The organism is Sphingobacterium sp. UBA5996 (assembly GCF_002429765.1).
Classification (GTDB): Bacteria; Bacteroidota; Bacteroidia; order Sphingobacteriales; family Sphingobacteriaceae; genus Sphingobacterium.
In genome coordinates, this window is the sequence record NZ_DJAS01000010.1 from 115343 (window position 1) to 200853 (window position 85511).

At 40.2% G+C, this 85511-nt stretch carries 73 protein-coding genes, 1 tRNA gene and 1 riboswitch (1 of these 75 cut by a window edge); of the genes, 43 read left to right on the top strand and 31 right to left on the bottom strand.

The window, feature by feature from the left end; translation table 11 throughout:
- Window positions 1-124 carry the end of a Gfo/Idh/MocA family protein gene (locus B3E00_RS07070; protein WP_293937853.1) on the top strand. Its footprint begins 1160 nt before the window's first position, so 124 of the gene's 1284 nt are visible here — the last part of the coding sequence; its start codon lies off the left edge, out of view; it ends in the stop codon at window positions 122-124.
- A 179-nt stretch (window positions 125-303) separates the two neighbouring features.
- Here the strand turns inward: B3E00_RS07070 and B3E00_RS07075 are convergent, their stop codons facing one another.
- Window positions 304-1149 carry a cold-shock protein gene (locus B3E00_RS07075; protein WP_293937855.1) on the bottom strand — a complete coding sequence of 282 codons (846 nt, stop codon included), beginning with the start codon at window positions 1147-1149 and terminating at the stop codon, window positions 304-306.
- A 540-nt stretch (window positions 1150-1689) separates the two neighbouring features.
- Here B3E00_RS07075 and B3E00_RS07080 point away from each other — a divergent pair.
- From B3E00_RS07080 to B3E00_RS07135, 12 genes are all read left to right on the top strand, one after another.
- Window positions 1690-2928: a quaternary amine ABC transporter ATP-binding protein gene (locus tag B3E00_RS07080; protein ID WP_293937857.1), complete on the top strand. Its 1239-nt coding sequence runs from the start codon at window positions 1690-1692 to the stop codon at window positions 2926-2928.
- Between the two features lie 5 nt (window positions 2929-2933).
- A complete protein-coding gene (locus B3E00_RS07085) occupies window positions 2934-3761 on the top strand; it encodes an ABC transporter permease (RefSeq protein ID WP_293937858.1) in 828 nt (275 codons plus the stop codon).
- A gap of 1 nt (window position 3762) precedes the next feature.
- Entirely contained in the window at window positions 3763-4605 is an 843-nt protein-coding gene (locus B3E00_RS07090; RefSeq protein WP_293937859.1) for a glycine betaine ABC transporter substrate-binding protein, read from the top strand.
- A gap of 202 nt (window positions 4606-4807) precedes the next feature.
- Window positions 4808-5524 carry a response regulator transcription factor gene (locus B3E00_RS07095; RefSeq protein WP_293937860.1) on the top strand — a complete coding sequence of 239 codons (717 nt, stop codon included), beginning with the start codon at window positions 4808-4810 and terminating at the stop codon, window positions 5522-5524.
- 10 nt (window positions 5525-5534) lie between these two features.
- Window positions 5535-6893, top strand: a complete 1359-nt coding sequence (locus B3E00_RS07100; protein WP_293937862.1) for a HAMP domain-containing sensor histidine kinase — start codon at window positions 5535-5537, stop codon at window positions 6891-6893.
- A 126-nt stretch (window positions 6894-7019) separates the two neighbouring features.
- The gene (locus B3E00_RS07105) at window positions 7020-7505 is read left to right on the top strand and encodes a hypothetical protein (protein WP_293937864.1); all 486 of its coding nucleotides are present in this window, start codon (window positions 7020-7022) and stop codon (window positions 7503-7505) included.
- Between the two features lie 67 nt (window positions 7506-7572).
- Complete coding sequence (locus B3E00_RS07110) at window positions 7573-8574, top strand: ABC transporter transmembrane domain-containing protein (RefSeq protein ID WP_293937865.1); 1002 nt, start codon at window positions 7573-7575, stop codon at window positions 8572-8574.
- Window positions 8564-9925 (top strand): HlyD family secretion protein, encoded by a 1362-nt coding sequence (locus B3E00_RS07115; protein WP_209574862.1) that lies wholly within the window; start codon window positions 8564-8566, stop codon window positions 9923-9925. The genes B3E00_RS07110 and B3E00_RS07115 overlap by 11 nt, the downstream gene beginning before the upstream one ends.
- 7 nt (window positions 9926-9932) lie before the next feature.
- Window positions 9933-11363, top strand: coding sequence for a TolC family protein (locus B3E00_RS07120; RefSeq protein ID WP_209574860.1), 1431 nt, complete (start codon window positions 9933-9935; stop codon window positions 11361-11363).
- A gap of 129 nt (window positions 11364-11492) precedes the next feature.
- Window positions 11493-12011 carry a hypothetical protein gene (locus B3E00_RS07125; protein WP_209574858.1) on the top strand — a complete coding sequence of 173 codons (519 nt, stop codon included), beginning with the start codon at window positions 11493-11495 and terminating at the stop codon, window positions 12009-12011.
- A complete protein-coding gene (locus B3E00_RS07130; protein ID WP_209574856.1) occupies window positions 11998-12498 on the top strand; it encodes a hypothetical protein in 501 nt (166 codons plus the stop codon). The genes B3E00_RS07125 and B3E00_RS07130 overlap by 14 nt, the downstream gene beginning before the upstream one ends.
- Window positions 12482-13231 carry a YoaK family protein gene (locus B3E00_RS07135; protein ID WP_209574854.1) on the top strand — a complete coding sequence of 250 codons (750 nt, stop codon included), beginning with the start codon at window positions 12482-12484 and terminating at the stop codon, window positions 13229-13231. Before B3E00_RS07130 ends, B3E00_RS07135 begins: the two co-directional genes overlap by 17 nt.
- 10 nt (window positions 13232-13241) lie before the next feature.
- Here the strand turns inward: B3E00_RS07135 and B3E00_RS07140 are convergent, their stop codons facing one another.
- Window positions 13242-15752 (bottom strand): kelch repeat-containing protein, encoded by a 2511-nt coding sequence (locus B3E00_RS07140; RefSeq protein WP_293937868.1) that lies wholly within the window; start codon window positions 15750-15752, stop codon window positions 13242-13244.
- A 362-nt stretch (window positions 15753-16114) separates the two neighbouring features.
- Here B3E00_RS07140 and B3E00_RS07145 point away from each other — a divergent pair, with 362 nt between their 5' ends.
- The 5 genes from B3E00_RS07145 (at window position 16115) to B3E00_RS07165 (ending at window position 26361) form a co-directional block, all read left to right on the top strand.
- On the top strand, window positions 16115-17572 hold the full coding sequence (locus B3E00_RS07145; RefSeq protein WP_209574851.1) for a glycoside hydrolase family 76 protein: 1458 nt from the start codon (window positions 16115-16117) through the stop codon (window positions 17570-17572).
- Between the two features lie 125 nt (window positions 17573-17697).
- Complete coding sequence (locus B3E00_RS07150) at window positions 17698-20880, top strand: SusC/RagA family TonB-linked outer membrane protein (protein ID WP_293937871.1); 3183 nt, start codon at window positions 17698-17700, stop codon at window positions 20878-20880.
- Window positions 20881-20985: 105 nt separating this feature from the next.
- Window positions 20986-23046, top strand: a complete 2061-nt coding sequence (locus B3E00_RS07155; protein ID WP_293937873.1) for a RagB/SusD family nutrient uptake outer membrane protein — start codon at window positions 20986-20988, stop codon at window positions 23044-23046.
- A gap of 157 nt (window positions 23047-23203) precedes the next feature.
- On the top strand, window positions 23204-24016 hold the full coding sequence (locus B3E00_RS07160) for a DUF3823 domain-containing protein (protein ID WP_293885029.1): 813 nt from the start codon (window positions 23204-23206) through the stop codon (window positions 24014-24016).
- A gap of 167 nt (window positions 24017-24183) precedes the next feature.
- Window positions 24184-26361, top strand: a complete 2178-nt coding sequence (locus B3E00_RS07165) for a hypothetical protein (RefSeq protein WP_293885030.1) — start codon at window positions 24184-24186, stop codon at window positions 26359-26361.
- 220 nt (window positions 26362-26581) lie between these two features.
- Here the strand turns inward: B3E00_RS07165 and B3E00_RS07170 are convergent, their stop codons facing one another.
- Together B3E00_RS07170 and B3E00_RS07175 are read right to left on the bottom strand one after the other, a co-directional pair.
- Entirely contained in the window at window positions 26582-27361 is a 780-nt protein-coding gene (locus B3E00_RS07170; protein WP_293885031.1) for a response regulator transcription factor, read from the bottom strand.
- Between the two features lie 2 nt (window positions 27362-27363).
- Entirely contained in the window at window positions 27364-30519 is a 3156-nt protein-coding gene (locus tag B3E00_RS07175; RefSeq protein ID WP_293937875.1) for a sensor histidine kinase, read from the bottom strand.
- Window positions 30520-30693: 174 nt separating this feature from the next.
- Between B3E00_RS07175 and B3E00_RS07180 the strand changes: the two genes are divergently transcribed.
- The 5 genes from B3E00_RS07180 to B3E00_RS07200 all read left to right on the top strand — a co-directional run bounded on the left by B3E00_RS07180 (window position 30694) and on the right by B3E00_RS07200 (window position 39700).
- On the top strand, window positions 30694-31854 hold the full coding sequence (locus B3E00_RS07180; RefSeq protein WP_293937877.1) for an aldose epimerase family protein: 1161 nt from the start codon (window positions 30694-30696) through the stop codon (window positions 31852-31854).
- A 200-nt stretch (window positions 31855-32054) separates the two neighbouring features.
- Window positions 32055-34100, top strand: a complete 2046-nt coding sequence (locus B3E00_RS07185; protein WP_293937879.1) for a beta-L-arabinofuranosidase domain-containing protein — start codon at window positions 32055-32057, stop codon at window positions 34098-34100.
- Between the two features lie 38 nt (window positions 34101-34138).
- Window positions 34139-35983, top strand: a complete 1845-nt coding sequence (locus B3E00_RS07190; protein ID WP_293937881.1) for a glycoside hydrolase family 2 protein — start codon at window positions 34139-34141, stop codon at window positions 35981-35983.
- An 89-nt stretch (window positions 35984-36072) separates the two neighbouring features.
- Window positions 36073-38547: a glutaminase family protein gene (locus B3E00_RS07195; protein WP_293937883.1), complete on the top strand. Its 2475-nt coding sequence runs from the start codon at window positions 36073-36075 to the stop codon at window positions 38545-38547.
- 43 nt (window positions 38548-38590) lie between these two features.
- Window positions 38591-39700: a family 43 glycosylhydrolase gene (locus B3E00_RS07200; protein WP_293937885.1), complete on the top strand. Its 1110-nt coding sequence runs from the start codon at window positions 38591-38593 to the stop codon at window positions 39698-39700.
- A 173-nt stretch (window positions 39701-39873) separates the two neighbouring features.
- Here B3E00_RS07200 and B3E00_RS07205 read toward each other — a convergent pair whose 3' ends face one another.
- Window positions 39874-40815 (bottom strand): alpha/beta fold hydrolase, encoded by a 942-nt coding sequence (locus B3E00_RS07205; protein ID WP_293937887.1) that lies wholly within the window; start codon window positions 40813-40815, stop codon window positions 39874-39876.
- A 318-nt stretch (window positions 40816-41133) separates the two neighbouring features.
- Between B3E00_RS07205 and B3E00_RS07210 the strand changes: the two genes are divergently transcribed.
- From B3E00_RS07210 to katG, 5 genes are all read left to right on the top strand, one after another.
- Window positions 41134-41691: an RNA polymerase sigma factor gene (locus B3E00_RS07210; RefSeq protein ID WP_293937889.1), complete on the top strand. Its 558-nt coding sequence runs from the start codon at window positions 41134-41136 to the stop codon at window positions 41689-41691.
- Window positions 41692-41701: 10 nt separating this feature from the next.
- A complete protein-coding gene (locus B3E00_RS07215; RefSeq protein WP_293885039.1) occupies window positions 41702-42040 on the top strand; it encodes a hypothetical protein in 339 nt (112 codons plus the stop codon).
- A gap of 223 nt (window positions 42041-42263) precedes the next feature.
- Window positions 42264-42557, top strand: a complete 294-nt coding sequence (locus B3E00_RS07220; RefSeq protein WP_293937891.1) for a hypothetical protein — start codon at window positions 42264-42266, stop codon at window positions 42555-42557.
- Between the two features lie 79 nt (window positions 42558-42636).
- The gene (locus B3E00_RS07225) at window positions 42637-43092 is read left to right on the top strand and encodes an Hsp20/alpha crystallin family protein (protein ID WP_293886213.1); all 456 of its coding nucleotides are present in this window, start codon (window positions 42637-42639) and stop codon (window positions 43090-43092) included.
- Between the two features lie 302 nt (window positions 43093-43394).
- The gene (katG, locus tag B3E00_RS07230) at window positions 43395-45674 is read left to right on the top strand and encodes a catalase/peroxidase HPI (protein WP_293937893.1); all 2280 of its coding nucleotides are present in this window, start codon (window positions 43395-43397) and stop codon (window positions 45672-45674) included.
- Between the two features lie 120 nt (window positions 45675-45794).
- Here katG and B3E00_RS07235 read toward each other — a convergent pair whose 3' ends face one another.
- The 10 genes from B3E00_RS07235 to B3E00_RS07280 form a co-directional block, all read right to left on the bottom strand.
- On the bottom strand, window positions 45795-46094 hold the full coding sequence (locus B3E00_RS07235; RefSeq protein ID WP_293937895.1) for a DUF1572 family protein: 300 nt from the start codon (window positions 46092-46094) through the stop codon (window positions 45795-45797).
- A gap of 274 nt (window positions 46095-46368) precedes the next feature.
- A complete protein-coding gene (locus tag B3E00_RS07240; protein ID WP_293886210.1) occupies window positions 46369-47112 on the bottom strand; it encodes a GIN domain-containing protein in 744 nt (247 codons plus the stop codon).
- A gap of 243 nt (window positions 47113-47355) precedes the next feature.
- Window positions 47356-48012 carry a thiaminase II gene (gene tenA / locus B3E00_RS07245; RefSeq protein ID WP_209574816.1) on the bottom strand — a complete coding sequence of 219 codons (657 nt, stop codon included), beginning with the start codon at window positions 48010-48012 and terminating at the stop codon, window positions 47356-47358.
- On the bottom strand, window positions 47999-48838 hold the full coding sequence (gene thiD, locus B3E00_RS07250; protein WP_293937897.1) for a bifunctional hydroxymethylpyrimidine kinase/phosphomethylpyrimidine kinase: 840 nt from the start codon (window positions 48836-48838) through the stop codon (window positions 47999-48001). Before thiD ends, tenA begins: the two co-directional genes overlap by 14 nt.
- On the bottom strand, window positions 48835-49467 hold the full coding sequence (gene thiE / locus B3E00_RS07255) for a thiamine phosphate synthase (RefSeq protein WP_293937899.1): 633 nt from the start codon (window positions 49465-49467) through the stop codon (window positions 48835-48837). The genes thiD and thiE overlap by 4 nt, the downstream gene beginning before the upstream one ends.
- Window positions 49457-50260, bottom strand: a complete 804-nt coding sequence (gene thiM, locus B3E00_RS07260) for a hydroxyethylthiazole kinase (protein WP_293937901.1) — start codon at window positions 50258-50260, stop codon at window positions 49457-49459. Before thiM ends, thiE begins: the two co-directional genes overlap by 11 nt.
- Before the next feature lie 81 nt (window positions 50261-50341).
- A riboswitch (TPP riboswitch) is annotated at window positions 50342-50434 on the bottom strand.
- 68 nt (window positions 50435-50502) lie between these two features.
- Window positions 50503-51339 (bottom strand): VanW family protein, encoded by an 837-nt coding sequence (locus B3E00_RS07265; protein WP_293885043.1) that lies wholly within the window; start codon window positions 51337-51339, stop codon window positions 50503-50505.
- 276 nt (window positions 51340-51615) lie between these two features.
- Window positions 51616-52359 (bottom strand): dienelactone hydrolase family protein, encoded by a 744-nt coding sequence (locus B3E00_RS07270; protein WP_293937903.1) that lies wholly within the window; start codon window positions 52357-52359, stop codon window positions 51616-51618.
- A 97-nt stretch (window positions 52360-52456) separates the two neighbouring features.
- A complete protein-coding gene (locus B3E00_RS07275; protein ID WP_293937905.1) occupies window positions 52457-53299 on the bottom strand; it encodes an NAD(P)-dependent oxidoreductase in 843 nt (280 codons plus the stop codon).
- Window positions 53300-53364: 65 nt separating this feature from the next.
- On the bottom strand, window positions 53365-53994 hold the full coding sequence (locus tag B3E00_RS07280) for a Crp/Fnr family transcriptional regulator (RefSeq protein ID WP_293937907.1): 630 nt from the start codon (window positions 53992-53994) through the stop codon (window positions 53365-53367).
- Window positions 53995-54349: 355 nt separating this feature from the next.
- On the opposite strand from B3E00_RS07280, the gene B3E00_RS07285 reads away from it, so the two are divergent.
- The 3 genes from B3E00_RS07285 (at window position 54350) to B3E00_RS07295 (ending at window position 58716) form a co-directional block, all read left to right on the top strand.
- A complete protein-coding gene (locus B3E00_RS07285) occupies window positions 54350-56962 on the top strand; it encodes a TonB-dependent receptor (protein ID WP_293937909.1) in 2613 nt (870 codons plus the stop codon).
- A gap of 100 nt (window positions 56963-57062) precedes the next feature.
- Window positions 57063-57449: a hypothetical protein gene (locus tag B3E00_RS07290; RefSeq protein ID WP_293886201.1), complete on the top strand. Its 387-nt coding sequence runs from the start codon at window positions 57063-57065 to the stop codon at window positions 57447-57449.
- 46 nt (window positions 57450-57495) lie between these two features.
- Window positions 57496-58716, top strand: a complete 1221-nt coding sequence (locus tag B3E00_RS07295; protein WP_293937911.1) for a tetratricopeptide repeat protein — start codon at window positions 57496-57498, stop codon at window positions 58714-58716.
- A gap of 58 nt (window positions 58717-58774) precedes the next feature.
- Here B3E00_RS07295 and B3E00_RS07300 read toward each other — a convergent pair whose 3' ends face one another.
- Together B3E00_RS07300 and B3E00_RS07305 are read right to left on the bottom strand one after the other, a co-directional pair.
- Window positions 58775-59614 (bottom strand): prephenate dehydrogenase, encoded by an 840-nt coding sequence (locus B3E00_RS07300; RefSeq protein WP_293937913.1) that lies wholly within the window; start codon window positions 59612-59614, stop codon window positions 58775-58777.
- Between the two features lie 130 nt (window positions 59615-59744).
- Window positions 59745-60905, bottom strand: coding sequence for a pyridoxal phosphate-dependent aminotransferase (locus B3E00_RS07305; RefSeq protein WP_293886198.1), 1161 nt, complete (start codon window positions 60903-60905; stop codon window positions 59745-59747).
- A gap of 267 nt (window positions 60906-61172) precedes the next feature.
- On the opposite strand from B3E00_RS07305, the gene B3E00_RS07310 reads away from it, so the two are divergent.
- The 4 genes from B3E00_RS07310 to B3E00_RS07325 all read left to right on the top strand — a co-directional run bounded on the left by B3E00_RS07310 (window position 61173) and on the right by B3E00_RS07325 (window position 65660).
- Complete coding sequence (locus B3E00_RS07310) at window positions 61173-62996, top strand: ABC transporter ATP-binding protein (RefSeq protein ID WP_209574794.1); 1824 nt, start codon at window positions 61173-61175, stop codon at window positions 62994-62996.
- Between the two features lie 103 nt (window positions 62997-63099).
- Window positions 63100-64299: an aminofutalosine synthase MqnE gene (gene mqnE / locus B3E00_RS07315; protein ID WP_293937915.1), complete on the top strand. Its 1200-nt coding sequence runs from the start codon at window positions 63100-63102 to the stop codon at window positions 64297-64299.
- Between the two features lie 13 nt (window positions 64300-64312).
- Window positions 64313-64939, top strand: a complete 627-nt coding sequence (locus B3E00_RS07320; protein ID WP_293886196.1) for a histidine phosphatase family protein — start codon at window positions 64313-64315, stop codon at window positions 64937-64939.
- Window positions 64932-65660 (top strand): menaquinone biosynthetic enzyme MqnA/MqnD family protein, encoded by a 729-nt coding sequence (locus B3E00_RS07325; RefSeq protein ID WP_293886195.1) that lies wholly within the window; start codon window positions 64932-64934, stop codon window positions 65658-65660. The genes B3E00_RS07320 and B3E00_RS07325 overlap by 8 nt, the downstream gene beginning before the upstream one ends.
- 738 nt (window positions 65661-66398) lie before the next feature.
- On the opposite strand, the gene B3E00_RS07330 is transcribed toward B3E00_RS07325, so the two are convergent.
- The 12 genes from B3E00_RS07330 to B3E00_RS07385 form a co-directional block, all read right to left on the bottom strand.
- Entirely contained in the window at window positions 66399-67703 is a 1305-nt protein-coding gene (locus B3E00_RS07330) for a DEAD/DEAH box helicase (RefSeq protein ID WP_293886194.1), read from the bottom strand.
- A gap of 186 nt (window positions 67704-67889) precedes the next feature.
- Window positions 67890-68897: an aspartate--ammonia ligase gene (gene asnA / locus B3E00_RS07335; RefSeq protein WP_293886193.1), complete on the bottom strand. Its 1008-nt coding sequence runs from the start codon at window positions 68895-68897 to the stop codon at window positions 67890-67892.
- 295 nt (window positions 68898-69192) lie between these two features.
- Window positions 69193-69519, bottom strand: a complete 327-nt coding sequence (locus B3E00_RS07340; RefSeq protein WP_293886192.1) for a HesB/IscA family protein — start codon at window positions 69517-69519, stop codon at window positions 69193-69195.
- Window positions 69520-69600: 81 nt separating this feature from the next.
- Window positions 69601-70779, bottom strand: a complete 1179-nt coding sequence (locus B3E00_RS07345) for a cysteine desulfurase family protein (protein ID WP_293937917.1) — start codon at window positions 70777-70779, stop codon at window positions 69601-69603.
- 26 nt (window positions 70780-70805) lie between these two features.
- A complete protein-coding gene (locus B3E00_RS07350; protein WP_209574781.1) occupies window positions 70806-71231 on the bottom strand; it encodes a DUF983 domain-containing protein in 426 nt (141 codons plus the stop codon).
- Window positions 71232-71233: 2 nt separating this feature from the next.
- Window positions 71234-72100: an AraC family transcriptional regulator gene (locus tag B3E00_RS07355; RefSeq protein WP_293885048.1), complete on the bottom strand. Its 867-nt coding sequence runs from the start codon at window positions 72098-72100 to the stop codon at window positions 71234-71236.
- 562 nt (window positions 72101-72662) lie between these two features.
- Window positions 72663-72821 (bottom strand): hypothetical protein, encoded by a 159-nt coding sequence (locus B3E00_RS07360; RefSeq protein WP_293885049.1) that lies wholly within the window; start codon window positions 72819-72821, stop codon window positions 72663-72665.
- Between the two features lie 11 nt (window positions 72822-72832).
- Complete coding sequence (locus tag B3E00_RS07365) at window positions 72833-73807, bottom strand: 2-hydroxyacid dehydrogenase (RefSeq protein WP_293885050.1); 975 nt, start codon at window positions 73805-73807, stop codon at window positions 72833-72835.
- A gap of 106 nt (window positions 73808-73913) precedes the next feature.
- Window positions 73914-75344: a serine hydrolase domain-containing protein gene (locus B3E00_RS07370; protein WP_293885051.1), complete on the bottom strand. Its 1431-nt coding sequence runs from the start codon at window positions 75342-75344 to the stop codon at window positions 73914-73916.
- A gap of 31 nt (window positions 75345-75375) precedes the next feature.
- Entirely contained in the window at window positions 75376-76116 is a 741-nt protein-coding gene (locus B3E00_RS07375; protein WP_293937919.1) for a LytR/AlgR family response regulator transcription factor, read from the bottom strand.
- The gene (locus tag B3E00_RS07380; protein WP_209574770.1) at window positions 76109-77155 is read right to left on the bottom strand and encodes a sensor histidine kinase; all 1047 of its coding nucleotides are present in this window, start codon (window positions 77153-77155) and stop codon (window positions 76109-76111) included. Before B3E00_RS07380 ends, B3E00_RS07375 begins: the two co-directional genes overlap by 8 nt.
- Before the next feature lie 3 nt (window positions 77156-77158).
- Window positions 77159-78040, bottom strand: a complete 882-nt coding sequence (locus B3E00_RS07385; RefSeq protein WP_293886187.1) for a LiaF transmembrane domain-containing protein — start codon at window positions 78038-78040, stop codon at window positions 77159-77161.
- Window positions 78041-78306: 266 nt separating this feature from the next.
- Between B3E00_RS07385 and B3E00_RS07390 the strand changes: the two genes are divergently transcribed.
- Window positions 78307-78642, top strand: a complete 336-nt coding sequence (locus B3E00_RS07390; RefSeq protein ID WP_209574768.1) for a DUF3276 family protein — start codon at window positions 78307-78309, stop codon at window positions 78640-78642.
- Window positions 78643-78732: 90 nt separating this feature from the next.
- Here the strand turns inward: B3E00_RS07390 and B3E00_RS07395 are convergent, their stop codons facing one another.
- Window positions 78733-79575 carry an alpha/beta fold hydrolase gene (locus tag B3E00_RS07395; RefSeq protein ID WP_293937921.1) on the bottom strand — a complete coding sequence of 281 codons (843 nt, stop codon included), beginning with the start codon at window positions 79573-79575 and terminating at the stop codon, window positions 78733-78735.
- Between the two features lie 256 nt (window positions 79576-79831).
- Here B3E00_RS07395 and B3E00_RS07400 point away from each other — a divergent pair.
- The 4 genes from B3E00_RS07400 (at window position 79832) to B3E00_RS07415 (ending at window position 82325) form a co-directional block, all read left to right on the top strand.
- Window positions 79832-79905: transfer RNA gene (locus B3E00_RS07400), tRNA-Arg, on the top strand.
- A gap of 284 nt (window positions 79906-80189) precedes the next feature.
- Window positions 80190-80759, top strand: coding sequence for an adenylate kinase (locus B3E00_RS07405; RefSeq protein WP_293937923.1), 570 nt, complete (start codon window positions 80190-80192; stop codon window positions 80757-80759).
- Between the two features lie 36 nt (window positions 80760-80795).
- A complete protein-coding gene (gene obgE / locus B3E00_RS07410; protein ID WP_209574762.1) occupies window positions 80796-81794 on the top strand; it encodes a GTPase ObgE in 999 nt (332 codons plus the stop codon).
- 177 nt (window positions 81795-81971) lie between these two features.
- Window positions 81972-82325: a TM2 domain-containing protein gene (locus tag B3E00_RS07415; protein ID WP_293886184.1), complete on the top strand. Its 354-nt coding sequence runs from the start codon at window positions 81972-81974 to the stop codon at window positions 82323-82325.
- 23 nt (window positions 82326-82348) lie between these two features.
- Here the strand turns inward: B3E00_RS07415 and B3E00_RS07420 are convergent, their stop codons facing one another.
- A complete protein-coding gene (locus B3E00_RS07420; protein ID WP_293937925.1) occupies window positions 82349-82495 on the bottom strand; it encodes a hypothetical protein in 147 nt (48 codons plus the stop codon).
- Window positions 82496-82501: 6 nt separating this feature from the next.
- Between B3E00_RS07420 and B3E00_RS22230 the strand changes: the two genes are divergently transcribed.
- The 3 genes from B3E00_RS22230 to eno all read left to right on the top strand — a co-directional run bounded on the left by B3E00_RS22230 (window position 82502) and on the right by eno (window position 85467).
- A complete protein-coding gene (locus tag B3E00_RS22230) occupies window positions 82502-82630 on the top strand; it encodes a hypothetical protein (RefSeq protein WP_414712419.1) in 129 nt (42 codons plus the stop codon).
- A 230-nt stretch (window positions 82631-82860) separates the two neighbouring features.
- Window positions 82861-83961, top strand: a complete 1101-nt coding sequence (gene carA, locus B3E00_RS07425; protein WP_209574758.1) for a glutamine-hydrolyzing carbamoyl-phosphate synthase small subunit — start codon at window positions 82861-82863, stop codon at window positions 83959-83961.
- 210 nt (window positions 83962-84171) lie between these two features.
- Window positions 84172-85467, top strand: a complete 1296-nt coding sequence (gene eno, locus B3E00_RS07430) for a phosphopyruvate hydratase (protein ID WP_293886182.1) — start codon at window positions 84172-84174, stop codon at window positions 85465-85467.
- Window positions 85468-85511: the final 44 nt, after the last annotated feature.

Consider the following 85511-nt stretch of genomic DNA (forward strand, 5'->3'; position numbering starts at 1 on the left):
CATAGCGTATAGGTCTAAAAAGAAATTATTTTGGGATAAACAAAAGCGCAGTTTTAACGATAAAGATGCAGACCAATACTTGGCAAAAGTGTATCATAATGGCTATAATTTGCCCAAGGTATAAGACCTGCAAACAACCTTGGTCTATGTGATCTTAGCAGAATGAATTGCTAGCCAGTCTTCCTTACGATAGCAGATAAAGACTGAGGATATGCGCAAAAGTAAGGCAGACGATTGATCAGTCTCCACCATGGATAGCTGCAATGGTTTGAATATCGATTTTCAACACGTGATCCATTGCAGCTATTCTTGCAGAAGAGTATGAATTTTTTCAATAGACGCTTCGTTCTCCAAAAATTCAATATAAGGTAGCAAAGGTTCGAGATCGTTCTTGTCCATTGTTTCTACGTCGTCAAATAAAGCATTTACAAAATCAGCACAGAAGGATTTTCCAAAACTATAGGTGCTAATTCGGGTAAGATCCTCATAATTGATTTCTGTAGCATTCAAATTAAATACAAGTTCAGGAATTTCGTAGTCACCTTCCGACGGATAGCCAATATACTTAAACATGCTTTCCTTCCATACACGAAATAAAATCTGATGGGAGACATGTTTTCCGAAGTATTCGAATACCTTGGAAAGTAGATCGCATGCGGTTTCCCGCTCAAATATGCCCGTAATGCTTTTGTCAATCAATTCGGCATAGGGAATAAAAATTGTGCTCTCAAAATCAACATCAAAATTAGCCGTGAGCATTTTGGGGATAAGTTCTTTGGGCTGGATTCTTAAAAGTTGTCTTGCTGTTAAGGAGGTTAAATTGTGCTTTTGTTCTCGACCGTGGCTGTCGGGGAGGTGTACTGTATGTTCTTTGTCGAGGAGTGAGATGACGAATTTCCAATCTTCGGGCCTTTTGAGAATCCTGCAGTTATGAGCAAGATAGCCGCTCCTCTTGGGGTCGGCCTTCTTATCACCGACAATAACTTCTCCAGGCTGAATAATATGTTCTGGAGGAATTTTAAACCTACGTATATGTACAAAGAGTTCTTCTCCGGCAGGTAATGCAATCGTACCAAATCCTTTGTTATTGTCGAACCATTTGACTGCGCCGATAAACATGGCTGGGGTTGAGTTTTGTTTCAATAGCATAAAGATAAGTAATAAATGCGTTTATTACGTATTGAAAATGAAAAATTGTTCTATATACCATGTTGTTCGAGCCATCGTCCACTTATCCAAACATTTGGTTAAAAGGTAAAAGTATTTACTAGCATTTTACGTTATTTATAACACATTGTTTTTCAGTTTATTGTGTTTGTTAAAGGCCATTTAGTTTATTTTTTGTATCTTTGCAGCGTCGAAAGACAGAAAGGAATAAATTTATTCCGCTACGGCATTGTGCCAGTTGGTACATCCTAGGTTGTTCGTGATACTTGTTAGAGTATTTTTTGAAATGCGCTATTGTGGTGCGTTTCGTCTTTAAAAGATTAGTTTCTTTTTCATCATTGCTCTTACCGAACGGAGAGTAAAGTATGTTAGTTAATAAGTTGATTGGACTGTTATTCGTTGGATTTCAATCAAATGAACTCTACCGGAGTGTTATTTGATTTTAAAAATATAACGTAGGCGTATGGCCTTAGTGGATTACTTATGTCGTTGTGGTTTATTGGTGTTTAAAAAAATTAAGATATGGGTAAAATTAGAAAGGTAAAGGTAAAAGTTGAAGACTTGGTGCTGGTTTTTGGAAAGCAGAAGAAAGAAGCTTTGAAGTTACTAAATGAAGGATGCTCCAAAAAGGAAATCTTGGCAAAGACGGGTTGTACAATTGGCATCAATAAAGCTAATTTCGAAATTTTTGAAGGCGAATTTTTTGTTATCATGGGGCTTTCAGGAAGTGGAAAATCTACGTTGCTTCGTTGCCTTAATCGTTTAAATGAGCCAACTTCAGGCAAGGTATTTATCAATGGGGAGGATATCACGAGAAAAAATAATAAGGATCTTCTCGAAGTGAGAAGGACGGAGATGAGCATGGTCTTTCAGAAATTTGGTCTGTTGCCACATCACACCGTATTGAGCAACGCTGCTTTTGGTTTAGAATTAAGAGGGGAGGAGCGTGAAACACGGGAATCTAAAGCGCAGCAAGCACTTGATACCGTTGGACTGAACGGGTTTGAACAGCAGCTTCCCTCACAGTTATCTGGGGGAATGCAACAACGTGTTGGATTGGCTCGTGCACTTGCCAATGATCCCGAAGTATTGCTTATGGATGAGGCGTTTTCAGCGCTTGATCCGCTGATTAAAACGGAAATGCAAGATCAGTTGCTTGAGTTACAAGATAATTTACAAAAAACGATCATTTTTATTACCCATGATTTGGACGAGGCGATCAAATTAGGCGATCGTATTGCCATTATGAGAGATGGTGTCATCGAACAGATCGGTACAGCGGAAGATATCTTGACAAATCCAGCAAGTGATTATGTTAAAGCCTTTGTCGAAAAAGTCGATCGCAAATCCATTATTTCCGCTGGCTCTTTAATGTTTGAAAAACCGACTGTAGTACGTTTCAAAAAAGATGGCCCTGAGGGAGCTTTACGTAAAATGCGTAGCACAGGAATAGAAATTCTTCCTGTAGTAGATGCACATGAAACCTTTCTTGGTTTTGTACATATAAGTGAAGTCATCCAATCGGCTAAGCGCAAGGAGCTTACCGTCGAATCGATTATTCATACAAATGTTCCAACAGTATCTAAAGAAGTAACTGTGGAAGAAATGTTGCCGCTCATATCTGAGATTAGGTCGCCTATTGCTGTTGTGAATAATGATAATCGTTTATTGGGTATAGTCACCCAAACGTCTTTGATCATTGAAGCAACAAAGTATAATGAAGAGGAAATAATAGAATTAAAAGAGAAAGCAAATAAGTAGTAGAAATGAATAAAGTAATTGATATAGGACAATATATAGCCGTAGCGGTCAATTGGCTAACAGCGCATTTAGAGCCATTTTTTAATCTGATAAAGAATACTGGGAATGCCTCAATTCTTGGATTAGAGTGGATATTAATCACAATTCCCTTTTTTATCATCATCGGTCTTTTTACGGCATTAGCCTGGTGGAAATCAGGAAAGGGGGTTGCATTGACCACAGTTCTAGGTTTAACATTGATTTATTTGATGGGGTTTTGGACGGCTACTATGGAGACCTTGGCATTAGTGTTAGTCGCTACGGCAACGGCATTAGTTATCTCCGTTCCGTTGGGCGTGTGGGCAGCAAAAAATAAATTAGCGGCAAGCATTATTCGCCCCTTACTGGATCTGATGCAGACAATGCCAGCCTTTGTCTACTTGATTCCGGCAGTGTTATTTTTTAGTATTGGTAAAGTACCAGGGGCCTTTGCGACTATTATATTTGCTATGCCTCCAGCTGTGCGTTTGACAACCCTGGGGATTGATGCTGTTCCGAAAGATATCGTGGAAGCTGCGCGTTCATTTGGAGCAACTAATAGTCAGATCTTATTTAAAGTAGAATTGCCTTTGGCTGCAAAAACGATATTAGCAGGAATTAATCAGACTATACTATTGTCTCTATCTATGGTTGTTATTGCCGGAATGATTGCTGCAGGGGGATTGGGTGAAAAAGTACTTGAGGGTATTAACAACTTGGATATTGGTCTTGGTTTTGAAAGCGGATTGTCTGTTGTGATTCTTGCTATTATTTTGGATCGCATTACTCAGGGTTTTGTAAAAAAGAAAGCATAGTATGATGAAAATAAAAAGTATTGTATTTTGTCTGTTCGTGTGTATGTTTACCGCATGCACGACAGGCAGAAATAAAAATATTATCCATATTGGGATGGTGGACGGCTGGGCCGAAGGGGTAGCAATGACACATGTTGCGAAGGTAATTATGGAGGAAAAAGGGTATCGTGTCGTTATTCAACGGGCTACCCCTGATATGATATTAGCCTCCATGAATAATGGTGATACCGATCTATATATGGATGTCTGGCTGCCATTGACTCATGGCAGCAAAGTGGCTAAATTCCCAAATCTTAAAGCGCTTGGAACAAGTTATAACCATGCCCGAAATGGCCTCGTAGTACCAGATTATGTAACTATAGATAGGATTGAAGAGTTAAAAAAACATGAGAAAGAATTTGATAAACGCATCATTGGGATAGAAAAGGGCGCTGGCATCACGCGTGCAATAGACCAAGTAGTCACAGATTATGGACTCGATTATAACCATGTGAATTCTTCTACAGTCGCCATGATTACTGAGTTACAAAACGCGATCAAAGCAAAGCGATGGATTGTGGTAGCTGGATGGCAACCGCATTGGATGTTTGCTAAAATGAAATTGAAGTTTTTGGAAGATCCCAAAAAGACATTGGGCGAAGCCGAGCAAATTAAGATTTTTGCCCGGAAAAACTTTAACGTTGAACAGCCCGAGTTGGCCGTCTTTTTCTCTAAAGTTAGTTTTGACGAATCAACAATGGCAGACTTGTTATCGAAGATGGAAGAAAGCAAGGATAAGGATCGTACCGCAAAGCAATGGATTGAGCAGCATAACAATCTTGTAGCGAGATGGGGTTTAAATTAGTCATAGCGGTGGCATAGTTGCCACCTCATGTTTTTAACTAGAAGCATTAAACGAAATCGCTGTTAACATTTTTGTTAAATGGTGAGCGTATTCTTTAAGTGTGGACGCTGGCAAAAAATGGGATTTGTGTCTCTTGACTCAAAACGTTATTTTTATGGTTTGGATGGGAGTTCATTAAACAGAGGTAAACGTAATGACGAATATGGAGAAGCAAAAAATTATTTTGGTTGAGGACGAGCAGGACGTCGCTGATTTGATTATACAAGGCTTAGGCGAAGATGGTTATCGGGTCATTCATTTGGGTCGGTCGGACGGATTGGAGCAGCTTTTGGCGAAGCAAGATGTTTCCCTTGTGCTGTTGGACATCCTTTTGCCTGGAACTAATGGACTAGATATCTGTAAACAAATTAGGCAATGGGGATATACGGACCTTCCGGTAATGATGCTGACAGCCTTGGGAACACCCGAAAATGTAGTTTTAGGACTTGATAATGGCGCCGATGATTATCTTTCAAAACCATTTAAACTTATTGAGCTGAAAGCGCGTATTCGATCATTGATCCGCCGGCAAAAGTCGATCGTCCAGGCCACGCAGCGTGAGCTTCAACCGTCAAAAGACACCTATAGTTATGGTTTTTTAAGTATCGATGATTATAAAAAAACAGCCTATTGCGACGGCCAGGAACTTAATTTAACAAGTACCGAATATCGTTTGCTCTTATTGTTCATCCAAAGTCCGAAAAAGGTATTTGAGCGAACCGAGCTTTTAGACAAAATATGGGGAATTAATTTTGATATTGGATCAAATGTTGTCGATGTTTATGTGAATTATCTCAGAAAAAAGATTGAAAAAGTAACGAGAAAGAAGGCGATCCATACGGTTATTGGTATGGGATATGTACTAAAAATTGAAGACTGAATATTTCGAAATGCACAATTATAACCGAAAGCTTATCTATCTCATTGCAATTCTAGTCATATACGTGAGTTGTTTTGTTGGCTTTATCTTTTATTCCGTTACGAATTTTGCTTTTACTGATTTTTATAAGCGGCTGGATCTCCGACGAAATATTGCTGCTGAAAAGTTCCTGAACAGTAAGTCTGCTTCCCAATCGGATCAATGGAGCCTTGATTTTATTGAGAATCTCAATAATCAGCATGAATTTTTAGTGGAATTTGATGGCAAGGATTCTATTTTAAGAAGCCAGGGATTCCACAATGAACTTTGGGATAAAATTAGTAAAAAGGGAACGTCAAATTTCAAGTCGGGCAAGCAATTTTATTCAACCAAATATTTCTCGCAAAACGGGCGTCACTATATCGTTGGGGCATCTGCGGAAAATTATTTTTATACCCATCATCTGGCTTATCTCCGGAACTTGCTAATTATAAGCCTGATTTTGGGTATTCTGTTTATTTTCGTCGTTTCGGTTTTCATGAAACGCTCATTCTTAAAGCCAATATTGACCATGATGAAAGAGGTGCAGGCGATTGGTTCCGAAAATCTCTATAAGCGATTGGATGAAGAAAAGTATAAAGGTGAACTTCATGGTCTTGCGCAGACATTCAACCGGATGTTGACGCGGTTAGAGACCTCTTTTGAAACTCAAAAAAACTTTATTAGCAATGCATCCCATGAACTGAACACGCCATTAACTTCCATTATCGGGCAGGCAGATCTTGCCTTATCTAAAGAACGCAGCAATGAGGAGTACCAACGCACATTATCCAAAATTATTGAATCTGCAGAGCATCTGGAGAAAAAAACTAAAGCACTCTTATTGCTGGCGCGTACAGGTTTTGTGAACAACGCGACAGCGTTCAATCCAGTTCGTATTGATCAGATCGTAATGGATGCCGAGCTGACAGTGAAGGCTATAAATGACAAATTTAAGATTATAACAGATTTTAGCCTATTGCCGGATGATAGCATGCGACTTAAGGTGAATGGAAATGAAATTTTGCTGCAGCTTGCACTGTCTAATATTATCAGTAATGCCTGTAAATATTCATCGGATAGAACCGCTTACATCGCATTGGGTGCATTGGACAACAAAGTTTTTATTCTTATAAAAGACAAGGGTATAGGAATACCATCCCGAGAATTGGATCATATTTACGACCCCTATTTTAGAGCTTCGAATACGAGTGGTATCGATGGCTATGGAATTGGCTTACCTTTGGCAAGAAATATCATTAAACTACATGGCGGTTCGTTGAAAGTCAATTCTATTGTAGGCGAAGGGACAACGGTTGAAGTGGAATTACCGACTTATCTGCGATTTTAATCCAGTTTTAATTTCAGCGGTGTTTTTAATCCAATTTTAATGCTGTCGTTAGCTTTCTAATGAAAAGCTAATTTTAGATTCATACCATTGCCATAACTGCGTTTTAACTTTGCTTAAAAAAATAGCATGGCTAAAACAACGCGCATATTAATTCCCAGTGATTTTACGGTTGATTCGCTCGATTTTGTCCGGCAGAGTATAGAAGAGTCGGTAGCCGATCAAATTGATATCATCCTGGTATACGGTAATAAAAGCAGTACTTCAGCAAGTGAATTGCTCGGCATTGGATTGGATGATCAGCTCGATATGCTCCAATCTGAATCTTTCTTAAATGCTTGTCGTGTGCTGTATCAGCGTTATCAAGACCGCCATCTCCATATCTTTGCCGATATTTTATATACAGACAATAAAAATTATCTCCGACATTACCTCCGTGGACAAGCTGTTGACGAAATTAGAATTCCATCCAATTATACCTATAAAAAGAAGACACGTCATTTTTTTAATGTTGCTGAAGCGCTTCGAAATATCGAGGGCCAAATTCGTTCGACCGTACTTTTTAGCGATAAGGGAGATCCCTCTCATCATAAAATGGCACTGACGAATGGATAATCAGTAGAAATTGTCCAACTGTCTTTGGATTAAATCATAATTTTCAAATTATCTATTTTTTATTTTTATGGCGAAATTACACGGCGGACCATCCCCTTTGCAGCGTCTGGTTAGCCTCCTACATCCAGAACGTAAAACAATCAATTATATATTTATTTATGCTATCGTCATTGGTATGTTTAGTCTGACAATTCCAATAGGGATTACAGCGATATTTAATTTTTTAAGCAACGGAGCGATGTATAGTTCTACTTACATTTTAATTGCTTTTGTGCTGTTTGGCGTGGTCATGGCCGGCACGTTACTGATCGGACAACTCACGCTGGTTGAATATTTAGAACAGAAGATCTTTCTAAAATCAGCAATGGAATTTTCGTATCGGCTTCCGCGAATCGATCCGAAAGAATTACTAGGGGAAAATCTTATGGAATTGGTGAACCGATTTTTTGACGTGATCATTATTCAAAAAGGGATTATTAAACTTTTGATCGATATCATTGCTGCAGTTGTAACCATCTTCTTTAGCGTGGTGTTATTGTCCTTTTACCATCCTGTGTTTTTGGCTTTTGGGCTGGTCGTGATCTGTGTTGTTATCATTATATTGGCGCTTTACTATAAAAGGGGATTAAGGACGAGTATTGAAGAGTCCGAATACAAATATAAGACGGTAGCCTATTTAGAATCTGTTGCGGAAAATATAGCGCTTTATCGCGGGGACAAAGCAAAAATGAAGGCAGTTACAGACACTACAGATCATATTGTTGGTAAATATTTAGGAGCTCGAAATGATCATTTTAAGGTCTTAAAAAGGTTTTTTATAGGCTCTGTCATGCTTCGTACGCTGCTATTTGGTGCGATGCTTTTACTGGGATCTTATTATGTTGTTGAGCGACAAATGACTTTTGGGCAATTTGTGGCTGCCGAAGTCGTCATCGTTCAAATCGGTTATGCGATAGAGAAACTGATGACCAATCTAAATACAATTTTTGATATGCTGACAGGGGTAGTCAAGTTAGCGGCGATAACAGATCTTGCGTTGGAGGAGGACGCTGCTAATTATGTGGATTAACAAGGACGAGAAGAGTCAAAAAACAGTTTCGTGGAGAGATCTCTCCCAGGATGCAGTATCTAAACTATTAAAAGAACGGGGATCCCTCGTTCTTGGACGCCTTTTGGTATGTTCAGCGGTTATCTTTGCGCTTGCATTATTTCTGCCGTGGAGGCAGACAATTGCTGGAATAGGAACGGTAACCGCGCTGCGGCCCGAAGATAGACCACAGACGATACAAAATCAAATTGGCGGTCGTATCGAGCATTGGGCGGTTACTGAGGGGCAGGAAGTAAAGAAAGGTGACACAATTTTAGTGCTTTCGGAGACTGCACAATCTTATTTCGATCCAATGCTACCCTTGCGCTTGAAAGAACAATTGCATGCTAAACAAAGCGGTGAGGATGCCGCAGATCAAAAGATGAAAGCCACCGAAGCGCAGATTCTGGCTTTACGCAACGGTTTGGAATTTCAGCTCGAGTCTGCTAAAAATAAGGTGATACAGTCTCAAAATCTCGTGAAAATTGATAGTGCTGAACTCGTTGCGGTTATGAGCTTTTTCGAGACCAGTGAAAAGCGGCTTAAGCGCTACGAAGAGGGGTATCGAGATGGGCTGTTTTCTTTGACAGATATTGAAACAAGACGTCTGAATCTACAAAATGACCGGGCTAAAGTTGTTAGTGCCGAAAATAAGCTTTCAAATTCAAGGCAATCTTTAACCAATGCCCGAATAGAATTAAATAACATTCGTGCAAAATATAACGAGTCATTAGCGAAAGCACAATCTGATTTAAGTTCTGCTTTTTCCTCCAAAGCTTCTGTGCAAGGTGATATTGCGAAACTTAGAAATGAGATTTCCAATATCGATGTGAGAAGAGGACTGTATATTGTTAGAGCTCCACAGGACGGATTTATTGTCAAGACTTTCAAAGCTGGAATAGGTGAAAATATGAAGGAGGGAGAGTCTGTGGCGACATTGCAGCCTAAAACCCCCTTGCTTGCTGTTGAACTGTATGTAAATGCGATGGATGTGCCATTGATAGCACCGGAAAGCGATGTACGGCTACAATTTGATGGGTGGCCATCGATTCAGTTTTCCGGATGGCCTTCGGTGGCAGTTGGTACTTTTGCAGGAAAAGTGTCGGTTATCGATAAAGTCAGCAGTACGAATGGTCAATTTAGGATCTTGGTGCGCGCAACAGCACCGGTGCCTGAAGGGGATGAACCTTGGCCGGCCCAGTTAAATCAAGGGTCCGGAGCATTCGGAAGAGTTATTTTAAATAAAGTCCCTTTATGGTACGAGATATGGCGACAGTTAAATGGATTTCCGCCGAGTTTGGAGCGTGAACCTAAGGATAGCGGAAAAAAATGATTATACTATGTGCAAATTGAATCTCATTTTTATTGTATTGTATGTTTTTCTATGCCATTTGCTTCCCGCGCAGGAAAAGGAGAATACGGCAAGAAAAACGTTCACTTTGGATGATATGGAAGAACTTTTGATGGCAAACCATCCGATTGTAAAACAAGTCAATCTATTGAGTGAGACTGCTAAAGTGCAGGTGATGCAGGCATTAGGTAAGTTTGATCCGACTATCAATGCAAGTTTTAAAAATAAACACTTCGGCAATAAGGAATACTACAACGAGTGGAATAGTGAGCTGAAAATTCCACTTTGGTTGGCTGGAGCCGACCTTAAAATTGCTTACGACAGAAATGTCGGTGACTATACCAACCCTCAATCCAGGACGAACAACGCTGGCCTGTCTGCCGTGGGCTTAAGTATACCACTGGGACAAGGATTGATTATTGATAGCAGAAGAAATACGTTACAGCAGGCAAAAGCAATGATACGCTATTTAGAAGGCGAAAAGATAAAGCAAATCAATAGCATTTGGTTCCAGGCAGTTTCAGACTACTGGAATTGGTATTTTGCCTATCAGCAGTATCAGTTTTTACTTGAAGGTGTAAAATTAGCAGATCAACGCTTTAAGGCTATCAGCGAACAAACGGCCTTGGGTGATAAACCTGTGATTGACTCGGTTGAGGCCTATGTCGTAGTCAAAGAAAGGTGGATAGAGCTTTCGAAGTATGAAGCCGAGTTAAAAAATGCCCGCATTATGTTGTCCAATCACCTTTGGAATGATCAGCAATTTCCAGTGGAACTTCCAGACTATGCAGTTCCTCATAAGGCAGCTGGCGAAATTCTCTTACCGGACAATAAAGTGATCCATGCACTCCTTGATTCAGCTAAAATTGCCCATCCTGAATTGATCAAATTGGCGAGTAAAAATCAACAGCTCGAATTTGAAGAACGCTACCGTAAGGAAATGCTGAAACCAAAACTTACGGTTTCAGGCACATTGATATCGAACCGCCGCAGTTTCAATGATTTTATACCACCACAGTATGATTTCAACTGGCAGAATTATAAACTGGGGTTTGAATTTGCATTTCCCCTATTTATTCGAAGTGAAAGGGGGAAATTAAAAGAAGTGAGAATTAAGTTAGATCAATTACACTACGAACAGGTGGTTACCGAGCGCAACATTTACAATGATGTTATTAGAAAATACAACGAATTAACAGCTTATAGTACGCAATTCGAACTTCATGCTTTAAATGTGAGTAACCAGGAACGTTTACTTAAGGGGGAGTTAAACAAGTTTGAACTAGGTGAATCAACCTTGTTTGTGGTTAATAGCAGAGAAAGCAAACTGATCGAAATGCGCATAAAGCAAGAGAAGCTTTTTACGGATTTTCGGAAGGCACTAGCAGAGTTATACTACAAGGCCGGAACCAAATTTTAATCTGATTTTAATCTTGGTATTCTTTTTAATCTCATTTTAATATCCGTTCGAATATTCTAATAGAAAGTTAATTCCAGATTCATTCGATTGCCATGGTGGCCTATTAATTTTGTATAAAAATAATTGGATATGGCAAAGGCAACGCGGGTATTGATCCCAAGTGATTTTACAATTGATTCGCTTTTTTTTGTTATTCACAGCATCGAACAATCTACAGCGGAAGAGCTTGACATCATTCTAGTCTATGGCAATAAGAGTAGTGCTTCGATCAGTGAACTATTAGGAATTACATTGGAAGACCAACTCAGCAATCTTCAATCCGAAGATTTCTTGAAAGCCTGCCAAATGATCTGTCATCGGTATGAAAATCGTAAGCTAACAATCTATACCGATATCCTCAGCTCGGACAATCTCAATTATTTACAGCATTATTTGCGCGGAGCTCGGATTGATGAAGTCAAAGTTCCAACAGATTATGAATTTGAAAAAAGAACACGGCACTTTTTTGACGTCGGACAGGCTTTGCTTCATTTGAATAGAAGCAAACAGAAGAATGTCAGGATTGTAGAAAAACCTGGAACAAATAAAACAGGGAGAAATGTGTTAGCGGATTTATTTTTTAACAAAAAATGGGATGTTAATTATTAAGAGAAAAATACTGGCAAAATTCAACTTTGTATTGTTGACTTTTTTGCTTTTGGGAGCAAGTTCAATGGTTGTTTTTTATGAAAATCCTGAGCGGCTTTTAGAGGGAGAGTGGGAAGAGCAAGGTTGGTACTTTGAGAAAGTGGAGAAGTCGCCTATGTTTAAAAAGCAGACGGTTATTCATGAAGGAATAAAGGATGCCGCAATAGCTCATCTTCCGCCTTTGCAGGATGGGTTATGGCACTTTGAGAGGATGGGCGATAAAAATTTTATTGCGCATCATGAGGATAAACAATACAACTGGTTTTTGAAGGGGAGGGGGCACATCCTTGAGCTTCGAAAGAATGATGAGCTTATCGAAAGTTTTGTTATTCAGAAACTGAACAAAAACCAATTGGTGCTGCACCTTAATTTGGATATGCAGACAAAAGGGATAGCGCGTATCGTGTTGAAAAAAGGAGGAAAGGAAAAATATGCTGAGAAAATATAGCAATCATAGGACCATCGAAGATAATATTAAGTTGGGAGGGATTACCGCTTTTTCGGCGGGAATGGTCAATGTCGCTTCCGTTATCGTCTTTTTCTCGTTTACATCCAATGTAACCGGTTATTACGCCGTTTTTGCGCAGGAGATAGCGAAAGGAAATTGGTATCAAGGGGCAGTGGTACTGTTTTGGATATTACTTTTTTTGACGGGAAGCATGCTTTCGAATCTTATCATTATCCATGGTAAAGGACGTTTTAGTTCCTACCTGACTCATTCTATTCCCTTGGCGTTGGAAATACTGAGTATATTATTTGTAGGGATATATCTGGATGTATTTTATGAGGATTCCTTAAAAGAAACAGAGATACTTGTTGGTGCACTATTGTTTGCGATGGGACTACAAAATGGTTTAACGGCGAGCATATCAAATTTTGTCGTAAAAACGACACATCTAACAGGGTTGACGACAGATCTTGCAATATTAATTTCGATGTTCACTAAAGAATCAAACCGAAATAATAAGGCATTGGTGGACAAATTTCATTTGCTTTTGAGCATTGTTGGAGCTTATGTACTTGGAGGGCTTTTAAGCGGTATTTCTTTTACCTACTTATCGAATAAAACTTTCTACATAGTCTGTTTCGTTCTTTTAATTATCGGACTGTACGATCATTACAAATTGTATATGCTGAAAAAGCAATTTGTGAATCGTCACCGTGAGGGAGTGGCGACTTAAGTTGGGGGTACTATATAATTTTGTCCAGTTGGTGTGGAAAATCTTCGTTCATCAGCTGTTTATAATTGAGACAGAATTGGTGAAATTTTATACGGGCATCCTCCTGCTGATGTAAGACATACATCGCTCTTACTTGAGAGAATATAGCCTGTTCATTCAAAGGATCCAATAACAATATAGCATGTGCTAACGCAATGCTTTTTTTATAATGATGTCCGAGTTCCGCTTGCTGAAGTTTCGCCAGTAAAATGGGGAGCAAATTTTGTTCAACTTCAGTTTTTAGGGTATCAAATACGGGGTGATCCAATCCCTGCAAAAACTTACCCCGCTGAATGATTTGAGTTAATCTGCTTTCATTGATGTAAGAAGGATCAGCCATTAACTGGATACATGCTACATAATCACAATAGAATTCTTCTGTTGTTTCAATAATAAATCGGCCCTTCATATATACAAGTTCTATTCCTGTAAATTCGCTCAGCACTTTTCTTAAATGGTTGATCGTAACTCCTCTTGAGTTCTTGACCTTATCTTCTGATTTGTCAGGCCACATCATCTGGCTGAAATATGGTGAACTGATACCCGATCGGTGAGATAGGATGAGGCAAAATGCCTGCTTAAGTTTTGTGCTAAATAAATAGGAGACATCCCGTTTGTTTCGGTCAAACGCACGGAACTCACCGAATAGAAAAATTGCATTCGGACGGACAGAATCGTCTTTTTGTGGCAGTTGAGCGGTTACAGCTATTGGATTAGTGATAAGGGCCGTCTCTTCTAGTAGATTAGTTAATTGTCTTTTTCCTCTTCTTTTCCTCCAAATAAAGTAAGTACTCAATCCAAATATTCCCAATACCATCAAGAATAGGAATACCTTGCGATGTGAACCATATCTGGGAAAGCTGTTTAGCTCTGTCAAGGTTATAGGAGTCATGTTTAATGAATAAACCTTTAATGTCGATTGGATATCATCCTTTGATTCCTGAACCAATACTAGGAGTCGGCCTAACTGCTTATCCATATAAAGTTGGGCATGTGTACTTATTTTATCTGAGTAGATCGGGATGGAGTCGCCTACTATGGCAAAACTTCCATCTTGAATCGAAAAGCGATAAAGTTGAATATGTGATTTTGTTAGATACTCTGGATAGCATAAAGCATAAAAGTGCGCTTCATCAGGGAAGACCAAACCTCGGGCTGGTACGATATGCTTATCTTTCCACATGATGTCCCATTTTTTAATGATTTTCTTACTGTTCAAATTAATCTGATAAAAGTCATACAGATATTTTCGCCCAACAATATGTTCTCCGGATTCATTGCCCATACCTCCGAATATATAGGCGGTATGATCTTTGGTACCTTTTCCAGCAGTAAGAAAATAACGTGGGAAGATCTTATCACCTGACCATCCCTGTACGGTTTGCCATTTGTTGGAGTCGACATCGTAACGTCTAAATTCATCACTGTATGTCATTTTGCCATAGCCCCCGAAAATATAGAACCGCCGATTTCTTTCGTCATAAAAAGAGCCATGATGATTTAGCTCCTTCTTGATTAGGTCGGAGCTTTCAACTCTCCATTTGAAACTTTCAAGATCGAGACTCGCGACTGTAGGACCGAAATAAGATTGCGTATAAAAAAGTTCATAAACATAGAGTTTATTTGTCACGGAGTCGATGAAATTATTTCCTAAAACCAGTTTAACAGGACATGGGTTTTGAAATGCCAACTTATTTGTCTGATTGGTTTTTATATTGTATATGGTTATGGAATCCTGATTAAAATAGTAAATCTCTTTTGTTCGCTGATTGTAACATGAGCCAGCTTGTGACGGTGAACTGTTCGAAAAAATATTTTTCCATTTGTAAGAATCTAGAATCAGCCATGTTGGATTGGAAACGCTCCCGTAAGCATTGCCGTCTTCATCGTGGACAATACCTCCCGCATTCTCCTTTAGTGGAAAGAAGTACTGATGCGTTGCATTTCCAATACGTACATTTTTGATGGACATCATAGGTACATCAATTAGATAATCACTTTTTCCAAAAATAATCCGGGGAGTGTATACTTGTGGTAGCTTGACCCTTGGTGATTCAAACGTCTGATCCTGGATCTTGAGCTTAAATGCTTGCTCTTCAAGATTAAAGGTCAACTGAATGTTTATCCATTCCTCCTTAAACAGGCGCTGTTGATTTATTTTCGCGATGATCAGACTAGTCTTACCTTCTTCATTCAGTCGGAAGATACAATTTTCTCCCTCTTCATCATAAAACAGATTATAAATCGTATTGTTGTCTTTATTCTTGACACGGAAGATATTACCTAATGAGTTTGATGAATAAATGGATAATTCAAATGCTAAGGTAAACTGCTTCTCAAATGAAATATCCTTTTTATTAAATAATTCATAGGAGGTTCGTTTATCTATAGGTTCATGGCCGGCGCTAAACTTGAGCCCCTGAGATAGGGAAAGTATCGGAATTAAAAGCAAAAAAACAATATATAGTGTACAGCGTGGCATAGCACAATCAAAAACTTAAACCAATTCGTCGTCGACAATGAGCTGCTTCATATTACCTGTTGCCCCTTGTCGGCTTTTAATGAAATCGTAACGGTTAGGATATCCCTTATCAATATCTAACAGCGTTAAAAGTATGCAAAAAAAAGCGGCCAATAAAATAAAACCTATGTTACAATCACCAAGTGGCATTTGTATCATTAATGATAATATAAAAACAAATAGCGGGAAGGGTTATCGTTTTATTTTTGCGTTTTAACCCAAATTTAACCCAAAAAATAATCAGTCAATACTACCTTGCGTTCGAATTCCTACAGGTATTTCCGGTAGAAACTCGAACTAATTATAAATCGAAAATCTTACTTATGAAAGTCTTTAAAAAGCTGCAATTTGTTATTGTTGCTTCTGTATCCATGATGATTGTTCCGTATGGATATGCCGAGGCACAAACATCTTTTTCCGTTGCCGATATCAAAAACAGTCACAATATTCAAGAGCAAAACTTACTCCGTGCGATGGAACTTTTTGAACGATCAATGGAAGTTTATTTCTCGGCTGATGGACAAGCTATGTATCGTTTTTATAACCCGGATACAAAGGTGCGCTCCCAAGAAAAAGCAAGTGTATGGATGTATTCCGCCTCGATAGAGGCTGTCAATGCCATCTTAGGTGGTCTCAAGTCGCAGAAAGAAAATGGGAACCATCGTTTATTTGATCAATACTATAAGCGCTATGTTAACCTGTTGGCCCAGCTCCATGGTAATGCAGCCTATTATTTAGGTTCCTTCAACCTTATTTCCTTTACGCAGACACAGGACTGGACAGTTTACGCTGTAGATCGTGTTGGGGAAAAAGGTAAAGCCAATGTAACCGGCGTTCTCAATGTTTATGACGATCAGATGTGGATGATACGGGAGTTGATAGAGGGTTACCGTCTGACTGGTAAAGATACATATCTAAAAGAAGCCGAGTATCTGACTGCTTATGTCCTCGATGGATGGGACTGTACACCCGATAATCGAGGGCATGAAAATGGTGGGATACCGTGGGGACCGGGCTATGTAACGAAACACGCCTGTAGCAATGCACCAATGGTTAGCCCGCTGGTTTGGTTACACGAAATCTATAAATCCAAGAAGGACCTCATAACATACCGGTATATTGATATAAAAGACCAACAATCCCGTCGTTCCAAAACGATTCGGAAGAGCGAGTTTTATTTGGATTTTGCTAAAAGGATTTACGCTTGGCAAAAGGATCATCTATTGAACGATAAAGGTGTATATGATGATATGCTGGGCGATTGTTATCCAGATTGCAGTATTGCCTACGAAATAGTGGATGGCATAAAGTACCGAAAAAACACCCAACTGAGGAAAGCCGTTGGCACCTCTTTTTCCTATAACAGCGGCACAATGATTTCTGGAGCTGCTGATCTGTATCGGGCGACCCAATCAAAAATCTATTTGGAAGACGGCGAGCAGTTGGCCGATGCCAGTTTCCAATATTTTGCTAAACTAGGTTCGCAGGTTCCTGCGCACTATACTTATGCTTCGGATGGATTTAACAACTGGTTTAATGGTGTATTGCTTCGAGGGTTTCTTCAGATTTCTCCAATTTTCAAAAAAGCTGGAAGTTATAAGGAATCGTTTCAACAGAATTTAGACTATGGATATACGCGCTTTTTACGTTCAGGCTTATTACCGCAAGATCTTCTCGGGGGATGGCATGCAGACAAAGGTAAAAATAACCTAGAGGGAATGTTCATGTTTGCCTATGCGGCACAGTACGCAATGCTGGCTCACGCTCATGACGGGAAATAACTGGATGAGGTAGAAGATCAACGGAAGCAAGATTTACTTTAGAAACAAATACCAATAAAACCGAGCCTACAAGCTCATGAAATACTTCAAATAGCACAATCACTAGTTAAAACCAATTTATTAAGATGAAAAAGGATATAGGGAAATCGAAGCGGCGACTCAGCACACTGCTTGTGCTGATGGCGCTGGGTATTCCGTCCATCGGATGGGCCCAACAACGGAATGTCAGGGGAAAAGTATTGGATAGTAACAATAAGCCGATTGCTGGAGTGACGATATCGGTTCAGAACGCAGATAGTCGTATAGAGACAACGACCAACGCGGACGGAAGCTATTCCATTAGTGTTCCTGAAGGGAAAAAACTATTATTTAAGTCTCTTGGCTTCAGCGCTAAGGAAGAGGTTACTGATGGGAAATCCACGATTAATGTTGTATTGCAAAGCAATGATATGCAGTTGGAAACAGTTGTTGTAGTCGGTTATGGTACGCAGCGTAAACAATCACTAACCGGTGCCATTGCATCTGTCAAGGGGACAGAAATGAGGCAGACGAAAAACGAAAATCCGCAGAATATGCTAACTGGTCGGGTGGCTGGTGTACGCGTTTGGCAGAAGAGTGCAGAGCCAGGAGCTTATAGTGCAAATTTTGATATACGTGGCATGGGAGCTCCCTTAGTCGTAATTGACGGGGTACCCCGTACAAGTGAAGACTTTCAACGTCTCAACCCGAGTGATATTGAAGACGTTTCGGTACTAAAGGATGCATCGGCTGCCATTTATGGAGTGAGGTCGGCAAACGGTGTGGTACTGGTAACGACAAAAAAGGGAAAGGAAGGGAAGACGAACGTCAATTATAATGGATCTTATACTTTTCAAAGGCCTTCGGGACTGCCTGTATTGGCTGATGCAATCAGTGCCATGACGGTCTACAATGAGAAATCCATGAACAATATCAATGGTGGCAGTCCCATATATACCGATAAAGATTTTGAAGATTTTAGAAATGGGACACGACGTTCGTCCGATTGGACCGGTCTGATCTTTTCAAAATATGCGCCGCAGACTCAACACGATATTAGCTTTTCAGGTGGGAGTAATAAAGTTCAATATTATATTGGGGGTGGTTATTCCTACCAGCAAGGCTTTTTTAAATCAGGTGATCTTAATTATAATAAATACAACTTACGGTCCAATATTTCGGCAGAATTGGCCAAGGGATTGAAACTTGACTTAAATATCAGCGGGATGGCCGATCAGCAAAATAATCCTTACAACAGTGCTGTTGATATCATTCGGAATTATTGGCGTCAGGGTGTATTGTTTCCTGCATACGCAGATCCTGACAATATCTTGTTAAATTATGAGGGACTAGATTTAGAACAAAATACCGTCGCGATGATGGATGCCGCTATTTCCGGCTATCGCAAATTCAAAAAGAAGACTTTTCAATCTTCCGCTGCGTTAAATTATGATTTGAGTAATTTATCCCCTTTGCTTCAAGGATTTTCAGCAAAAGCGTTAATTAGTTACGATTACCGTGCGGATAACAATTCCCTGTTCAGAAAGGAATATTATCAGTATGCATTGAATAAAACAACAGGTAAATATGATCAGAAACTCTATAACTTGAGCAGTCCAAATCAAATGAAGCGGGAGTTTTATGATAAGCAACAGGTATTGGGACAATTTATTTTGAATTATGATCGAACTTTTGCGGAGCAACATAAGCTAGCTGTGCTTGCGGGCTGGGAATCACAAAAAAACGATGGTGATAACTTCTATGGATTGAAAAATCTTGCTTTTGGTTCAGATCAATTGCTCGCTGGTGTAGAAGACGGACAAATGACTTCCATGTATGGCGGAATCGGTGACTACTATAATGAAGCGAAGTCTGCGCTATTTGGACGTGTTAACTATGATTTTGCTGGACGTTATATTGCCGAATTCCAGTTTCGCTATGATGGATCTTCCCGTTTTGCAAAAGGGCATCAATGGGGTTTTTTCCCTTCCGCTTCTATAGGATGGCGTATCTCTGAAGAACCATTTTTCAAATCGATTGACGCACTCTCTTTTGTCAATCAACTCAAATTACGCGGTAGCTACGGTGTGCTGGGTGACGACTTGTCAGATTCATGGGATTTTGGTTGGGTGCCTGGGTATGTTTATCCTGCTACAAGCGGAAATGCTGAAAATGGATATAACAATCAATACGCGCCAGGCTATATGTTCGGTGATAAATACATTACGGGCGTAAGCCGAAAGGCTATCGCCAATGAATTAATTACTTGGTATAAAGCGAAAACCTTCAATGTCGGTTTAGATTTTGAAGGCTGGAACGGTTTATTTGGTTTTACCTTAGATTATTTTGAACGAACGCGATCAGGGCTATTTCAAAGGCGTACAAGTGAATTTCCTACGGTAATCGGGGCCATAGCCCCGATGGAAAATGCCAATAGTGATCGTCATATGGGAATGGAATTGGAATTGAAACATCGTAATAAAATCAACGATTTCTCCTATAATATTCGCGCGATTGCCACGGTGACCAGAAATAAATATCTCACAGCAGTTCAAAATGGTCCGTACAAAAACTCGTACGACCGTTGGCGTAATGACAACTTCAATGACCGGTATCAAGGAATACAATTTGGCTATGAATCGGCAGGACGGTTTGAAAATTGGGCCGATATCTGGAGCTATCCAATTTACAAGGAACGTGATGTATTGCCTGGAGATTATAAATACCTGGATTGGAACGGGGATGGCGAAATTAACGATCAGGATGAACACCCATTTGCCTTTGACCAAACGCCTTGGGTCAATTATAGTTTGAATATCGAAACTGCGTATAAAAATTTCGATATTAACCTTTTATTTCAAGGCTCAGCTTTGGGGTCAATGGAATATAAAGAACCTCTTTATGCAATATGGGGCACAAACGGAGGCGGAACGCTTGAGCAATATCTTGACCGCTGGCACCCTGTTAATCCATTGGCCGATCCTTATGATCCCGCAACAGAATGGGTGCAGGGCTATTATGGTTTCACAGGACGATACCCAAAATCCAATTCTGAATTTAATCGGGTGAGTACAGCTTATTTACGTCTTAAAAGCATTGAATTGGGCTACACCTTTTCGAATTTAAAACCATCCTCCTCATCGATGCGATTACGTGTTTATGCAAATGCTTACAATTTATTTACGATCACAGGCGTGCGATATGTGGATCCCGAACACCCAGACGATAATTTAGGTCGGATGTATCCATTGAATAAAACCTATTCATTAGGCTTATCGCTTACTTTTTAGCAAGCAAAAAATACATTACGATGGAGCCATCATGATTTATTTAATCTTATTGGGGAATGGATAAATCGGATAGCTTCATCACAATTGAAAAGCAAATTTATACAGATGAAAAAATTACTCGTTATATTATCATTAGCTGGCTCCATCGGATTTATAGGTTGTGCCGATCTGGATATCACGCCAAAAAATATTGTCACAGATCAAGATCTATTGAATCCCCCAGCCGGTATGGATATCTATATGGCTCGGATGTACAGCCTAATGCCTTTTGAAGATTTTAAGTATATGGCACAATGGGGGATAGAATTTAATGGTTGGCTGGCTGCCATTGGAATTGAAGGAACGGGCGAAGCTGTGACCAGGGATGGAATTAGTACTTCGTTTACTGGCGAGCGGACAGCGTATTGGGAAAGAGCGTTCGAATTACTTCGGGATGCCAATCATCTCATTGAAACTCTACCGAATTACAAGGATAAATTTTCTGAAGAACTTTATAATCATTACTTAGGTGAGGGATACTATGTTCGGGCAACCGTATTCTACGCCATGGCACGACGCTTCGGGGGAATTCCTTTGGTGACGAAAGAACTGCAATATCCGAATACATTGGATAATCTGGAAATACCTCGTTCCAGTGAGGAAGATACCTGGAATCAAATCCTCAAAGACTACGATGAGGCCATTAAATTACTCATGGCGAAGAGTCCCAAAACAGGTTATTCCAACAAGTTCGTAGCCCTGTCTTTTAAGTCCGAAGCCATGCTCTATGCTGGAAGTGTGGCCAAATATAATGAAACTGTTTCTGGTCGCTTGACTGGTCTCGGAAGAAAAACTGGTGTACGGGTGATCGGTTTCGATGCCACCACAGCAAGAGCTGCATCACAAAAGTACTTTGGAGAAGCTTACGCCGCAGCTCGACAGGTAATAGCAGCTGGGGGGTATTCGCTGTATAAAAAGAAATGGGCAGCGAACGATAAAGAAGCTCAGTATCAAAATATGGTGGACATGTTTAGTGACCTCAGTAGTCCGGAAAATATATACGTTAAACAATATGTTTATCCGACATTGACACATAGTTTTGATGCATTTAGTTCGCCCTTCACTTTTCGATCGCCACTGTCTGCGGGTACTTGTCCAACGGTAGATTTTATGGAACTGTTTGATGGATTTGACAAATACGCCGACGGCACAGTTAAAGTGACTACCGGACAAAGCAGCAAGGACGGGGAGTATAGACTGTACGACAAACCGATGGACTTCTTTAAAAATGCTGAACCTCGCTTGCGTGCTTATGTTATCTTTCCCGATGATATTTTTAAGGATCGAAAAATGGAAATACGGGCGGGCATTTACACCGGTTCAGCACCCATAAAGCCGCTGTTCACGGATTATTCTTATGCAAGCGCGGATACACGTTACCAACAGCTGGGTGCTTACACAGGTTCACCAAAGACGCTTTACCTGAGTCCAAGAGATGGTGGTGGTCAGCAAACTGTTGATTATAATGGACAAAAAATGAATGCTGCCGGAAACGAAGGACCATTCTTTGATAATGGTGAAGCGACATTAACTGGTTTTTATGTGCGTAAATGGCTGAATACAAATCCAGCAAAAGAAGTAGGGGAAGGGAAATCTGATCAGCCCTTTATTTTAATGCGTTACGCTGAGGTCTTATTAAATGCAGCTGAAGCAGCTGTCGAACTCAAAATGCTGGGTGCGAATCCTACTGATGGAAGCGACCCTTTACAGATGGCAACCAGTGCTGTCAATGAGATTCGCTCGCGCGCGGGAGCAGATTTGCTAACAGGTGCGATCTCTGGAGATAATGCCGGAAGAGATATTGTCCGGAGAGAGCGTCGCAAGGAACTTGCGTTTGAACATAAAGCAAAATGGGATTTGCGTCGATGGCGAGTGCTGCATTTTGAAGGCCGGGATGGTTTTTGGGGAACACAGAAGGATAAAAATTTATATAGCAACAATGAAAATTTTAGGTTCAGGGGGTTATATCCATTTTTTTCCACCTCAACGGGTAAATACTTCTTTGATGCACGATTTCAATGGGTAAGTACCAAAACATTCCGGTATACACCTATAGACTATTATTTTGAAATCCCCGGAGGAGAGGTAGCTAAAAGTCCCGTGATTGACCAGCAACCTAACCGATAAATAAGTATGCTGTGCTGAGAGCGTAGAGGCGCTAAGCACAGGTCACTTGGAAGGTCTGAAATTCTAATAACAAAGTGAATGACTGGTGGAGCAGCGTTCCGGAAAATAGCAAGCAAATCAATTCGGAATATTCAAACCATCACTAAACGTAAAAGAGATGAAAAATAGTGTTTTCGGCGCGATAGGCATCCTATGTATGCTAAGTTCGTGCAGCCTTTTTGAGGCAGATAATTATGAAGCGCCTTCGGTGGCATTAAAAGGTGTTGTGGTCGACGCATCGACCGGCGAACCCATATTGACCGATCAGGGAAGTGAGGGGATTCGCGTTCGGTTAAAAGAACTCAGTTGGGGCGATAATGTGGAACACAACCCTGATTTCTATTGTATGCCTGACGGAACGTTTCAGAACACGAAATTGTTTAAAGGTAATTACAATATCACTGTTGATGGACCTTTTATTCCATTGGTGCGTACCGATGGCGATGGGAAGGTGCTATCAGATGACAGCAAAAACATGGAGCTGAATGGCTCTCATGAAATCAAGATGGAGGTGCATCCTTTTCTCAAAGTCGAATGGGTCGGAAATCCGGTTGTGGAAAACGGAAAGGTAAAAGCCAAGGTAAAAGTTACCCGCGCCATAACCGAACAGTTTTTTCGGGATAAAATTGAACCTTTGGGAAATTATAATGGGGATTTTTTAAATGTGACAGATATACAATTCTTTGTCAGCTATTCCTCCACGGTAGGGTATAGAGCGCGGGACGAACGTTGGTCTAGCAAAATCGAGTATGGGGGCAACAGTTTTAACGCAAAATTAGGGCAGGTTATTGATCTCGAATCTGTGGGAGAAATCCCAAAAGGGCGGACTGTTTTCATTCGGGCAGCCTCGCGAATTAATTACGACACTCCCCGTGGAACGGGAACGCGCAGATGGAATTACAACGAAGCCAAAAGGGTCGATATTCCCTAAGGGAATCTGTAGCCATGTTGAGCCAGTCTGTTAAAAATACCATGATAAAATTTGAATTTTCAATAGGACTGGCTCACTCCTCATTTGCTCGATCTAATGGGTTAAACCTGTTGAATAGTAGGGGGAATATAGGCGTAAACCGTACGTAAAGAAATAGACAATAAATTATGATAAAAACGAATATACTCTCGTTAATAATGTTGGCGGCGTTGACGACGGTCGCCCAAGAGAGAGATCCGGTAAAGACGACATTTCAAACCTCCAGCGAGTGGCGCCCTACAATCGATAATCGGGCGGACGCGGTGATGGTCTATGGAACAGGAGGGAATCCATCCGACAAATCCCGAAAGCCCCCTTTTGAAGAACGTGTCAAGTCCTGGCGCGATAAGGGGTATATTGTTCATTTTATGACTGGGATTGCCTGGGGCGAGTACCAAGATTACTTTACAGGGAAATGGGATGGGAAGATGCACTTGGATGAGGGACAGGTCGATGTCAAAGGCGATACCATCTGGCATGGTCATATGGTACCCTATATCGTTCCTACTGAAAATTATTTAAAATATATCAAGCAGATGCATGTCAAAAGGGTCATTGATGCTGGCATCGACGCCATATTTATGGAGGAACCGGAATTCTGGGCACGTGCCGGATACAGTGAATCGTTTAAAAAAGAATGGAAAAAATACTATGGTTTTGAATGGCGACCACAGCATGAGTCGCCAGAGAACACCTACTTATCCAATAAGTTAAAGTATGCTTTATATCTCCATGCGCTGAATGAAGTCTTTACTTATGCTAAATCTTACGGTAAAACCAAGGGGATGGAAGTAAAATGTTATGTGCCGACGCACTCTTTGATCAACTATTCGCAGTGGATGATCGTCAGTCCCGAAGCGAGTTTGGCTTCTCTTCCCTGTGTGGATGGTTATATCGCGCAGGTATGGACAGGAACTTCACGTGAACCGAATTATTTTAATGGATTAGCGAAAGAACGCGTTTTCGAAACGGCATTTTTGGAATATGGTGCAATGGAATCTATGACGGCTCCTACCGGACGGAAGATGTTTTTTTTGACAGATCCGATCGAAGATTGGCCCCGGGACTGGGCCGATTATAAGAAAAACTATCAGGCGACATTCACAGCACAGCTTTTATATCCAAATATCGCCAATTATGAGGTGATGCCCTGGCCCGAACGTATTTATGAGGGACTGTATAAAACAAGCGCTAATAGTGATCAAAAAGAAAAAATACCAAGACATTATTCGACCCAGATGCAGGTTATGATTAATAGCCTGAACAGTATGCCCAAATCAACCGGCAAAGTCTCTGGATCGACAGGGATCAGTGTGCTCTTGGCAAATTCATTGATGTTCCAGCGTTTTCCGACACATGCAGGATATGATGATCCACAATTAGCCAACTTTTATGGACTCGCCCTTCCTTTCCTAAAACGCGGGGTACCTATAAAAACAGTTCATTTGGAGAATTTAGCGGTCAAGAATGCTCTCGCGGACACGAAAGTCCTGCTCATGTCTTATTCCAATATGAAACCGTTAGCCCCTAAAGCACATCAGTACCTTGCAGATTGGGTAAAAAATGGTGGCGTCTTAATGTATTGTGGAACGGATCTTGATCCTTTTCAATCGGTACAGGAATGGTGGAATAGGAATGGTAGAAAGTATCAAAGGCCATCCGATCATCTATTTGAGCAGATGGGACTGAAGGACGAAATGGCAAAAGAGGGAAAATACAGGTATGGGAAAGGCACTTTGTACGTATTACGATCCGATCCTAAGGAATTTGTGATTAAACCTGATAACAGTCAGAAACTGCTGGATGTGACCAAGAATCTTTATGAAAGTAATGGTAAAGGGGAAAAGCTGCAATTTAAAAATTATTTTACACTGACGCGAGGCAATTACGATATGGTAGCTGTATTGGATGAGAGTGTGAGCAATCTTCCTTATCAGGTTAAGGGAAATCTAATCGATCTTTACGATCCGACTTTGCCCATTATCACGTCTAAAAGTATACAGCCGAATGAGCAGTGTTTGTTTGTGAATATCGATCACATAAAGAACAAACAACAACCACAGGTGTTGGCCTCCGCAAGTCGTATCTACAACGAAATAACGGCTAATCATCGGTATTCATTTACTGCAAAAAGCCCGATTAATACGACCAACATTTCGCGTATATTATTGCCTAATAAGCCAAAGCGTATTTTGGTAGGTAAACACAATGTCTTTTCAGAAGCAAATTGGGATACGAGAACAAAAACCTATTTACTGGGATTTGAAAATAGTCCTGATGGTGTTCAGGTAGATATTGAATGGTAACCTCGATGTTAAGATAAAGATACCAATCTGTATCAGGAAAACCTGAGCTAAAATATGCTTCAATCGGCAGATCCGATTCTAAAAAAAGAACCAGATTCCTAGCAAATCTGGTTCTTTTATTTATTCCAATTGAAGAGCAATTTGAATTTAATTTCGGACATATGTATTGAAAGGCTGCCTGTTAACCTAAGTTTAATGTGTCTAGAATGGAGATTATGGTTCAAGTAATAGTTCCCCTCGATTGTGATTCCTGAAATTCAGTTGGACTTTGTCCAAACTGTTTTTGAAAATTACGCGAAAAATGTGTTGCGGAACTGTAACCTAATAAATTTGAAATTTCGTACACTTTATACTGTTTTTGAATAAGCAGTTCTGCTGCTTTTCGGAGCCTGGTCAAATTAATCAATTCATTGGGCGAGAGGCTCGATACAACATTGATTTTGCGGTACAGTGTAGGTCTACTCATACAGAGAATGTCGGCCATGCGGTCCACATTGAACTGTGGATCATCGAGGTGCTGCATAATAATTTCTTCAATTTTCAGCAAGAACTCCTGTTCACTTTGGTTTTGGCCAATCTGCTGTATTTGGGACATTGGATTTTTGATAAAAAACTCTTTAACCTTTATCCGGTTCTTTAACAAGCTAGCTATTTGCGCCCTCAAAAAAGCAGGCGAAAAAGGTTTTTCAATGTAAGCATCAGCACCAAATTCCAGTCCTTGAATTTTTGATTCAATACTATTTTTTGCAGTCAAAAGTATCACTGGAATGTGTGCATAAGCGATATTTTCCTTGATTCTTTGACAAAGCTCAAAACCATCCATTTCCGGCATCATTACATCGCTTACAATCAGATCGAAATATTCAGAAGCGAGTAAATCCAACGCTTGCTTTCCATTAGAACTTGTCGTTATCTGATAATCTTCATTGAGATCATCTGCGATGAATTCGAGCAGTTCGGTATGGTCATCTACTAGTAATAAATTGGATTTGGCATTCATAATTATGGATTTGTATTGTGATTCAAAGGTAACGTCAAAGTGAATACGTTCAATTGAAGGTCATTTGTAGTATATAACAAGGTACCTTGGTGTTTCAACGTTAGGGATCTTGTCAATGCCAAGCCCAGACCACTTCCAGGAACATTCTTATTTTGTTTTAAGCGATTGAATGGTTCAAAAATTCTTTCCCTTTCTTCTGAAGGAATTAAAGCGCCGTCGTTTTTCACGGTCAATATAAAAATATTTTTCTGTATATCCATATTCAAATTTACCTCAATAAAGGATAAGGAATATTTAAGGGCATTATTCAATAGGTTATAGCATATCTTGTCAAATGCGTCCGCATCGATTTGACCGATAATATCGGGTATAATTTTCGATACAATCTGTTTTCCTTGCGACTGTAAAGTCACTGTAAAGTTACCGATGATTTCCTGAACCATCAGGCTGATGTTTTCTGATTCAAAGTGCAATTTAAACCCTTCCGTTTCGACTTTCCTAAAATCCAGCAATTGATTGCTAAGGGCAATTAGTTTCTCCGTGTTGTTTTGCATGGTCAATAATAGTTTGTCGGTGACGGGATTGTGATCTACCTTATCCATAAGTTTTTCTAGGGGGGCTTTGATCAAGGTCAATGGCGTGCGTATTTCATGCGCAACATCGGTATAGAAATTGATTTTTGAACGATAGAGTTCTTGTTCGCGTAGGTTCTGTACGGTTAAGAGATGTTGGCGATTGCGTTGTTTGATCTTTTCATTAAAATGATAAATTATAAATATAATCAGTCCAGCGGCTATTAATGCATAGCAAATAAAGGCCGGTACACTTGCCCAGATCGGTGGAAGGATCGTGATTTTAAGACTAGCAAAAGTAGGGATTGTATTGCCATTGGGATCTTCTGCTTTTACTGTAAAAATATATTTTCCGGGAGAGAGCTTGGTAAAATATGCACGTTGATTGCTTGTAATGTCTATCCACTTGTCGTCAAGGCCTTCCATCTTATAACTATAATGAATAGAGTGGGGGGCTTGATAATGCAAAGCCGCAAAATCAAGGCTGAAAGATGATTCGTCGTGTTTTAGTTTTATATTCTTAGTGAATAATATTGATTTGGATAGAATATTGGGATCGGTATATTGATTGATCGCTCTGTTGTTGATGTAAAAATTAGTGATATAAATCGGTATTTGATTCTTATAGTTAATTTGGTTTAGCTTTTCCGGGTTGAAGCGAATAAGTCCATTGATGGTGCCGAAATAGAAGTTTCCATTCTCATCATCAAAAGATGAATTGTAATTGAACTGAATAGTCGGAAGGCCTGACTCCAAGTTGAAAATCCGTTTTCTACCATTGGGAAGGTGGTAGCGTACCAAGCCCTTAGACGTACTCACCCAAAGATTATCTTGTTTATCTTCTAAGAAGGCTAGCGTCACATTACTGGGCATTCCTTCCGCTAGACCAATGTTTTGAAAGCCCTCTTGATTTATTTTTTTCTTTGCCATTCCACCTTCTGTGGCTATCCAAATCTGCTGTTGAGAATCCTCAAATAAGCTATTGACCCTATTATTTGCCAAGGAGCTAGAGTCGTTCTGGCGATGTGTGTAATGTTTGAAGTAACGCGTCGTCGGGTGATAACAAAACAGTCCATCTCGCCACGTGCCTACCCAGATATTCCCCTTTTTATCTTCCAAAATGCTTGTGTAAAACATATATTCTGGAACATTATTGATGAGGTGGAACGATTTTTTATCAAAATCAAAGCGGTATAATCCACGCGTTGAAGCTACGAGAATATCCCCTTTCCGGGTTTTGTAGAGATAAAATAGAAAATTACTTTGGAGATCGGATGATGCCACTTTACTGTTGCGGTCGATGTGATAGATAACTTTTTGAAGCTTGGGCGAAAAAATGTCGAGACCATTGACGAAAGTGCCTATCAGCAATTTGTCGCCAATAGGGAGAATTCCATGGATGTTGTTATTTGCCAGATTGCCTTGTTTGTCCGAGAAGTTTTGAATTCTACCCGATATGGGGTCGAGTTTTGATAATCCACCGTTTTCGGTGCCTATCCAAATATTATGGTCGATATCCTTTTTTATAATGCGTACGGCAGACCCTTTTAAGCTCCCTGGGCGGTCCTGTGGCAGGAATTTTTCGATTATACTGTTGTTTTTATGATAATAGTTGATTCCACCAAAATACGTCCCCAACCAGATACCTTCGTCTTTATCCTGTAAGACGTTATAAATAGCATTGTCGGATATGCCCCAAGGGTTTTCTTGCTCTTTTTGAATATTGATGAATTGTTGACTAGCTATTTGATATATAAAGAGACCAGATTCTGTTGCAAACCAATATTCATGATCGTTTGGCTGTAAAATATCTCTTACATAGAGAAATTGCTTCAATTGTTGGGGGCCCAGTATGGGTTTAAGCGATTTGTCTTTGAATCGGTAGCTATAGACCCCGGTTTTGGAAGTGCCGATCAATAGATCTCCTTCGCGATTTTCTTTTATTTTCTCAATACTAAACCAATCTTTAGCACCATATTTTGCTTGAAAGTCGAGCATCAGCACAGGGGTGCCCGCAGCATCTATTTGGAAAATCTTCCCTTCAGGAGTGCCAAAAAACACCGTTCCGTTTTTCGTGCAGCTGATGGAGGTGATGTACAGGTCTGATTTAGTCAATTGTCGAATTTCATGACTCATCAAATCATGGTAATAGAGCATTCCATTGGATATAAACCAAATCTTTTTGCGTTGATCGGTAATGATAACAGGGACATCTGCATTTTCAAATTGTTTGCTCAAAAGTCTAAATTGTTCATCCACGGGATCGTAGCAGTAGATTCCCTGATCTGTACCAATCCATATTCTTTTTCGAAAGTCTTCTGTCAGCGAAATGATGTTGTTGCCACCTAGGGTGTTTTTCCCAAGGCTCGGGGCGTCAAAATGTTTGAAATTATTGCCGTCGAAGCGATTTAACCCATCCTTTGTACCAAACCAAAGAAAGCCATGACTGTCCTGCATACTACAGATAACTGCATTGTTTGACAAGCCTTCATTAATTTGATAATGATTAAAATAATAGGGCTGTGCATAGAGCAACCGTGGAAGAAACAGAAAGAATAGAAAGCGTAGAGACTTCAGGTTGATCATGATCATTTGGTTATTGATACAAAATAGTGCTAAAATGAAACAATTTAATCTTAAAATTTCTCAAAAATTTAAGACTTTAGCCTATGTATAGTAATCGCTAAAATTATAAAAAATCTAGAAAAGGACACAAGTTCTATCTAAACAAAGATTATAAACCATTTTAAAATACGACGAATGAAAGGAAAAATGACCTTGCTTGGTCTTTCTGCAATGCTCGCTTTTTGTGTGTCTTGTCAGCAATCGACTGGTTCCAAAACTCCTAAAGCAGATTCTTTAGCGGCCCTGATGGATACTGTGCAGTTCCGCGCAACCATTGATCAAAAACAGGCTTACCTCTATAAATTGAGCAATAAAAATGGCGTGCAGGCTTACTTCACCAACTTTGGCGCACGATTAGTCGGTTTGTGGGTTCCAGATAATAAAGGGGAGTTATGCGATGTAGTTTTAGGATTTTCTAAAGCTTCTGATTATAATAATCCAAAAGAGCCATTTTTCGGTACCATCGTTGGACCTTTTGGCAATCGTATCGCCGGAGGGAAATTTAAACTGGGTGACGAAACCTATACGTTGGCGGTAAATAATGGCCCCAATACCTTACATGGCGGTTTCAAAGGGGTGCATTTTGCCCAATGGTCATTAAAATCTTCCGATCCATCATCGCTTACTTTTGCCTATACCTTACCGGACGGAAATGAGGGCTTTCCGGGCAATATTCAAATGGAAGTGACGTATACGCTTAACGACGATAACGAATTGATGATTGGTTACCGGGCTACCTCCGATAAAAAGACGGTGATCAACTTAACAAATCATGCTTACTTTAATTTAAATGGTGAGGGAAGCGGTACAATTCTGGATCATCAACTTCAGTTGTTTGCCAACCAATATACACCTGTTGACAGCACCTTGATACCTTCTGGACAGTTGACTTCGGTGAAAGGAACGCCTTTTGATTTCACGAATTTAAAGTCGATTGGAGAAGATATCAACGCAAATGACCAGCAACTTAGCTTTGGAAAGGGATATGATCATAATTTTGTATTGAGTAGAGAAAAGGAAGGAGACTGGTATAAAGCGGCGCATGTGGTCGGTGATAAATCAGGTGTCGTCATGGATATATTGACGGCTGAACCGGGTATACAGTTTTACAGTGGCAATTTTATGAACGAGCAGGTACAATTGAAGAATGGAAAAAAAGATTCATTTCGCACCGCTTTTTGTCTAGAACCGCAGCATTTCCCGGATGCTCCGAATCAACCTGCTTTTCCAACAACAGTCCTTAACCCTGGAGAAGTTTATCAGACGAAATCCCTGTATCGTTTTTCGGTAAAATAATACATATTTAATAGTGATTGGTTTGAAAGTGCACCGCTGTGAAGTGGTGCGCTTTCTTCATTTAATAGGCTTAAATGCATTTTGCAGTTGCGTTTTATTGATTTGATACAAATAGGCAGTTTTTTGAGAAAAATCAATCATCCAACTCATTCATTAAACCTTATTTTTGGATAATCTGTTATAAACTAATCAAGCCAACAATGACGAAAAAAATCGGTTTATTATCTTATTTGATTGGAATTTGTTTTCTAAGTTCAGCGCAAAGCAATGTCGTAATTGCTGTTGATCATTTGCCGGTGCAGGGGAAAAATTTAAACTATATTAATAACCGATTGCCTTTAAAACAGAATGCCCTGCTAAAATTACCTGTAGGAAGCATCGTACCCGAAGGTTGGCTTGGGAAATATCTGCAGCTGCAGAAAGATGGTCTTACAGGCCATTTGGGAGAAATTAGCGCTTGGCTATCCAAGAAAAATAATGCTTGGCTAAGTACAGATGGGAAAGGAGACTATGGTTGGGAAGAAGTTCCTTATTGGTTAAAAGGCTACGCTAATTTGGGCTACATCTTGAAGGATCCTAAAATCATAGCGGAGTCAAAGATCTGGTTAGAAGCGGCCCTTAAAAGCCAGCGTCCTGATGGATACTTTGGCCCATTGATACTGCGTAATAACAAACCGGATCTTTGGGGTAATATGTTAATGTTATGGTGCCTGCAATCTTATTTTGAATATAGCGCTGACCAGCGTGTTTTAACGTTGATGACCAATTATTTTAAATGGCAGGCCAATTTGCCGGATAGTTTTTTTCTCAAGGATTATTGGGAGAACAGTCGTGGTGGTGACAATTTGCTATCCGTTTATTGGCTCTATAACAGAACACAAGGTAATGAATGGTTGATGGATTTGGCGGATAAAATCCATCGGAATACCGCCAATTGGCGGCAGAAAGACGATTTGCCCAATTGGCATAACGTCAATGTTGCCCAATGTTTCAGAGAGCCAGCAACCTATTATTTGAAAAGCAAGTCGAGTGACGATCTGAAAGCGACCTACGCTAACTTTCATTATGTCCGGCAGGTATTTGGTCAGGTTCCAGGGGGTATGTTCGGTGCTGATGAAAATGCCCGGCCAGGATATACCGACCCCCGTCAAGGGGTAGAAACCTGTGGTATGGTGGAACAGATGGCCTCTAACGAGATCCTTCTCGGAATAACCGGAGACCCTTTTTGGGCAGATCATGCCGAAGAAGTTGCATTTAATACCTACCCCGCAGCTGTAACAGCCGATTTTAAAGCGTTGCGGTATATCACGAGCCCGAATATGACTATCAGCGACAGCCATAATCATGCCCCTGGAATTGATAATAACGGGCCATTTTTAATGATGAATCCCTTCAGTTCCCGCTGCTGTCAACACAACCATAGTCAGGGTTGGCCGTATTATGCCGAACATCTGTATATGGCAACCAATGACAATGGTGTAGCCGCGGTACTTTATGCCGCATCAAAAGCTGAAATCAAGGTCGGAAACAATCAAGCCATTCAGATCAGACAAGAATCCAATTATCCGTTTGAAGAATCGCTGCGATTTAAAATAGGCACACAGGGTAAAACGGTTAATTTTCCCTTTTATCTCCGTATACCTGCCTGGGCCAAACAAGCGAAAGTTACTGTCAATGGTAAAAGCCAGCAGGTTGAAGCTGGAGCAAAATATATTCGGATTGAACGGAAATGGAAAGACGGTGACAAAGTCGAACTCTCCTTACCGATGACCATTGATCTGAAAACATGGAAAACCAATAAAAATTCAGTGAGTATCCAACGGGGACCATTGACCTATGCCCTCAAAATAAAAGAGAACTACGTAAAAAAAGATAGTAAAGCCTCGGCAATTGGCGATTCGAAATGGCAGGAGACTGCAGATCCATCAAAATGGCCATCCTATGAAATCCTTCCTGCAAGTGACTGGAATTACGGACTTGTACAAAATCAGTTGCAAACATTAGACCAATTGAAAGTTGTGAAAAGGGCGTGGCCTAAGGATGCGTTTCCCTTCGATGCAGAGGCAGTACCTATTTCTATCCTTGTCAAAGCGAAACGTATTGACGGGTGGAAAATTGATGAAAATGGTCTGACAGGCGTATTGCCACTTAGTCCAGTGGAAAGTATGGGCGAGGTACAGGAAGTCGAACTGATTCCCATGGGAGCAGCACGTTTACGCATTGCTGCTTTTCCAACCGTGAAATAATGTAAATACGATATAAAATAAATGACTTAACGATTTTTATGATGAAGAAAACCTTATTTTTTGCCAGTTTGATGATGGCAGCACAATTGAACTTTGCTCAGGATTGGAAACCCGCGGGGTCACATATATTAACCCCTTGGGGCGAGAAAGTAACAGCACAAAAGCCACATCCTGAATATCCTAGACCACAATTAACCAGAACCAACAATTGGCAAAATTTAAATGGCTTATGGAAATATGCAATTACTCCAGTAGGTAATAAAGAGATTCCGCGTCAATGGGAGGGGAATATCCTTGTTCCTTTTGCTATTGAGTCGGCGTTGTCGGGTGTTGGTAAAGAAGTAGGAAAAGATAAGGCACTATGGTATAATAATACCATAACACTGGATAAGTCTGTCAATAAAAACAAGGTTCTGTTGCATTTTGGGGCAGTGGATTGGCAATGTGATGTGTATGTAAATAGCCAATTGGTTGGAAGACATGAGGGTGGTTTTGACCCTTTTTCCATGGACGTGACCAGTTTTCTAAAAAAAGGTGCAAAGCAGGAAATTGCCATCCGGGTATGGGATCCTACGGATGATGGACCTCAACCACGCGGTAAACAGGTGAACAAGCCGAATGGGATATGGTATACGCCTGTCACAGGAATATGGCAAACCGTGTGGTTGGAAAGTGTTCCACAATCTTATATTGTTAATACCAAACAAACACCACGATTGGATGAAGGGATCTTAGCATTTCAGGCTACTGTCGAAGAAAGCCAAGCGGGTGATGAAATAAGGGTCCGTGCATTAGATGGGGGGAAAGTTGTGAAAGAACAGGTCGGGCAGCCCAATACATCTTTTGATCTTGCAGTACCTAATTTGCAACCATGGTCGCCGAGTAACCCTAAACTTTATGACTTAGAAATCCAGTTAATTCGTAAGGGCAAGATTGTTGACCAAGCGAAAAGCTATTTTGCCATGCGGAAAATAGCCATGCAAAAAGACGAAAATGGTATTCAGCGGTTGATGCTGAATAATCATTTTACCTTCCAGTATGGCCCATTGGATCAAGGTTGGTGGCCGGATGGACTACATACAGCACCAACGGATGAGGCTTTGAAATTTGATGTGATCAAAACAAAGGAAATGGGATTCAATATGATCCGCAAGCATATCAAAGTAGAGCCGGCGCGCTGGTACCGTTACTGCGACAGTATAGGTATGCTCGTTTGGCAAGATATGCCTAGTGGTGATCTTGGCGGAAATCATTGGGATATGCAGCCAGGGAAAATTTCTGGTGGAAATCGGGATAAACAGCGTTCGCAGGAATCTGAAGGTTACTACAAAAAAGAATGGAAAGCCATTATGGAGGTATTGCATAACTATCCAAGCATTGTTATTTGGGTGCCGTTTAATGAGGCCTGGGGACAATTCAAAACCAAGGAAATTACCGAGTGGACTATGGCTAATGACCCTTCAAGACTGGTTAATAGCGCTAGTGGCGGTAACTTTATGGAAACTGGACATATCTTGGATATCCATAATTACCCAGACGCAGCCATGCCTGATCCAAATTTGTTTGGGGCCAAACAAGTGCTTGCATTGGGTGAATTTGGAGGTTTGGGTTTGCCGATAGATGGACACTCATGGCAACAAAAAGATAATTGGGGATACCAAAGTTTTAAGAATAAAACGGAATTATTGGAGCGTTACAAACGCCTGATCCATGACTTGATACGTCTAATTCCTATGGGATTGTCTGCCGCTGTGTATACCCAGACAACAGATGTGGAAGTAGAAACAAATGGCTTGATGACTTATGACCGTAAAGTTGTCAAAATGCCTGAGGCAGAGTTGAACGCTGCTCATCGTGCGCTCTACAATGCACCTACCAAGTAATTGATAGCGATATGGCCGCAAATCGAGTTGCGGCCTAAATTTAACGGTGAAAATATACCGGTCAACCTAAATCTATTTGATACAAATCAATGAAATTAAAATTACTAATTGCAGCGGCTATTGTATGTCAGTCGGTATCGTCGTTTGCACAAAAACAGCCTCCTAAGAATGACCTTCGGGCGCCTGCCTATCCCTTAATAACAATAGATCCCAATACAAGTGCTTGGTCCTATAGCAACGAATTGAATGCAGATGTTGTCCACCATTGGACTGGAAAGTCATTTCCTTTACTGGGCGTCCTTAAAGTGGATGGGAAATCCTATCGCTTCCTAGGAAAAGAAGAAGCTGAACCTCTGTCTTTGGCACGGATGGGCGAACATGCGGCCTGGACCGGAAGTTATGTCATTAGCGAACCCGCTTCAGATTGGATGAAACCTTCGTACGATGCAGAGCAATGGAAAACTGGCGTCGCTCCTTTCGGTACCAAAGATAAAGAACCTCAGGTGAATACGGATTGGCAGGAACCTAAGATCTGGATCAGGAGAGTAATTGAACTTGATGAAGATCTCACCGGAAAGCCTGTTTTTATCGAATTTACGCACGATGATGATGCCATTTTGTATGTCAACGGATTTGAAGTTGTTAATACGGGGAATTCGACAGGCAAAAATAATCGGGTCAAACTGCCCGAACATATCGTGAAGACACTGAAAAAGGGGAAAAATATACTTGCTGGTTATTGCCATAATAGGGTAGCGAATGGTTATTTTGATTTTGGACTGTTTGCAGAAAAAGAAGGTAGTATTCAATTCGAAACGGAAGCAAAGCAGCTTGCCGCCAATGTTCAGGCCACACAAACACATTATTCGTTTGATTGCGGTCCAGTCAATCTAAATATTACTTTTATGGCACCGTTGCTCATGGATAATTTGGACCTAATGTCGCGACCCGTAAATTACCTTTCTTATCAGATCCAGGTAAAGGATGGCAAAAAACATCACGTACAGCTTTATTTGGAAGCTGCTCCAAACTGGGCTTTGAATTCTCCGGCACAAGACGCTGTAAGCAGCTCATTCCGCAGTGGAAACCTGCAGTTTGTGAAGACTGGAAGTAAAAGTCAGCAGATTCTCGAAAAAAAAGGAGATGATTTACGAATAGATTGGGGATATTTTTATATGGCTGGTAACGCTGCAAAAACGAAATCTATTGTTGGCAACAGTCAGGAATTGCGTGTTAAATTTCTAAAAAACGAACATACATTACCTTCAAAAGAAGGTAAGCAGCTGGCTTTAATACAAACTTTTGATGTCTCATCAAGCTATCAGGATAAGATCTTATTGGGGTATGATGACTTGTATTCTATCCAATATTTCGAACAAAATTTACGGCCGTATTGGAATACAAATGGAAATAATACAATTGAGAAACAATTTGAATTGGCCGATAAAGAGTATGCTGCTCTCAAAAAGGCTGCTGATAAATTTGATGCCGAATTATGGAGTACAGCTCTTCGTAATGGGGGAGAGGACTATGCCGCATTGTGTGCCTTGGCCTATCGGCAAGCAATCGCTGCCCATAAACTTGTGAAGGCATCCAATGGCGATTTACTTTTATTATCCAAAGAAAATGATAGCAATGGGTCAATAGGAACTGTTGATGTAACCTATCCTTCGGCTCCGATTTTCCTGTACTATAATCCGGAATTGGCAAAAGCGCTAATGAACGCTATTTTTTATTACAGCGAAAGCAATAAGTGGACAAAACCTTTTGCTGCGCACGACGTTGGAACTTATCCGCTGGCAAATGGTCAAACCTATGGTGGAGATATGCCTGTGGAAGAATCCGGAAATATGTTGATACTAACCTATGCATTAGCTAAAGTGGAAGGAAATGCCACTTATGCAAAGAAACATTGGAAAGTGTTGTCGACATGGGCAGATTATTTAGTTGATAAAGGTCTGGATCCCGAAAATCAATTATGTACAGACGATTTCGCTGGCCATTTTGCACACAATGCTAATTTATCCATCAAAGCTATCTTGGGGATTGCTTCTTATGGTTATCTGGCCCAAATGCTCGGTGAAGAGGCTACTGCTAAAAAATACTTGACGGAAGCGAAAGCGATGGCTATGAAATGGGAAGGCATGGCCAAAGATGGGGATCATTATAAGTTGACTTTTGACAAGGCAGGAACCTGGAGCCAAAAGTATAATATGGTATGGGATAAATTGCTCAAGATGAATATTTTTGATCCTGCTATTCGCGAAACCGAACTAAGCTACTATCTCAGCAAACAAAACCAATATGGATTACCACTGGATAACCGTCAGCCTTACACCAAGACGGATTGGATTATTTGGACGGCGACCATGGCAAATGATAAACCTACATTTGAAACCTTTGTAAAGCCAGTATACCGTTTTATGAATGAGACAACAGATCGGGTTCCGATGTCCGACTGGACGTATACGGATCGACCTAAAAGAGCTGGATTTAAGGCAAGATCCGTTGTAGGAGGCTATTTTATCAAAATGCTGGAAGAGAAATTGGCAAAGGCGAAATAGCGTTTTCCTATGATGTAGAGAAATAATATAATAAAATAATAAGATGTTGAATACAATGTTGTTAAGATATTGGATCGGTGGAGTTGTTGTACTGAACGTGTTAAGCTCCTGCGGAAGCTTTTCAGGTTCAGTAACGCAACTTGGACCAGAGACAATTGCAAGAGCTAATAAGGTGCAGCAAAAGACCTATACCAATCCGGTTTTTGAGCCTATACTTGCTGATCCTACAGTTGTTAGAGACCCCAAAAGCAACATGTTTTATGCCTACGGGACAGCCGACAATTGGGGAGATGGCAAAGGCCAGCGTCTGGTATCCATTCTACAATCTTCCGATCTAGTTCAATGGACCTGGACTGGTACAGCCTTCAGCTCAAAACCGAGCTGGAAAGCCGAAGGTGGAATCTGGGCTCCCGACGTAGTAGAGCTCAATGGGAAATACCTGATGTATTATGCCTATTCGACATGGGGAGATCCTAATCCAGGGATAGGAATTGCTCTTGCTGATGCACCGGAAGGACCATTTATAGATCAAGGTAAACTTTTCGATAGCAAGCAGATCAATGTACCCAATTCAATTGACCCTTACTTTTTTATGGAGAATGGACAGAACTATTTGTTTTGGGGTAGTTTTAGCGATGCTGAAACGCAGGGCACTTATGGTGTGGAATTAGATCAAAATGGAACAGCTGTACCTGATCTAAATAAAAAATTTAAAGTTGCTGCCGGTGATTTTGAGGCTGTTGTAATTCATAAGCGGAAAGGGTATTATTACTTTATCGGATCCAAAGGATCTTGTTGTGAAGGGGAAAAAAGCAGTTACCATGTTCTTGTAGGACGGTCTAGAAATTTGAAAGGGCCTTATATGGATCGGGAGGGACGCAATCTGGTACAGCGAGGGAGCGGAACGTTGCTGTTAAGGGGAAATGATCAATTTGTGGGGACAGGTCATACTTCGCGCATTATTACAGACGATAAGGGAAAAGATTGGATACTCTATCATGGTATGGACCCAAAGCAGCCTCGTGTTGCGACGGGTGGAAATCGTCGGATGCTATTTTTGGATCAGATCGTCTGGGATAAGGACTGGCCCAAAATTGAAGGGGCAACCAGTAGTGTTGCAGTGCAACCGGCACCAACATTTAATTTTAAATAGCATTTTCAATAGCTAGTAGCAGCGGATGGCCGATCTTTGTCGGGTAGGACTTCCGCTGCCTATTCCTTACACGATATAGCACCATAAGATACAGCAAAAGAAAAAACATCTCGAAGTGCTGTATGCTGTTTTGGGGTGCGATGAGCGTTGTGGTAAATATTTGTGAGCGGTAGCTAAGTTAAATGGCTATGGAGCCAGCTGCTGATAAACTCGAATACTTCTTTTTTGCATTCTTCATTTAAAATTTCATGTCGCATTCCCGGATATAATTTGACCGTAATATCAGCTTGCCCTTGGTTGCGGAGCTGCTCTGCACTTTTTTCAACTCCAGCGCCAAAATCGCCAATTGGATCATCCTGTCCACTGATAAAAGCTATCGGAAGCGTTTTTGGGATAAGCTGTGTAGGAATAGGATCTGTCGCCTGTAGTGAAAGATCCAGTACCGTATGAAACCCATTATTGGTAAATAGACCTCCGCAGAGTGGATCTTCCAAAAAAGAAATACGATTTGTCTTATTAACGCTTAGCCAATTGCTGTTACATTGGTTCGGTTCGTTCTTAAAACGGGCGTTGTTGCGTTTGTCAAAAATACGATTAATCAATTTACTTCTTTTTTTGGGTGCAACAGTATTTAGAAAAGCGAGTAAAAGATGAAAAGCGGTGGAGCCCTTTTGACGCTGTCCGGTACCCACAATTATCGCCCCCTTAAATTGGCCCCCAATTTTTTGTAATACGCAACGTGTAACAAAGGATCCCATGGAATGTCCTAAAATAAATTGCGGTGTTTTTGGATAGGCTTCCCGTAAGAAACTACTCATCGCAATTGCGTCATCCACAAGCTGTTCTTTGGCCTTTTCTTTTTGGAAATAGCCCAAAAGAGCGGGTTGTGAAGCCGTTAATCCGTGACCCAATTGGTCGTAGGTTAAAACTGCAAATTGCTGTGCTGTCAAATAACTGGCCAGTTCCTGATATCGACCACTGTGCTCTTGCATACCATGGATGATGAGGATCGTGGCCAATACAGGATGATCTGTAGGCTCATAGATGTTATAAGAAATTTTATACTTATTTTCTGCCGTATTAACGGCATAAAAATTTGACAATACCCTATTCATGGTGCGTTTTGTTATTTATAGTAAACTAAGACAAATTTATGGTATTTACAAGGTCAGTAATCGTTGTAGCTTTCAAGAACATTACTGTTATTGCCTAAAATAGGGACAAAAAAAAGCACTATTAATTTTGTTGTTTGAGCATATTTTTTAGATTTTACTTAATTTAGAATGTACAAAGCGTACACGAAACAAGAAGAAAAGAAACCTGACATGTTGTTCATGATGCGGAGTGAGCGAGAAGAGATTGCTGTAAATAATTTAAAGTAAAAGTTTTGCTGGTTCGTCTAGGCTGCTATGGACATTGCATACCAAAATCATATGGCAGAGAAAAATTCCAGATCATTTACGGATACCGTTAAGACTTATGGGAGTCAGCTGCTGCGTTTTGTTAAGGGGAAAGTAAAGAAAACTGAGGATGCAGAGGATATCTTACAGGAAGTTTGGTATCAATTCAGCCGTTTAACGAATATGGATGAACTGGAGAATGCTGGAGCCTGGCTTTATGCCGTCACACGCAATAAAATTACAGATAGCTATCGAAAAAAGAAAAGTGAATCACTTGATGATCTGATCGCAGGCGACGATGATAGTGAAAGTTCATTTCCCATCCGTCAGTTTCTTTTGGCTGACGACTCCAACAATCCCGAGCTAAAATTATTTAAGGATATTTTTTGGGACGAATTGATGAAAGCATTGGACGAATTGCCTGAAAAGCAACGCCGGGTTTTTATGTTGAATGAACTGGAAGACAAAACACTTCAAGAAATTGCTGTGATGGAAAATGGGCATTTAAAGACAATCATCAGTCGCAAAGGGTATGCAGTGAAGCATCTAAGAGTACGATTGCGGAGTTTATATGAAGAATTAAAATTTTAAGGATTAAGCTATGAATGGAAGAATGAAAAGACAGCGGAAGGGTAAATTCGCTTTTATGTTTGTCGCTATTATTGTTGGTGTTTTTTTATTGGTGGCGTTGTTACAATATTTATGGAATACGTTAATGGTGGATATTTTCCATTTAAAAGCAATTACCTATTGGCAGGCACTAGGACTCTTTGTTTTGTCAAGAATCCTGTTCGGCAGGGGATTTGGTAAACCGGGGGGCGGGAGATTTCGAAAAGGTTTTCCAACTCAAATGGAAAACGGAGAGGATCTTTCCGAAGAGGAGAGGGAGCGTTTGCGTGAGGAATGGAAGCGTCGTTTCAGCGGACGATGCGGATTCTGAAAAAACAATAAAAATTTTAAAGTAAAAACTGTTGTTGGGCGTCTTCTTTTATAAAGGCGCCTTTTTTATGTCGATATACCGAAAGAAATGACAGAACGCGATGATCTGTCAGAATGGATGTTGGCGACACTAAATTAATTACAAATATGAAGGTCAAGAAGAAGTACAATTTCAGACAGATGAAGGTATGTGCTGACGGAAACCTTAAAAAAGATGTATTCAAATGAAAAATAAACTTCGATTTATATTGCCGCTCCTGATCGTGCTTACGGCAATAGCAGGATTAGCAACGCTAATTATTGGGACGATCTTTAAACTCTTGTTGTTTGGAACAGTGCTGTTTGGTATAGGAAGCTTTGCCGCAGCAAGAATGCGCAGAAGAGATCGGCGGGCTTTCCAAATGGACACGGCCCCAGTACACCCGAATGTTCAGCGTCACTATGATACAGTCGTAGCGATCGTGCCGTTAAATGCACAAAGCCGTTCGAAGAGGGCAACAATAGTTCCCGTTTATTAATAGTTAGAAAATCCCGATTGTGGAAACAATCCTGCGATCATCAATTTACACTTAGTATTCAACATTAAAAATTAAAGTCATGTTTAAAAGAGATAATTACAACAGCGGATATTCAAATCATAATAAATTTTGCGGAAAGCATTTCAAGGACCGTTTTGAAAAATTTCAGCAGCATTTTTTTGAAGGCGAACCCATGCAAAGCGGAAGGAGACAGCAATTTTTTCCTGTAAATATTGTCGAGAATCAAGAATTCTTTGAAGTACAGCTTTTTGCTGCTGGCCGCAAGAAAGAACAGTTCCAAGTCAGCATCCAAGAAGGGATACTTAAAATTTCATGTACTGCAAACAGACAAGACAATGCCATAGATTATATTTATAAAGAGGACGATGGATTAGCATTTGAGCGTGAATTCCAATTAAATGAACACGTGCTTACCGATAATGTACATGCCAGTTTTGAGGATGGGGTGTTGACGGTCATTCTCCCAAAAGATCTCGAAAAGGTAGCGAGGCCACAAGAGGTTGTTATTGATTAGCAACAAATAGTAAACGTAAATCAGTATTTGAGCTGATTTTGAAAAAGGGCAGCATACAGAAATTAGCTGTCCTTTTTTATTTCCACGTATGTCTATCATACCACTTTCCATTATACGACGCTTAAAATGTCGAAAAGGTATTATCATTCATTTAGATAGTGTATTTATTATGATATAAGTTTTGTCTATAGTTTATCAAATCATTCGATGGAGCGGATCGACTGTATTTATGTACTTTTATGAAAGTTGAAATCAAACAATTTGATCAATTAAGGTATTATATAAAAAAACTTTCTTTTAATATGGACAACAACGAAAAAGACATTAGCAAATGCCCCTTTCACAATGGTACGATGCGCAACTCCGTCGCAGGAGGTGGAACTCAGAATCAAGATTGGTGGCCAAATAGACTACGTGTAGACCTGTTGAGACAGCATGCGAGCAAGTCAAATCCAATGGATGAAGGCTTTGACTACGCAGCGGCATTCAACCAATTGGACTTAGAAGCCGTAAAAAAAGATTTGCATGCATTGATGACTGATTCTCAGGATTGGTGGCCAGCAGATTTTGGACATTACGGCCCATTATTCATCCGGATGGCGTGGCATAGTGCAGGAACATACCGTGTAAGTGATGGTCGGGGTGGCGCAGGATCTGGTCAACAGCGCTTTGCTCCTCTAAATAGCTGGCCAGATAATGTTAGTTTGGATAAAGCGCGCCGCCTGTTGTGGCCTATCAAACAAAAATATGGTAAGAATATTTCTTGGGCAGATTTAATGATATTAACGGGTAATGTTGCCCTTGAGTCTATGGGCTTCAAAACTTTCGGTTATTCAGGTGGACGTGTTGATGCTTTTGAACCAGAATTGGATGTATATTGGGGGTCTGAAACCACCTGGTTGGGTGGCGATGTGCGTTATGCGCACGGCTCGGAAGGAGTGGCCGAACCGCACGGAGTCTTATCTGCCGATGATGATGCAGATGGTAAGCTGCACACGCGCAATCTTGAAAAACCATTGGCTGCGGTACAGATGGGATTAATTTATGTGAACCCAGAAGGACCGGATGGAAATCCTGATCCGATTGCTGCAGCAAAAGATATACGGGACACTTTTGGTCGGATGGCTATGAATGATGAGGAAACCGTTGCTTTGATTGCAGGAGGACATACTTTTGGGAAAACTCACGGTGCAGGACCTGCAGACAATGTCGGAAAAGAACCAGAAGCCGCTGGTATAGAACAACAAGGCCTCGGTTGGAAAAGCACTTACGGCAGTGGAGTGGGAGCTGATGCCATTACCAGTGGACTGGAGGTCATTTGGACACAAAAACCAACAGAATGGACGAATCTTTTCTTTAAAAATCTGTTTGAGAATGAATGGGAATTAACAAAAAGTCCTGCGGGAGCACACCAATGGGTAGCTAAAGGTGCCGATTCAACTATTCCCGATCCTTTCGATCCAAGTAAAAAGCGCCGGCCAACGATGCTGACCACCGATTTGTCTTTACGTTTTGATCCAGTTTACGAAAAGATCTCGCGTAAATTTTATGAAGATCAAGAAGCATTTGCAGATGCATTTGCCCGGGCATGGTTTAAATTAACACACCGTGATTTGGGACCGCGCGAACGTTATCTCGGTGCCGAGGTTCCTGCTGAGGAATTATTGTGGCAAGATCCCATTCCGGCTGTTGATCATGCTCTTGTTGATTCGGATGATATTCGTGCGTTGAAAACGACCATATTGAATACTGGGCTCAGTATCTCCGAGCTTGTTACAACAGCTTGGGCTTCGGCATCTACCTTCCGAGGATCAGATAAGAGAGGCGGGGCAAATGGCGCTAGGATACGTCTGGCTCCACAGCGTTATTGGCAAGTTAATAATCCAGCACGATTACAAAAAGTGCTTACCGCTCTCGAGCAAATTCAACAGGATTTTAATGGAAAACAACAAGCTGGAAAGAAAATCTCTTTGGCCGATTTAATTGTCCTGGGTGGGGTGGCAGCGATAGAACAGGCAGCTCGCTCGGCAGGACATGACATCGAAGTCCCATTCCGTCCTGGACGTATGGATGCATCTCAGGAACAAACTGATGTTGAATCTGTGGGATATCTCGAGCCAATTGCAGATGGATTCAGAAACTACCGTAAAGGCGCTTATACCGTATCTACCGAGTCCCTTTTGATTGACAAAGCACAATCGCTCACACTCTCTGTACCGGAATTAACTGTGCTTATTGGCGGAATGCGTGTTCTTCAAGCGAACTTTGACGGTTCTCAACTGGGAGTAATGACAGATCGTCCGGGCCAATTGACCAACGACTTTTTTGTTAATCTATTGGATATGGGGACAGCTTGGAAAGCAATCTCGCAGGATCGGGAAGTTTTTGAAGGATCAGATCGCAAATCCGGTGCTAAAAAATGGGAAGCGGGACGGGCAGATCTTGTTTTTGGATCGAATGCGGAGTTGAGAGCAGTTTCCGAAATATATGGAAGTGACGATGCGAAAGATAAATTCGTACAAGATTTCGTGAAGGCTTGGACTAAAGTGATGGAGTTAGATCGTTTTGATTTACATCGCTAATACGACTGGACAATTAATTCGATCATCGTATTTTAAGATTAGGGTTAGTTTACAATCAGGGCTGGTACATTTGTAGTGCCAGCCCTGATTGTATTTTAATGTTCAGGCGTATTCTCCTGATCATTCGTTAGAAATTTTCCACCCAGCATTCCAATACGATATCAGTTCATCACGGTCTGTCCAGGTGTTTTCAAATTCTCGGTCCCGGTTTCTATCATCTTTTTCTCCGTCGGTGGTTAGAAAATCAGTCCAACGGGAAAGCATATTGCCGCCTAAATGTTTTACAATTAATGCAATGCTGTTGCTCGAATCGTTTGGATGCCAAAATAATTGTTCCGTGCTCAACTGTTCAAATGTTTTATCACCCAATGATTTATAATATTGAAATTGTTTTATACAAGTCCCTAAAAAATTATTCATAGCCCTATTAAATCGTCAACTTATGGTATCAATATACAAAAATGTCGTGAAACTAATCCCAACTTAAGTTGTGTAACGCGAGATTAGTGGTTATTGATCAGTTAATTTCACGGATGTGCATGTTAACGCTATTATTGACAAGGCATTGAAGAAGGAGTAAGAATAAGCAGTCTAAGGGCAGGTAAAGCAAAGGTGATACTGGGGAAGTACCACCTTTTTTGCTAACTAAACATTAAACATAAATAAACAGTCTTTTTCAAGACCACACTAAAAATTACATGACTACTCTGCCGCTGGTCGATTTGTCAACCTGCACATTTTTTGGTTGATTTTTTAATACAATTTTTGCAGATGTGGAAACTTTTCCTAGTAAGTTTTCTTTCACACTTAGCGTTACATTTGCAGATGAATTTGCTTGTATTTGAGCATTTGTCGTTGTAAAACGACTCATATCAACCGATGCGGATGAGTTGGTGTTCAAATTTAAATTTGAAGCATTCCCTGAAATATTCTGCCTGGACGAACTACTTGCCGAAACCTGCAAATTTTTACTGCTTACTTCGGTTGTTAATTTACTCGAAGAACTTGTTGCAAGACTAATGTCATCCGCTACTATTTTCTTCAGGGATACGCTGGCTGAAGACGACACGTCTACAGTAATTTTGTTGCTCTTAATGATCTCATCGGTATAAATCGAGCTGCTTGAAGATGCCGAGAAACGTGACGGTATCTTGCTCGAATAAACAATTACACGATTGTTTCTTGCATTTCTGATTGAACTGTTTCTTTTATACTGTACATAGAGGGTACCATTTTTTACAGTCGTTTCGATAAGGGATAAATGCTCGGGGTTATCCGCTTCAACAACAACCTCATTGCGATTAGAATGGATGTAATCCACACGAAGCGAGGTTGCCGATGAAATGCCATCTGGAGCAGCGATCTTACGTGTTTCCCGTTCTTGTGCCTGCGCTACATATAAAAATGAAATAAAGGCAATGGTTAAGATTCTTTTCATTATCTTTTTGTTATTAGTTTAAAATTATTGTAGATAAAAAGCTTTATTTTATTTTCCCATTTATCATTTCCAATTTACATAAACATGCACCTGATTGTTTTGTTGAACATATAGTATAATAGTAGTGCCAAAATTATTGATATATCTAAGGTGTTGATTCATAGTTGTCTTTTTATGTGTTTCGGATTTCCTTAGTGCTCATTTTTGAACATAGACTGTTCGGTATCGGACAGTCTATTTGTTTTACCATATGCGCCCTATGTACGCAGCTAACCAGAATTGATACTCTAATTGGGAAGCTGTTATAAATACTTGTCGCATCTTCTCCCGTTTTGTTGCAGTAGTTTCTGCAGCAATTTTATCAACATAATTTTTGGCCTTGATAACTCCCTGTGCAAAATCGTCACCGCTATAGGTTTCAATCCATTTGGAGTAAGGGTTATCAAGCGTATTTGCGGTCGACACAATGTGATCACCTACTGCTTTATAGATCCAGAAACATGGGAGTGTTGCAGCCATGGCGACTTCAATACTTTCGAATGCAGCTACGCTTTTGAGAAAATGGATATAATGATGGCAGGTTGGCTCAATTTTGCTACTGTTGTCTCCAGATGTTAAACCAAATTCTCGAAAGTAATTTTCATGCAGTGCTCTTTCAACAAGAAGTGCATTGCGCCCAAACTCGAAATAGTCCAATGCTTGTTGGTTGTCAGCGCTCTTTGCACCTATAAAAGCAAGGACACGACCAAATTCTTCCAAATAGAATGCATCTTGCCGCATGTAAAATTGAAATTTATCCAAGGGAAGACTTCCATCACTAAGCTCAACGATAAATGGCATAGCAAGTATATCCGAATAAATTGGTGTTATAGCATCCCAGGCATGATCAGTCCAGTTCATATTGCATAAGTTTAAGGGGGTTATGGAAGTGATTTAATGGCCCATTTCCTTTGCCAATGCGAAGATTTTTACTTCCCAAAATCGCCGCGTGTATATAGGATAATGCGATGTCTACTGCGCGATCGAGAGCAACGCCTTGTGCCAATTGGCTCGCAATTGCTGAAGAGAGCGAGCAGCCGGAACCGTGTGTATTTTTGCTGTTAATTTTTTGTGACTTGAATTCAATTGGAGGCTTTTGCTGTTGAAATAAGAGGGATGTTAACTCTTCACTCTGTAGATGTCCACCTTTAATCAGAACAGATTGACAACCCGCAGCCAGTAAACTATTTCCAGCTTTTTCCATCTTTTGGACAGTATGAATAGGTTCATCCACTAAGACACTCGTCTCATCTAAATTTGGTGTAATCAGTGTTGCTAAGGGAAAAAGACGTGTTACGCAGGCCTGGATGGTGTCGTCATGAATAAGTTTGTGCCCACTCGTCGATACCATGACCGGATCAAATACGATTGGTCCCTTATACCTTGTCAAATAGTTACTGATGAGCTCTACAAGCTCAATATTGTGCACCATGCCTATTTTGATTGCATCTGGATAAATATCCTCAAAGATTGCATCCAGCTGATCTTGTACAGCCGAGGTAGGTATCTCATAAATACGTCTCACACCTTGCGTATTCTGAACGGGGAGGGCGGTTAAAACATTCATCGCATAGCAGCCCAGTGCCGATATCGTTTTGGTATCTGCCTGTATGCCGGCTCCGCCGCTTCCGTCGAATCCTGCAATGCTAAGTACAGTAGGAACCCTATATTTTTTGTTTTTTGTCATTTTAGTAAGGCTTTTAATTGTGCACTGGCTTGTCTGGGATCGGCACTTTGACAGATGGCCGAAACAACTGCGATGGAATCTGCGCCCGCTTTCCAAGCTTGTTGTGCGGTGTGGAAATTCATGCTTCCGATCGCAATTAATGGCTTTTCGGTCCTATTCCGAAGGTGCTTTAAACCCGTAATTCCCCATTCGGTAACAGTATCTCTTTTGGTAGGTGTTGAAAAGATGGGACTTACACCAAGATGGTCGACGACTAGCATCTGTTGGCTCTCCAGCTGTTGCACAGCTTCTATGGACCATCCAATAGTTAATCTGTCTCCATATTTTTCTCGAATGGCGACTGGTTTGAGATCGTTTTGACCCACATGCACTCCCCAGGCCCCGATTTGGTGGGCAATTGCTGCGGCATCATTAATTACCAAAGGAATACCATAGTGATCGGTAATCTTTTTCAAGCGCATGGCCTTTGCTAAAAAGGTAGCGGGATTATCCGTTTTCTCTCGCAATTGAATCAGATCAACACCACCAATAATAGCCTCTTCGGCGACCTGAAGCCAATTTTTGGGATAACAATCCCGCTCGGAGATGACTAAATATAAAGGATATGGGAAAAGCGGATTAATGTGCATAGTGTTTGATCTTGAGACTTGATTGCAGACGTTCTGCATTAAGCCGATAGAGTTCATCATAAAGATTCAATTGCAGTGTGCCCGGGCCGCTGGCCGATTTGGCTGCGAGCTCTCCGGCCAGGCTTAAGAGGGAGACCCCTGCGACAGCAGCTTCAAAGTGGCCATCCGTAACAGCCAGGAATGCACCAATGAGTGCAGTAGCACTACAGCCAAGTCCTGTCACTTGCGTCATTAAGGGGTGGCCGTTATACACTTCAACCGTGTGTTTTTCCGAAAGAATATAGTCTATATTTCCAGAAATACAGATGATGGAGCCAGTATGTTGTTGCAATAGCTTTCCAAACCTGAGCGCATCTTTACTATCCGCGGTGCTGTCAACTCCCTTTGTATTCGGTTGGTTGGAATTGTACAGCGTTATGATTTCCGATGCATTGCCACGGATTACTGTTGGTTTTAGCGCTAATAGGTTGGAAAGTAAGTCATTGCGAAATGCTGATATCCCGGCACCAACAGGGTCCAATACCCACGGTCGTCCGATGGTATTGGCGTGTTCCGTAGCGACCAGCATCGCTTCGGCTGTATGTTCACTTAAAGTACCGATATTAATGACGAGCGCTTGTGCAATGTCCACAACTTCGCGTACTTCCAATGGGCTGTGTACCATTACAGGGGATGCTCCTAAGGCCAAAAGTGCGTTGGCCGTAGTGTTCATCACAACGAGGTTTGTGATGTTATGCACGAGCGGTTTTTCAAACCTCACCTGCTCCAATAAATTGATAATAGAATCTTCCATTCTTTTTGCATGTTAAGCTATATTCGTGTGGCTTTGAGGGAAGGAAGAGCGATGGGCTGTGCAGTATAAAGGTATGCTGTACAGTGGATTGTTGCTTTTCCCTACGCCGGTATAAACCGAATCAGGTTCAAAGGGACTATCTCAATTCTATACAGAATACCCCCAAAGCCATCCCAAATTTAAACAAAAAAGTGGACTTTTCATATTAAAAGAGCGTGCATCATCATCATCATGAAAATGAATTACGCCTTTCGGTCGGAACTAATTTCAGTATATTCATCCGGGGTATAAGTAACCCGCGCAAAATTTTTGGTTAAAAGTTCTGTTTCTAAAATCTTTCCACCTTGAAATTTTAAAAACTTCTCGCGCCAGATCTCGTTCTTCCGAAAGAACTGATTGTCTATTTTAAGAAATTGGTGCTCTTTTTCAAATACATGGTACGCAAAATCCAGCTCTTGATCGATTCTCAATTCACCTTCTAAACATTTGTCGGTAAACCACAGATTTATTTGAAAGGTGTAAGGGGTATTGTTAGTGAACTGATAGTCCCGATAATTATAGAATACGGTAGCGCCACTACCGAAAGGTAGTACACGGCCATCGTCGGGAAAAGGATCAAAAGAGTGGTGGTAGCGTTCAGTGACCGTAAGCGGGCTGTGAATGACAAGCCAATGGATGAGATTTGATATTTGACAGATTCCACCACCAATGCCCGCTCGCGCTTCGCCGAAAGAAAGTTCCATTCCCGACAGATACCCTTTTTTTGCGGTAGGTAGTCCTACCAATTTACAAAATGAAAAAGTTTCTTGTGGCCTGATCAGAATGCTCGTGATCTGTGATGCTGCAATTTTCAGATTGGTAACTTTATTGATCTGCAATTGCATGTTGTTTTCGCCCAGTTTCTTTAACAATACAGACTGGTGTTTTTTAACGCGGAAGGGAAGTTTATCAGCTGATTTAACAGCAGCGTATTTTTTATCATCCAACAGCCAAACGGCTTTTCGGTGCATTCTTCGTGCCCATACCGCAAGAAAATATAGTATTGGATGACGTTGACTTATTAGTATTCTTTTTCTCAATTCGACCTTATTTTGCTTTCAAAATTAATCAAGAAATGTATGTGTTCACACTTTTTTTCTCCTTTTTTAAAAGTTTGTCCCGCGATTTGTCACACGATTTGCGACACGATTTGTCCCCTGGTTTTGAGGGCTTGCTATCTTTAGTGATTTTAAAGGATGGGGGATTGCGATGATGCTTTACAACAGCAATATCAAGAAATGAACAATAGTCGGATAGATTTTCAGCTTCGAATTATAATTCATGTGGAGAGATATTGCTGTTGTTCGTGTTGCTAGCTAGTTTAACACTTCTTTCAAAAATAATAACGTATGCGCCCAGGCGCGTTCCGCCATCACTGGATTATACTCTGGCGACTCTGGATTGGTAAAGGTATGTCCAGAATTTGCATAGGTGATTATTTGCCAATCTGCTTTCCCTTGGTTTAATTCCTTGACCAACCCATCGTAATCTTCTTTGGATACACTTTTATCGTCTGCAGGATGCTCAACAAGCACTTTTGTTTTGATAGCACCATTGGGTCTGTCTGCAGATTTGGATAGGCCGCCATGAATACTGACCACTGCATTGACGGGTAAATGCGCTCTTGCGGCTTCGAGCGCGCCGGTACCTCCAAAACAGTAGCCAATGATAGCAATCTTGTTGGGATCCGCTCCTTCTTTTTTTAGTTGTTCTAATGCTAGCGTGATGCGATGCTGATAAGCCTTATAGTCGGTTTTGTAATGTCCAGCTATTTTCGATGCTGCCGTGTTGTCTGAGGGAATGTTCCCTTCACCGTAAATGTCAGCAATGAAAGCAATGTAGCCTTCTTTTTCCAGTTGTAATGCGGCTTGTTTCGCTTCGTTGTCAATTCCCTTCCATGCCGGGAGAATGAGGACAGCTGCTCCTTTTTTTGCCGTATTGGCGGTAATCAATCCTTTGAGTTTTTGCTCACCATCTTGATACGAAATTTGTTTTAGTTCTTGCGCTTGTGAAGTCATGGTAACCATGGTAAGCAGCAATAGAGTCATTACTTTTTTCATATGTAAATAATTTTTCTGTCTATGTATTTGCAATCGTCGTTAGGCTATTATATTTATCCTTTTTGATTGGGTTACCTTTTGCTCTTTGCAACGTGAATCAAGACTTTATAGATTCAATAATGCCGATAACGTCGAGTTGTCCAAAACCGTTTTCATGCGCTTTTCCGTACGTCTCAAGCAGTGCTTTTAAAAGCGGATAATCGGCGCCAGCCTGTTGGGCCAGCCGGATATCTTTTAGCATAAGATCCAGTGCAAACGCTGGAGCATAATTTTCTTCCACAAGCAAAGGTGTTTTCACTTTTGTCGCACCACTGCCACTGGCACTATCGTTGATAATTTCGAGCATTTGCCCCCGATTAATGTCCAATTTGTCTGAAAACAGGATCGTCTCCGCAAGCCCTTGATAAATGGTGGAAAGAAAATAGTTTATGGCAAGTTTAGCCGAGATCCCCTGGCCATTTTCCCCAAGATGTTTGATCGATTTGCCCATTTTCTCAAGGTAAGGTGTAGCGCGATGAACATGTTCTGATTCGCCACCGACCATAATAATAAGGGAACCTTCAGCCGCTGGTTTAGTACTGCCGGCTACAGGTGCATCAATAAAAGCCCCGCCTTTTTCTTTTAATTTCGATGCAGTAGAAATAGAGCCTTCGCGCGAGATTGTACTCATATCGACAAATAGTTTACCCTTGACATTGCAGTGAAGGATTTTTTCATATACATCGTCGACGGCATCATCATTCGTGAGCATGGAAAATATGATATCACTTTGATCGACGAGTTCGGCGATATCTTTTCTGATCAAATGCTCTTCAAAACCCAGTGTCTTACTGCTGTTTCTGTTATAAACAGAAAGCGGAAATCCAGCTTTTTCTAGATTTTTAGCCATGGGATAACCCATATTTCCTAGTCCTATAAATCCTAATTTTTCTATCTTCATCTAAAATAAAAATGATATGAATACCTTTCGAAATTTACTTATAGCTAAAGATACGAATGTTTTGCTCAATCCACTAATACCCTGATTTCGTTCCGAAGCAATACAATTTTATCCTCCTGTTCCAGCTTTTTTAAAATTCGGGAGACAACCACACGGGATGTGTTGAGGTCGGAAGCAATATCTTGATGGGTGAGGGTGAGTATTCGGTCGTCATTCAGTTTTACCTTCGCCTGGAGATAGTTGATAATTCGTTCTTCCATATTAGAGAAGGCTAAGCTATCAATGGCTTGCAACATTTCCTCCATGCGGCTTGAATAGCTTGAGATTATGAAATTTCGCCAAGAAGGATATTTTCCCATCCAAAGATTGACAAGTTCGTTGGGAATCATGGCCACCGTAGTTTTTTTCTCAGCACGTGCACGGATTTCACTCTTTTTATTTCCTAGACAGCAGGCAATTGACATCGTACAGGTTTGACCTCGCTCCAGATAATAAAGCAGCAATTCTCCCTGATCTTCGTCTTCGCGAACAATTTTTATTGCTCCATCTAAGAGCAGGGGCATGGACTTGATATATTGATTGGTATCGATAATGAGATCCCCCTCATTAAATGTTTTTATCTTCGCATTTTTCGCTATCTCCGCGATTAATGACGGTTCAAGAATTCCGCTATAAGCTTGTTGGATTGACAACATATTTTTCAGTTAGTTGAATGTATGTATAATATAACCTTATTAGATTGTTTGCAGAAAAAGCTCTGCTGCAAAATCCCCACGTGAAACTCAAAAAGGTTACTTATTCAAATAAGACAAAATTTTATTCCTGTTAAATTTAGTGTTTTTTCAAAAATATGATGGATACATTGTGTTTATTTTAGCCATTTCAATTATCTGTTGCCCATTTTTTTAGGAAATCCATGTTTTTATAAGGAAGGCTAAAAATATTTTTTTACGTATCGATATACGCCTAGACATCACGCATGTTAAAATTAGTTAAAAAGACAATCAATTCCTAGTTTTGCAGCACAAAAACAAAACAATCACATCTACCATGAAAAAGTCTTTACTTTTTTTTGCCCTTGTCTTTGCTAGTTACGGTGCCGTTCAAGGTCAAACAGCAAATACTGGTTCAGTTTCAGGAGTTGTCAAAGAAGCTACTGGACAAACGGTTAAAGGAGCAACTATTAAAATTATCCACATCCCAAGTGGACAAGTAATAAGTGGCTCAGCCGATGCCGAAGGAAAATTTCAAATTTCAAATCTTCAAGAAGGGGGGCCTTATAAAGTTGAGGTCACTTATATCGGAGAAACGCCAGTTATTTTTGAAAACATCATGCTGAAATCGGGGGAACCGTTGAATATCAATCCAATTTTTACAGCTGGATCGTCAACGAATTTGGATGAGGTCGTTGTTGTTGGTCATGGGGTCATCGATATTGCTGCGGGTAGAAAGACGCCGATTGCTGTTTCAACGATCCGCAAGCAAGATCTGGAAGAGCGGGTTGGAGCGCAGGATATTACTTCCGCATTGGCAAATACGCCTTCCGTTTATATCACTGGCCAGGCAAAAGGGTTTGGTGAGTCTTCTATGACAACCCGTGGTTTTGATCAGTCCAATACCGCATTTCTGTTGAACGGCCAGCCGATCAACGGTATGGACAACGGTAGTGTCTATTGGTCAAATTGGTCGGGACTTACAGATATTGCTTCCTTGGTGCAGATCCAACGTGGGTTGGGATCCTCTAAGTTAGCGATATCCTCTGTCGGAGGAACCGTGAATTACGTAACACAATCCACTGCAATGAAAGAAGGTGGTTTTGTGCGCACAACGGTCGGCAGCGATATGTTTATGAAGGCAACAGTCGGTTACAATACCGGGCTCATGAAAAATGGTTTTGCTGTTTCCGCTATGTTAACGCAATGGTCAGGTAACGGTTATATGGACCATACGGAAGGTGCCGGACAAAGCTATTTCTTGTCCGTTGGATATAAAGCCAACGAAAAACACAACCTGAACTTTATGGTAACAGGTGCTCCACAATGGCATAACCAAGGATATACCTCAAAATTGTCGAACTATCTTGCTAATGGCAGACGTTACAACGACAACTATAAGGATGCAAATGGCGTGATGATGAATGCGCAGAAGAATTTTTATCATAAGCCTGTAGCCAACTTAAACTGGGACTGGACGATCGACGATAAATCATCTTTATCTACCGTTGTATATGCTTCTTTAGCGGCAGGTGGGGGCCAATCTTTGCGGAGTGATAAATACAATACAGGTAAATATTTGGCTGCTGATGTGAACAATCACCAATGGTTTGGTATAGTTTCTAATTATAACCGTAAGCTCTCAGAATCCCTTAATTTTAATGTGGGCTTTGATGTAAGGGATTACAAAGGCACACACTATCGTAAATTGACCAATCCGCTAGGTAATACAAATGGTGTTGTATTAGGTGGTAATGTTAATTTTCCTAACAAACCGCTAGTTACGAACACCTATTCGACAAATCCATGGAAGGCGTTCTCCAGTAAACCTGATTCGCGTGATGAACGTTTAGCTTGGGATTACAATCAGTACATCCGTTATGGAGGTCTGTTTGGTCAATTGGAGTATGCGAAAAATGGCTTTACGGCATTTTTCCAAGGATCGGTTTCTGAACAGCAAAACAAACGTTCTGATTATTTTCAATATACACCGGGTAATGAGGATTCTAAAGACGTGAACAACTTTGGATACAATACGAAAGGTGGTGTAAGTTATACTTTGGGGCATCATAGTATTTTTGGTAATGCAGGGTATTATTCCCGTCAGCCATATCAAAACAATATTTTCATGAATTATGCCAATGATATCAATGAAAATGCCGAAAACGAAAAAATCCTGGGTTTAGAGGCTGGTTATAAATTTGCTTCTCGATTTTTGGATGTGAACGTCAATGTTTACCGCACAACCTGGGAAAATCGTGTTACTGGAAGCTCAAGTTTAGCAACAGCAGATGATGTGAAAAAATATAACCCGACAAACGACCCTGGCATTTTGGTAGAGGGAGCCTATTTATATACAACAAATTACGGTGTTAAGCAGGTCCATAGAGGCGTAGAAGTAGATTTTGAAGCCCGTCCTGTAGAAAAGTTGAGTCTCACAGGATTTTTATCTATCGGTGATTGGAAGTACGATGGCGCAGTAAACTCGGTCGTGCGTAACGATAACCGCATAGAATTGGGACGCTCACAGGTAAACTTGACAGGCGAACATGTTGGTAACGCTGCCCAAACTTCCTATGGATTTGGTGCTAAATATAAGGTGTTTAAGGGGCTATCTGTAGACGCAAATTATAGATATTATGAGCGTTTGTACGCATCGAATTATCGCAGAGAAGTAATCGATGGGCAAACTTATGGGCGTTATCTGAAATTACCGTCTTTCAATCTTTTGGACGCAGGTCTTTCTTACCATCTGCAGGTGAGTGATAAGAACGATATAAGTTTCCGTGTTAACATGAACAATGTGTTGAATAAGTTTTATATTTCTGAAGCAACATCCAGCAACTTGGTCACAGATGTTAACAATTCTTGGAATGGTATAGATACATCCAATTTCGTTTTAATCGGACAGGGTAGAACGTGGAACGCATCGGTGAAATTTACCTTCTAGTAAATTTTACTGTATTTACAAAAAGCTCACAATATTTTGTGAGCTTTTTTTGTTTTTAAATAAAAACTTAATAATTTTAGGTGATCTAATTGTCAACCTGATGTTGCATAAATTAATTTGTCTGGAAAGTTTACAGATCGGTACTATCTATTTTTCTGCTTTTGTCGTTAATCTGGATGGTGGAAATACTGGCTTTGCTTTATTTATTAACCAGGAAAATGATCCAATCTTTATTTTTCGAAAAGAAAAGCACAATGAGGTTTCCTTCCATGTGAATGAAGAGCAATTCTTCTGGATTGTTAAAAATAGTCAATTTACACCCGTTGAACGTCAAAACTTTTTTGCCGAATTTGTCGAATTTTTGCGTTTGATGGAAGAAAAAGTTTCCAATTATGTTTTTAAAAAGGAAAAATTAATCCGGTTTACCAATTCAAGAGATATTATCCGTTATAAATATTTGTACCTAACCGGAGAAATTCATGGATAAGAATATCTAAATAGGGGAACTGATCGCTGGTTAAATTTCTTTTGTAATGAAATTTAGCTTAGTTTTGAGTATGAAGCATATGTTTTCAAATCTAGCTGTTATTCTTCAAAACAATACTCTTGTGGAATCAGATTTTACACTGCCAGTACCCATCCTTCTTGCTAAGTTTTCTTTTTTGCCCATTGCTTCGTTTTTTTCTCAATCTTGTCCGCCTTTTCCGTCTGATTGGCTTTCTGCAGTTGGCGATCGCGCTCTTCGATGCCTATTGGAAGGGTTTAATATTGGTATCCTTGGAAACGGTAATCCTGTTGCTTTGTTTGAGGAGGCCATTGACTTGACTAATCACGCGCTTGCCTATAGCTACTTGGGACTTTATTATGTTAAGATAGGGACTTATGATAAGGCCATTGCAACGTTCACTAATGCTATCGAGCACTTTCCAGAAGAACCATTTTTCTATGCCAGCCGTTGTTTAATCTACAGACAGATCGAGGAAGATGAGGGGGCATTTTATGACTATCAGATTGCGAAGAGACTGGATTTTAATTATCATAGTGTATTGGAATGGCAGGAAAATCAGGCTGAATTAACTTACTTCGAAGCTGAAAACCTGGTTATTCAGGAGCTGGAATCAAAATCTCAACAGCTAAGTATAGATGAGATAAATTCACTGGGGCTTGAATATGTTCATTCCTATAGCTATCTAAAGGCGATCAATCTTTATTCCTGGGCTATTGTTAATTCTGAGAGTAGCGATAGTAATCTTTTTGTTTTCAGGGGAAGTTTGTACCTGAAATTGACCTGTTTTGAATTGGCATTGTTTGATTTCAATCAGGCCATCGCTCTTGATAAGAACCGAGCTGCTGCTTATATATTTCGCGCAAAAGTTTTTGAATCTTACCGCAATTACCAGAGTGCATTGCAAGACTATGCTCAGGCAGAAGAAATCGATGGTAACTCGTCAATTGTGTATGAAGAAAGAGCCTCTTTATTCGAGCGTTTGGGTAATTTTAAGGAAGCATTACTGGATTTTGACCGCCTTGTAAGCCTCAATCCGGAAGATTTTTATGTGTATTCATTGCGAGCCGATCTGAATGAAAAGCTCGAGAATTTTACGGAAGCGCTGGCAGATTATTCCAAAGCGATCGATCTGAATCCATATTATTCTGATTTGTATTCTTATCGTGCCGCAATTCGCGAAAAATTGGGTGACGCTGTCGGAGCGAGAGCAGACTTGGATAAGTTCAATGAATTTGAAGATGAATAAACAAGGCCGACCTGAGTAGGGGCCTTGTTTATGCGCACTGTTTTCTAGTGATAAACCCTTATTTGATAATCCTTTTTATTTTATTGGAACGGGTAATGAGTTTGTGTAATTTGTCATAGTCCTCTGTGGCAATAGCGTCATGCAAGGATTGAAGTTGCTTGATATGCTCTTCGAGCACTTCGAGTACGTTTTCTCGATTTTGCTTGAAAATAGGTGTCCACATATCCGGTGAGCTTTTGGCCAGACGAACGGTGGATTCAAATCCTGAGCCTGCAAGTTCGAAAATACGTCCTTGAGATTTTTCTTTTTCCAATACCGTTAAGGCAAGTGCAAAAGAAGTGAGATGGGAGATGTGGGATACATAAGCGGTATGTACATCATGTTCATCGGCATTCATAAAACAACTTCGCATCTCCAGTTGGTCCGTAATAGCATCGGCGATCTCGAACGCATCCTCATCGGTTTTAAAGGCTTCGACATATACCATCATTTTGCCTTTGAACAAGCCGGCTACAGCTGCTTCCGGTCCCGAATATTCTGTTCCGGCCATTGGATGGGCTGCTACATAACGCCCCCGGTTAGGATGATTCTTAATTTTATGGAGAATATTTGTTTTCGTTGATCCCATGTCAATGACGACTTGATCGGTGACCAGATCCAAAATTTGAGGAACAACATGTAAAATGGCATCGACAGGAATCGTAAGCACCAATACTTTACACCTTTTAATCGCATCCTCTAAGCTTGCCGTTTCGTCAATGAAGCCGATATGCATTGCTTTATCTAAGTTCTTCTGACTTTTATCTACACCGATGATTTTGTCGCAGAATTTTGTTTCTTTTAGGCGAATGGCAGCCGATCCGCCGATCAAGCCTACGCCTACAATGGCAATGTTCATATGTAAACAATTATATTAAGCCTATAAGTGTTCAAGGGTTATACATGAACACTTATACCTTGGTTGTGTGTTGATCAATTATACTAATTAAAATTCTACGCTTTTTTAAGGCTTCCAGACATTAAAGGGGTTAGAAATTATCTTGAATGCGCTGTATTGATTCTTTGAGTACCGCTACTGTAGCGCAGAGACTGATGCGGATGTATTGATCGCCTTTATCTCCGAAAATTCCCCCAGGTGTGATGAATACGCGTGATTTCTCCAAAACAGCGTCGCTGAGCGCATACCCATCTTTATATTTTTCGGGGATACGTGCCCAGACAAACAGGCCTACCTGGTCTTTTTGATAGGAGCAGTCAAGTAAATCCATAATTTCATAAACCTGTTGACGTCTTTCGGCGTAAATTTTGTTTAGATCGGCATACCAGGATGCATCAAGTTGTAAGGCTTTTGCAGCCGCCAGCTGAACAGGTAAAAACATACCGGAGTCCATGTTGCTTTTGAAACGCAGCACTTGATTTATACGTTCTTCGGCACCGACAAGTACACCAATTCGCCATCCGGCCATATTGGAAGATTTGCTCAGGGAATTCAATTCAATGGCCACGTCTTTCGCACCAGGCATGCTCATAATGCTTCTTGGCGTATCCGTTAAAATAAAGCTGTATGGATTGTCGTGGCAAATCAGGATGTTGTGCATTTTGGCAAATTGAATCAGTTCCTGATAAAATGCATCAGGCGCAGAGGCACCGGTTGGCATGTGGGGATAGTTTATCCACATCAATTTAACCTTTGACAAGTCCTGTTTTTTGAGCTCATCCAAATCAATAAGCCAATTCTTCTCTTGCGTTAGGTTATAGGTAATCGCTTCGGCACCGCTCAGCCGTACGGCTGCAGCGTAAGCGGGGTATCCAGGATTGGGGATAAGCGCTTTATCTCCTTCTTGAAGATAAGTCATGCAGATGTGCACAATCCCTTCTTTTGATCCAATTAAGGGGAGTATCTCTGTGTTTGGATTAAAAGTTGCATGATAATAACGTTGATACCAATCCGCAACGGCTTGTCGTAGGGCAGGAGCACCTTTATAATTTTGATAGCCATGCGCATTTGGGAGTTGGGCATTCGTACTTAATGTCTCGATTACCTCCCGATGCGGGGGCAAATCTGGACTTCCGATTCCTAGGTTGATCACGCGCATACCCTGTTTATTTAAATCATCTATTTCCCTTAATTTTTTGGAGAAATAATATTCTTCGGTGTGCTGCAATCTTTTGGCAACGTCTATTTGCATTTTATTTTACTAAATATGGTGTTTGAATAAGGCTAAATTAGGGAATTATCCATTAAAATGAGATTTTTTTATCGATTTTTCAAGCAGAGCAGGTTGAACGCTTTTGTTCTTTGGATGCAACAATTTTATAGTCACTTAACACGATAGGTGCTTTTCTTGATTAATTTGTTATTTTTGTTCAATTTCCTCCATAAAAATCTGAAAGGAAGAGGAGAGATCGACGAGTTACTTTTTTGTTGAAGAGTAGTTTGTCTAAGTTGAAATTAAATGAAAACATATTTTAGGCTCTTATCGTTTGCTAAACCCATTGAGAAATTTGCAATCCCATATGTAATTTTCACGCTGATCACGGTTATTTTTAGTACATTAAATTTAGCATTGCTTGCTCCATTACTCCATACACTTTTTAACGCTGGTAATACGACCGTCGAAGCGGTAAAACCCGAGACTTATACCGACATTCTCGCGTGGTTTAATTACTATGCAAGTGTTGCCAATAACCAGCTTGGAGCCTATGGTGCGTTGAAATACGTGTGTATTGTTATTGTAATTTCAGTTTTTATCAGCAATCTGTTTCGTTATTTCTGCCAACGTATCATGGAAAACTTTCGCATTCATACTTTACTCAAATTGCGCAGAGCGGTTTTTGATAACGTGATGGATCTGCATGTTGGCTATTTTACGGGGCAGCGAAAAGGGGATATTGTGTCTAAGGTTGCTTCAGATGTACAGGTGGTGCAATATTCTGTTACAGGCACTTTACAAGTTGTTTTTAAAGAGCCTTTGCAGCTAATAGCCTATATTGTCATGCTGTTTAACATTTCAGCACAATTGACATTCTTTTCGCTCTTGGTTATTCCCATCTCTGGGTTTTTTATCGCTAGGATTGTTAAAAATCTCAAAACTCAGGCCCATGCTGCTCAGGAATCTTATGGAAATATGATATCCTATTTGGATGAAGCGTTGTCTGGCATCAAAATAATTAAAGCTTTTAATGCGGTATCGTTTATTAAGAACAGGTTTCATAATGAGAACGAACATTATGCGAATATCGGACGCGCTATGGCTAAACGGCAACAGTTAAGTTCACCCGTTTCTGAATTGCTTGGCGTTATTATGGTGGCAATTATTCTTCTGTATGGAGGTCATTTGGTCCTTTCAGGCGACAAAAGCTTGACCGCACCGGAGTTTATTGCCTACATCGCTATTTTTTCACAGGTCATGCGTCCTGCAAAAGCTTTAACAGATTCTTTTAGTGGTATCCACAATGGTCTTGCCGCGGGTGAACGGGTTTTGGAACTTATTGATGAAAAGACTGAAGTCAAAGATTCCAAAGATGCCAAACTTGTTAAAAGCTTTGAGAAAAGTATCGTATTTAATCAGGTGAGTTTTTCGTATAGCCAAGACAAAGAAATCTTACAGCATATTGATTTAACGATAGAGAAAGGGAAAATCGTTGCATTGGTAGGTCCTTCAGGAGGTGGTAAATCGACTTTAGTCGATTTAATTCCGCGATTTATGGACGTTACGGATGGGCAGATTCTCTTTGATGGTACAGATTTAAGGGCGTTAAATCAGGATTCTTTACGGGATATGATCGGTGTAGTCAATCAGGAATCTATTTTATTTAATGATACGATCTTTAACAACATTGCTTTTGCCAATGTTTCTGCGAGTCAGGAGGAAGTAGAAGCTGCTGCACGGATTGCGAATGCGCATGAATTTATTTTAAAAACGGAGCATGGTTACCAGACCAACATCGGCGATAGGGGCGGCAAATTATCAGGTGGTCAACGTCAGCGCATATGTATTGCGCGAGCCGTCTTAAAAAATCCGCCAATCATGCTACTCGATGAAGCGACTTCCGCTTTAGACACTGAATCTGAGAAATTGGTACAGGACTCTCTTTATAAATTAATGGATAATAGAACAACAGTTGTCATTGCGCATCGCTTAAGTACCATTCAGAATGCAGACAAAATTGTGGTTATTGAAGCGGGGAAGATTGTAGAGATGGGCAGCCATAGTGAGCTGATACAGCGCGAAGGATTGTATCGGAAATTAATCGAAATGCAACAATTTACGGATTAGGCCACTTTTTAAGCGCTTTGTCAAATTAGTTGTTGTCACATTTTTTTATTATAACTTTTGTAGCCTTTTCGGTACATTTGATTTAAGATAGGAGATACATTTAATGAACGCAATAGATAAATTGAATTTCTTGATTAACGACAAAAACTTAGCAGTCGAATTGAGAAATATAGCGGAGAAAGTTTTGCGAGAGGAACGTATCATGTTTGATGAAGGAGTTCTTTTGTATGAAAAAGGTGAATTGGGCTATCTTGGTGTACTTGCGAATTATATCCGTGAGAAACGTCATGGTGACCGTACTTTTTTCAATCGTAATTTTCACATCGAGCCGACCAATGTCTGTGTCTATGACTGTAAGTTCTGTTCGTATTCCAGGCTCATAAAGGAGCGGGCAGAAGGCTGGGAGATGGAGGTTGACGGTATGATGGATATTGTCAAAAAGTATGACAATGAGCCTGTGACGGAAGTTCATATCACGGGAGGTGTCGTTCCTAAACAAAACCTCGAGTTTTACGCCGATTTTTTCCGTAGATGTAAGGAGCATCGTCCTGAACTGCATATCAAAGGACTTACACCTGTTGAATATTACTATATTTTTAAGAAGGCAAAACTGAGCCATTACGATGGCCTCAAGTATTTGCAATCTTGTGGGTTGGATTCTATGCCGGGGGGAGGTGCAGAGATTTTTCATCCAGAAATCAGAGAACAGATCGCGCATGATAAATGTACGGCTGAACAATGGTTAGATATTCACGAGCAGGCACACAAGCTAGGTATGCACACCAATGCAACCATGCTTTATGGTCATATAGAACAGTTTTGGCACCGCGTAGATCACATGGATCGCTTAAGACAATTGCAGGATAAGACGGGGGGCTTTCAGACATTTATTCCTTTGAAATTTAGAAATAAAGGGAACCAAATGTCCCATATTCCAGAAGTATCCGTGATAGAGGACTTGAGAAATTATGCCGTTGCTCGGATATACATGGATAATTTTGATCATATTAAGGCCTATTGGGCAATGATCTCAAGAGATACAGCGCAGTTATCCTTGGCGTTTGGCGTAGATGATATCGATGGAACATTGGACGATACAACAAAGATATACAGCATGGCAGGAGCGGAGGAGCAAAAGCCGGGAATGACCACACAAGAAGTTGTTGAACTCATAAAAAATGTTGGCCGTCATCCTATTGAAAGAGATACGCTGTATAACGTGGTTACAGATTATAAAGATTTTGTATTTGATCAAGGTAATCAAAAGAAAAGCTATTACGCATTACCCGTTGTTAATTCATAACTAGACTCATACTTTGAAAAAGACATTTTATTTTATACGGCACGGACAGACTGATCTAAATTTAAAAGGCATTGTACAGGGGAGAGGAGTTAATTCGCCGCTGAACAAGATGGGGATAGCACAAGCTCAGGCTTTCTTTGATCGTTACAATACCGTGCCTTTTGATAAAATATATACCTCAACCTTATTGCGTACGCATCAAACTGTGCAGGGATTTCTTGATTTGAACTTACCTTGGGAACAGCTCGTTGGATTGGATGAAATAAGCTGGGGAGTTTATGAGGGAAAAGAGCAAACACCGGAGTTGTTAGCTGGTTTTGAAAAATTAGTAGCAGCATGGCGCAATGGAGAATTGGATGTAAGTATTGAAAACGGAGAGTCTCCCAATGAGCTGATGGCCCGTCAGCAGGTCGCCTTGGATCATATGCTAGCTCAGACAGACGAAAAGAATATTCTCGTATGTATGCACGGACGTGCATTAAGGATTATGCTTTGCCTCATGACGGGCGTAGAGGCCCGCTATATGGATGATTTTCCGCACACCAATACTGCTTTATATAAATTGCTGTATGATAATGGTCAATTTGAGATTGTAGACCATTACAATATTGCACACTTAGAAGCATTGATAGATGAATAAAATTAGAGTTTCTGCCGTATCGTATACAAATACGTATCCATTTCTGAATGGTATACGTCAATCAAAAATAATGGAACAGATTGACTTGAGTGTCGATTACCCAAGTGCATGTGCACAGAAAGTAATTGATGACGAAGCTGATATCGGTATTATCCCGACAGCTGCTTTGTTAAGTCTTCCTGAATATTATATCAATACGGATTTTTGTATAGGTACAGAAGGTGCCGTCGATTCCGTATTTATTTTTGCTAATAAACCTATTGAAGAGGTGGAAACCTTACGCTTGGATAGACAATCGCGCACTTCAAACGGATTAGCCCGTGTATTGATTAAGAACTATTGGAAAAAAGAAGTAGAATTGATCACTGACGAATCTACCGAGCCAGATGCTTATGTATTAATTGGAGATCGCACCTTCGGTAAAAAGAACGCAGTTCCCTATGTCTATGATTTGGGAAAAGAGTGGTTTAATTTTACAGGACTGCCCTTCGCTTTCGCTTTATGGGTAAGCAACAAAGTGCTTCCAGTATCTTTTGTGGAACAATTTAATGAGGCTTTAGCGTATGGTGTGGAACATGCAACTGATGTTATTGCCGGTCTACCCGAGTTTGAAGGCTTTGATTACACAAAATATTTAACACAGCATCTCGATTTCCATTTAACAGATAAAAAGCGAGAGGCTGTACAATTGTATCTTCGCTACTTAAAAGCATTGGATTAATCGTGAGGTGTTTGACCTGGGCGGAATAATGCTTAAAATTACTACCCTAAAGATTTTCGGATTCAATCGCCAGACGAGCTATTTACATTGATGTATACTGCTTATCTGACGATTGTATTTGTAGCCTAAACTAACCCTACCTTCATCTTATCACCGAATTTTTCTGTCATCAAATTCGTATGAATAGTTATATGGATAACTCGCATTGTTTATCCATTATATTGCCCTTGCCAGTAATTATTATAACCAAGTGTGCACCAAATTCATCATTAAAAAGGGCATTACACTAATTTAACACCGATTTAACAAGGGGGTAGCACCGGTATACCCCTGATGACCCCCTGTTAACCCCCTGTTAACCCCCTGTTATTCCCTTGATAATGGTCAAGGTGGTGTTGTTTAAAGGTTAATTTAATCGCCAAGAAAAGTCTTAATTTCTTGGGAACGCGCTTGTTTTAAAGCTAAATTGCTATCGCTATGTCGAGTGCTAGTTCATTAGTCACACGTGTCGAATCTCGACTTTTAAAAGGCGCTTCCCGTATCATAAATGATGGATCATTGTTCCATGGCAACGGCACGCGCAATGATTGATCAAGAATTTATCTCTTGAAAGAGAGAATATAAGCTAAATAAGGATGGAATTAATACGGGGGGAGAAGGCATCATATCCTGAAAAAAGAAATGCAAGCATAAAATTTGATTTATACTTGCATCTCTAATGGATTTATCTTGGGGTAATTAGGTGCGTCCAATTTTCACTTTACGTCCCTTAATTTTTTGCCCATTCGCTTTATTGATAATAATGGAAGCAAATTTTCTTCGGACAGCAACGTATGCTGATTTGTCTTTTACTTCTATGATACCAATGTCATCCTTCTCAACTCCTTCCAAATTGAGCAAAAATCCGACAATATCGATCTTGTTGATCTTATCCTTTCGCCCGGCACTAATATAGAGTGTCGTAAATGGTGAGTTTTCAGGGAGATTATAGAATTCCGGGAATTCTTCCTCAGGTATTTCTGTTGGAATGTAAGGGTATATTTCTTCCGGTTTGAGGATTACATAGACATCACCCTTAGCTTGCATACGGGCTGTGCGTCCATTACGGTGAGTAAAATCGTCTTCTTTGTGTGGCAACTGGTAATGTATAATGGCATCAACTTCTGGAATATCCAATCCCCTTGCAGCAAGGTCTGTTGTGATCAGTACATGATTAGAATGGTTTCGGAATTTTAGAAGTGCCAGCTCGCGATCCTGTTGTTCAAGTCCCCCATGAAAGGTATCGTGGATAATATTGCGGTTGTCGAGAAGTTCACTAATGTGATCTACTGCATCGCGGTGATTACAGAAGACAATCATTTTTTTTGTGCCAATCTTGCAGATGAGTTTAAGTAGTGCCTCTAATTTCTTTTGAACTGGAGTAACTACTTTTCTAATTGTAATCTGCGGGGTATGTTTTGAGTTGTGAAGAAAGTCAACAAGGATGGGCTGTTTTATTTGCGTGAACGGTGGGAGCGTTTCCATCATCGTTGCGGAAGTTAATATTCTTGATTTGATCGTGGGGATGTGTTGAATAATAAAATCCATTTGATGCTGAAATCCGAGTTCCAATGATTTGTCAAACTCGTCCAGCACAAGAGTATGGATGTTGGAGGGATCAAAATTTTGCTCTTCAATATGCTGTTTTATACGTCCTGGTGTTCCAATGATAATTGCAGGGGCATCCTTGAAAGCATTTTTTTCGATGCGTGTGTGATGTCCACCATATGCGCAAGTGATTTTGTGGCCTGTAGCGACCTTGCGTAGCACTTGTTCAATCTGTAAAGCAAGCTCGCGTGTAGGCACTACTATTAATACTTGAACTTTTCGAGCCTCCGCCTTCAATTGTTGCAAGATGAGTAATGAAAAGGCTAAAGTTTTGCCAGATCCGGTTGGCGAAAGTAGGAGAAAATCGCGATCCTTCTGATACGATTCCAACACCCTTTCTTGCATTTCATTTAAGGATGAAATATCTAATTTGTCTAAAATAGCTTTTAACTGCATTCGACAAAAATACGAAATACTACTATTCTGCAGAGAACAAACAGCAATGAATATTCAAACACAAGTTGATCGATACAGTAAGCACCAGGTTAACGGTCTACAAAAGATAGTTACCGGGTGCTTATTTATAGTATAACTAGAATAAGGTTGGAGATAGGATTATATTGATTCCTAATAGGTATCGATTTATAAAATATCAATACCTTCTCTTCTTAAAGACTCTTTTTTGTCCTCTTCCCATATACTGACTTGAACTTCGCCTATATGCTGTTTCTTGAGCATAAACATACAGACGCGCGATTGTCCGATACCTCCGCCCATGGATTCAGGCAATTCGTCATTCAGCAGCATGCTGTGAAAAGTCAGTTTTGATTTTTCTGTGCAGTTTCTGATTTCCATTTGATGTGCTAGCGCCACTTTATCAACGCGGATTCCCATGGATGAAAGTTCAAAAGCTGAATTTAAAATTGGGTTCCATACAAGAATGTCTCCATTCAATCCTTTGTGACCGGCTTCATTAGCTGTACTCCAATCATCGTAGTCCGCTGCGCGACCATCGTGAGCTACGCCATTGCTGAGGGCGCCTCCAATGCCATGTAAGAATACGGCACCGTGTTCTTTTGTAATTGCATTTTCACGTTCTTTAGCAGTTAGGTTGGGGTATTTTTGCAACAAGTCTTCAGATGAAATGAATGTAATGGTTTTTGGAAGAATCGCTTTTATAGTTGGATACTTGCTTTCAACCTGTAATTCGGTAAATCGCAAAGCTTCATAAATTTTTAGTACTGTTTCTTTTAATGAAGCCAAATTGCGTTGATTTTTATCAATTACTTTTTCCCAATCCCATTGGTCTACATAGATGGAATGAATAGGGGTGTAATCTTCATCAGGACGCAGTGCTTTCATATCTGTAACGATGCCTTCGCCAGATAACATCTCGAGCTCTTTTAAACGTACTCTTTTCCATTTTGCAAGGGAATGTACGACGACAGCTCTTTTTTCATTCAATGATTTTATTGGAAATGATACCGGACGCTCAATTCCATTCAGGTCATCATTTAACCCGGTCCCGTCCAAAACCACCAGTGGTGAAGAGATTGGAATTAAATTTAAGGCTTTTTTTAATTGTTGGACAAATGTATCTTTAACGAAGCTGATAGCAACTTCGGTATTTAAAAGTTTTCTTCCCTCCATATGTGTTAAATGAAATACCATGCGCGGACTGCTACGCACAGTTTTTTATTTTTTTATTCAGTTATTTCCTACAAAAGTATGAAAATATCATTGGTTAATGTGTTTGATTGTGATTTTTAATATTTATCTATTAAAAACTTGAAAAAATAAAAAAATTCTAACAAAATGGAGACAGGCTAATATTTAATTATAAAACTAATAATCTTTTGAACAGCTAAAAGTGTTGGGTTAGTTACCAAAAGAGCCTTGAAGTATCTTCAAGGCTCTTTTGTATAGACTGCATTATAGGTATTGGCTATACGGAAAAGCTTTCGCCACAAGCACATGTGCGACTTGCATTGGGATTGTGAAATTCAAATCCCTTTCCCTCCAAACCGTCAGAATAATCAAGCTCTGTACCAGCCAAATACAAAAATGATTTAATATCCAAACAGACTCTTATTCCTTTATCTTCAAAAAATTGATCACCTTTTTTTTCTTCGTTGTCGAAGTTAAGCTTATAGCTTAAACCTGAGCAGCCTCCGCTTTCTACAGCAACGCGCACAAAGTAATTGCTGTCATATTGCTCATCCTTCATGATTTCCTCGATACGAGTTTTTGCCTTGTCAGTAACTGTAATCATAGTATTATCCTTTGTATACCGCAAAGATACGTACAATCTTGCTATATTTCTGCTGTAATAAAGTTTTTAGAATGTCATAAATTAATTGATCAGACTATCTTTGAACATTTGCCATATAGGCGATTGATCGCGTATTTTTTTGACAGCTTTTTTGATCATTTCTGCGCACTGGATAATCTCCTCTTTGGTGGTCAATAGGCTTAAGCTAAATCGAATAGCAGATAATGCGTTTTCTTTGGATTGTCCCATGGCCATTAGCACATGCGAAGGTTCCCTGGATCCGGTCACACAAGCCGAGCCAGAGGAAAGTGCAAGTTTGGGGCAGGCAGTCATTATTTCACTGGCTAGGATATGTCTGAAGCTGATGTAACTGGTATTTGGTAGACGCGGTACATTTTTCCCGTGAATGATAATTTCGGGGATATCGTTTAGCAAATCTTCCAAGAGGTCACGGTTTCTTTCAACTGTGCTATATAGTGCTGGATGAATGAAGGAGATAGCCTTTCCAAATCCTACGATTGCAGGAACGTTGTATGTACCGCCCCTAAATTCATTTTCTTGGCCTCCACCTATAATAAGCGGGCTAATCTGAATCGGTCTCGACTTTCTCCGGATGTAGAGTGCGCCGACTCCTTTTGGCCCATGAACTTTGTGGGCACTTAAGCAGAGTATATCAATATTCAACTGCTGTAAATCGATATTGACTTTTCCGATGGCCTGTGTCGCATCACAAAAAAACAAAACATCTTTTTCGGTGCAGATTTCGGCAATATCCGTGATCGCAGACAATACACCTGTTTCGTTATTGGCCGCCATAATACAGACCAATATTGTTTGCTCGGTTATCGCACTTCTTAGATCATGCGGGGCAATCATGCCCTGGGCGTCTACTGGAAGATAGGTAACTTTTGCTCCTTTTTTAGCCAATTGCTCACAGCAACTTAATACGGCTTTGTGTTCTGTTGCGACGGTGATAATGTGCTTTCCTTTCGATTGATATTTTTCGAATATACCTTTAATGACGGTATTGATACTCTCCGTCGCGCCAGAATTGAAGAATATTTCTTTTGGAGCACAGTTAAGCGCAGCTGCAATATTGTTGCGGGCTTGCTGTACCGCTGCATTACACTCACGGCCCATTTGGTGATAGACACTTGATGCATTTGCATAGTTTTGGAGGAAGTAAGGTGTCATTTCGTTCCATACTTCATCCAAAATACGCGTCGTGGCATTATTGTCTAAATATATCATATCCTTCATTCGGATAAAGATATGAATAATGAAAGTTATGCTGAAGCCTTAACGTCAACTTCCTTTTTTTTGACATTTGGGTCATACCTTAAGCCTGGAGTTAACCAATACATCAGTATGATACGGGAATAGCGGTAGTTGAATGGAGACATTAACACAACGCTCATAATAGCGACTGTGGCATAGAGTATGAATGAAGAATCGTTGCCGGTTAAAATATAAGTTGCCATACAGGCGGTAACCATTTCAGCGATTGCAAAAGCATAGGTTACGTACATCGCACCATAGAAATATCCTGGTTCACGCTCATAGCGCAGGCCGCAGTATTCACAGTGGCTGTTCATTTTTTGGACTTTCATACCGTAGGCAGGTCCTTGATACACATGGCCGATTCTGCATCTTGGACATTTTGCTCGCCATGCAGCTTTAAATTCAGATAATTCGTATTTAACTTCTTCCATAGTTATAGTTGTTTTCTGAACTCTTCAGGTGTGAGTCCAGCAGATTTTTTGAAAAATTTAGTGAAATAAGAGTTGTCCTTAAATTGCAGTTCATCTGCAATTTCGGTAATATTTAAATTCCTATTGACCAGAAGTCGTTTCGCTTCAAGAACAATACGGTTCCGTATAATTTCTCCAGCAGATTGACCAATGTAGGATTTACAGATCGCATTGAGATGATTCGGTGTGATAAATAGCTGATCTGCATAAATGCTGGGCAGCTTTGTGGCTTTAAACTGCTGCTCAACTAATTGCTGAAAGCTATTGAATATTTTATGATTGTAAGGGTTGCCTTTTTCGAGGTGCTCCTTCTCTGTACCAATTGATATAAATAATATAAACTGCAACAAAAGTGTACGGATATAATCTTCCGATAGCCGCTCGGTTTTCGCAAATATGATTTGATCCAGAATAGCTGTTGCTTGATTTCGATATTGTTCAGCCAAAACGAATATCAGATGTTCAATTTTGCCCTGTAAAAAACTGAAGCGTTCGAGGTAATCCGTACGTAAAAGAAAGGATTGAAAATAGTCGATAGAGAAATTGACAACATAACCGGCTTCATCTCCCACAAAATTCCAGGTATGGACCTGACCAGGAACCATAAAATAAATCTGATAAGGCTCAATCTTATACTGATTAAAATCAATGATATGCTCGCCCGAACCTTGCGTGAAAAGAACAAAATGAAAAAAATTATGTTTGTGTGGAAACACCATATCCTGATGTTTGATGATATATGCTTTAAGATCATCAATATGAAGCGTTGTGTTATTGTTCAGGTCAATACTACAACTATCAAGAATAGGTATGGTGTTTTTTCTAATCATATGACAAAATTAAGTTAAATATTCTTTCTAAAGTGGTGTTTATTTTTTATTCTGTGGTGTTTTTCAATGATTTTGTCACTTTGATTACAAGAAGATCCTATTGGCAAAATCGTGTTCTTAGCTTTTATTCGGTATTGACACATGTTACTGCTCATGACGCAAACCAGATTGGGATTTGGAGCACATTGTTTATCGCTAAGTTTTCTGTTTTTGAATAGGATGTGGATATGATGTCTTAGGGACGCTTGAGTAATTTTGCGGGCAGAATGCTCCTATGGATGTTTGAGCATGCGATCAATACTCTTCGTACGGTAGAAATATAAAAGCGGAGGGGGAAATCACCTTGAGCGTGCTCCTCTCAACTGGAAACGTATGTAAAAGTCGCAGGCCACCTGTTTTATTCTGGTTCGGGCGATAGTGTCACGATATTGACTATTTGTGCCTGAACGAGAAGAGCTGATTAGCGAAATGCCCGAAATTCCACGCAGGAGAATATGCTGGAGTTGAAGAGAAAGGAAATTTATAGGACTTCCAATTTAATTAACGAAGCCCTTCCGAAAATTCAATCCTGATCATTTCCCAAGGCATTGAGGAGAACAAAGTACCTGTAGGCAATAATCGCCTGCTGGTACTTTTTTAATTTTAGAGGATCCATCTGACTGTATCGAGGTAAGATGGCCTTATTTAAGCTGTTCAACAGCTGATAAAATCTTCTTTTCATTCGTATAATTATTATTGGTATACTTCTTTATTGATGACTTGTGGCATTTTTTCACCTCTGATTGCTGCCAATAAATTGTTGGCAGCCATTAAGGCCATATTATCCCTGGTTTCTACGGTGGCAGACCCGATATGAGGAAGAATGCATACATTTTCCAGTGCTAAGAGCGGATTATCTGGCCTCATCGGTTCAGGGTCTGTCACGTCAAGTCCTGCACCCCATAATTCGCCAGCCTGCAGTGCTGCTGTCAGGTCGAATTCATTGACCAATCCACCTCTTGCAGTATTCACTAATATGGCGGAGTTTTTCATGCGTGCAAATGCATTTTTGTCAAACCGCCTTTTAGTCTCCGCTGTCAAAGCAGCGTGTATGGAAAGTACATCGCTACGCATTAGCAATTCATCGAAATTTACATATTTGGCACCCAAAACTCGCTCTGCTTCCTCATTTCTGCTCCGATTATAGTAGATAATTTCCATGTTATATGCTGCTCTGGCTTTTCTGGCCAGTTCAAAGCCAATCCGCCCCAGTCCATAGATGCCCAGAGTTTTATTGTTGAGTTCGATCCCTAGGTTTTCAGTAGGATCGAACCCTTCCCATTTACCCTGCAATATTCTTTTATGGTTGAAAAAGGCTTTTCTCGATACCGCTAGCATTAAAAGAAAGGCGACGTCTGCGGTTGCCCCAGAAAGTATACCCGGGGTGTTGCTCACAGGGACCCGATGATGTGTTGCGGCTGCAATGTCCACATTATCATAGCCGACGCTCATGAGTGATAGGGCTTTAAGGTTGGGGCAGTTTTCAAAAAAATCGGCATCAAACTTTTGCATCCCACCGTTAAGGACGTAGTCGCATTGTTGGCTGGCTTCGATAAGCTCGTTTTCGGAAAGTGGGCTGGCCGATTCGTGAATTGTAATCTCGTGGCCTGCAGATTGTAATAGATCTATGCCTTTTTGTGGAATTTTTTTTGTGATGAATATCTTCATGTATGTAAATGTTTTTTTATTCTCATAAAAACTTATCGTCACTAGGACAACAAAAAAAGCCATATTGTTGTTTCAATATGGCTTATTATTCGTGATGTTTTAATCTTTAATTCTGATGGAGGAGATAATTTAAAATAGTTTTACCCTGATCATCGGTAGAGATAGCTGAATTTGACAGCATGACCACTCCACTTTTTTTATCTGGGGATAAGGCGAGATACGAGCTACTTCCGGCCGTTGCGCCGTTGTGCCAGAAGACCGTAAGGTTGTCAATCAAATTCATATGCCATGCCAGGCCGAGGTCTGTGTCGGGTGGTAGAAAAAATGTAAATAATCTGGTATTTGCCATGGCATTTTCGAGTGGAGTCTGCGGCATCTTGAATTGCGCGTTCGCAAATTTCAGTAGATCCTCGAGCGTGGATTTTAGTGCACCAGCTGGGGCAAATACGTCAAATGACCAAGGTAATGCTTCGTGACCCTCTTTGTTGTATACTTTAAAAGTATCTTTCCTTTTAGGTTCTAATACTTGAAAAGTATTGTTCATTTCAAGTGGTTTACAAATGATATCCCTTACAAGCTGATCGTAACTTTTTTTATAAAGACTGCATATGATATCCCCGAGAACAGCATAACCTAGATTGCTGTACTCATACTCTTCGCCCGGATTTTTCTTGTTTTTAAATCCTGAAAGATAGTTGTAAAGTGCTTTTTTGTCATACGTTTTGTAAGGATCGTTCTCGTTGAAACCGTTTACTTTGTCAAAATTATCTGGAAGCCTCGGTAAGCCGGAGGTATGATTAGCCAACATTTGAAATGTTATTTTTGAAAGCTCTTCATTTTTTTTGAGTGAGTCAGGAAGGAATAGGGCTATAGGTTGATCTAAAGTGACTGTTCCTTCTTCGACAAGATTTGACAAAAGGATAGCGGTAAAAACTTTACTCAACGAGCCAATTTCATAAATAGACGTTTTTGTGGGCGGAGTCTGGTTTCCTTTGGCCGTCTCGCCATAAAAATAAGTTTTGGTTTGTCCATTCTTTATAATACCAATGGCAAGGGATTGTGTATTTTGTTGTTTGAGGTAAGCGTGCGCAACAGAATCAATAAACAGGTCGTCGTTATCTACCGATTTTTGTGTGGCAGGCACCATGATCGTTTCTTCGACTTGTGGTGTTGTAGTCGAAGGAGTAAACTTTAGCGTATGGAATTTTAGGGTCGGATCTGTTGCGAACAGGACATCGTAAGATTTGCTATCGAAATCCATCTGATAAGTTGCGATCCCTTTTTCAAATCCTTTTCGTGTTGAGCTTTTTACTCTTCCTAATGGGTATAGATTTTCGAGTACCTGCGTGAATCGAGAAAGATTAAATTGTTGTTTGAATGAATCGCTAGCCAAATTATAGGCTGAGTCAGTCATCTGCGAATTGATAAAAAACTCCAGCTTATTATATACTCCTCTGTTGATCTGTTCTTCGGAACTTGTTTGGGCGAAAGAGTACGATGAGATGCCCAGCAATATGAGTGTAATAAAATTTTTCATAACTATTGATGGGCACAAATCTACGGAATGTTTAAATTCCAATCAATTGTTTTAATCGCGCATAGCCTGATTTGCTGATGTTGAGCTTTTCGCCTGATACTAGTGCTGCAATGTAAGAATCCTTTTCATAAGGTTCTAGTTTGGCTAATTGATCGACTTTAATGATAAAAGAACGATGGATACGCACAAATTGATTTGAATCCAACGCTTTTTCAAAAAATGCCATGGTTTTATTTTTAAGGTACATACCGTCTTTAGTATGAATTTTAACATAGTCATCGTAAGATTCGAGATATTTGACTGTATCAATTGGAATAATCTTGATCTGTGTACCTGTTTTGACAACAATACGGTCAATTTTTGTTTCGTCTTGGGCTGTAAGTACCTCATAATTGGGCTGTACTTTTTTTTCTGGAGCCGAGAAGTTTGCCCTAAATTTTGCTAATGCTTTTTTGAAACGCGCAGGTGATACTGGTTTTAACAGGTAATCTAATGCATTTTTTTCAAAAGCTTTTAAAGCGTATTCATCAAAAGCGGTTGTAAAGATAACGGCTGGCGGACTGTCTATGAGTTCAAGCATTTCGAAACCTGTTAATTTGGGCATCTGAACATCCAGAAAAATTAAGTCAGGTTCATGGGTATGAATAGCCTTAACGCCTTCAAAACCATCTCCACATTCGGCAACGACAGTTACATCGGTCTCGTTTTTTAAATAACCGGCAATAATGGAGCGTGCCAAGGGTTCATCATCGATAATAACGACTTTAATCATATTGAGGTATTTTTAGGGTACTGATAAATATATTGTCTAGTATTTGCGTTTCCAGCAGGTCATTTCTTCCATAGAGCAGATACAATCGACGTTGAATGCTCGAGAGTCCAAACCCGGTGCCTTTTTTTGGTTTTGATTGTTCTTCAGTGTCGAAAGGATTGGTGATTTGAATCCATAATTGACCTTCATTTGACTGGCATTTTATTTTTATTTCGACCTGATCCCTCACGTTGTAGAGTCCATGCTTAATAGCGTTCTCTACAAGGGGTTGGATGATCATTGCGGGTAGTCTGTTGTTAAAAATTTCTTCTGACGAAGAAATGGATGTATTTAGTCTGTGACCAAAACGTACTTTCTCGATATCGAGATAAAGCTGTAGATGGTCAAGTTCTTCTTCGAGTGTGATGATTTGGTTATTTTCCTTCCTTAACGTCCCTCTCAGAAAATCCGAGAGCTGGAATGTCATATTACGGGCTTCGTCGGGATTTGCACCAATAAGCGCTATAATGGAATTGAGGCTATTAAATAGAAAGTGTGGTTGCAATTGTTGCCTGAGATTGTATAATTCGGCTTCCCGAAGCAGATTTTCGGACTCTTGTTTTCGTTTGATATTATTGATATTGTCTTCTTGAATATTCCAAACGATGTTTATAATGGCAACCGATGTTAAAATGAGGAAATTAACAATGCCGCGATACGGTAAAGTTAAATCCAGAAGAGGGGTGAAGTTAGATTGAATAAAATAACTCATTAAGAATCGGCTTAATCCGATGCTTATTCCGCCCATGATTAAGCCGATAATCAATACTTTCCATATTTCCCTTGGTTGTGGGGTATAGAAGTTTAGTGCAGATGACATGCCATAACAGCAGAACATCATGACTACACTATTGATAAAGGAATCTTTGAATGCGAGTTGTTGGTCAAAGCCAGAACGAAGCATCAATAAGTATTGTAACGCGAGATATCCGATAAATACGGATATACATATAATGCCAATTAAACGACTTTTAACACTGAGGAACAGCTTGTTTTTCATTTATTAAGCATTTTTTATGGTTAAATTACCTAGAATACAGGTGCCTGTAATATAGATTTTTTTATCCGTATCGGGATTATAGATCGTTTGGAATCGGCGGTCATCGACAGATCCTAAGATGGAAGCCACGTTACTGAACACCGTCCAATGCGGAGGGATTATAATGCGTGCGCTACCAAACAATTGAAACGTATCGATCACAATCGGCTGTTGGATGTCAGCTTTTGTTAAATCCAGTTCTATACTTCCAAATACATTGGTCAAATTACCTCCTCTAAAATTTTTAGAGTAAATTACTTTCTTTTGTCCCGCAAAGATTGTATTCAGATTGAGGTTATCCTCAAACGACTGTTGAAAAGGATCTTTTCCTTTGTCGCCAAAAGCCTGCTGATTAGGCGAGGCTTGTTGGCTTGGATCGTATTGTTCATTAAATGGTCTTGATTCCTGGTCAGTAAGGCTAACGTCTGTATTCCCTTCGGTCGGCACAGTTACTCGCTTGTCCCAGTCGTAAGATCCTTGAGGCGGATTGGTGTAAGTGGGTGGAACCATCGGAGGTTTCCTTTTACTCATAATAAAGTAAATCCCAAGAGAAATGATAATGATAGGAACGGTTACCGAACCAAAGTCGGTACGCATCATTCTTGAGATGAGGCTTGCTCCACCGATGATCAATAGAATAATCGCCGATTTTTTCTGAAATTGGGAATTTATTCCAATGACTAATCCAATAATAATTAATATCGTTTGCCAACCAAATAACCAATCTGGAAACCAGCTTCCTAGATTTAGATTATTCAGTAATAAGAATATACCTACGATAATCACAATCGCTCCTACAATATTGCGGCTATTATTGCTGTTTGGTATGATGGGTTCTTTTTCCATAATGTTTTTACTATTTATGACTCAAAGATAGCGTCACCAATATATTCTACACATTTGCTTTAGGTAATACAACTTATATTTTCGGTAAATGTAATGATTTCGTCGGTAAAAAATCTCGTTGTTCAATTTTTCTCCCTATTATAAAAAGGAGTAGACTGCCATTTTTACGCGTTATTGTGTTTTTTTTTAATATTATTTGGTGGATTAAAATGAATTATTATATATTTATCAAAGATTAAGATTACTTTAAACTTAAATAACAACCAATGGGAGATTTTGAAAACAAAGAACGTGAAGAAGTTTTTTCAAAAAAGGTGAGAGCAGGTAAGCGTACTTATTTTTTTGATGTAAAAGCAACTCGATCGAACGATTACTACATTACTATCACAGAAAGCAAGAAGCGCTTTGAGGATGGCCAGTTTATTAAGCATAAGATTTTCTTGTACAAAGAAGATTTTGAAAAGTTCGCAGAAGGTTTGACGGATGTGGTGAACTACATCAAATCTAACCAGGAGGTAATCGAGAAACGTTATGAGCCTAACTTTGACGATGCATACGCTGAAGAAGCGGGAGCGCGTTCCAAAGACGATTTTTCGTTCTAGTATTGTAGAGCGAAATCTTAATGAAAAAAAGAAATAAAAGCCACTGATGTGGCTTTTTTATTGTTTGACGAGTATTCCCTGTATGCCGTCCTAGGATGAGACTAGCGGAATGCTTCGCAGAAAATCATTTAATACGATATTGAATTTTTCGGGTTCCTCAAGATTGGGCAAGTGACCAGATTCTTCAAATTCCACATAGCGGACATCGGGGATATTTTCGATGAGTATATTGGTCTGTTCCTCACTCATCAGCTTGTCGTGTTTTCCTTTTATAACCAATGTGGGGATAATAATTGTTTTTAGTGAATGGCTTGTGTCTGTCCGGGATGCGAGAGCGAGCTGTGTCGCGCAGATGCTGGCGACTTCATTTCTGCGTATACAGCTTTTGATCAGTTCAACAGCTTCGGCATTTTCGCGGATTGTTTTGTCGTGAAATAAATTGCCTATAAAACCAATGGCAAAAGGCCGTCTGCCATATTTTAGTAAAGCCTGTATAGAATCAAATCTTTTTTGCTTGGCTTTGTTGTCATCAGCAAGGGAATTAGTGTCGCATAGAATAAGCCCTTTAAGCTGTTGCCCGATCAATTCGTAGGTTCGCAGTGCGATGTAGCCTCCCATGGAAATGCCGCACAGGATGACGTGGTTGAGGTCGAGTTTGCGAATAAATTCTACCAGATCTTTGGCAAAGACATCAATGGAGAAAAAACCATGACCGTTGGTACTGAGGCCATGTCCTCGAACATCAATTGCTATACCCGTATAGTCTTCATCCAAATCTTGAAGCTGTTGTTTCCAGGTGTTTTTATTAAACGGGAAACCATGGATAAATATAATGGTTTTGGGGGAAGGGGCTAAGATGCTCGGTCTGATGTAATAGGAGATACTAATATCTCCAATGCGTATTTTACTGCGCTTTAATTCTCTTTTGTTCATGAATAATAGCATTTGTCCGTGTCTGAAAAAAAAAGTTGATATTTTAAATATAATATTATCAACGAGATAAAAGAAATGTTGTTGTGTAAAGTTGAAAAAAGAGAAAAAATGTTTGTTAAATTGATAAATATAACGATATTTGCATCACCAAAACGGAAATGAATACTATTTTATTTTGGTTGCCTAGCGCTCCTAGCTCAATTGGATNNCGACTCCCTTGGAGCGCACGATACAGATTCTGTACGATAAAAAAAAGGCATTCCTAGCTCAATTGGATAGAGCGTCTGACTACGGATCAGAAGGTTAGGGGTTCGACTCCCTTGGAGTGCACGTAATGAAGCCAGTCAATTTGATTGGCTTTTATTTTGGAAGCTGTTTACCAGCTGTCAAAGGAAGGCGATAGACTTCTTTTTGAAAAAAAATTTGTAAAAAAACGAATTCTGACTATATTTGCATCACCAAAACAAATGGGACAGAGTTCTAAACGTATTGGTTTATTGCGCTCCTAGCTCAATTGGATNNCGACTCCCTTGGAGCGCACGACTGAAAAGCCTAGTCATCATCTGTGATTAGGCTTTTATTTTTTAACTCGTTTTAATTTCTTAAATAAAACTATGCTAAACCTTGTAATATTTGGCCCTCCGGGTGCAGGTAAGGGAACCCAATCTGCAAAGCTTATTGAAAAATATCAATTGGTGCACGTTTCTACTGGTGATATTTTTAGAGCACATATTAAAGGTCAAACCCCGCTTGGTCAACAAGTGAGCCAGATTATTGCTGACGGGAATTTAGTGCCAGATTCGATTACAATAGCAATGCTGGAGGAGGAAGTAAAGAAAAATCCAGATGCAAAAGGATTTATTTTCGATGGATTTCCTCGCACTGTTGCGCAGGCTGAGGCTTTGGATGCTTTTTTAGAAGGTATCAACACCTCCATCTCAGTCGTAATCGCACTGGATGTAAATGAGGATGAATTGAAAGATCGTATTGCCAAACGGAGGGAGATTTCTGGACGTGCGGATGATGACGCAGATAAATTAGTGAAGCGTATTGATGAATATTTCACAAAGACGATTCATGTATTGCCTTATTATGAGGCCCAGGGTAAGCTTTCTAAAGTGAATGGTATAGGCGAGATCGAGACTATCTTTAAGAGCTTAACCGATATCATCGATAATTATTAATTAAGGTAAATACTTTTTAGACTGTAATAAATTATAATGGCGCAAGGTTCGAATTTTGTTGATTATGTGAAAGTGTGTTGTCGTTCTGGACATGGAGGGGCGGGTTCGGCTCATTTGCACCGTGATAAACACACGGCTACAGGCGGGCCTGATGGTGGTGACGGCGGTCGTGGAGGGCATATTATCCTAAAAGGAACGACTAATCTCTGGACGTTACTTCATTTAAAATATCGTAAACATATTATCGCATCAAACGGTGAATCTGGAGGCAGCTCGCTGCGCACGGGTGCAACTGGTCGCGATGAGATATTGGAGGTTCCGCTGGGTACTATAGCAAAGGATGCGGAGACTGGCGAGGTGTTATTTGATATTACAGAGGAAGGTGAAACCAGGATACTGGTGCCGGGTGGAAAAGGTGGTCTGGGTAACTGGCATTTTAAGTCGCCTACGCAACAGACACCACGGTTTTCGCAACCAGGCCTTCCTGGTAAAGAGCAGTGGATGATACTGGAACTGAAGGTTCTTGCAGACGTTGGATTGGTAGGATTCCCAAATGCGGGTAAATCGACGTTGCTGTCGGTCGTATCTGCTGCAAAGCCAGAAATCGCGAACTATCCCTTTACGACGCTCGTACCTAATTTGGGTATGGTGAGCTATCGGGACAATCGTTCCTTTGTAATGGCTGATATTCCGGGAATTATTGAGGGGGCTTCTGAGGGGAAAGGCTTGGGTTATCGTTTTTTACGACATATTGAGCGGAACTCAGTGTTGTTATTTATGGTCCCTGCTGATACAGACCGGACGATCCGTGAAGAGTATGCCATTCTTTTAAATGAATTGACCGCTTATAATCCTGAATTGGCCGATAAACCAAAACTGTTGGCTATTACCAAGTCTGATATGCTCGACGAAGAGTTGGAGAAGGAGATGGAACAGGAACTACCGGAAGATATTCCTTATATTTTCATTTCTTCGGTGACTGGTAAGAATATATTGCCATTGAAAGATATGATCTGGAAAGCGATCAACTCTTAAAATTCGAAAATATAAATAGTAAGGGCGCTTCAAGATACGATGCGCCTTTACTGTTTATGTTAATTTCCATAGGCAATAAAAAAAGAGATTTTTTTTTAAGTTTTTTTGCTAATTTAACTCCATTATTTTATCCATGATGGGAGGAAAGTTTCCATTCCGTCGCCAAACTAAATCTAAATGAAAACAGAAGACGAAAAGTATTGCGTGCAGTGTGGTAAATTGATTACGATCAAGGCCGAAGTTTGTCCGTATTGCGGTGTAAGACAGCCGATATTTTATGCTAACCAGCCCTTTCAGCAGCAAAATAGTACGTTCCAGGACGATAGATGGTTGCCGGCCCTGTTGTTTTGTATCTTTTTGGGGCCATTTGGTGCGCATCGGTTTTATTTGGGACAAATTGGTACGGCAGTTATTCAGTTGGTCACTTTAGGCGGCTGTGGTATTTGGTATCTGATCGATTTGATTATGATTATTGTCGGAAAATATAAGGATGCGGACGGCAATTATATCAAAAGTCCGATCAACAATTAATGATTATGTTTTTCCTGAAATACCTAAAACATCATTGGATATACTCGCTGATCATCGGGTATTTCGGGATCGCCATTGGCTTGCACCTTTTGGCAGATATACACATTCTTATCCCCTGTGTTTGGAAGGCGATAAGTGGATATAACTGTCCAGGCTGTGGCCTTACGCATGCTTTTATTGCATTGTTGCTATTGCGGTGGCAAGAGGCGTGGTTAGAAAATCCATTGATTTACTTGATTGTGCCGGTGTTGACTGCGCTGACTTTGAGAGACTTTATTCGTTTTTGGCGGCTGGAATCAAGGTGAAATAAAAAAATGAAAAATGTTTTCACTTTTAAGCGATAAGTCTTAACTTTGTCTCCCGTGAAAATTAAAGAAAAGACTTTATTGGTAGGTGCCTTAGGAAACGGTTTGTCAATCGTGATGATGCATTGTTAATTGATATTAGCCCATTTGAGGGCTTTTTTTATATCCAATCAAGAAGGCTTTAAAATTCATAAAAGTAAGGATACACATTTTATAATATTACATCGATAATGACCAACTACAGCAAATTGCCTGCAATTTTAGTTTTAGAAGATGGTACAGTTTATCACGGTAAAGCCGCTGGTAAAATTGGTACGACTACTGGGGAAATCTGTTTCAACACAGGGACAACCGGTTATCAAGAGATTTTTACAGATCCATCTTATTTTGGACAAATCATGGTAACGACCAATGCCCATATTGGTAACTATGGTATTGATGAGGACGATACCGAATCAAATCACATTCAGATTGCGGGATTAGTTTGTAAGAATTACAACATCAACTATAGTCGTAAAATGGCTGATGAATCTATCCAAAGCTATTTTGAAGAGGGGAATTTAGTTGGTATTTCTGATGTGGATACGCGTTCTTTGGTAAGACATATACGTGATAAAGGAGCAATGAATGCAATTATTTCTTCCGAAACATTGGATGTGGAAGCATTAAAGCGTCAATTGGCGGAAGTTCCTTCAATGGATGGACTCGAGCTGTCTTCAAAAGTAACGACAGCAGAACCTTATTTCTTCGGTAATGAAAATGCTTCGTTGCGTGTAGCGGTTTTGGACTTGGGAATCAAGAAAAATATCTTGCGGAATTTTGAAGCTCGGGATGTATATACGAAGGTATTTCCTGCGAAGACGACATTCGAAGAAATGGAACAATGGAATCCTGACGGCTACTTTATTTCCAATGGTCCTGGTGATCCAGCTCCGATGGATTACGCTATCGAGACAGTAAAAGCTATTTTGAACGCGAATAAACCAATGTTCGGCATTTGTTTAGGTCATCAGATCCTCGCATTGGCAAATGGTATCCGCACCAGTAAATTGCATAATGGGCACCGTGGGATCAATCACCCAGTGAAGAATATCATTGCTAATCGTTGTGAAATTACGTCGCAAAACCATGGTTTTGGGGTTGTAGCTGAAGACATTGAAAATTCTGATTGCGTTGAGGTAACGCATGTTAATTTGAACGATCAGTCTATTGAGGGAATCCGTATCAAAGGGCAAAAAGCATTCTCGGTGCAATATCACCCCGAATCATCACCAGGTCCTCATGACTCACGTTATTTGTTTGATGATTTTGTAGCACTGATCAAAAACTAAAACGTATAATATTATATAAAAACCCTTCATATTTTGAAGGGTTTTTTATTGAAGCCACCATACCAATTATTCAGAATACGCACATTTTATTCAGAATAAATAAGGGAATAAATACATTTTTTGTTATATTTGGTTGTGAAAAATGTCTGTAGATGAGAGTGTGTCTTATCTACACTAAGTAATGAAAATAAATTATAGTCTAATAAAGAGATGAGTTTAATTATCGATGTTCATGCGCGTCAAATTTTGGATTCGCGCGGTAACCCTACAATCGAAGTAGATGTTACTACACAAAATGGTTTTGTTGGTCGTGCAGCTGTACCTTCAGGTGCTTCAACAGGTATTCACGAAGCAGTTGAATTGCGCGATGGCGACAAGTCAACATATTTGGGAAAAGGTGTTTTGAAAGCTGTTGAGAATGTAAATACTACAATTGCTAAAGCTTTAGAAGGTGTAGATGTTTTCGAACAAAATGCCATCGATAAAATCATGATTGATTTAGACGGTAGCGAAAATAAAGGTAATTTGGGTGCAAATGCTATTTTGGGTGTATCATTAGCGGTGGCAAAGGCTGCAGCCCAAGAGTCACGCCAACCATTATACCGTTATATTGGTGGTGTAAATGCAAATACGTTGCCTATCCCGATGATGAATATTATCAATGGTGGTTCTCACTCTGACGCGCCTATCGCATTTCAGGAATTTATGATTATGCCTGTTGGTGCTCCTTCGTTCTCTGAAGCTTTGCGTTGGGGTACTGAGGTTTTCCATACGTTGAAAAAAATATTGCATGACAGAGGTCTTTCAACAGCTGTAGGTGACGAAGGTGGTTTTGCACCAACTTTTGAAGGTACTGAAGATGCTATTGAAACCGTGCTCAAAGCGATTGAGATTGCTGGTTACAAACCAGGTCAAGACATTTGTTTAGCATTGGATTGTGCTTCTTCTGAATTCTACAAAGACGGTAAATACGATTATGCCAAGTTTGAAGGGGATAAAGGTGCTGTACGTTCGAGCGAAGAACAAGCGAGCTATTTAGCAGAATTGACAGCAAAATACCCAATTATCTCTATTGAAGATGGTATGGCTGAAGATGATTGGGCAGGATGGAAAACATTGACAGACAAAATCGGTGACCATGTTCAATTGGTTGGTGATGATCTTTTTGTAACAAACACAAAACGTCTTCAACAAGGTATAGATACGCATACTGCAAACTCTATTTTGGTAAAAGTAAACCAAATTGGTTCATTGACTGAAACGATCAACGCAGTGACTTTAGCACAAAATTCTGGATACACTTCTGTCATGTCGCACCGTTCTGGAGAGACGGAAGATGCTACTATCGCTGACTTAGCTGTAGCATTAAACTGTGGTCAGATCAAAACAGGTTCTGCTTCCCGTTCTGACCGTATGGCTAAATACAATCAATTGTTGCGTATCGAAGAAGAATTGGGTGGTAATGCCCGTTTTATAGGTAAAAACTTTAAATACGCTAAAAAGTAAGCAAAAGCTTGTTTTTAAATATTAAGAGGCTGTCTCAAAATGAC

What these genes read in the sequence shown, in the direction of transcription:
- B3E00_RS07415 (WP_293886184.1), top strand. Translation starts at nt 81,972, where the DNA reads ATGAAAACAGAAGACGAAAAGTATTGCGTGCAGTGTGGTAAATTGATT.
- katG (WP_293937893.1), top strand. Translation starts at nt 43,395, where the DNA reads ATGGACAACAACGAAAAAGACATTAGCAAATGCCCCTTTCACAATGGT.
- B3E00_RS07290 (WP_293886201.1), top strand. Translation starts at nt 57,063, where the DNA reads ATGTTGCATAAATTAATTTGTCTGGAAAGTTTACAGATCGGTACTATC.
- B3E00_RS07420 (WP_293937925.1), bottom strand. Translation starts at nt 82,495, where the DNA reads ATGCGTAAGGCCACAGCCTGGACAGTTATATCCACTTATCGCCTTCCA.
- B3E00_RS07100 (WP_293937862.1), top strand. Translation starts at nt 5,535, where the DNA reads ATGCACAATTATAACCGAAAGCTTATCTATCTCATTGCAATTCTAGTC.
- B3E00_RS07140 (WP_293937868.1), bottom strand. Translation starts at nt 15,752, where the DNA reads ATGCCACGCTGTACACTATATATTGTTTTTTTGCTTTTAATTCCGATA.
- B3E00_RS07340 (WP_293886192.1), bottom strand. Translation starts at nt 69,519, where the DNA reads ATGATTACAGTTACTGACAAGGCAAAAACTCGTATCGAGGAAATCATG.
- B3E00_RS07350 (WP_209574781.1), bottom strand. Translation starts at nt 71,231, where the DNA reads ATGGAAGAAGTTAAATACGAATTATCTGAATTTAAAGCTGCATGGCGA.
- asnA (WP_293886193.1), bottom strand. Translation starts at nt 68,897, where the DNA reads ATGGAGGGAAGAAAACTTTTAAATACCGAAGTTGCTATCAGCTTCGTT.
- B3E00_RS07215 (WP_293885039.1), top strand. Translation starts at nt 41,702, where the DNA reads ATGAATGGAAGAATGAAAAGACAGCGGAAGGGTAAATTCGCTTTTATG.
- eno (WP_293886182.1), top strand. Translation starts at nt 84,172, where the DNA reads ATGAGTTTAATTATCGATGTTCATGCGCGTCAAATTTTGGATTCGCGC.
- B3E00_RS07305 (WP_293886198.1), bottom strand. Translation starts at nt 60,905, where the DNA reads ATGCAAATAGACGTTGCCAAAAGATTGCAGCACACCGAAGAATATTAT.
- B3E00_RS07240 (WP_293886210.1), bottom strand. Translation starts at nt 47,112, where the DNA reads ATGAAAAGAATCTTAACCATTGCCTTTATTTCATTTTTATATGTAGCG.
- B3E00_RS07160 (WP_293885029.1), top strand. Translation starts at nt 23,204, where the DNA reads ATGAAAAATAGTGTTTTCGGCGCGATAGGCATCCTATGTATGCTAAGT.
- B3E00_RS07360 (WP_293885049.1), bottom strand. Translation starts at nt 72,821, where the DNA reads ATGAAAAGAAGATTTTATCAGCTGTTGAACAGCTTAAATAAGGCCATC.
- B3E00_RS07095 (WP_293937860.1), top strand. Translation starts at nt 4,808, where the DNA reads ATGGAGAAGCAAAAAATTATTTTGGTTGAGGACGAGCAGGACGTCGCT.
- B3E00_RS07135 (WP_209574854.1), top strand. Translation starts at nt 12,482, where the DNA reads ATGCTGAGAAAATATAGCAATCATAGGACCATCGAAGATAATATTAAG.
- B3E00_RS07405 (WP_293937923.1), top strand. Translation starts at nt 80,190, where the DNA reads ATGCTAAACCTTGTAATATTTGGCCCTCCGGGTGCAGGTAAGGGAACC.
- B3E00_RS07145 (WP_209574851.1), top strand. Translation starts at nt 16,115, where the DNA reads ATGAAAGTCTTTAAAAAGCTGCAATTTGTTATTGTTGCTTCTGTATCC.
- obgE (WP_209574762.1), top strand. Translation starts at nt 80,796, where the DNA reads ATGGCGCAAGGTTCGAATTTTGTTGATTATGTGAAAGTGTGTTGTCGT.
- B3E00_RS07275 (WP_293937905.1), bottom strand. Translation starts at nt 53,299, where the DNA reads ATGAAGATAGAAAAATTAGGATTTATAGGACTAGGAAATATGGGTTAT.
- thiD (WP_293937897.1), bottom strand. Translation starts at nt 48,838, where the DNA reads ATGACAAAAAACAAAAAATATAGGGTTCCTACTGTACTTAGCATTGCA.
- B3E00_RS07270 (WP_293937903.1), bottom strand. Translation starts at nt 52,359, where the DNA reads ATGAAAAAAGTAATGACTCTATTGCTGCTTACCATGGTTACCATGACT.
- B3E00_RS07200 (WP_293937885.1), top strand. Translation starts at nt 38,591, where the DNA reads ATGTTGAATACAATGTTGTTAAGATATTGGATCGGTGGAGTTGTTGTA.
- B3E00_RS07190 (WP_293937881.1), top strand. Translation starts at nt 34,139, where the DNA reads ATGATGAAGAAAACCTTATTTTTTGCCAGTTTGATGATGGCAGCACAA.
- carA (WP_209574758.1), top strand. Translation starts at nt 82,861, where the DNA reads ATGACCAACTACAGCAAATTGCCTGCAATTTTAGTTTTAGAAGATGGT.
- B3E00_RS07365 (WP_293885050.1), bottom strand. Translation starts at nt 73,807, where the DNA reads ATGAAGATATTCATCACAAAAAAAATTCCACAAAAAGGCATAGATCTA.
- mqnE (WP_293937915.1), top strand. Translation starts at nt 63,100, where the DNA reads ATGAACGCAATAGATAAATTGAATTTCTTGATTAACGACAAAAACTTA.
- thiE (WP_293937899.1), bottom strand. Translation starts at nt 49,467, where the DNA reads ATGCACATTAATCCGCTTTTCCCATATCCTTTATATTTAGTCATCTCC.
- B3E00_RS07355 (WP_293885048.1), bottom strand. Translation starts at nt 72,100, where the DNA reads ATGATTAGAAAAAACACCATACCTATTCTTGATAGTTGTAGTATTGAC.
- B3E00_RS07370 (WP_293885051.1), bottom strand. Translation starts at nt 75,344, where the DNA reads ATGAAAAATTTTATTACACTCATATTGCTGGGCATCTCATCGTACTCT.
- B3E00_RS07300 (WP_293937913.1), bottom strand. Translation starts at nt 59,614, where the DNA reads ATGAACATTGCCATTGTAGGCGTAGGCTTGATCGGCGGATCGGCTGCC.
- B3E00_RS07220 (WP_293937891.1), top strand. Translation starts at nt 42,264, where the DNA reads ATGAAAAATAAACTTCGATTTATATTGCCGCTCCTGATCGTGCTTACG.
- B3E00_RS07115 (WP_209574862.1), top strand. Translation starts at nt 8,564, where the DNA reads ATGTGGATTAACAAGGACGAGAAGAGTCAAAAAACAGTTTCGTGGAGA.
- B3E00_RS07235 (WP_293937895.1), bottom strand. Translation starts at nt 46,094, where the DNA reads ATGAATAATTTTTTAGGGACTTGTATAAAACAATTTCAATATTATAAA.
- B3E00_RS07390 (WP_209574768.1), top strand. Translation starts at nt 78,307, where the DNA reads ATGGGAGATTTTGAAAACAAAGAACGTGAAGAAGTTTTTTCAAAAAAG.
- B3E00_RS07185 (WP_293937879.1), top strand. Translation starts at nt 32,055, where the DNA reads ATGACGAAAAAAATCGGTTTATTATCTTATTTGATTGGAATTTGTTTT.
- B3E00_RS07205 (WP_293937887.1), bottom strand. Translation starts at nt 40,815, where the DNA reads ATGAATAGGGTATTGTCAAATTTTTATGCCGTTAATACGGCAGAAAAT.
- B3E00_RS07380 (WP_209574770.1), bottom strand. Translation starts at nt 77,155, where the DNA reads ATGAAAAACAAGCTGTTCCTCAGTGTTAAAAGTCGTTTAATTGGCATT.
- B3E00_RS07155 (WP_293937873.1), top strand. Translation starts at nt 20,986, where the DNA reads ATGAAAAAATTACTCGTTATATTATCATTAGCTGGCTCCATCGGATTT.
- B3E00_RS07090 (WP_293937859.1), top strand. Translation starts at nt 3,763, where the DNA reads ATGATGAAAATAAAAAGTATTGTATTTTGTCTGTTCGTGTGTATGTTT.
- thiM (WP_293937901.1), bottom strand. Translation starts at nt 50,260, where the DNA reads ATGGAAGATTCTATTATCAATTTATTGGAGCAGGTGAGGTTTGAAAAA.
- B3E00_RS07150 (WP_293937871.1), top strand. Translation starts at nt 17,698, where the DNA reads ATGAAAAAGGATATAGGGAAATCGAAGCGGCGACTCAGCACACTGCTT.
- tenA (WP_209574816.1), bottom strand. Translation starts at nt 48,012, where the DNA reads ATGAACTGGACTGATCATGCCTGGGATGCTATAACACCAATTTATTCG.
- B3E00_RS07375 (WP_293937919.1), bottom strand. Translation starts at nt 76,116, where the DNA reads ATGATTAAAGTCGTTATTATCGATGATGAACCCTTGGCACGCTCCATT.
- B3E00_RS07110 (WP_293937865.1), top strand. Translation starts at nt 7,573, where the DNA reads ATGGCGAAATTACACGGCGGACCATCCCCTTTGCAGCGTCTGGTTAGC.
- B3E00_RS07120 (WP_209574860.1), top strand. Translation starts at nt 9,933, where the DNA reads ATGTGCAAATTGAATCTCATTTTTATTGTATTGTATGTTTTTCTATGC.
- B3E00_RS07165 (WP_293885030.1), top strand. Translation starts at nt 24,184, where the DNA reads ATGATAAAAACGAATATACTCTCGTTAATAATGTTGGCGGCGTTGACG.
- B3E00_RS07075 (WP_293937855.1), bottom strand. Translation starts at nt 1,149, where the DNA reads ATGCTATTGAAACAAAACTCAACCCCAGCCATGTTTATCGGCGCAGTC.
- B3E00_RS07330 (WP_293886194.1), bottom strand. Translation starts at nt 67,703, where the DNA reads ATGCAGTTAAAAGCTATTTTAGACAAATTAGATATTTCATCCTTAAAT.
- B3E00_RS07195 (WP_293937883.1), top strand. Translation starts at nt 36,073, where the DNA reads ATGAAATTAAAATTACTAATTGCAGCGGCTATTGTATGTCAGTCGGTA.
- B3E00_RS07285 (WP_293937909.1), top strand. Translation starts at nt 54,350, where the DNA reads ATGAAAAAGTCTTTACTTTTTTTTGCCCTTGTCTTTGCTAGTTACGGT.
- B3E00_RS07080 (WP_293937857.1), top strand. Translation starts at nt 1,690, where the DNA reads ATGGGTAAAATTAGAAAGGTAAAGGTAAAAGTTGAAGACTTGGTGCTG.
- B3E00_RS07295 (WP_293937911.1), top strand. Translation starts at nt 57,496, where the DNA reads ATGAAATTTAGCTTAGTTTTGAGTATGAAGCATATGTTTTCAAATCTA.
- B3E00_RS07105 (WP_293937864.1), top strand. Translation starts at nt 7,020, where the DNA reads ATGGCTAAAACAACGCGCATATTAATTCCCAGTGATTTTACGGTTGAT.
- B3E00_RS07210 (WP_293937889.1), top strand. Translation starts at nt 41,134, where the DNA reads ATGGCAGAGAAAAATTCCAGATCATTTACGGATACCGTTAAGACTTAT.
- B3E00_RS07325 (WP_293886195.1), top strand. Translation starts at nt 64,932, where the DNA reads ATGAATAAAATTAGAGTTTCTGCCGTATCGTATACAAATACGTATCCA.
- B3E00_RS07130 (WP_209574856.1), top strand. Translation starts at nt 11,998, where the DNA reads ATGTTAATTATTAAGAGAAAAATACTGGCAAAATTCAACTTTGTATTG.
- B3E00_RS07175 (WP_293937875.1), bottom strand. Translation starts at nt 30,519, where the DNA reads ATGATCAACCTGAAGTCTCTACGCTTTCTATTCTTTCTGTTTCTTCCA.
- B3E00_RS07170 (WP_293885031.1), bottom strand. Translation starts at nt 27,361, where the DNA reads ATGAATGCCAAATCCAATTTATTACTAGTAGATGACCATACCGAACTG.
- B3E00_RS07280 (WP_293937907.1), bottom strand. Translation starts at nt 53,994, where the DNA reads ATGTTGTCAATCCAACAAGCTTATAGCGGAATTCTTGAACCGTCATTA.
- B3E00_RS07395 (WP_293937921.1), bottom strand. Translation starts at nt 79,575, where the DNA reads ATGAACAAAAGAGAATTAAAGCGCAGTAAAATACGCATTGGAGATATT.
- B3E00_RS07345 (WP_293937917.1), bottom strand. Translation starts at nt 70,779, where the DNA reads ATGAAGGATATGATATATTTAGACAATAATGCCACGACGCGTATTTTG.
- B3E00_RS07125 (WP_209574858.1), top strand. Translation starts at nt 11,493, where the DNA reads ATGGCAAAGGCAACGCGGGTATTGATCCCAAGTGATTTTACAATTGAT.
- B3E00_RS07085 (WP_293937858.1), top strand. Translation starts at nt 2,934, where the DNA reads ATGAATAAAGTAATTGATATAGGACAATATATAGCCGTAGCGGTCAAT.
- B3E00_RS07180 (WP_293937877.1), top strand. Translation starts at nt 30,694, where the DNA reads ATGAAAGGAAAAATGACCTTGCTTGGTCTTTCTGCAATGCTCGCTTTT.
- B3E00_RS07385 (WP_293886187.1), bottom strand. Translation starts at nt 78,040, where the DNA reads ATGGAAAAAGAACCCATCATACCAAACAGCAATAATAGCCGCAATATT.
- B3E00_RS07310 (WP_209574794.1), top strand. Translation starts at nt 61,173, where the DNA reads ATGAAAACATATTTTAGGCTCTTATCGTTTGCTAAACCCATTGAGAAA.
- B3E00_RS07225 (WP_293886213.1), top strand. Translation starts at nt 42,637, where the DNA reads ATGTTTAAAAGAGATAATTACAACAGCGGATATTCAAATCATAATAAA.